A 101,623-nucleotide genomic window follows, 5' to 3' on the forward strand; every position below is an offset into this window, starting at 1 on the left:
GGCCTCGGCCTCGCGGGCCGCCGGGATGGCGGTGGGAGCCGCGCCGGCGGGCGCGCTCGCGGCGCCCTCGCTGCCCGCCTGGCGGGCGGAGATGGCGGCGACGAGGTCGCCCTTGCGCATCCGGCCGGTGCCGGAGATGCCGAGCTCGGCGGCCAGCCGCTGCAACTCGGGCAGCAGCATGCCGGAGAGCCCGCTGCCGCGGCGACGGGTGCGGCCCGTCGTCCCAGAAGCGGCAGGTGCCTCGTCGGTGCTCGCGCCCTGTGGCGCGGTGACGAGGTCGGTGGTCTCGCTCACGTACAGGTCCTTCCCTGCGGAGACCTGCGCCTACCAGCGCAGGGGGTGACCCGGCCCCTCCCCCGCCCTGTCCTTGAGCGGACACGAGAGAAGAACGGGATCCAGTGGGTGCGGAGCGGTTCCTGCGGCGACGGACATCAGATCGTCTGCAACGCCCCGCGCGAGGCTCGCCCGACTGGGCGGCTACGCCGTGAGCCTAGTGCCGGCTCACGGCCACGACAACACTGGTGAGTACCGGTGTGTTCCTCGTTATCGAGACGATACCTCAGGCGGTCCCACCTGCGCGTCTGCCCCGATGGAATCCACCCCGAGGGGCAGCACGGTCCACCCCGGAGGGGTGAGATCGGTCACCCTGCGCACCTGCGCGGCTGCCGCCGAGTCGTCAGGCGAGCGGCGGGCGAGCACCAGGAGGCTCGGCCCGGCGCCGGAGACCACGGCGGCGTGGCCCGCGGCGCGCAGCCGCACGAGCAGCTCCGCCGAGCCCGGCATCGCCGCCGCGCGCTGCCGCTGGTGCAGCCGGTCCTCGGTGGCCTCGAGCAGCAGGCCGGGCGCGGAGGTCAGCGCGTGGACCAGCAGGGCCGAGCGGCCGGCGTTGAAGGCGGCATCGGCGTGCGGCACGAGCTCGGGAAGCAACCCGCGGGCCACGTGCGTGGACAGCTCCGCGACCGGCACCAGCAGCACCGGCAGGACGTCGGGGTGCGCCTCGAGGCGGACCGCCCGAGCACCGCCGTCCTGCACCCACGACAGGGTCGCCCCGCCGAGCAGGCAGGCCGCGACGTTGTCGGGGTGGCCCTCCAGCTCGGTGACCAGCCGGAGCACCGCCTCGTCGTCGCGGGCTTCGACGTCGGGGCACAGCTCCCACGCCCCGATGACGCCGGCGACGACCGCGGCGGCCGACGAACCCATGCCCCTCCCCTGCGGGATGCCGTTCTCGGCGACCACCCGCAGCCCGGGCGGGTGCCAGCCGAGCTCGTCGCAGGCGGCGCGGAAGGCGCGGACGACGAGGTGCCGCTCGTCCGCGGGCAGGCTGCGCGCGCCTTCACCGGTCATCGCGACCTCCAGCCCGCTCGCGGCGGTGCTGAACTCGAGGACGTCGTAGCGCGCCAGCGCGAGGCCGGCGCCGTCGAACGCCGGACCGATGTTGGCGCTGGTCGCGGGGACGCGCACCCGCACCGGCCCGGCCGCGTCCGGGGTCCCCGGCCTCGTCCCGGGTCCCGCCCCGAGCGTGCGAGGGGTGGGGAGGACGGGGTCCTTCTCCGAGCGGTGGGGAGGACGGGGTCCTTCTGGTGGTCCTTTCACAGGCCCAGCTGCATGGCGGCGGCCGCCGCGTCGACCGGCACGGTCACCGGAGCCGGCGCGCCGGAGATGGCCCACTCCGGGTCCTTGAGGCCGTTGCCGGTCACCGTGCAGACGACCCGCTGCCCGCGCTCGAGCTGGCCGGCCTCGGCCATCTGCAGCAGTCCGGCGACCGACGCCGCCGACGCGGGTTCCACGAAGACCGCCTCGGTGCGGGCCAGCAGCCGGTAGGCGGCGAGGATGGCCCGGTCGGTGACGGCCTCGATCCGCCCGCCGGACTCGTCGCGGGCGGCCAGCGCCTTGGTCCAGGACGCCGGGTTGCCGATCCGGATGGCGGTGGCGATCGTCTGCGGCTGCTCCACGACCTGCCCGGTGACGATCGGGGCGGCGCCCGCGGCCTGGAACCCCCACATCCGCGGCGTCCGCGAGGCCGTGCCGTCGGCGGCGTACTCCCGGTAGCCCTGCCAGTAGGCGGTGATGTTGCCGGCGTTGCCGACCGGCAGGCAGTGGATGTCCGGCGCGTCACCGAGGACGTCGACGATCTCGAAGGATGCGGTCTTCTGCCCCTCGATCCGGTACTGGTTCACGCTGTTGACGAGGCTGACCGGGTAGTCGATCGCCAGTTTGCTGGCCAGCGCCAGGCAGTCGTCGAAGTTGCCGTCGACCTGCAGCAGCTTGGCGCCGTGCACCAGCGCCTGGGCGAGCTTGCCGAGCGCGATCTTGCCCTGCGGGACGAGGACGGCGCAGACCAGCCCGGCGCGCGCGGCGTACGCGGCGGCGCTGGCGCTGGTGTTGCCGGTGGAGGCGCAGATGACGGCCTGGGCGCCCTCCTCGCGGGCCTTGGTGATGGCCATCGTCATCCCGCGGTCCTTGAAGGAGCCGGTCGGGTTGGCGCCCTCGACCTTGAGGTACACCTCGCAGCCGGTGCGCCGGGAGAGCTCGGCCGCCGGCACCAGTGGGGTCGCGCCCTCCTGCAGGGTGACCACCGGGGTGCTGTCACTGACCGGGAGGCGCGAGCGGTAGGCCTCGATGAGGCCCGGCCACAGCGGGGAGACGGTCCCCCGGACGGGCAGCTGCGTCGTCATGACAGTCCCTCCACACGCAGGATGCTGGTGACGCCGCGGACGGCGGGCATCTCCCGGAGTGCGGCCACCGTCGCCGACAGTGCGGCGTCCGGGGCGCTGTGGGTCACGATGACCAGGGTCGCGGCGTCCCCGTGCCCGTCCTGGCGGACGGTCGCGATGCTGACCCCGTGCCGGGCGAACTCCTGCGCCACCGTCGCGAGCACGCCCGGCTTGTCGGCCACGTCGAGGCTGACGTGGTACCGGGTCGGGGTCTCGGCGATCGGCCGCGCGGGCAGGCCCGCGTAGGTGGTGACGCCGGGACCGGCGGTGCCGGCGACCCGGTTGCGTGCGACGGCGACCAGGTCGCCGAGAACGGCGCTGGCGGTCGGCTCGCCCCCGGCACCCTGGCCGTAGAACATCAGCTGGCCGGCGGCCTCGGCCTCGACGAAGACGGCGTTGAACGCCCCGCCGACGGCGGCCAGCGGGTGCGCCGTCGGGATCATCGCCGGGTGCACGCGGACGGCGACCGAGTCGCCGTCACCATCGCCGTCGCCGGCAGCGCCGTCTCCCACCCGCCCGACCCGCTCGCAGATCGCCAGCAGCTTGACCGTGCAGTCGATCTCCGCCGCGCGTGCGACGTCGGTCGAGGTGACCGCGGAGATGCCCTCGCGGTACACGTCCGACGCGGTCACCGACGTGTGGAAGGCCAGCGAGGCGAGGATCGCCGCCTTGGCCGCGGCGTCGAAGCCGTCGACGTCGGCGGTCGGGTCGGCCTCGGCGTAGCCGAGTTCGGTCGCCTCGGCCAGGGCCTCGGTGAAGCCGTGCCCGGTCTCGGCCATGCGGGAGAGGATGTAGTTCGTGGTCCCGTTGACGATGCCGACCACGCGGCGCAACTGGTCGCCGGCGAGCGACTCGCGCAGCGGGCGCAGCAGCGGGATGGCCCCGGCGACGGCGGCCTCGTAGTAGAGGTCCACGCCGGCCTTGGCCGCGGCCGCGTGCAGCTCGCCGCCGTCGTCGGCCAGCAGCGCCTTGTTCGCACTGACCACCGACTTGCCCGCCTCGAAGGCGGCCAGCATCAGCGAGCGCACCGGCTCGATGCCGCCGATGACCTCGACGACGAGGTCGACGTCGGGCCGGGTCACCAGCCCGTGCGCGTCGGTGGTCAGCAGGTGCGCCGGCACGTCGGGGTGCCGGTCGGGACGGCGGACCGCGACACCGGCCACCTCGACCGGCCGGCCGATGCGAGCGGTGAGGTCGGCGGCCTGCTCGTCGAGCAGCCGCAGCACCGCGGTCCCGACGGTGCCGCAGCCGAGCAGCGCGACCTTCAGCGGCCGGGTCACGACCGCACCTCCGCCCCGACCGGCACACCGGTCGACCGGGCACCCGCAGGGTGTTCCGGGGCGGGCTGATCGATCGCCGGCGAGGGCGCGGGCACGTCGCAGAGGACGGCGTCGAGAGCGAACACGTCGGACAGTGTCTGACGGCGGACGATCTCGGTGGCCACGCCGTCCCGCACGGCGACCACCGGCGGCTTGAGCAGGTAGTTGTAGTTGCTCGCCATCGACCAGCAGTAGGCGCCGGTCGCGGCGAGGGCGAGCAGGTCGCCGGGCTGCACGTCCGACGGCAGCCACAGGTCGCGGACCAGGACGTCGCCGCTCTCGCAGTGCTTGCCGACGACGCGGCACAGCGCCGGTGGTGCGTCGGAGACCCGGTCGGCCAGCACGCAGGTGTAGGAGGCGTCGTAGAGCGCGGTGCGGATGTTGTCGCTCATCCCGCCGTCGACCGAGACGTAGTTGCGCACCAGCGGCGTGCCGGGCGCGCCGCTGGCGCCCAGCTGCACCGGCTTGACGGTGCCGACCTCGTAGAGGGTGACCGTGCCGGGGCCGGCGATCGCCCGGCCGGGCTCGACGGCCAGCCGCGGCACCGGCAGCCCCAGCTCGGCGCACTCGCGGGCCACGACCGCGCGCAGCCTCACCGCCAGGTCGGCCGGGCTGACCGGGTCGTCGTCGGGCAGGTAGGCGATGCCAAAGCCGCCACCGAGGTTGAGCTCGGGCAGCACCTCTCCCGTCGCATCGCGCACCTCGCCGAGCAGGGCCACGACGCGGTGCGCGGCCGCCTCGAACCCGGCGGTGTCGAAGATCTGGGAGCCGATGTGGCTGTGCAGGCCGGTCAGCCGCAGCGCGGGCTCGGCGACGACCCGGCGGGCGGCGGCCAGCGCATCGCCGGTGGCCAGTGAGAACCCGAACTTCTGGTCCTCGTGGGCGGTGGCGATGAACTCGTGGGTGTGCGCCTCGATACCGACCGTCGTGCGGACGAGCACCGGCACCGGCGCGCCGCCGGCGGCGACGCGGGCGGCGGCCAGCGGGACCAGCCGGTCGATCTCGTCGAACGAGTCAAGGACGACGTGGCCGATGCCGGCCTCGACGGCCAGCCGCAGCTCCACGACCGACTTGTTGTTGCCGTGCAGCGCGATCCGCCCGGCCGGGAATCCGGCGGCCAGGGCCAGGGCCAGCTCGTTGCCCGAGCAGGCGTCCAGGTGCAGGCCGTCCTCGGCGATCCAGCGGGCCACCTGGCCGCAGAGGAACGCCTTGGAGGCGTAGTGGACGTCGGCACCCGCGAAGGCGACGGCGAAGTCGGCGGCCCGAGCGCGGAAGTCGGCCTCGTCCAGGACGAACAGCGGGGTCCCGTGCTCGCGGGCCAGCTCGGTGACCGGCCGGCCGGCCAGGTGCAGCTCGCCGTCCAGACGCGTCGCCGACCGCGGCCAGACGTGCGGGTCGAGGGCACCGAGGTCGGCCGGCGGCGCACCGGCCGCCGGCGGCGGCGTGATGCTCGAGTGCAGCGGCCCGGCCGGGTGCGCCCTCACATCCGCTCCGGAGCGCTCACGCCGAGCACGCCGAGGCCGTTGTGCAGCACCACGGCGGTCGCCGCGCACAGCCACAGCCGGGCGACGTTCAGGGCGGTCGCCTCCTCGTCGCCGCGCGGCAGCACCCGGCAGGTGTCGTAGAACCGGTGGTAGGTGCCGGCCAGCTCCTCGAGGTAGCGGGCCACCCGGTGCGGGGCGCGCAGCTCCGCGGCCGACGTCAGGACCCGCGGGAACTCGCCGATCGCGCGCAGCAGCACGTTCTCCCGCTCGTGGGTGAGCCGTGCTGGGTCGACGTCCCCCGGGGTGGGCGGGTCGAGGCTCGTGGCCACGCCCAGGTCGGCGGCGTTGCGCAGCACCGAGGAGATCCGGGCGTGCGCGTACTGGACGTAGAACACCGGGTTGTCGTTGGTCCGCCGGCTCCACAGGTCGAGGTCGAGGTCGATCTGCTGGTCGACCGAGGCCCGGGCGAGGGCGTACCGCGCCGCGTCGGCGCCGACGGCCTCCATGAGGTCCTCGAGCAGCACGACGGTGCCGGCCCGCTTGCTCATCCGCACCGGGCCTCCGTCGCGCACCAGGTTGACCAGCTGGCCGAGCAGGATCTCCAGGTTGGCCTCGGGGTCGTCGCCGACCGCCGCCACCAGCGCCCGGTACCGGCCGACGTAGCCGGCGTGGTCGGCGCCGAGCATGATCACGACCTTGTCGAAGCCGCGGTTGCGCTTGTCCAGGTAGTAGGCGCAGTCGGCGGCGAAGTAGGTCGGCTCGCCGTCGCTCTTGACCAGCGGCCGGTCCTTGTCGTCGCCGAAGTCCGTCGTCCGCAGCCAGACGGCGCCGTCGGCCTCGTACACGTGGCCGTTCTCGCGCAGCCGCGCAATCGCCTTCTCCAGCGCCCCGGTCTCGTGCAGCGTGCGCTCGCTGAAGTAGACGTCGAACTCGACGCCGAAGGCCGCGAGGGTCCGCTTGATCTCGGCGAACATCAGCTCGACGCCGCGCTCGCGGAACCGCTCCTGCTGTTGCTCCTCGGGCAGGTCCAGGACGCCGGGCTCGGCGGCCACGACCTGACCGGCGATCTCCCCGATGTAGGCGCCGGCGTAGCCGTCGTCGGGGACCGGACGGCCGCCGGCCGCGGCCATCAGGCTGCGGGCGAACCGGTCGATCTGCGCGCCGGCGTCGTTGAAGTAGTACTCCCGGGTGACGGAAGCGCCGCTGGCCTCGAGGAGACGGCCGAGGGCGTCGCCGACGGCGGCCCACCGGGTCCCGCCGATGTGCACCGGGCCGGTCGGGTTGGCGGAGACGAACTCGAGGTTGAGCCGCTGCCCGGCGAGGGTGTCGGTGCGCCCGTAGGCCGGGCCGGCGGTGACCGTGTCGACCGCGATCCGGCCGAGTGCGCCCTGGGCGAGGGTGATGTTGAGGAAGCCGGGCCCGGCGACGTCGACCGACGCGATGCCGGGGTGCGCGCGCAGTTCGTCGGCGAGCACCTCCGCGACCGCGCGCGGCGGCTGCCCGGCGGGCTTGGCCAGGCGCAGCGCGACGTTCGTGGCGTAGTCCCCGTGCTCAAGGTTCTTCGGGCGCTCGACGACGACGTCGTCGGGGACCGGCACGGCCAGCACGCCGCGCTCGACGGCGGCGGCCACGGCGGTCCGGACGACGTCGCGCAGCTGCTCGGGTGTCACCGCACGAGCGTACTGACGCCGACTCCTCCTCCGGTGCGGGCTTCCCCACTTCCAGCGGCGCCCCGGCTCGCGCTCCCAGAGTCCGTCCAGCTTGCGGACCTAGACTCGGAGACCGGACGGCCGCGCGGGAATCGCCGCGCGCCCCGGCCGGTCCCGCACGCACGCGGCCGGCCAGGACGAGCACGGACACCGAGCACCCAGGAACGAGCACCGAGGAGAGGCCGTGGCCAAGGACCGCAAGCCCGAGGACGGCCGCGCACGTGGCGGGGCCAGCCGGCCGGGTGCGTCCGGCGGCAGGGGCGGCCGCACCCGCCCGCCGGTGGCGAACGTGGTCGCCCAGCAGCGGCCGTGGGGTCTGATCGCCGCCGCGGTCGTCGTGGTGCTGTTCGCCGCCGCAGTCATCACCTACGCGGTGGTCCAGGTCAACGAGGCCGAGGCCGGTCGGGTCGACTCGGTGGAGGAGATCGGCGGCGTCCAGGTCTTCGAGTACGCCGCCGGGCAGGACCACGTCACCACGCCGGTGGAGTACGAGCAGTCCCCACCGGTGGGCGGGCCGCACGACGGCGAGTGGGCCGACTGCACCGGCACCGTCTACGAGGTCCCGATCCGGCAGGAGAACGCCGTCCACAGCCTCGAGCACGGCGCGGTCTGGATCACCTACGACCCCGAGGCGGTCTCCGAGGACGGCGTGGCCACGCTGGCCGACGTCGCGAACGAGTCCGGCCGGATGCTCTCCCCGAACCCCGGGCAGGACTCTCCCATCAGCCTGCAGTCGTGGAACCACCAGTTGAAGGTGGACTCCGCCGACGACCCGCGGATCGTGCAGTTCGCCGACTTCCTGACCTACAACCAGGAGTTCTTCCCGGAGCCCGGCGCCAGTTGCGAGAACCCGCAGTTCATCAGCGACCCGCTCACCGTGGACGACGGCAGCCGCGCCGCCACGGCCGACGTCCCGACCATGCCGGACGCCGACGCCGGGACCGGGGCGCCGTGACGCCCGCCGGCCCTCCCTCCTCCGCCCGCAGCCCCCTGCGGGTGGTCCTGCTGGCGGTCATCGCCGTCGGGCTGGTCCTGCTCGGCGGCGGCGCCGCGGTGGCCCTCGGCATCGGGCGCGGAGAACCGGCGCCGACCGCGGAGTCGGTGGCCGCCGGGTTCGCCCGCGACATGTCCCAGCATCACCTGCAGGGCGTGGAGATGGCCAACCTCGTGCCCGAGCGCAGCACCGACCCGGAGGTGCGCCAGCTGGCGTTCGACATCGCCGAGACCCAGAACAACCAGGTCGGCCGCCTGCAGGGCTGGCTGGCACTGTGGGGCCTCCCCCCGACCGGCGGGCAGACCATGGCCTGGATGGGCGCCGATGCCGGGCACGGGGGGCACGACATGGCCGCGACGGCGGACGGGCTGATGCCGGGGATGGCCACCGAGGAGGAGCTGGCCGAGCTGCGCGGCCTCTCGGGCACCGAGTTCGACGTCCAGTTCCTGCGGCTGATGATCCGCCACCACCAGGGCGGCCGGGAGATGGCCGAGTACACCGCCGAGCACGCGGCCGTGCCGGCCGTCGCGAACCTGGCCGGGACGATCGCCGAGACCCAGACCGCCGAGACCACGACGATGACGCGGATGCTGGCCGCCCGCGGCGGCACGCCCCTGCCGGCCCCCTGAGAGCCGTCGTCCGGGCCGCGCGGCGGGGCTGGTAGGTTCGTCCACGCCCCATCGCAGAGCCCCCGTAGCTCAGGGGATAGAGCACCGCCCTCCGGAGGCGGGTGCGCAGGTTCGAATCCTGCCGGGGGCACCACAAGAAGCCGCTGGTCAGTCGGCCGTTGGGGTGATCAGTTCGACGCTGGATCAAGCGTGAACAGGTCCGGAGTCCGCAAATAGTCCGCAGAACGTTCGCGGACCGTCCGCGCAGCGAGGTCCAAGCGCTCCGCTACTGCGTCGAGGTCCTCGTCGAAAAGGTCGGCGTAGGTGTCCAACGTCATGGCGGCCGAGGCGTGCCCCAGCATCCGTTGCACCGCCTTCACGTTGGCACCGGATGACACGGCCAGGCTGGCGGCCGTGTGCCGGAGCTCGTGCGGCACGAGTCCCTCCAGTCCCAGCGCCTGGGCGGCCCGGTCGAAGCCCGCTCTGCGGAACACACGGTTGCGCAGCACTCCCCCGGCCCGCAGGCCAGTGAAGACGAGATCCTCAGGTTCCCGGCCTGCCAGCTGTTCGCGCAGGTCCTCGGCGATGAAGGCCGGGATCGGAACCGATCGGCGCTCGTACCCCTTGGGCGCGCCCCAGGTCAGCAGTCCGTCGACCTCGACGACCGATTCGGCGATCTCGATCCGGCGTCGGCGAAGGTCGACCCGCTTCACCTTGAGGGCTGCCAACTCGCCCCAGCGCAGCCCGCAGTACGCGAGGACGAGCACGACGACGCGGTAGGAGGCCATGATCTCTCGCTCGCGGTGCGGGAGGCGGGTGCCAGCCCGGAGAGAACATGTCGCGTCCGCGAGGCGGTGGACCTGTGCGTGTGTGAGGTACCGCCGCCGAGCCTGTTGGACTCGGGGCAGGTTGACCTTCTGGCACGGGTTCCGGGAAAGCCGTCCGTCACGCACGGCGAGATCGAGGATGAGGCTGAGGACTCGGAAGTGCTTGCGGACGGTCGCGGGGGCAACACCCTCCGCGTGCTGCTGCGCCACCCAGGCCTGGACGTCGGCGTGCGACACAGCCACCAACTGGTAGGCGGACCAATGGGGCAGGACGTGCCTGTCGAGGATGCTTCGGTACCGCGACCGCGTCGTGGGCTTGAGCTGGGCCTGACCCTCGAACCACTTCTCCGCCCACGCGCCCACCTTGATCTTGCCCGCGCGAGGGTCGACGTAGTTCCCGGTCTCCATGGCGGCCGTGACGGAGTTCAGCCACCGCTGGGCGTCGACCTTGCGCTTGAAGTGGCGGGCGTGCTCCTTGCCGTTCTCGTCCCGGTACCGCGGCCGGTATGTGCCATCGGGCCGCCTGGCGATCGACGCCACCGCTCATCGCCTCCCTGATCGTGAAGTTGGCCCGTGACCAGCGCCGTCTCGGGCTCGTCTGTTGACCCGAACGCTGACACCGCGCATGGGCCTTGTCTCCCGGCTGCCGTCTTCCTGGGGATTCACCGGGAAATCCCCAGGCCCGGGTCGGGATGTCGAGCGAGCAGTCGGATGTCCTCGGGGCGCGGCGGCCGGACGCCCGGCTGAGATGGCGCCGACCGGTGGGCGGGTGTCCGGGTGGCGGCGGGCGCGGGGTCGTGGCGGGCACGCCAGCGGTCACGTTCTCTGGCGAGCTGGTCGGCCGGTTGGGCGAGGAGAGCCGGCTCGGCCGTCAGGCAGGTGATGCGGGCGCGGACGGCGGCCAGTTCTGTCTCGGTGGCGGCGATGTCCCGGTCGGTGTCGGCCAGTCGCTCCGCCGGGTCGGGGGTCCAGGCGAGGCGCCCGAAGCGGGCGAGCCGGTCCTCGTGCTGTCGGCGGGCGTGGGCCACCGCGGCTCCGGCGTGCCGGTGGGTCTCCTGGGCGGCGGCTGCGACCGCGCGCAGCTGGGCGTGTTCGGGGTGGGCGCGTTCGGCGTGGTGGCGGGCGTAGGAGTCGAAGGCCGTCAAGAGCCGCGGTCGGTCGTCGGACCGGTCGGCCAGGCGCGCGATCTGCTGCGGGTCGGTGGGCATCGCGGGCAGGTAGGGCCGCCAGGCGTCCGCCCAGTCGACCAGCTGCTCGCCGGCCCGGTGCACCGTCGCCCGCCGAAGCCGGAGCCGGCCGGGACCGTCGAGCACGACCTGCGCGACGTCACGGACGGCGTTCCGCCCGGTGTCCCAGCTGCCGAGCAGCGTGTCGCGGATACGGTCGGTCTCGGCGGTGACGTCCGCGCCGCTGGCGTCGGCGCGCGCCGTGGCGCGGCGGGCCGCAATCCCGGTCTGCTCGTACCGGGCTTCCAGCGCGTCGGCCCGGTCGGCGTGGGCGGACTCGAGCGCGACGATCTCGCGCAGCGCGTCCCGGCGAGGCACGTCGTGGGCGAGCCGATCCAGGCAGCGCTGCTCGGCCATCCACGCCGCGTGTAGGTCGGCGAGCACCTGCTCCAGCGGCTGCGGTGTGGCGTAACGGGCGGCCTCGGCGGCTGCCAATTGTGCGGCGTGCGCCGGGCCGAGGTCGGCGCGGTCGCGGGCGAAGACGGCGAGCCACTGCTCCCGCGCCTCGGCGGGATCGGTCGCCACGAGGTGGGCGGTGTTGGCCTCCCTGCCGCGGGTCATCCCGACGTAGGCCGCGGCCGCGCCGGTGTCCTCGCCGACCACCAGGTGCGCGGCGGTCACCGTGTCGCCTTGCACGCCGTGCGCGGTGGTGGCGTAGGCCAGTTCGACGTGCGCGGTGACGTAGTCGGCGGGCAGCACCCGCTCCCCTCCCCGGGCCGGGGTGACGGCGAGGGTGACATGCGGCGCGCCGTTGGGGATGACGACCAGCCCGCCGTTCCGGTCGACAGCGGTGACCGTCCACACGTCGCGGTTGGCCACCTCGAGGTGGCGGTCGTTGCGGCGGGTGGCGATCCGATCGCCGACGCCGATCCGCTCCCCGGCCCCGGCGATGGCGACGCGCTGGTCGTCGACCCGGCCTTCGGTGACCAGGCGGTCGCGGATGGCGGCGTTGAGGGCGGCGGCCTGCTCGCGTGTGGCGACCACCACGGCCACGCGCTCGCCCGCGGTGTAGCCGTCGGCCGCGGCGGCGAGCGTCTCCCGCAGCGCCTCGGGGTCGGTGTGCAGCCGGATCTGCCCGCGGGCCAGCAGCGCGTCGAACACCGCCCCGGGGTTCTCGCCGGCGCGCATCGTCAGGGTCAGCTCGGCGTAGTCGGTGTCCGGTGTCGTGTGGCCGGTGGCGTCGGTGCGGGTGAAGCGGTGCACCCCGACCAGGGTCAGGTGCTCGGCCGGGTCGACCTGGGCCGCGGCGAGGTCGAGGACGCCGCCGCGGCCGACCGCCGCGAGCTGATGCCGGTCCCCGAGCAGGGCGAGGTGCACCTGGCACTCGTCGGCGACCGTCAGCAGGGCCCGGGCGGTGTCCTGGTCCAGCATGCCCGCCTCGTCCACGACGAGGAGATCGCGGGCCCGCAGCCGCGCCCCCTCAGCGGGTCCGGCATACGCCCGCCCGGTGACCGGGTCGGCGTGGCCGACGGCGAGGCGGGTCCACCCGCCGTCATCATTCCAGCGCCAGCCGTATTCGAAGGCCAGCCGGGCCGCCGAACCGGCGACCGCGCCGACCTCCGCGGCGGCGACCTGGGCCGCCTTCAGGGTCGGGGTCACCACCACCAGCCGGCGGCCCTGCTCGGCGAGCGCTTGCCTGGTGGCGGCCAGGGTGGTGGTCTTGCCGGCGCCGGCCGCACCCACGACCACGACCAGGGCCCGCTGGCCGGCGAGCGCGGCGACCGCCGCCGCCTGCCCCGGGTCCAACCGGCTGTCACCCACCGCCACGGGCGGCGTCGGGTTGTTGTCAGGGAAACCGGCCGGGCGTTCGGTGGCGCGGGAGGCGAGGCGGGCGGTGAGGTCGGCCTCGACGGCGAGCACCGGGCTCGATGTCCAGGCCCGGATGTGCTCTGGCACCCCGCCGGCAGGACTGTGGCGCTCCAGCAGCGGCTGGCAGCGGGACAGGGTTCGGGCGGTGAGGTCTTCGGCGAGCTCGTTGCGCACCGCCGGGTCGGTGACGATGCCGGCGGCGGCGATCAGCTGTTCGACCTCGCCCCGGACGTCGGCGGCGTTCCACGCCGAGCGGGCGGCGCCCAGCCGGGCCAGCACCCGGCCCACCAGCTGCTCCCGGTTCAGGCTGCCGACCGGGGTGGGGGTCAGGCCGATCGGGACGTCGCGGTCGCGGTAGCCCAGGGCGGCCAGCTCGGCCCGCCACCGGGCCGTGAGGTCCTCCCCCGGCTGTGGCAGCACCTTGTCCGGGCGGCCCGCGGCCCACGCCCGCGCGTCCCAGGAGCGGCGCAACGACGGGCCGGGGGATTCGCCGGGATGCGCCGCAGTCCATTCCCGTTCGTAGGTGTCGATGTTACGGGCGATCTGCGTGGTCCGGGCGCTGAAGGCACCCACGAAATCCGCCAGCTGCCGGATCTCCCCGCCGTCATTCAACGCATACCCGTGGGCGGCGAGGACGGCCCGGGATTGCGGGTCGCAGGCGACCGCGGCGTGCCCGATACCGTTGATTGCGTCCAGCGAGTCGCGGACACCGACGGTGTGCAGCCCGCGCCATTTCCCGGCCGCGAACACCCGGGCGTTGATCTGCAGGTGCAGATGGCGATGCGGATCCCCGGCCCGCGACGTGTAGTGCGCCACCGTCACCGCCTCGGCCACCTGCACCGGCACCTGCACCTGCCCGCCCCGCGGACCGACCCGGGTGGTGGCGTGCTGCCCCAGCCAGCCGATGATCTGCTCGGCCGCCCGAGCCTGAGCCGCGTCGTACGCCGTCGCGACGTCTGGATGCAGCGCGACCGCCAGCGACCACGTCTTCGGCCCGTTCACCACCACCTCGACAAACCGCACCGCATGCCCGTCACCGCGCAGCTGCCCCCGCGGCTCGCCGGTCCCCGGATCGCAGCCGGCCACCCACGTCTCATAGGCGTCACCGGTCAGCGGCGCCAGCTCACTCACCCGCCCCTCGGTGACGCTGAACCGGCGCGCGACGCCGGCGCCCTCGGCGAGGTAGTAGTCATCCGCCCGGCCCCGGTCAGCCTCCACGTAGTGGCGGGCAGCCGCCGGCGCGCCGGCGTAGATCTTCATCCCGCCATGCATTTTCAACGCCACCCGACAATGACCAACAAGTCACCCCCAGAAGCGGCGATGGGCCCCGCAAAGCAGGACCCGACCTACCTCCGAAGGTAGCATGCGTGCCGTCTCTTGGAGACCTTCTGCCGTCTTTTTGGAGACCTTCTGCTTGACGTCTTTCGGAGACCTTCTGCTTAACCTTGGCCATGCGGACGTCACGTTCGGCGGCGTTGTTGTCAAACGGCACCCGCGGGTCGATCGCAAAGCGCAGGTAGTCCTCGATGCACCGGTGGATGCGGCGGGCCAGCGCACGGTGCCGGCGGCCGACCGCGCCGGGCGGCAGGTCGCGGCGGAGGCGCCGATGAGCGCTGCGGACACGATCATCTGTCGCCGAGTGGCCAGCAGGCCGGGGTCGGACCGTACGCCGGTGTCGGTGAGCTGCTTGAGCGCGAGCAGCGCGTCGATTCACCTGGAAGGTGCTCCTCGATCAGCGCGGAACAGACCCTGAAAAAGCCCCATCCTCGCAGGTCAGAAGTACCTTCGTTTGATCGACTTCCGGCTACGCGGCCCCGGCGTGAAGGCGCCGGGCTACCTGACGGCCGTAGGGGGGCGGGAGACGGCTTGGACGACGTCGTAGGACACGCCCACGCGGTTGGTCAGCGGGCGAACAATGGTGCATGACGACGACGACGGCCTGCGCCTGACGCCGGTGCTAGCGCCCGTGCAGGTCATGGTGATGGTGCAGTGAGGGTGGACGTGGCCGAGGCCGCGCGCGCTCGGCGCCGACCTAATCGACGCGGCCTGCGGGTCGTGGTCGACGACCGGACGGACGTTCCCCTCAGGTCGCCGCGCGGTGGACTAGAAGCTTTGTAAGGGCGTGCCGCTTGCGCCTTGCGCGGCTCAGGCGACCTCGCCGCCGGGCAAGTAGCGGCCGCCCATCGGCTCTCCCGCGGGAAGAAGGCGGTCGAAGCCTGTGAGGAACGCTGGCCCCGGGCACCCCCCTGGTCGGCCGTGGTGGAGGCGGGCGGCGACGACCTGGCCCCGTCGGCGCTCACCGTTCCCTCGCCTCGTACGCGCGGCTGACTTGGTTCCCGAAAGCGACACCGAACCCAACTCAGTCAAGTCGCTCGCTCATACTGGTTGACTCGCCTCGTCTGGGACATGCCCTCCGCGTCCCGGAGGAAATCTGCAGCGCTGAGGGAGTCCTTGACGAGCCCGGGTCTCACTCTTAGTGTACAGACGTGCGCGAAGAGTGAGCGCCAAACCCGGAGAGGACATGCCGTGGTCCGTCGTATCGGCCAGACGCCGTTCGTGCGTCCCTTCATCACCCTTGTGCTATCGCTGGGGCTCCTGTTCACCATGACCCCCAGTGCCCAAGCGGCTTACGGGGTCTTGCAATGCCTGAACAACTCGGCATTGACCTACAACCTCGGATCGGGGCAGCGACTGACCGAAGGTTCAGACGCCCGCCTGTACCGCGTCAAGCGAACAGACACGGGTCAGCAGTTGACCACCATCGTTGGATGGTGGCAGACCAGTGGGGGCACGAGCGTCTATTACGACAACCACACCTACTACATCGAGTACACTGGTCGGTGGTCCAACCCCACGCCATAGGGTGTGCACTCCGTCTGGTTCACGAACAAGGGCGACCTTCGCGGTACCTTCCTCTACGAGCGCTCCTGCTGATGATAAGTGAGCCAATGAATCACGCAACTCCTCGCGGTTTTGCCGTGACTGCGCTGCTGTTTGTCGCACTCACGGGATGTAGCGGCGAATCGCAGCAACCGGCGCAATCGTCGACCGAACCCACAGACGTCTACGTCTCCCCGGTGGTCGACTGCTTAGACCAACTCGGTATCCCATACCGCACTACCGACCTGCCCGATGGAGGGCAGGAGATCGTCCCAGTCGGTGACGCAGTCGACGACCCCCAGATTCAGGCATGTCTCACCGGTGCCAATGGTCAGGGTGTGGGCCCCGAGGCGTCCGGACAGAACAGCGCGGCGGAATCGAACTCCGGCATCCGCGCTATCGCGGAATGCCTGAGGGAGGCCGGCTGGCATGCCACCGTCGTCGAAGATCCGGCAATCACCTACGGCGATGGTTCTCGTGCGCTTGCCTACAGCGTCCCCGACGCGGAGCGCGCCGATCCGTCCTTCGCCGCCGACGAGTCCTCGTGCACGGAGGAGGTGCTCGACCAGTGATCTGGTGGCTAGCGGGGCGTTCCTCATCGCAGTCCATTGCTTCCCGTAGTTCGGCACGGGCACCGGCGTAAGACGCAGGCGTTTGCTGAGGCTGTAGCGGCCTCAGCAAACGCCCACACCCCTTCGCGTTACGGTCTCCTATCGGTCAGGACGCATGGCGGGCGCGCAGCGGACGCAGCAGTCATGCGCCTACACGCCGCAGTCGTGCGTCATACCGAGAAAGCCGCCACCTCGTCCTGGTGGCGACCACCGTGAAGGCCGCGCACTCTCGGGACGCAGGAAGTAGACCTCAGGCCCGCGTCAGTCAGAGAGATGTTGCGGCCGAGTCGCCCCGTCTAGAAATGACCTGGACCATGTCACACATCAACGACCGCTTCCAGGAAGAGTCGCCCTCGCCGGCAGTTGTTCGTCGCTCGCGCGCGCTCACCGTCCTCGTCATCACGTTCGTGTTGCTCGCTGTCGCGTCATGCGCGACCAGCCCCTCAGCCGATCGCACGAGCCACGAGGCGCAAGTCGCGGAGGCGGACTGGATGCCCGTCACATCAGGGGACATCGTCACGAGTAGGCCGTTCGATGGAACTGTCACTCGGCCACCAGGGGCGCCGGTCTACTTTCATGGCACCGGTACTGTGACCGCCGCTCCTGCACTGGAGTCACTCCTGGAACCTGGGGACGTCGCAATTCGTGTCGACGACCACCCCGTCGTCGTCCTGCCGGGCGACGTGCCAGTTTTCCGTGACATCACGCGGGTCGTCACGACGCCCGAAGCCGACCCGACGCCGAAGCCTGGGAACGTGCCGACCGAGGGCGCTCCTGAGCCAGATAGCGCGCAACTCGCCCCAGGCAACGACATTCGACAATTGCAGAGCTTCTTGGCCTCAGCCGGGTACTTCTCCGGTGCAATCAATGGCCGCTTTTCCGACCTTCTGGGCAGGGCTTGCAATGCCTGGCGATTGGACAACGGCCTCTCCAGTTACGCTGGCTTTCGCGCCGATGAGATTGTCTTTCTGCCCGGGCCAGGTCCATGGGCGGTGGCGTCAACAGATGTCTCACCTGGCCAGAGCATCGCTGACTCGCAATTCATGAGTGTGACTCAAGGTGCGGCTGTGGTGACCGTTGATTTGGATCGGCAGCCGGAGCCAGACGTCACCTACGCCGCACTGCCGGTAGCTGGCGATGCGTCCAGCGAGGTGCCCCTGACCATCTTGGGACCTGCGACGCAGGGAGACAACGGCCCGGTCCAGCTGCTGGGTCTACCGGACGGTGTACTGCTGCAGCCTGGTGCATCGCTCGTGGTAGAGCAGCGGCGCCGGCTAGCCGTCGGCGTTACCCTCGTGCCAATTGGCGCTATCCGGGTTGATGGGCGTGGCGACACCTTCGTCAGATGCAGGAACAGCGGACAAACCGAGCACGATTGTCCGGTGTCCTTAGGCGCCCACGACAGTGCCAATGCGGCCGTGCTTGATGGACTGCGGCCGGGTCAGGAAGTGGCGGTGCCCGCATGACGTCGAGGACCGGAGAGCGCCCGTTGCGATCGGCATCGCTTGTAATCAACGATGTGAGCCTCTCTTTGGCGGGGAACCAGATACTCTCCGACGCAACCGCGGCTGTCTCTCGCGGCGACTACGTCACCGTTACTGGGCGGTCTGGTTCGGGGAAGAGCACTCTGTTGAATCTCATCGCCGGAAATCTCCGCCCCGACCGTGGCGTAGTCGAGATCAACGGCCGTGACCTCGCGCGACGGCGGGACCGTTTGCTGGCGCAACGAGGGGACATCGGATACGTCTATCAGACATCGCAGCTTGTAGCCTGGATGTCAGCGCTCGACAATGTGCTTCTCGGAATGCGTTATCAGGACGTCAGTTCATCATCGAGGCTCAAGCGGGCCGAGCAGGCGTTGACACACGTGGGTTTGGCGCGGCGCGCCCATCATCGTCCGCATGAACTCTCGGGCGGCGAGCGGCAGCGGGTCTCTTTGGCTCGTGCTGTCGCACGTCGCCCCAGTCTCTTACTGGCAGATGAACCGACGGGCAACCTCGATGGAGCGACCGGAGCCGAGATTATCTCCGTGATCGAGTTGATGCGGCTGGACGCTGCCATCATCTTGGTTACACACGATTCTGCCTTGGCTGCCCGCGGAAGCCGTCGCTGGATTGTCGACTCCAGTCGACTTCACGAAGTGTCAGATGTTCAGTAACTGGCCCCTCATCGAGGCTTTACGAATCTGCAGGGCACGGCCGAGAAGTAGCTCGACGAGTATAGCCATGCTGCTGATTGCTGTGTGCACCATCATGCTCGTACCCTCACTGACGTCGGGCGCCGCTACCAAATTGCTCAGCGAGCTTGACGCTCTAGGATCAGACGCTTGGTCCGTGACCCCGCAGCTCTTGCCCGGACAAGCGCCGCAACGGCTGGCTGATGGAACTCTGGAACGGGTTGCTGCCCTGCCGGGTGTCACGTCGGTGACCTATGTCGTCGAGACGAACGCAACGGTGACGACATCCTTAGTCGATACGCGAGTCCAGCGCGTGCTCGTGGCCGGCGTTTCTTTCATGGGCAACCCCCGAATCAGCGAGGTGGTGACGGGGGAGCGCCGTGCAGTGCAGGGTTTGCCGTTTGCCGTCGTCGGCAGGGTGGCTGCCCAAGTGCTTGGTGTAGATAGCCTGCCCGCCGTCATCTATGTCTCGGGGCAAGCGGTCAGGGTGACGGGCATCGCCGGTGACGATCCGCTCTTCCCACACTTGACCGACGCCGTTATGGTCGATCCGACCTTCGCCCTCAGGCTTGACTCGGCTGGTGCGGCTGAAACGCTGGGGATTAGAGCGGAGGGCGTTCTCACGAACGACCTCATCCGTCGCGTTGTCGATCCGTTCGATGCGACCACGCTCGTCGTCGAGCGCCCGCCCGGCCTAGTTGAGGCCCGAGAGAAGTCAGGCGGGGTCTTGAGTGGGTTGGCGTTAGTTGGAAGCGTCACGGCGTTCGGTGCGGCTCTGATCGGAGTCGGTGTAACCATGACCGCGGCCGTCCGGCAGCGCAGTAGCGAGCTCGCCCTGCGGCGGGTGCACGGGGCCTCGCAATTCGCGATCATAAAGCTGATCGTCGCCGAGGCCGTCCTCTTGGGGCTGGTCGGCGGAGGTCTAGGAGTCGGCCTCGGGACCGGAACGTTTCGTATCGTCTGTCTCGTCAATGACTGGCCCTTCTTGTTCAACGGTGGGCTGGCCCTGGCAGGGATCGGCCTGTCATTGACTACCTGCCTTTTCGCATCACTAGTTCCTGCTGTCGTGGCGGTGAGGATGGAGCCGACGCGGGCGCTTGCAGTCGAGTAGCGCGGACGGCGCGCGCCTGTCCCGACGGGAGATGGGCTCACGCGGGTGGTGGCCTCCCAGGAGCTACCCCACAACGCTTCGATGACGGGCAGCGCGCGGAAGTCACGTCCGGATAGCGGCCACGGGCGGTCACCGCGGGCACCGCCTGAGGCATGACTGCGGCGCTGGGCCTGTCCGGCGACGCGTGCTCACTCCTGTGCATCAGCAGGGTCAGTGTCGGCTCTGCTCGCCGTCACAGACCTGTGACCGCGGTCAGCGGAAGGGGCCGGCAACCGCTCGCGGTCAGAGGGCGGCGGCGCCATGCGCACGAGTGAGTCTCACGGAACGACTCCCTTCGTTCGAGTGGGCGCAACGGTTATGGAGGATGGGACGGCCGATCAGCGGCTATGCGGTGATCGGCCAACGACCTCCGCCGCAGCACCTCGGTCGCACAGAGGGGTGCGGACGCAGCCGGTCATCGGCATCTGACCGCGGCGCTCGCGGGCGCTGCAAGGCTGCGGCCCGGCTTATGTCGACGCGGGCTGCGACTGCCCCGGCAATCGGAAGGAGCCCGTTGACAGCCGGCGCCCGGGGTGAGGTGCCCGCGTGGCGATCAGCTCCCGTCCGTTGTGTCCGTCACCATGATGTTTCGTCGTGAACCGGAGGAGGTCGACGGTGGTCCGAGGTCGGGCGCTTGTGTGCGGATGGTCGGCCGCGGCCGTGCTGGGTCTCGTGGCCTGCACCGAGAACAGTCAGCCCCAGGCCGGCCCGCAGGCGTCGGTGTCGTCCGCGCGGTCGACGGCGTCGTCATTGTCGCCGGCGGCGCCCACGACGAGCGGCCCATCGCCGATGCCGTCCGCGGCCTCTTCGCCGGAGAAGTCGCTGCCAGTCACCGTGGACGCCGGGTACGCGGATGCGGTGGCGACCTTCGGCGCCGACGCGGTACAGGCAGCGTTGGCCGCCGATGCCCGCATCGCCCGCATCGCGCTGGCCGACTGCCATCTGTGGCAGACCGGAGAGGTCGATCCGGCGCTTCGCGGTCTGCTCGAGCCGGAGCTCCTTACCGAGATCGAAGCCGAGCTGGCGCGCCCTGACGGGTATCCGCGGACGCTACTGGCGCCGCTGCCCGATGACGACGGCAACGGCCACCGCCTTTCCGCCGCCGTCCGCGGCGGCTGCGACGCGAGCGCACCGCTGCAGCTGAACGTCGGCACCTTCACCATGAATGGTCCGCGGCTGGTCCTGCACGTCGACCGCACCGGCGCCCAGCCTGCGCTTGTGGTCGGTGGTCACTTTGTCATGGACGTGACCCTCGGTGACGTGGGCGTCGCCGCAGGCCAGGACTGGCGGTTCACCTCCGTTCCCGGTCCTGCCGGATGGCGGCTGGTGGGCGTGCAGACCGGTGGATCGCCTGTGAATTGGACGCTGCCGCTGCCCTCGTGACTCTCGACCGCCCAGAGCGCGGCAACCTCCGTGCGGCGATCGACGCCCGTGCAGGAAGCGACGGGCATACCTGGAGCGGCAGCGCCACCCGCACAGCGTCGGCCGGCTACCAGCGCGGTCCTGGGTCCCTGTGGCGTGGATTCCTCAGCAACGAGCGACGCAGAAGGCTCGGCCGGTCAGCGGGCGCTCGGTGTGTGAAGGACCCGACCGGACTCGGTGAAGGCGTCCAGCAACGACCGCTACGCGCGGACATACCTGCCCAGCTTGGGCCCTATCCCCGGATCTCCTCGGAGTAGCTCTTCCTGGCCATGGTTCCTGGATCATCTCGCTTCCCCAGCAGATGCTGGATTCAGCGTGTCCAAGATCCGGGGTCAGGACCCCTTGACGTATTCGATCCGGCGCCCCCCTGTGCGTGCATCGGGCTCACCCTGCTCGACAGTGGTCGATGATGCACGGTAGGCAGCTCGCGACTTACGTCAACCCCCGTGACGCCGTCAGGTCGCAGAGTTCTAACATCCGCGTGTCGACCAACTGGTGGGACGCGACCGCCGCTCCAGCGGTGGCGGTGATGTATGGCTCCGGCGCACAGTGCGACACAGCTACGCAGAAACCTGCACATCGCTGAAGGTCAAGTCGCGAGCAATGCTTGAAACCTGTGGATGAGCAAGAGCGTGGAGGGGGTCGTCGCCTCCCGACCATCCTCAAATAGGTCCCTCAAGCAAGGCCGGCGCGGCAACGCCGGTCGGAAAGGTACGACCCGGGCTCACCGTAGTTCCTGGAGCTGGTGACGGCGGCGAGCGCGCCGCGACCGACGCTACCAATGGTGGCTCGCTGATCGATCAGATCGTGCAGGAGGGCGCCCGGCGGATGCTGATCGAGGCGTTGCAGGCCGGAGTAGAGGATTACATCGCCCGGTTCGCTGCCGACCGCGACGAGGCCGGGCGGCGGCTGGTGGTGCGCAACGGCTCGGCTCAGCCGCGCCAGGTGCTCACCCGCGCAGCCCTGATCGCGTCATAGTCACCCACCGCCGACCAACACGGTGAGGACTACATTCCCCACCCAGCGGGACGTCACCGCCTGGAGATGGGCATGAAGCAGACCGCTCGCCCCGCAAGCCCGGACACTGGCAGGACCCGACGCGCGCCACCACGAGCCGTCGGTGTCGCGAGGTCGCGGCCACCCGGCCGAGCATGGCGGTCAGTTGTTCGTCAGCGGGAGGCGGGCACTCGACTTCCAGTCGCGCCCCCCTACAGAACCCGCACGCGGCGCGCCCGCAGCACCGGGGGGTCGATTCCGTCAGCGGTGGAGCCCCTCGAAGGACCAGCGGATAGATCTTGCTGGAGGCACGTTGCGGGGAAGCGGGCAGCCCTGACCTCGCATACAACGGCCGGGTGTGACGCCTGAGGCTCATGGTGCGCCTGCGACATCGCGCCGCGAATCAAATCCCTAACCTTCTGCTTCCAGGGTGTCACGTAGCGCTATCTTCAACGCGCTCGCGGCTCCTGCTGCCACATCGCCGGTTGAGCACCCCGCGTCCTGAGAAAAGACCAGAAGGAGACTGCGCGTTGGATCAGATGGTCTTGGCCGCCCAACAATGGGTGAACCGCACCTACAGCGGTCGTGTGGGATACGTTGCCTGCCCGGAGAATGGGAAGACGGGCTGGTCGACCATGTATTCGCTTACGCGGGCGCTCCAGCTGGAGCTCGGCATCACCGCAACGTCCGACTCCTTTGGCCCCACGACGCTCAGCAAGCTGCAAGCGAGAGGCAACGTTGGTCCCGGCGACCCAAAGCCCAACATCGTGAGCATCGCACAGTCGGCCTTTTACTGCAAGGGATACGCGCCTGGTGGCATCACCGGACAGTTCGGCCCAGGGACCAGCTTCGCTGTTCATTCGATGATGCGCGACATGGGCCTGCAGGACTACGATAACGGCACCCTCCAGCCAAAAGTATATAAGGCTCTGCTCACCATGGATGCCTACGTCGTGGTCTCTGGGGGAACGGCAGACATCCGCGCCATCCAGCAGTGGCTGAACGGCCGCTACTGGCTCAAGTCGACCTTCTTCGTCAGCCCCTGCGACGGTCTGTACACCCGCGACGTCCAAAAGGCGCTCATGAGGGCCATACAGTACGAGCTCGGCATTCCCGAGGCCTCGGTTAATGGCAACTTCGGGCCGAGCACGCAAGAAGGGCTAAAACAAAAGTCTGTTTACCCTGGCCACTCTGGCATTTTCGTCCAGCTCTTTTCAGCCGCCTGCGTTTTTAACAGCCCCGTCACGATGGGGTATAACAACACCTACACGACGACCTGGCGATCGACCTTCGATCCGACCCTGCAGGCCTTCGTGCGTGCCTTCCAGGAGTTTTCGGCGCTGCCGCGCGCTGGCCGCATGATGCGGGACCCTGACACCGGACAGGCGGTGTACAACGGATACGGCGATTACGACACCTGGGCACAGCTCCTTGTGTCGATGGGTAATGCTGACCGGACGGAGGTCTATGCCTGCGATACTCGCTTCCACATCTCGGTGTCGCGAGCCGTCGCGTTGAAGGAAGCCGGGTATGAAGTAGTCGGCCGCTACCTGGACGAGCCGCCGGATAGCTCCTTGAACAAGGAAATCCAGGATGGCGAGCTCGAGGCCATCTTCGCCGGCGGGCTGCGAGTCTTCCCGATTTGGCAGATGCACGGACGAAACCTGACGGACTTTCTTTATGGCAAGGGGCAAGAGCACGGAGCCAGGGCTCACGAGCGGGCCTTGCAGTACGGCTTCAACCGCGGGACAGTCATCTACTTCGCCGTTGACTACGACGCCACAGACGAACAAATCTCCAGCCACATTGTCCCCTACTTCCGGGGGGTTCAGTCAGGCCTTGCAGAGAAGGGACGACGTTACGTGGCCGGAGTTTACGGCTCGCGCAACGTGTGCACCCGCGTAAGCAACGAAGCCGCCGCCCGCTACTCGTTCGTCTCCGGCATGTCCTACGCCTTCTCCGGTAACCTAGGCTTTTCGCTGCCGAGCAACTGGAGCTTCAATCAGATCAAAGAGTTCAAGTTCACGAACGGATCTGACGCATTCGACCTCGACCGCACTGTTCGGCGGCCGAACAGCGACATGGGCGCGGGACGGGAAGACATTAACGGACAAGCGTCCGAGCTGGACGAGTTTCTGCAATACATCGATGACCTCTACGCCGCCGCCGTGCGGTATCAGGCGGCGTACCCCAATGCTTCATCCGACACCAACCTTCTCGTGTTGGACTGGCTGCGGTCTCCAAACTACACAGGAATTCAGAAGGGTTGGGATATCCTCATCCAACCCGCTTCAGACCACTGGCGGGGCTGGGCCACGGACAATGCGCCGCAAAAGCGGCACAGCTTCACCGATCCAGCATACGGTTTCTCCGTAAACATCGATCACCTCGCCGCCACGGCACGAGTCATCCTCACGCAAGGCACGGGGGCGGGCACCGCGGCCGACCGCGGCGACTTCGGCGGGTGGGGTGGCGACCTCACCACTCTGTACGCGCAGTGGCAGAACGCTGAGGCGTCCTACGCCTCAGGCTATGCCTTCTGCATGGAACGCCTCGCCCGCCCAACCGTGGACTCGTCGTTCAGCTTTCCGGACATGATCGAAGACGTCGACGGCCACCTTCTTGGTTCACAGATAAGGACCGGCGGCAAGTTCAACGAAGAGCTCCGCCGCCACCTCAAAGGTGATGGCGCCAGGACGCGCTTCCGCCAGTTCTGGAACGATCGCTTCGGTGGCAGTCGCGCGACATGCGTCGGCGCGGCGAGGAGCATGCTCACCGACGGCGGCATAGACGTTGTTCTGGACGGCATCAGGGACGGGGCCGTGTTGTACACCGCCGGCCCGAACACGCTCGTGCCTCAAATGTTACCCGCCTACAAGCTTGATCCCTACCTGGAGGGCTTTGCCGACACGCTTATTCGCTTGGTCGACGTAGAGTCTGCCTAACGAGTCGGCACGACTGAAGATCCGCAGGACGGCGCTCAGCCCGGCTTGTGCGCGAGAGACAACGAAGGGTTCGCATTCGCGATGTCTACACGCGCGTGGCGCACGACCACCGGATGGCTAGTTGCCATCTGGGGACTGTGGATCATTATGGGGTTTGTTCACGTCCTTCAATGGAACAAGGAAGAAGTGTGCGAGTTCATACACGAGCAGCAGTATGACCCAGAGGTGGGCCAGGCGGTGCAGCTATTCCCACTGTCGAACAAATGCAACGCCGAGTATGACCTGATGCCTCCGTACGTTAATCCCGGCATCGTGGCGTTGACCGTCTTGGTCGTTCTATCTCTGTACTTCTACCGTCGAGCAGTGGCAAGGGAGCGAGCCGACAGTGCTGAGTGAGAGCTTTACCGAAGGCCGCAGGTCGAGCGCGTCGCGGCGCCAGTTTCTTCTGGGAGGCCTAGGCGTCGTCGGCACGGCGACCCTGCTGATGGCTCGCGCTGAGCCAGCGGCCGCCGCACCGCCCGTAGCTGACAAGGGGCCGAGCCCCTGGCGCAAACAGACTTCGGCGAACGGGTGGCCAATCCTCAACGCGGCATCGCAACAGACCATTGAGGGCGCCAATGCCGTCTCAGTCGCGATTGCTGAGGGAGATGCGGCCATCATACTATGCCACGTCGTCAGACGCTTCCACTATGACATTGACGCCCTTCGCCAGGGTGACGTCTTAGGTCACAGCACCGAGCGTCTCGTAGCTCAGGAGTACGAGTCGAACTACTTATCGGGCACCGCCATAGCCATCCGCCCAGGGTCGTATCCGGCCGGCGTCGCTGGGGGACTCTTCGCCAACGAGTTGGTTGTCGTCCGTGACATATTGGCCGAGTGCGGAGGCGTTGTGCGCTGGGGAGGCGATGAAGCCGTGCCCAAGGAGAGTCACTTCCAGATCGACTATGGTCCCGGGGCCCGGGAGGTCAAGGACCTGGCAGCTACGATTAGGGGCTGGAATGAGACGCCCGGCGCTGGCGCGGGAGCGGTCAACGCTTTTGAAGCTGGTCGGCGTCGGGCCGCAGAGGCCATGGAGAAGCGCCAGAAGCAGGACTAGCACGACGGCTTAGAGACTGTCTTGTAATTGATCGCTCACGCCGCCAGTCGGCCTTCGATGGTCAGGCGGCGGTGGGCTTGGCGTTCGGTGGCGTTGCTCCAGGCGACGTTCTGGCCGGCCAGCCGGGTGGCCATGAGTCGGATCATGGCGGTCTTGACCATCGTCTCCGAGGTGGTGGTCAGCCGCTCGTAGTCGCGGGCCAGCCGCCGATTGCGGACCAGCCAGCCGAAGGTGCGCTCGACCACCCAGCGGCGGGCCAGCACCTGGAAGCCCTTGACCGCGTCGTTGCGCTTCACGATCGCGACCAGCAGGCGCAACTTGTCCCTGGCCCAGTCCAGCAGGCCCGCGTCGACGCGGTTGGCGTAGCCGCCGTCGGCCCAAACCAGCGCGATCGTGGGAAAGCGGTCGGCCAGCCGTTGCAGGATCGCCTTGCCGCCGGCGCGGTCTTGCACGCTGGCCGCGGTGACCATCACCACCAGCAGTAGACCGAGGGTGTCGACCACGATGTGCCGCTTGCGGCCGGTGGTCTTCTTGCCCGCGTCGAATCCGCGGGCCTCGCCGCCCTCGCTGCTCTTGACCGACTGGGCGTCGAGCACTCCGGCCGTGGGGTTCGGATCTCGTCCGGCGGCCATCCTGACCTGCGCGCGCGGCTGGTCGTGCACCGCGTCCCAGGTGCCGTCGGCTTCCCAGGTGCGGTACCAGCGGTAGGCCGTCGACCACGGCGCCAGGTCGTGCGGCACCATCCGCCACTGGCAGCCGGTGCGCAGCACGTAGAAGATCGCGTTCAGGACCAGCCGGTTGTCATACACCCGGGGCCGGCCGGCCCGGTGCGGATCATGGGTCGGGAACAGCGGCTCGAGCACCGACCACAGCTCGTCGGTGATGCTGGAGGGATAGTCTCGTGCGGCGTCGTCCCCGCCGCTGGCGCGCTTGGTCACACAACGCACCGTGGCGGGGACGACCTCCGCTTCCAGGTGCCACGCCGACCGCGCACGAGACCGCCCTCACCCGCGCTGGGTCATCACTCATCGCAGCGGATCGATTACAGGACAGTCTCTTAGGGTCGGTGGGCCCGTCGCCATGCGTATCACATCGGCACGCGTGGCGACGGCCATGGGCAGGCGCACACGTCGCCGCGCGTCCTGTTTCGTGCGCCGCTAAGGTCGCTCGGCGAGCGCTGCGTCGCACGCGGCGCCGTACCGCGCTGACTCCGTGCAGTGCACCGTTGGGCGGTGCGCGAACTGCGACGCGTTCTTGGATCTCGCATCCGGGCACGCCCGGCTGTTCTGCGGGAGCTACTGCCGGTCTTTCGCCAAGGACGTCCGCTACTTCCGCGCCTGCCGGCGCGATAGGCGCCACACCGACCCGCTGGTGGCCCACGCGCTCAGAGTCCGCCTCGCCCACCTGGTTGCTGGCGGCTATGACGAGACAGCGAGGCGAATCAGCCCGGTCCTGCGGGCACGAGTACTCACCGCTGCAGGCGGGATGTGCGCGGCCTGCGGCCGGCGCCCAGCCACCGAGATCGATCACGTGGATGGGCCCAGCGGCGCCCGCGAGAACTTGCAGGGCCTGTGCGGGCCCTGCAACCGGGCCAAGACAGCCGTGCGCCTGGGCCCGATGTCGCCGGACCAGCTGGCCGTCCGGTCAGCGTTCGTCGTCCGCGTCGAGGCCCGGTCACCGGCACGTGCCTGCGACGACGACGTAGGCTGGAACGACCTGCAGCCACAACTGCTGGAGCGCATCCGCGCGTGGTGGTCGTCCGCCCTACCGACCGAGTACCTCGGCCGCGTGGAATTCGCGCCCGACGGCCGTCCGGTGATCATCGAGCCCGCGAGCAGCGACGACCGGGGCCGGTAAGGCCGGTGGGCGTCACGACCTGCGACCGGCTCGGGATTCACGCACCGAGGCGTCGTGGTTGTCGTGATCCGAGGGCGATTGCCTCCCAGGGCGCTACTTGGACCGGCGTCTGTCCTGGTACTTCCGGGCCTCGCCGGCGCGACACGACCGAGACGACTATTCACTTGGTGTGTACTCATGGTGTAGACAGCGGGCATGTCGTTGACGGAACTGCACCTGGCGCTCCTCGTGGGTGCTCCCCGGCACGGGTACGACATCAAGCAGGCGCACGACGCATGGTTTCCGGACAGCCGCCCGCTGCCGTTCGGGCAGGTCTACGCCACCCTGGGCCGCCTGCAGCGGGACGGCTTGGCCGAGGTGGTGGAGACGCGGGTCGACGGCGGCCCGGAGCGGACTGTCTACGCGCTCACCGCCGAGGGGGCCCAGCGGCTGCACGCGTGGCTAGCCGAGCCGGCAGCACCGACCGGAGCCGGTGCTGAGGAGATCGTCCGCAAGGCGATCGCCGCATTGCACACCGGCATCGACGTCCAGGGCTTCGTCGGTCGGCAGCGCGCGGCGCACCTGCGCCGGATGCGTGAGCTGCAGCAGACGCCGCCGGGGGCTGGACCGGCGGAGCGGCTGGTCCGTGAGCACCTGATCGCACACCTGGACGCCGACCTCCGCTGGCTCGACCTCGCCACCGACCTACTGCCGGTCACCGCCGGCGGCCAGCCCGCCCGTACCGACTCTCAGGAGAACGACACATGAACCAGGCCACGCTCGCACTGTCTGGCGTCAGCCACTCCTACGGCCGCACCCAGGCGCTGCGGGACGTGACACTGTCGGTCGCTCCCGGTGAGGTCGTCGCCGTCACCGGCCCGAGCGGCTGCGGCAAGTCCACGCTGGTGATGCTCGCCGCCGGAGTGATGCGAACGCAGACCGGACGGGTGGTCGTGGCGGGCACCGACCTGGGCGGTGTCGACGATGCCGAACGAGCGCGGATCCGCAGACGGTCGGTGGGTCTGCTACTCCAATTCGGTCAGCTCGTTCCCGACCTGCCGGTGCTGGACAACGTCGCCCTGCCGCTGCTGCTGGACGGTCACGCCCCGGCCGAGGCGCGGGCGGCCGCCGCCGGATGGCTAGGACGGGTCGGGCTCGACGTCGACCACACCGCGTTGCCCTCGCAGCTGTCCGGCGGGCAGGCGCAGCTGGCGGCCGCCGCCCGGGCGCTGATCGCCGGACCGCCGCTGCTGCTCGCCGACGAGCCGACGGCCAGCCTGGACCAGACGTCGGGCCGGGCACTGCTCGACCTGCTCATCGGTACCACCATCCAGGCCGGTGGGTCGGTCCTGCTGGTCAGTCACGACAACGCCGTCGCCGCGCGGGCCGACCGGGAAGTCCGGCTGCGCGGCGGGGCCATCGCGCATGAGGTGGCGCTGTCGTGAAGATCTCGACCGCCTGGCTGCTCGCCCGGCCGAAGACCGCGACCGGCCGCACCCGCACCCGGCTGATTGCCGCCGGCTCTGCCACGGCGGGGGGACTGCTGCTCGCCGCCCTCGCGGTCCTGCGAGTGCCCTCCGCTGAGCCGACACCGACCACCGGCGCCTCCTACGATCCGCGGTTCTCCGAGCTGGTCATCCACGGCGGACTCAAGCCCGGCGTGATCACCGGCATCCTGCTGCTGGTGGTCCCGGCGCTGGCCCTGACCTGGCAGGCCGTCACCACCGGCAGCGCGCGCCGGGCAGCGATTCAGCGCGGACTGCAGCTGGCCGGCGCGACACCGGCCGACCTGCGCCGGGTGGCTGCGCTGGAGCCGGCGGTGGCCGGTCTGCTCGGTGGGCTGCTGGCCGGGCCGGTCTACCTGCTCCTCTGGCTGGTGCTGGGACCCGCCGCCCCAACGCGCGTCCGTCTGCTCCCGGACCTGTCCCCGGTCGACGCCCTGACCTGGTCCGCCATCGCCCTGTTCACCGCACTCCTCGCAGCCGCCGCCGGCGCCCGCTCGGCAACGCCCCGAACCCGCCGCCCGGTCCTCCCCTGGACCCGCCTGACCGGGGTCGCGGTCGGCGCCGCCGCGGTCTGGCTGGCGCTCCGGGAACCACTAGACACCCCCGTCCTCCGGACCGTCTCGATGTGCGTCGCCGTCACGGTGCTGCTGCTGGCCCTGCTGTCCACCGGGTCGATCTGGGCCACGTCGAGAGCAAAGCGGCTCAGCCGGACCGGCCGGCCGGTCGATCTGCTCGCTGCCGGGGGCCTCCGCGCGCTCGCCGGCACCGCCGGACGCACGGCCGGGACCGTCTTGATCGCCGGGCTGACGCTGGGCATCGCCGCGGCGCTGCTCGGCATCACCCTGGCACCGCAACACTCCTTCTCCGACGCACTGCCCGGCGTGCTGCTGACCATCCTGGCCGGCACGCTCGCCGTCCTGGTCGCCGTGACCGCCATGACACTCGCCGCCACCGACGACCTGGTGACAACCAGTCGGGCACTGGCGTCCACCGCCGCACTCGGAGCCGAACCGGCCGCGCTCGAACGGGTGCAGCGCCGCCGCCTCGAGGTGGTGACCGTGGGTCCCATGGCCGCCGGCCTGCTGCTGGGCGGAGTCGGCTACCCGGCATTGGGCGGCTCCCCCCTCGGAATCGGCACCGCGCTGATCGCTACGACGGTCGCGCTTCTCCTGATCCGGGGCCTGACCAGCCTGGTGACCCGGATACTCCGCCCACGGATCATGCGCGCGGCCGACCCGGCCGCACTGCGGGTCGCATGATGCGCGCAGACCCCGGCGATCCCACCGAACCGGCCACCGTCACCGCCGCACGACAACTCGCCGAGGAGGCCGCACAGTCCTGGCGAACCCTCCGGCGCCCGCGTCCACGACGCAACCATCGGGGCACGGTGGCACGAACGTCGGCGCCGCTTGCCAATCCTCGGCCGCCAGACGGCGCCGGTGAGGGCGCGGCGTGGATGAGCTGACTATCTGGGCCCGACCTGGCCCCTGCGGGACGCCCGGCGACGCCTGAGACCTGACTTCTATCAAGAAGCGCGATCTTGATGGGGTGCGGGCCTGAGACCTGCGGTTTTGTCGTCCGAGGTGCGTGGATCTGCGCACTAATCGGTGACCGTAGGGTCGGCCGGTGGCCTACGTGCGCACCGTGAGGACGGCGTCCGGCGCCACCGCGGTGCAGATCGTGTGGTCCTCCCGGCGGGGGGCGCGGCGAATCGAGCACATCGGCTCCGGGCACGACGAGGCCGAAGTGGAGGCGCTGCGCGCCCGCGGCTCGGCAGCGGTTGGCCGGCGGGCAGACCGAGCTCGACCTCGGGCTCGAGGAGGACGTTTCCTCGAGCGGGCCGTTGCCCATCGTCGGGTCCCAGGCCGCGCACCTGTGGGATGCGCTGTCGCGGGCCTACGACGCGGTCGGGTTCGACCAGGTGGCCGGCGCCGACGAGGTGTTCCGGGCGCTGGTGTGCGCCCGGATCATCGAGCCCACGTCCAAGGCCGACAGCCTGCGGGTGCTGGCCGAGGTCGGCGTGCCGGGCCCGTCGTACCCGACGCTGGGCCGCCGCCTGCCCGGCTACGCCACCGCCGAGTTCGCCGCCGCCCTGGCCAAGGCCTGCGCGGCGCACGCGGCGCTGGGGCCGGCGTCGCTGGTGCTCTACGACGTGTCCACGCTGTACTTCGAGACCGACACCGCCGATGAGTTCCGCAAGCCCGGGTTCTCCAAGGAACGGCGGCTGGAGCCGCAGATCACCATCGGGCTGCTCACCGACGCCACCGGCTTCCCGCTGATGGTGACCGCGTTCGAGGGCAACAAGGCCGAGACCAGCACTGCTGCCACCGGCCTGTCGCCGGGGCGGGCGCTGGCGCGATCACCGGCAGGTGATCAACGCGATCCTGTGGCAGGCCAAGACCGGCGTGCCGTGGCGTGACCTGCCCGAACGCCATGGGCCGTGGAAAACCGCGCACGAGCGGCTGCGCAAGATCACCTGATCGCTGACAAGGCCTACTGCCACCCCTCCACCCGCCGGGCGCTGCGCCGTCGCGGTATCGCCCACTCGATCCCGGAGAAGCGCCACCAGCGGGCGCACCGGCGTACGCGGGGGTCGGCCGGTGGGCGACCGCCGAAGTTCGACCGCGACCGGTATAAGCAGCGCAACGTCGTCGAGCGCTGCTTCAACCGGCTCAAGAAGTTCCGCGCCCTGGCCACCCGCTACGCCAAGCGCGCTACCGTCCCCGATCCACCGCGCAGCGGACATAACCGCCACCACGGCCGCACTGCTGGCGCCGACCGGTGAGTCGCCATGCACCATCCCTGCGGGAACACGCGCAACAGACGCTTGGGTCGAACGCGATAAGGCGGGGTCCTCGTCGCCCGACGGCGATCGACGAACCGACGTCGCACGATCTTGGTCCGCGCGGAGTCCGCAAGAAGTCCGCAAAGCGTCCGAAGATGGCCGCTCTCACCCGTCAGTGGCCAACGACATAACTGCAGGTCAACTGCGGAGTTGGACACTTGACCGCAGGTCAGCGAACCAGCCGAATCGCCCTCCGGAGGCGGGTGCGCAGGTTCGAATCCTGCCGGGGGCACCAGAGCTGCCTGTTTCCCGACCCGCACTGCCCGACCCGGGCGGTGCGGGTCGTCTCGTTCCGGCCCGAGGCCCGGTCCCGCGGACGGGACGACGCGGCGGCCACCGGGTGGCCGCGGTGCGAGCCGGGACGTGCGGAGCGACGGGTCGGGGAAGGCCCGGCGGTCCGCACCGGTGACCGGCGTCACGCATGCGTCGGTTAGCGTCCGAACTCATGACGGACACGGGCATCGAGAAGGCACGGGTCGGCGACATCGAGCTCGCCTACGAGACGTTCGGCGACGCCGGGAACCCACCGCTGCTGCTGGTGATGGGCCTGGCCACCCAGATGGTCGGCTGGCCCGACGACTTCTGCGCCGGCCTGGCCGCCCGCGGCCTGTACGTGGTCCGGTTCGACAACCGCGACATCGGCCTCTCGACGCACCTGGACGAGGCCGGAGCACCCGACGTCATGGCCGTCCTCGCCGGGAACCGGTCCGGGGTGCCCTACGCGCTGGCCGACCTCGCCGAGGACACCGCCGGCCTGCTCGACGCCCTCGGCATCGGCAGCGCGCACGTCGTCGGCGCCTCGATGGGCGGGATGGTCGCCCAGCTGCTCGCCATCCGGCACCCGGAGAGGGTCCGCAGCCTCACCTCGATCATGTCGACCACCGGCGACCCCGCCGTCGGAGCGCCGGCGGAGGCCGCGATGGGCGTGCTGCTCGCTCCGCCGGCCACCGACCGGGAGAGCGCGATCCAGCGGACCGTGGACACCTACCGGGTCATCGGCTCGCCGGGGTTCGAGTTCGACGAGGAGTCGGTCCGGCAACGCGCGGGCCTGTCCTTCGACCGGCGATACAACCCGGCAGGGGTTGCCCGACAGCTTGCCGCGATCCTCACCACCCACGACCGCACCCAGCACCTGGGCGAGATCACGGCACCGACCCTCGTGATCCACGGCGCACAGGACCCCTTGGTCGACGTGAGCGGCGGGCGGGCGACCGCAGCCGCCATCCCCGACGCCGAGCTGATGGTGGTCGAGGGCATGGGCCACGACCTGCCGCGGGGTGTGTGGCCGGAGCTGACGGACCGCATCGCCGCGCTCGTCGAGCGGGTGGAGCGGGCCGGCTGACCGCCGACGGCCGGGGCATCGCCGGCCCATCCCGCGCGCTGCGGGCGGGGCCGGACCGACAGAGCGCGAGAACGGCCGGCGATGCCACTGACGGGCGCCCGTCGGTGACCGCTCAGCTGGTCAGCATCCCGCCCTCGACCGGGATCGTCGTCCCGGTGACGTAGCCGCCGGCGTCGCCGACCAGGAAGACGAGCGCCGCGGCCAGCTCCATGGGGTCCCCGGCCCGGCCCACGAGCACCCGCTCCATCTGCTGGTCCAGGTAGCCCTCGGGGTACTGGTCGGTCATCTCCGAGGCGAAGAAACCGGGAGCCAGCGCGTTGACCCGGATCCCCTTGCGCCCGGTCCACTGCTGGGCCAGGTCGCGGGTGAGCCCGATCAGCCCGGCCTTGCTCGCCGCGTAGGCCGCCTGGGGCAGCCCGGCGGTGGTCAGCCCCAGGATGCTGGAGATGTTGACGATCGAGCTGCCCGGCTTCATCACCCGGCCGCAGGCCTGCGCCATCCAGTAGCAACCGTTGAGGTTGACGTCGATGACCTGGCGGAACTGCTCCGGGGTCTCCCGGGTGGCCGGCACGGCGGTGCCGACCCCGGCGTTGTTCACCAGGACGTCGACCTTCCCGAACTCGGCCACCGTGGCGTCCACGAGCGCCTGGCAGTCCTCGGGCCGCGAGACGTCGGTGCGCACGGTGATGGCCCGCCGTCCGGCGGCCTCGACCGCGGCGCGGGTGCCGGCCAGGCGGTCCTCCCGGCGGGCGCCGAGCGCGACGTCGGCCCCGGCCTCGGCGAGGGCACGGGCGAACACGGCACCCAGCCCCGAGGAGGCTCCTGTCACGATCGCCACCCGGCCGTCGAGCCGGAACATGTCGAGGACCGTCCTGTCTGCCACGTGTACTCCCGCCGTCGTCGTCCTTGGGGCCCCGAGCCTGTCCCCCGCGCCGCGCGCGCGCCACTCCGCGACCCGCCGGGACGTGGGGTTGGCCACACGACGGACGGGTACGTGCCGGTTTCCGTCCCGAGCCCGTGGGAGGACCCGTGGCCAACCTCGCACAGCACCTGCTCGACACTGCGGCGCAGCACGGCGACCGGCCGGCGCTGCGCATGGACGAGGCCGTCCTCGACTACGACCGGTTCCACGAGGCCGCCGCCGGGGTGGCGGCCGGCCTCCGCGACCGGGGCGTGCAGCCCGGTGACCGGGTGGGGATGGTCCTGCCGAACGTCGTCAGCTTCCCGGTCGTCTTCTACGGCACGCTGATGGCCGGCGCCGCCGTCGTCCCGATGAACCCGCTGCTCAAGGCACGTGAGGTCGAGTACTACCTGCGCGACTCCGGCGCCCGGCTGGTGGTGGCGCTCGACTCGATCGCCGACGCGGCCACCGAGGCGGCGGCCGCCGTGGGCGTCGACGCGGTCGCCGTCGGACCGGTGGACCCCGGGGAGGCCCTCGGCGGGTCCGGCAGCCGGGACGCCGAACCGCGGGACGACCGGGACGCGGCGGTCATCCTCTACACCTCGGGGACCACCGGCCCACCGAAGGGCGCCGAGCTGACCCACGCCAACCTGCGCAGCAACGCCCGCGACGGCGGGAGCGAGCTGGTCGAGGCCACCCCGGACGACGTGATCATGGGTTGCCTGCCGCTGTTCCACGTCTTCGGGCTGACCTGCGGGCTCAACGCCAGCGTGCTCGCCGGCTCCTGCCTCACCCTGCTGCCCCGCTTCGACGGGGCCAAGGCGCTGGAGATCGTCCAGCGCGACCGGGTCACGATCTTCGAGGGCGTGCCCACGATGTTCGCCGGGATGCTGCACACCCCCGACCGGGACCGCTACGACGTATCCAGCCTGCGGCTGTGCGTCTCGGGCGGGTCGGCGATGCCGGTCGAGGTGATGCGGGCGTTCGAGGAGGCCTTCGGCTGCATCATCCTCGAGGGGTACGGGCTCTCCGAGACCTCTCCCGTGGCCTCCTTCAACCAGCTGCACGCCGAACGCAAGCCCGGCACGATCGGCACCCCGATCCCGGGCGTGGAGATGCGGCTGGTGGACGACGAGGGCCGCGACGTGCCCGAGGGCGAGGTCGGCGAGATCGCCATCCGGGGCCAGAACGTCATGAAGGGCTACTGGGGCAAACCGGAGGAGACGGCGAAGGCCATCCCCGACGGCTGGTTCCGCACCGGGGACCTCGCCCGCCGGGACGCCGACGGCTACTACGCGATCGTCGACCGCAAGAAGGAGATGATCATCCGCGGCGGCTACAACGTGTACCCGCGGGAGATCGAGGAGGCGCTCTACGAGCACCCCGCGGTCGCCGAGGCCGCCTGCGTCGGCGTCCCCCACCCCGATCTCGGCGAGGAGGTCGCCGCGGCCGTCGCGCTCAAGCCGGGCACCCAGGCCGACCCCGGCGAGCTGCAGGCCTGGGTCAAGGAGCGGGTGGCCGCCTACAAGTACCCGCGGCACGTCTGGCTGGTCGACTCCCTGCCCAAGGGGCCGACCGGCAAGATCCTGCGCCGCGCCGTCGAGGTCCCCGCGGAGGTCGCACGATGACATCCCAGAATGCGACGCAGCAACTGGACACGTCCCATCTGGGCGAGGCGCTGGGCACCGACTTCTTCTCGGTCAGGGAGCAGTTCACCGAGGAGCAGTGGGAGAAGTTCATCGCCGTGCGCCGCTTCGTCGACCGGGAGGTGCTGCCGGTCGCCGGGGACTACTGGGAGCGGGCCGAGGTCCCGTGGCCGCTGATCCGCCGGCTGCCCGAGCTCGGCATCGTCGGTGAGAGCATCAAGGGCTACGGGTCGGCGGAGATGAGCCCGATGGCCGCCGGGCTGGTGCACATGGAGCTGCACCGCGGCGACGGCAGCCTCGGCACCTTCCTCGGCGTGCACGCCGGCCTGGCGATGCAGTCGATCGACATGTGCGGCTCGGAGGAGCAGAAGGCCCGCTGGCTGCCGCCCATGTCGACCCTCGACAAGATCGGCGCCTTCGCGCTCACCGAACCGCAGCACGGCTCGGACTCCGTCGCGCTGGAGACGACGGCCCGCCGGGAGGGCGACACCTGGGTGCTGGACGGCGCCAAGCGCTGGATCGGCAACGGCACCCTGGCCGACCTCGTGGTCGTCTGGGCGCGGGACGTCGCCGACGGCCAGGTCAAGGGCTTCGTCGTCGAGACGCCGGCCGACGGCTACGAGGCGTCGGTGATCACCGGGAAGGTGTCGCTGCGCGCGGTCTGGCAGGCCGACATCGAGCTGCACGGCGTCCGGGTGCCCGAGGAGAACCGGCTGCAGGAGGCGCACGGGTTCGCCGACACCGGCCGGGTGCTGGCCACCACCCGCAGCGCCTGCGCGTGGATGGCGCTAGGGCACGCCACGGCCGGGTACGAGACCGCCCTGGCCTACGCCCGCGAGCGCCGGCAGTTCGGCAAACCGCTGGTGAGCTTCCAGATCGTGCAGGAACGGCTGGTGCGGATGCTGGCCGCACTGACCGGGATGCAGCTGTACTGCATGCAGATCGGGCGCCTGGCCGAGGCCGGGCGGCTGTCCCCCACGGTCGCCGGGCTGGCCAAGATGCACAACACCCGGACCGCTCGCGAAATCCTCGCCGAGGCCCGCGACCTGCTGGGCGGCAACGGGATCCTGCTGCAGAACCACGTCATCCGGCACATGGCCGACATCGAGGCCATCCACACCTTCGAGGGGACGGAGACGGTGCAGACCCTGATCGTCGGCCGAGACATCACCGGGGTCAGCGCCTTCACCTGAGAAAGGACCCCGTCCTCCCCAGCCCTCGCACGCTCGGGCCGGGATCCGGGACGGGGCCGCCCCCACCCGAGCCGAGGGAGACCCATGGCCGACCCGAGCCCGCCGCTGTGGCGGCAGGCCTTCGACGCCGTCGAGCGGCGCGTGACCCCGCACGCCGAGGAGTTCGTCCGCACCGAGACCTTCGCCGTCGGTGCCGCCCTGACCAGCCGGGTGGTCACGCTGGCCCGCCACTCCGCCCGCGGCCTGACCACCCGGGCCTGGCACCTGCTCAACCTGCCGGCCGGGACCGACGTCAGCCGGTTGCGGGCGCAGGTCGGCGCGCTGGACCGCGAGGTCCGCCGGCTGACCCTTCAGCTGGAGACCGAGAGACGACGTAGCACCGAGGAGAACGATGCCGCCCATCCCGAGCCCGCAGACGGTCCTCGACCGCGTCCGGCGCGACGTCGAACGCAACGCCCTGCGCGCCCGTAACGGCCTGAAGCTGGTCAGCGGCGTCGACCGGCCGAACGTCGGCCAGACGCCCAAGGACGTCGTCTGGCGACGGGGGCGTACCCAGCTATGGCACTACCGCAACGACCCCGACACCTACGGCGGGGTGCGGTACTCACCGCCGTTGCTCATCGTGTTCAGCCTGGTCAGCCGCAGCTACATCCTCGACCTGACGCCGGGCAACAGCTTCGTGGAGCAGCTGCTCGAAGCCGGGTTCGACGTGTACATGCTGGACTGGGGCGAGCCCGACGAGCGGGACGCGGCCAACACGCTCGAGGACTACGTCGACGACTACATCCCCGCCGGCGTGCAGCGGGTGCTGGAGATCTCCGGCGCCGACGAGGTCAACCTGTTCGGCTACTGCTTCGGCGGTGACCTCTCCCTGCTCTACGCCTCGCACCACCCCGACGCGCCGATGCGCAGCCTCACCGTGCTGGCCACCCCGGTGGACTTCCGGCACATGGGTCCACTGGCCGACCTGTTCCGGGTCGGCGGGCTGGACGTCGCCTCGGTGCTCGACGCCGACGGCAACGTGCCGCCGCGGGTCGTCGTCCAGGGGTTCCGCGCGCTGACCCCCACCGCGGAGGTGACCCGCTACGTGACGCTGTGGGAACGCCTCTGGAACGACGAGTACGTCGCCGGCTACCAGGCGATGACCGGCTGGGCGGACGACCACGTGCCCTTCCCCGGGGCCGCTGCGGAGGAGACGGTGCGGATGCTGGTGCGCGACAACGGGATGGTCACCGACCGGCTGACGGTGGGCGGCGACCGCGTGCACCTGTCCGACATCCGGGTGCCGTTCCTCACCGTGCGGGCCGACCGCGACCACATCGTCCCGCCCGACGCGACCGCGCCGCTGATCGACCTGGTCGGCTCGCCGGACAAGCACGAGCTGCGGCTGCCGGCCGGGCACATGGGCCTGGTGGTCGGCCGGACGGCGGCCCGCACGACGGTGCCGACGATCATCGACTTCATCCGCCGCCGCAGCGATCCGCTGGGCGCCGACGCCGCCGAGGAGGCCTGAGATGGCCGATGTCGTCGAACTGACCGACGCCCACTGCGACGCACTGCTGCGCTTCTTCGGCGACCTCCCCGAGGGCGACCGCACCTTCATCCGGGAGGACGTCACCGACCCCGACGTGGTGCGTGGCTGGGCCGCCGATGGCACGTCCGGCACCCGCCGCTGGGTGGCGCTCGACGGGGACGGCGCGGTCACCGGGTACGTCGCCGTCCTCCGGCTGCCCGGCTGGTCGGACCACGTGGGCGAGGTGCGGCTGGTCGTGTCCCCCGCCGGCCGCGGCTCCGGGCTGGGCGGGGAGCTGGCGCGGCACGCGATGGTGCAGGCACTGGAGGGGGGCCTGACCAAGCTGGTCGTCGAGGTCGTCGCCGAGCAGGGCGCTGCGCTGGCACTGTTCACCGGCCTCGGCTTCACCGGCGAGGCACTGCTGGTGGACCACATCCGTGATCGGGACGGCGAGCTGCGCGACCTCATGGTGCTGGCCCACCGCGTCGGCGAGACCTGGGCCGGCATGAGCGCGGTCGGGCTCGACGAGGCGCTCGGGGACTCCTCCTGACCGCGCCGCCACCGCGGCGGCCGGAGCCGATGAGTTCGGCTCGCTCATCCAGTCCCCACGGCATGAGTGAGTCCGAACGAACGCCCACGACCATCTCGAACATCGGCGTGGCCATGTTCACGGTTGCCGACCAGGACGCGGCGCTCGCCTTCTACACCGGGAAGCTCGGCTTCGAGGTGCGTGGCGACACCCGCTTCGGCGAGCACGACGAGATGCGCTGGCTGGAAGTGGCCCCGCCCGGTTCGCGGGCGCGGCTGGCGCTCAACCCCCCGATGGGCGGCCGGCCCGGTGGCGGCTCGATCGGTGTCGAGACGCCGGACGTCCTGGGCGAGCACGCGCGCCTCCGTGCCATCGGCGGCATCGACCTCGACCCCGAACCGATGCGGACCCCGGGCGCCCCGCTGATGTTCATGCTGCGCGACCCGGACGGCAACCACGTCGTCGTTGTCGAGGAGCCACCCGCCTCGTAGTCGCGCCACCGCGGTCGGCCGTCGCCACCGATCAGGCCTCGGTGACCCGGCCGTCCGCGACGGCGAGCCGGCGGGTGGTGTCGACCGCGGCCAGCATCCGCCGGTCGTGGGTGACCAGCAGCAGCGTGCCGCGGTAGCCGGCCAGCGCCTGCTCGAGCTGCTCGATGGCGGGCAGGTCGAGGTGGTTGGTCGGCTCGTCGAGCACGAGCACGTTGACCCCGCGGGCCTGCAGCAGCGCCAGCCCGGCCCGGGTCCGCTCGCCCGGCGAGAGCGTGTCGGCCGGGCGCAGCACGTGCTCGGCGGTCAGCCCGAACTTGGCCAGCAGGGTGCGCACGTCGGCCGTGGCCCGGTCGGGCACCTCCGCGGAGAAGGCGTCCAGCAGCGGTTCCGAGCCCAGGAACGCCCTGCGGGCCTGGTCGATCTCGCCGACCCGCACCGACGGGCCCAGGCCGCCGCGGCCCTCGTCCAGGGGCACCCGGCCGAGCAGGGCCGCCAGCAACGTGGACTTCCCGCTGCCGTTGGGGCCGGTGATCGCCACCCGGTCCCCCCAGTCCACCTGCAGGTCGACCGGGCCCAGGGTGAAGCCGCCGCGGCGCACGACCGCACCGGCGAGGGTGGCGACGACCGCGCCCGCCCGCGGCGCGGCGGCGATCTCCATCCGCAGCTCCCACTCCTTGCGCGGCTCCTCGACCACCTCCAGCCGCTCGATCCGGCGCTCGGTCTGCCGCGCTTTGGCCGCCTGCTTCTCGGAGCTCTGCCGCCGGAAGCTCTTGATGTGCTTGTCCGGGTCGGTCTGCTTGCGGACGGCGTTGCGCAGCCCCTTGTCCATCCAGTTGCGCTGCGTGCGCGCCCGCGCCTCCAGGTCGGCCTTCGTCCCGGCGTACTCCTCGTACTCCTCGCGGGCGTGCCGGCGGGCGACCTCGCGCTCGACCAGGTAGGCCTCGTAGCCGCCGTCGTGCACCCGCACCAGCTGCTGGGCCAGGTCGAGCTCCACCACGCGGGTGACCGTGCGGGCGAGGAACTCCCGGTCGTGGCTGACGACGACGATGCCGCCACGGGCGCCGGCGACGAAGCGCTCCAGCTGCTCGAGCCCGGCCAGGTCCAGGTCGTTGGTGGGCTCGTCGAGCAGCAGGACGTCGTAGCGCGACAGCAGCAGCCCGGCCAGCCCCACCCGGGCGGCCTGGCCGCCGGAGAGCCCGATCACGGCGGCGTCGAGCGGCACGCCGGTGGCCACCTCGGCGACGACCTGCTCGGCACGCTCGTCGAGGTCGGCCCCGCCGAGGGACAGCCAGCGCTCCAGCGCCGCGGCGTAGGCGTCGTCGGCGCCGTCCACGCCCGCGGTCAGCGCCTCGGTGGCGGCGTCGAGCGCGGCCTGGGCCGCGGCCACGCCGGTCCGGCGGGCCAAGGCCTGGCGCACCGTCTCCCCCGTCCGGCGCTCGTGCTCCTGCGGCAGGTACCCGAGGGTCGCCGTCGGCGGGCTGACGGCCACGCTCCCCGACTCGGCCGACAGCTCCCCGGCCAGCGTGCGCAGCAGGGTGGACTTGCCCGCGCCGTTGACCCCGACCAGCCCGACGACGTCGCCGGGGGCGACGACGAGGTCGAGGTCGGAGAAGAGGACGCGGGCACCGTGACCGGCGGCCAGGCCGCGGGCGACGAGCGTGGCACTCACGGCCCCATCCTCCCCATAACGGAGTTGATCATCGTCTGGCTGCACGACACCACGGGCGACACGCCGGGAGGACGTGCACACGGACGATGGTCAACGGGCATCCGGCGGGGCCGGCCGTCTCATCATCAGCCCGCCGCGTCCTCCCCGTCGTCCTCCTCGAGGACGTCGTCGGCCATCTCGTCGAGCATGGTCTCCAGCGCGAGGTCGGCCTCGCCCGCCGGCCGGCGCCGCACCAGCCAGGGCTGCAGGTCGTCGTAGCCGCGCACCGAGACCCGGCGCAGCGGCCGCACCCGGTAGCGCGGCAGCCCGCGCAGCCGGCGGACCAGGTCGCGGTCGACCAGCAGGGTCCCCGGGCGGGCGATCGAGGTGAGCCGGCTGGCCAGGTTCACCACCGGTGAGTACACGTCGCCGAGGTGGGTGAGCACCGTGCCGTAGGCGGCGCCGACCCGGAGCGGCGGGCGGTCCTCGGCCTGCCAGGCCTCGGGCAGCTCCAGCCCGATCTCGACGGCGTCGATCGCGGAGGCGGCGGTGTAGAGGATGCCGTCCCCGACCGTCTTGACCACCCGGCCGTGGTGGCGGGCGATGACTCCGCTGGCGATGCTCTCGAAGTCCTCGACCATCGCGCCGAGCTCCCGCCCGCCCATGCCGCGGCTGCGGGTGGTGTAGCCGACCAGGTCGGCGAAGCCGACGGCGAGTTCGCGCCGGTCGGCGCTGCCCGCGGGGGTGAGCAGCCGGTCGGCGTTGGCGGCCAGGTGCCGACGCCACACGTAGTCCTGCACCTGCCGCAGCAGGGGGAACAACCTGCGGGCGGCGGCCACCGCCTCCTCGGGCCGGACCCCCCGCGGGCCGGCGTCCTCTCCCGCCCGGGCGAGCGCGTCGGCGAGCAGGTCGGTCTGCCAGTCGGCCAGCCGGGACAGCGACTGGCCCATGGCGCGGGCGATGGAGGCCTCGGTGCCCGGATCGACGAAGCCGGAGTCGATCAGCGCCGAGAGCAGCAGCAACGCGCGGACGTCGGCGTCGGTGAAGACGCGGTCGTCGTCGGCGGCGTCGGGGAAGCCGAGTGCTCGCCAGAGCCGCTTGGTGCGCTCCGGCGGCATGCCGGCCATCGCGGCGACCTGCAGGCGGGTGAACTTCCGCGGGCCGTCCAGGAGCAGGCGCAACAGCGCCTCGCGGGCGGCGTCGGCGCCCGCGACGGCGGCTGGGTCCCCGGTGTCGTCGGGCAGCGGTGTCAACCCGTGGTGTGGACGACCAGCACGTCGACCGACGAGCGGCGGGTCACGTCGGCGGGGACCGAGCCGAGCAGCCGCCCCTTGAGGCTGCTGAGCCCGCGGTTGCCGACCACGAGCAGGTCGGCCTGCTCGCGGGCGACGACGTCGAGCAGCGTCTCGACCGGCGAGCCGACGACGGCGACCTGCGCGACGTCGACGGCGCCGGCGGCGGTCGCCTCCCCGGCCGCGGTGCGCACGGCGTCCTCTGCCGGCGCGGACCCGACGACCTGGTGCGCGTCCTCACCGAGGACGTCTCGCGCCCGGCGCACCTCCCGGTCGTCGGCGCGGGACGGCAGGTAGGCGCAGACGATGACCAACTGGGCGCCGCAGGCCCCCGCGAGAGCCCCGGCACGGCGGACCGCCCGGAGGGAGGACTCCGACCCGTCGGCCCCCACGACCACCCTGCGGTAGGCGCTCACGGACACCTCCTCGCTCGCGCTCCGGGCCGCCTCGGACGGTTGCCGCGGCTTCCCCGAGGGCCGGCTCCCCGCCCGACCGGGCAACCTACCGAACACGGTGGTCACCGGTGTGCCCGGGGTCACGCTCCGGCAGTCCCGACACGCGGGTGGGGATGCCGGCGGCGCCGGGCCGTGCGCTTGGATGGACGCGTCGCCCGGCCGACGACGAGGAGAGCGCCATCCAGCCCGGCAGCAGCCCCCACCGCGGCCCCGTACGGGTCGAGGTCCGCGGCCTCACCAAGAGCTTCGGCGCCGTCCGCGCCGTCGACGACCTGAGCTTCACCGTCGAGCCCGGCTCCATCACCGGCTTCCTCGGCCCCAACGGGGCCGGCAAGACCACCACGCTGCGCATGGCGCTGGGCCTGGAGCGGCCCGACGCGGGCACCGCCACCTTCGACGGCGTCCCCTATCCCGCCCTCCCGGCGCCGGTCCGCACCGTCGGCGCGGTGCTCGAGACGGCGTTCCACCCGGCGCGGTCGGGGCGCAACCACCTCCGGGTGTACTGCCGGGCCGCCGGCCTGCCGCCCTCCCGCGCCGACGAGGTGCTCGCCCAGGTCGGCCTGGCCGAGGCCGGCCGGCGCCGCGCCGGCGGCTATTCACTGGGCATGCGGCAGCGGCTGGCCCTGGCCACCGCGCTGCTCGGCGACCCGGCGGTGCTCGTCCTCGACGAGCCGGCCAACGGGCTGGACCCCGAGGGCATCCACTGGCTGCGCGGATTCCTCCGTCACCTCGCGCACGACCAGGGCCGCACCGTGCTGGTCTCCAGCCACCTGCTCGCCGAGATGGAGCAGACCGCCGACCGCGTGGTGATCGTCGGGGCCGGGCAGCTGGTCCGCGAGGGATCGCTGGCCGAGCTGCGCTCCGGCGCGCAGGGCAGCGGGGCGGTCCTCGCCCGCAGCCCGGAGGCCGGCCGGCTGGCCGAGGTCCTCGGTGCGGCCGGGTTCACGCTCGTGCCGCCGGACGACGACCTGGTCACCGTGACCGGGACGACGCCGGCCGCGGTGGGTGCGCAGGCCTTCCGGGCCGGGGTGGAGCTCCACGAGCTGCGCGCGGAGACCAGCGGCCTCGAGGAGCTGTACTTCCGGCTCACCGCCGGCCAGGAGCAGTACGCCGCGCCTCAGGGAGGCGCCCGGTGACCGCGCTCGTCCGCGCCGAGTGGACCAAGCTGTTCACGACCCGGGTGTGGATCGGGCTGCTGGCCGGCGCCTGCCTCCTGGCCGGTGGCTCCGCCGCCCTGGTCACCGGGCTGGCGGGCCAGCCCGGCGGCCCGCCTCCGGTGGGGACGGCGCAGTTCGAGCAGCTGGCCCTGGCGGTCGCGTCGAACGCCGCCGTCCTCTCGCTGATCCTCGGGATCATCGGGATGACCCAGGAGTACCGGCACCGCACCGCGACGCCGACCTTCCTCACCACACCCCGCCGCGGCCGCGTCGTGGTGGCGAAGCTGCTGGCGTACGGGCTCGCCGGGGTTCCGTTCGCCCTGCTGGTGACGGCGGTGACCGCGACCGTGGTCACCGTCTACGCGGGCGCGCGCGGCGCGGCGCCGTCCCTGACCGGCGACAACCTGCAGGTTCTCGTCTTCGCCGGGCTGGCGATCGTCGTCTACACGGTCATCGGCGTGGGCCTGGGTGCGCTGATGCGCAACCAGGTCGGGGCCATCGTCGGCGCGCTGGTCTACCTGTACGTCGTCGAGCCGTTGCTGAGTTCCTTCCAGGCCACCGTCGACGTCTTCAGGTGGTTGCCCGGTGGTGCACTGCGCGCGTTGACCACCACAGCCGGGGGGCCGCCGGGGGTCACGCTGGACCTGCTGGAACGCTGGCAGGGCGGCCTGCTGCTGCTCGGCTACGGTCTGGTGGCGGCCGTGCTCGGCACCCTGCTCGCCGTCCGCCGCGACGTCGTCTGAACGAGGACCCCCTGCCCCCCACTCATCGGCCCCCTCCCGGGCACCGCCGACGGCCCCGTCCAGAGGCTCATCCCGAGCTTGCGAGGGATTCATCCCGAGCTTGCGAGGGATGAGGAGGACGGGGTCCTTCGACGGTGGGGAGGAGGGGGTCCTGCCACCTGCAGGGGGCCGAGCAGAACCTGACCGCACGGAGCACTGTCTTCCCGACCGGAACGGGGATTCCCCATGACCACGCGCATGACCGCACAGCGGCTGGGCCACCTGATCGCCGACGGCGACACCGAAGCCGTCCGCACTGCCGTCCAGGACTCGCCGCGGCTGCTCTCCACCACGGTGGAGCGCGACGGCCAGGGCGGCTGGACGCCGCTGCACCTGGCGGTGGCCGAGCGGCGCGCCGAGATCGTGCGGCTGCTCGTCGCGGCCGGCGCCGACCTCTCCGTCCCGACCGAGCACCGGCGGACGCCGCTGCACACCGCTCTGGTCTCCGCGCCCGAGCTGGTCCCGCTGCTGCGGGAGCTGGGTGCGCCGGTGGACGCCGCGAGCGCGGCCTACCTCGACGACGTCGACCGGCTCGGCGCCGAGCTGGACGGCGGCGCGCCCCTGACCGACCCGGTGACCGGGGTGCACCTGCTGACCCTGGCCGCGGCCGGTGGCGCAGCCGGCAGCGCCCGGGCGCTGCTGGACCGGGGCGCCGACGCCGACGGCGGGGCACTGCACGCCGCCGCGGCCGGCGGCCGGCTGGAGCTGGTCCGCCTGCTCCTGGCCGCGGGCGCCGACGTCAACCGCCGGGAGCCGGACACCGGCCGCTCTCCCCTGCACGCCGCCGTGTCCGCCGACGGTGGGCCCGACGCGCCCGAGGTGGTACGCGAGCTGCTCGACGCGGGAGCCGACGTCAACGCCACCACGGCCGACGGCGCCAGCGCCCTCGACATCAGCCGGGTCGCCGCGGCCCGCAGCCGCCGGGACGACACAGGTCGGGCGACCACGCACGACGCCCTTGCCGACCTGCTCGTGGCCCGCGGCGCCACGGATTGAGCGAGGACCCCGTCCTCCCCGCCCCCTGGGTCCCGCAGACTCCGGGTGCGAATCGGCCCCGTCCAGGGGCCCTCCTGCAGGGTTCCGCCGCGAGCTCGCGAGTGGCGGGGGGCAGGTGGGTCCTTCAGCCGGTCCGCCTGCAGGTGCGGGCGTAGACTCCATCCCCGGTCCAGAGACGTGCACCGACGACGAAGAAGGCACTCGACCCCGTGTCAAGCGTGAGCTCATCCCGGCCGTCCTCCACCCCCAACTCCTCAGCGGTGGCGGGATTCGGCACCAACGAGTGGTTGGTCGAGGAGATGTACCAGCAGTACCTCGCCGATCCGTCCAGCGTGGACCAGGCGTGGCACGAGTTCTTCGCCGACTACCGGCCGGGCAGCCCGATGTCCGCCAGCGACGACCGGGACGCGCCGTCCGGGGTCGCCCCGGCCCCGGCGCCCACCCCGGAGGCGGCACCGGCCCCGACCGCCGCCCCCGCCCCGGAGCGGGCGCCCGACCCGCAGCAGGCACCGGCCCGACAGCAGGCACCCGACCAGCAGCCGGCCACCGGCGTCGGCGCCCCCTCCCGGGCCGGCCGCGTCCAGGAGCGCACCGAGGACACCGTCGTGGACCGAGCCGCCGACCGCACCGCCCAGCAGCAGCCGGCGAGCAGGGCGACGGGCAAGGCGGCGGGCGAGGCGACGGGCAAGGCGACGGCGAGCGCGCCGGCCGCCAAGGCCGCCCCGAAGCCCGCCGCCAAGGCCGAGGAGCAGGGTGAGGGCCCCGAGAGGGTCCCGCTGCGCGGGGCGGCGGCCAGCGTCGTCAAGAACATGAACGCCTCGCTGACCGTGCCGACGGCGACCAGCGTCCGCGCGGTGCCGGCCAAGCTGCTGGCCGACAACCGCATCGTCGTCAACAACCACCTGGCCCGCTCCCGCGGCGGGAAGGTGTCGTTCACCCACCTGATCGGCTACGCACTGGTCCGGGCGCTCGACGACTTCCCGAACATGAACGCCGCCTACGCCGAGGTCGACGGCAAGCCGACCCTCGTGCGGCCCGAGCACGTCAACTTCGGGCTGGCCATCGACCTGCCCAAGGCCGACGGCTCCCGCTCCCTCGTCGTCGCCTCCATCAAGGCCGCCGAGGAGATGGACTTTGCCCAGTTCTGGGGCGCCTACGAGGACGTCATCCGGCGCGCCCGCGCGGGCAAGCTGACCCTCGAGGACTTCTCCGGCACCACGATCAGCCTGACCAACCCGGGCACGATCGGCACCGTCCACTCGGTGCCCCGGCTGACCGCCGGCCAGGGCGCGATCATCGGCGTCGGCGCCATGGAGTACCCGGCCGAGTTCCAGGGGATGAGCACCGAGGCGCTCACCGACATGGCGGTCAGCAAGATCATCACGCTGACCTCGACCTACGACCACCGGATCATCCAGGGCGCCGAGTCCGGCGACTTCCTGCGCCGCCTGCACCAGCTGCTGCTGGGCGAGGACGGCTTCTACGACGACGTCTTCCGGTCGCTGCGGATCCCCTACGAGCCGGTGCGCTGGATGCCCGACGTGCGGGTCAGCCGCGAGGGGCAGATCGACAAGGAAGCCCGGGTCATCGAGGTCATCGAGTCCTACCGGCGCAACGGCCACCTCATGGCCGACACCGACCCGCTCGAGTTCAAGGTCCGCAGCCACCCGGACCTGGACATCCTCCAGCACGGGCTGACGCTCTGGGACCTCGACCGGAGGTTCCCGGTGGGCGGGTTCGCCGGGGAGAAGCTGATGGCGCTGCGCGACGTCCTCGGCGTGCTGCGCAACTCCTACTGCCGGACCGTCGGCGTGGAGTACATGCACATCACCGACCCCGAAGAGCGGGAGTGGATCCAGCAGCGGGTCGAGCTCAAGGCCGAGCAGCCCGACCGGGAGAAGCAGAAGCACGTGCTGGGCCGGCTCAACGCCGCCGAGGCGTTCGAGACCTTCCTGCAGACCAAGTACGTCGGCCAGAAGCGCTTCAGCCTCGAGGGCGGGGAGTCGGTCATCCCGCTGCTGGACGAGGTGCTCATCGCCGGCACCGACCACGGCCTCGACGAGGTCGCGATCGGCATGGCGCACCGCGGCCGGCTCAACGTGCTGGCCAACGTCCTCGGCAAGAGCTACGCCAAGATCTTCGGCGAGTTCGAAGGCAACATCGACCCCGGCACGGTCCAGGGCTCCGGCGACGTGAAGTACCACCTCGGCGCCGAGGGCACGTTCGAGAACCCGCTCCGCCCGGGCGCCGAGATCGCCGTCTCGCTGGCCAGCAACCCCTCCCACCTGGAGACGGTCAACCCCGTCCTGGAGGGCATCGCGCGGGCCAAGCAGGACATGATCGACAAGGGCGAGCAGGGCTTCACCGTCCTGCCGGTCCTGCTGCACGGCGACTCCGCCTTCGCCGGCCAGGGCGTGGTCCAGGAGACCCTGAACCTGTCCCAGCTGCGCGGTTACCGCACCGGCGGCACCGTGCACGTCGTCATCAACAACCAGGTCGGCTTCACCACCAGCCCGGCGGCGGCCCGCTCGAGCCTCTACTCGACCGACGTCGCCCGGATGATCGGCGCGCCGGTCTTCCACGTGAACGGCGACGACCCCGAGGCCTGCGTGCGGATGGCGCGGCTGGCGGTCGACTACCGGCAGGCGTTCAAGAAGGACGTCGTCATCGACCTGGTCTGCTACCGCCGGCGCGGGCACAACGAGGGTGACGACCCCTCGATGACCCAGCCGCTGATGTACGACATCATCGACCGCAAGCGCTCGGTCCGGAAGCTCTACACCGAGGCGCTCATCGGCCGCGGCGACATCACGCTGCAGGAGGCCGAGGAGGCGCTCAGGGACTACCGCGACCAGCTGGAGCGGGCCTTCGCCGAGACCCACGACGCGACCGAGACGCCGAAGCCGCAGCCGGTCATGGACCAGCCGGCGCAGCAGTCGACGGCGGTCGCCACCGCGATCACGCCCGAGGTCATGAAGGCGATCGGGGACGCGCACGTCTCCCTGCCGCCGGACTTCACCGTCCACCCGAAGCTCCAGCGGATGCTCGAGCGGCGCGCGGCGATGGTGAGCGAGGGCGGCATCGACTGGGCGATGGGCGAGCTGCTCGCCTTCGGGTCGCTGCTCATGCAGGGGGTCTGTGTCCGGCTGGCCGGCCAGGACTCGCGCCGTGGCACCTTCGTGCAGCGCCACTCAGTGCTCATCGACCGGGAGACCGCCGCGGAGTACACGCCGCTGGCGCACCTGTCCGAGGACCAGGCGAAGTTCTTCGTCTACGACTCGCTGCTCAGCGAGTACGCGGCGCTGGGCTTCGAGTACGGCTACTCCGTGGCCAACCCGGGGGCCCTGGTGCTGTGGGAGGCACAGTTCGGCGACTTCGTCGACGGCGCGCAGATGGTCATCGACGAGTTCATCAGCTCGGGCGAGGCCAAGTGGGGGCAGCGTTCCGGCGTCGTCCTGCTGCTGCCGCACGGCCTCGAGGGGCAGGGCCCGGACCACTCCAGCGGGCGGATCGAGCGGTTCCTGCAGCTGTCGGCGGAGAACAACATGACCGTCGCCAACTGCACGACGCCGGGCAACTACTTCCACCTGCTCCGCCGGCAGGCGCTGTCGGACGTGCACCGGCCGCTGGTCGTCTTCACGCCCAAGTCGCTGCTCCGAGCCAAGGCCGCCGTCAGCCCGGTCGCGGACTTCACCGACGAGGCCTTCCGGCCGGTGCTGCCCGACCCGGGCGTGGGCGGCGAACCGCTGGACGAGGGTGCGGTGCGCCGGGTCCTGTTGTGCAGCGGCAAGGTCGCCTACGACCTGTTCGCCGCACGGGAGGCCGAGGGCCGCGCCGACACCGCCGTCGTGCGCGTCGAGCAGCTCTACCCGCTGCCCGCCGAGGAGATCGTGCAGCAGCTGGAGCGATACCCGGACGCAACCGACGTCGTCTGGGTGCAGGAGGAGCCGGCCAACATGGGCGCCTGGCAGTTCATGGCCGTCAACCTGCCCGAGCAGCTGCCGACCGGGCGCAGCCTGCGCCGGGTCAGCCGCCGCGCCTCGGCCAGTCCGGCCGTCGGCTCGGCGAAGGTCCACGAGGTGGAGCAGAAGCAGCTCGTCGCGCAGGCCTTCGCCGACTGACGTGTACTTCACCGACCATGTACTTCACGGATAGGGGCCTGGAGGAGCTGGCCGGCCGGCGGGGCGAGGAGCACGTGACCCTCGCCTGGCTGGCCGACCAGATGCAGGTCTTCGTCGACCAGCACCCCGACTTCGAGGTGCCGGTCGAGCGGCTGGCCACCTGGCTGGCCCGCGGCGGCACGGACGACGACGAGGAGTGACCAGGCCCCGGTGATCCCGGCGCGGGGGCCGGGTCCCTCCGGGGGCGCCGTCGGCATCGTGCTGGCCCGGCGGGCCACCGTTTTCGGTCAGGTCCGGCGCGACAGCGGCGGAACGATCCGCTCCCGTGTCGCCGCCGTCACCGCAGCGAATCCCGCCAGGTAAGGAACCAGCCCGGTGACCGGGATTCCGGCCGGGCCGTCGGTGCTCAGGCCACCGCGGGTCAGGACGACGAGCCCGGCGCAGCAGCCGATCAGGCCGACGACGGTCAGCGAGACCCGGACCGGGGTGTCACCGACGCCCGGACCGGCCACCGACGACACCCGCTCGAAGCGCGCAACCAGCAGCACGAGCACCGCCAGCAGCAGGGTGCAGACGGCGATCCAGACCGGGCGCAGCGCGAACCAGGCGCCGGACACCGGCGGTGGCTGCGGATAGATCCCCGTTCCGTGCAGCAGCAGGCCGGCGAGGACGGCCGCGACCAGGTGCCAGAGGAAGATCGACATGATGGTGCCGTTCACGGCAACCGTGGCCACCCACACGGCTGACCTGTGGGCGAGCCGATTCAAGGTTCGCCGGGCGACCAGGACCAGACCGATCTGGGCGAGCCCGAGAGCGAGCAGCGCCAGCGACGGGGGCGCGGTGTTCTGCAGCTCGGCGCCGGGGACGTTCACCATGCTCAGCGGGTAGGGGCCCAGCGCGACCAGTGTGACCACGGCGACGATTCCGCCCGTGGCCAGTCCTGGCGCCAGCCAACGCGGCCCGGGCAGACTGCCGCCTCTCCAGGCCACACCGAGGGCGAAGACGCACAACCAGACCAGCCCGAAGTTCAGCACGCCGAGTGCCGTCAGTTCTCCGCCCAGACGGAGCAGGTCGACCAGCGCGGCCAGGACGGCCAGTCCCAGTGGCAGCCATAGTCCGGAGCGCTCGTGGGCGCGCACGACGAGCGGGGTCAGGGCCACCAACGCGACGTACACGGCCAGGAACCACAAGTGGATCCCCATCAGCCACCCCGCGAGGCGGACCAGCTCCGGATCGACGCCCGCGAGCCGGGCCGTCGCCGCTGCTGCGACGACGATGACCAGGAACGCCGTTGTCGGGTCCAGAAGCCGACGGACCCGGCCGCCCAACCAGGCAAGTCCGTCGGTACCGGCCCGGCGGGCGCTGGTCCACGACGCCGTGCTGGCGTAGCCCCCCACGAAGAAGAAGACCGGCATGACCTGGAAGACCCAGTTGATCAAGTGCGCTGGGCGCCACAACGCCAGAACGCTCGTCCCCGTCAGCTCTCCGTCTCGGGACACGATGACGACGAGCAGCCAGTGCCCGACGACGACGGCAAGAATCGCCACCGCACGCAGCAGGTCGACACAGCGTTCCCGGCCCTCGGGTGTGGCGGCCACCAGCTCCCGCACCCCAGGTCCTCGAGTCCTGGCAGACATGCGCCGACCTCCCTGCCCTGGAACGCCGCACGTCGAGGACGATGCGACGGGATTCCACGATATGTGCGGCCCAGCCGACCGACGTGTGCCCTCCAGCCGACCGACTCGCCGACGTAGCCCAGCGGTCCGTGCCGTGGTCCGGGCTCCTGGCCTCGGGCCATGGGCACGGTCCTGCTCGTCCGCCACGTCGTCGCCGCCGTCTTCCTCATCGGCCCGATGGCGCTGGTGCCGCGGATCGCGTTGCGCGCCGTCCGCGCCGGGAACGGCCCGGCGGTGAATCTGCTGGCCCGTTGGGCGGCGGTGTTCTCGTGGGCCTCGCTGGTGGTCGCGGTGTTCGGGTTCGGCGTCTTCGGGATATGGGAGATCCCGCCCGACGACGCCCTGGCTGCTCGTGCCGATGGCGCTCCACGTCATGGCCCTGGCCGTCAGCGTCGGGCTGGTCGTCCCGGCCCTGCGGCGAGCGGGCAGCGCGCTGCCGGGTCCGGGATCGTCTCGCTGCTGCTACTAGCCGTTGCCGTCCTCGTGGTCTGGCAGCCCTGACCCTCCGGCCGAAGTGGCCACGTCGGCCGCTCCCGGCGTGGCCGACACGCCGGGCTCGTTGCGGTTGCGTGGCGGCCCCTGACTCCGGCGGCACGCTTCGTGCGTGCTCGGTCACTCACATGCTCTCTCCGGGCTCGCCGTGGGCGCCGCGACGCTGCCGTGGGCGCCGGTCGAAGGCCCCGTCGCCCAGGTGGCCTGGATCGCCGCCGTCGGCGGGATGGCCATGCTGCCCGACCTGGACCACAACGGCTCGACGGTCTCGGACATGTGGGGCCCGGTCACCGACGTCCCCTCCGGCGCCATCGGCCGGCTGGCGCAGGGGCACCGCTGGGGGACCCACGACGCCGTCCTCGCCCCGGTGACCTTCGGCGCCCTGGCGGTGGCCGCGGCGAACGCCTTCTGGTCCAGCCTGCTGCTCCTGGCGCTGGCGATCGGCCTGGCGCTGCGGGCCCTGCACTTCGTCATCCCGGGACGGGCCGAGAACACCGTCATCGGCAACCTGGTGCTCTCCTGGGCCGGCGCCTGGCTGCTGCTGGAGCACAGTCCGGGCCCGGCCTGGCTGCCCTGGGCGGTCGCGCTCGGGGTGCTGACGCACATCGCCGGTGACGCCCTCACCACACAGGGCGTTCCGGTGCCGGTGCTCTGGCTGCTGCGCCGCTCCCGGCTGGCGCTCACGCCGCTGCGGACCGGGACGGCGCTGGAGAAGGTGGTGCTCGCTCCCGCGTTCGTCCTGGTGACGCTCTGGTGCGTCTACCTCAACACCGACGTCCGCGCGGCCGTGGACCCGGTGCTGCAGGACCTGCGCAGTCTCAGCGGGTGACGCCCTGCTCCCGGGCGCGGGTCGACACCGCCGCCGCCACGGCCTCGGCCACCCGCCGGTCCAGCGGGCTGGGCACCACGTAGTCGGCCCGGACGTCGTCGCCGACGACGTCGGCGATCGCCGTGGCCGCGGCCAACTTCATCTCCTCGGTGATGCTGGTGGCGCCGGCGTCCATCGCGCCGCGGAAGACGCCGGGGAAGGCGAGCACGTTGTTGATCTGGTTGGGCTCCCCGCTGCGGCCCGTGGCGACCACCGCGGCGTAGCGGGCCGCCATCTCCGGGTCCACCTCGGGGATCGGGTTGGCCAGCGAGAACACGATGCCGTCCGGCGCCATCGCAGCGATCGCCGACTCGGGCACCGAGCCCCCGGACAGGCCGAGGTACACGTCGGCGCCCTCCAGCGCGCCGGCCATCGTGCCCGCACAGCCGGCCCGGTTGGTGTTCTCGGCGGCCCAGCGCTTGATCGGCGTCAGGTCGTCCCGTCCGGCGTGGAGGACCCCCCGGGAGTCGGCCACGGCGATGTCGCCGACGCCCGCCTCGAGCAGGATCTTGGTGCAGGCGATCCCGGCCGCTCCCGCCCCCGAGACGACGACCCGCAGGCCGCCGAGTTCCCGGCCCACCACCCGCGCCGCGTTGCGCAGCGCCGCGAGGACGACGATCGCCGTCCCGTGCTGGTCGTCGTGCATGACCGGGATGTCGAGCCGGTCGCGCAGCCGCTCCTCGATCTCGAAGCAGCGCGGGGCGCTGATGTCCTCGAGGTTGATGCCGCCGAAGGACGGCGCGATCGCCGCCACCGTCTCCACGATCGCGTCGACGTCGGTCGTCGAGAGCACGACCGGCACCGAGGACAGCCCGGCGAACTCGCTGAACAGGCAGGCCTTGCCCTCCATGACCGGCAGCGCCGCTCTGGGTCCGATGTTCCCGAGGCCCAGGACGGCGGTGCCGTCGGAGACCACGGCGACGACGCGGGAGGCCCAGGTGAACCGGTCGGCCAGCGCCGGCTCGGCCGCGATCGCACTGGAGACCCGGGCGACACCCGGCGTGTAGGTCAGCGCCAGGTCGGCGGTCGACTCGATCGGACGGGTCGGGCGTACGACGAGCTTGCCACCCTCGTGCACCGCGAACGCCGGGTCGTCGGCGAAGCGGTCGGCAGTCCCGTCGTGCAGCTGCTGCGCGCCCATGGACCGTGGAGCGTAATCCAGCCGCACCGGGTCGCCGTCCGCCTCGTCCCCCCATGCGGGAGACACGGCTCGGCACGTGGACGCACTGCCGGACGTCCCGGGTCGGGCTGGCTACCGTCCTCGCGTGCAGATCCGTCAGCTCGCCGTCGGCGACGCGTACGTCCTGGACCTGGTGCCGCACGGCGACGCCCGCGGCCGCTTCACCGAGTGGTACCGCGCCGACGTGCTGGCCGACGTGGTCGGCCACGGCCTGCCGCTGGCCCAGGCCAACCACAGCGTGTCCGCGCACGGCGTGCTGCGCGGCGTCCACTTCGCGCTGGTGCCGCCCGGCCAGGCCAAGTACGTGTACTGCCCGGCCGGGCGGGTGCTCGACGTCGTCGTCGACGTCCGGGTCGGCTCGCCCACCTTCGGCCGGCACGACAGCGTCCTTCTCGACAGCGAGGAGCCCCGCGCGGTCTACCTCTCGGAGGGGCTCGGTCACGCCTTCCTGTCGCTGGCGGACGGGAGCTCGGTGACCTACCTCGTGTCCAGCGGCTACGACCCGGCCCGCGAGGTCGGCGTCTCCCCGCTGGACCCGGCGCTGGACCTGCCGTGGCCGGACGACGTGGAGTTCGAGCTGTCGGTCAAGGACCGGCACGCGCCCACGCTGGCCGGGGCCCGGGAGCAGGGACTGCTGCCGACGATCGAGGAGTGCCGGGCGCGCTACGGACAGCTGCGGTACGGCAGCTGACCGGGACGCCCGCCCAACCGGCCCGGTCGCGGCCACAGCCGGCCCAGCACCCGCCCGACGACGACGGCGGGGCCGAAGGCGCGGCTGTCGTCGGTGACGAACGGGTTGTCGCCCTCGACCCAGTGCCCGCCCGGAACCGTGCGGCGCACCCGCTTGACCACCAGCAGCTCCGGCCGCGCGGGGAACCGGGCCAGGACGACGTCCCCGGGGGCGACCGCTCCTCCCGGGCCGACCCGGCGCACGAACAGCCGGTCGCCGGAGCGGACCGTCGGCGTCATCGACGGGCCGGCCACCCGGGCCACGACCCAGGGCGTGACCAGCGGCGGGACTCGCGCCGGCCCTCCGTCGTCGGACATGTCCCTGCTGCTCACCGGGAGTAGGGTCGCAGACGAACCGACCACCACAGAACCGGAGGCACGTCCATGCGTTTCCGCATGTTCTCCGCCGTGGAGGCCACCGCGCACTGCGACCTCCCCTGCGGCGTGTACGACCCGGCCCAGGCCCGCATCGAGGCGGAGTCCGTCAAGGCCATCCAGGAGAAGTACCAGGCCAACGAGGACCCGGTCTTCCGGCAGCGCGCCGTGCTGATCAAGGAGCAGCGCGCCGACCTGGTCAAGCACCACCTGTGGGTGCTGTGGACCGACTACTTCAAGCCGCCGCACTTCGAGAAGTACCCGCAGCTGCACGAGCTGTTCAACAAGGCCACCAAGCAGGCCGGTGGCACCGCGGCGAAGCAGAGCATGGACCCCGCCGAGGGCCAGAAGCTGCTCGACTACATCGCCGAGATCGACAAGATCTTCTGGGAGACCAAGGCTGCCGCCTGAACGAGGACCCCTCTCCTCCCACCCCTCGTAGAAGGACCCCGTCCTCCTCACCGCTCGCAGGCTCGCGGCGAGCCTCCGGACGGGGCCGGCGGAACCCGGGAGGGGCCGCGCAGCACGACGACGGCCGGTGAGCGCCCGCTCGCCGGCCGTCGTCGTCGGGGGCGACGAGTTCCTCGGCCCGGGCCGGTCTGCCTCCCGACACCCGCTCCAGGACGGAGGAGATTCCATGGCTGCCCGGCTCAACCCCTACTTGCACTTCTCCGGCGACGCCCGCGAGGCGATGGAGTTCTACCGCTCCGTCCTCGGCGGTCAGCTGGAGGTGATGACCTTCGGTGACGTCGGCGGAGGCGGCGGGGAGTACCCCGACGACGGCGTCATGCACGCCTTCCTGCGCACCCCGGACGGCTTCGAGCTGATGGCCTCCGACGGCCACGACCCGCAGGCCGTTGGCCCCGACCGCCTGTCGCTGTCCCTGTCCGGGGACGACGCCGAGACCCTGACCCGCTGGTTCGAGGCGCTGGCCGAGGAAGGGAAGGTCGACGTCCCGCTGGACGAGCAGGTCTGGGGGGACACGTTCGGCCAGGTGACCGACCGCTTCGGCATGCGCTGGCTGGTCAACATCGGCACGCCCGCCGCCTGAGGAAGGACCCCGCTGCGCCTTCCCGTGGAAGCACCCGGTCCTCCCCACGTCATAGAAGCGTCCCCGTCCTCACCGTGGAAGGACCCCGTCCTCCCCACCCCTCGCCGGCTCGGTACGGGGCCCGGGACGGGGCCTCGGCGAGCCTCTGGACGGGGCCGGCCCGGGACGGGGCCGCGGCGGGCCCCAGCAGCGGGGCCGGACCACCGTCGCCGCCCGGTACCGTCTGACCTCGATGCGTATCGACCCGGCCGGGTGGCCCTTCATCACCGGCCCCCTGGCACCTGCCGCCGTGCTCGCCGCTGCCGGGCGGGCCGGCGGCCGGCGCGGCCTCCGGATGGCCGCCTGGCCCTTCGCCTTCCTGTCCGCCTACATGGCGCTGTTCTTCCGCGACCCCGACCGGCGCTGCGACGTCCAGCCACCGGCTCCCGGCGACGTCCTCTCCCCCGCCGACGGCATGGTCATGGTCGCCGGCGAGCCGCAGGAGGGTGTCGCCCCGGAACCTGCGCCCGAGGGCGGCTGGCAGCAGGTCAGCGTCTTCCTCTCCGTGGTCGACGTGCACGTGAACCGCTCGCCGTACCACGGGGAGGTCGTCGAGAGCACCTATCGCCGGGGCAGCTTCCTGGCCGCCTACCGCAAGGAGTCGGCGCACCGGAACGAGCGCAGCGAGCTGTGGCTGCGCGACGGTGAGCGCACCGTGGTCTTCCGGCAGATCGTCGGCGTGCTCGCCCGCCGCATCGTGACCCGCACCGGCGTGGGCCGGCAGCTGGCCACCGGCGAGCGGATGGGCCTGATGAAGTTCGGCTCCCGGATGGACGTCTTCGTCCCCCGGGACTGCGCGGTGCTCGTCCGGGTGGGCCAGCGGGTGCGCGGCGGCGAGACCGTCATCGCCCGCTGGTCCGACGCCGGCTGAGGAGGCCGACGGTGCCCACCTCCCCGTCCGGTGCCCGCTTCCTGCAGACCCGGCGGACGGCGACCGTCGAGTTCGTCCGCGGCTCGGTGCGTGGCACCCGGCGACGGGCGCTGGCGACGCTGCCCAGCCTGTTCACGCTGGCCAACATGATGTGCGGTTTCGCCGCGATCCTGGTCTCCATCCGGGGCCAGTACACGCTGGCCGCCGTCCTGGTCGGGCTCTCGGTCGTCTTCGACATCACCGACGGCGCCGTCGCCCGGCTGGTCGGCGCGGTCACCCCGTTCGGCCTGCAGTTCGACTCGTTGGCCGACCTGGTGTCCTTCGGGCTGGCCCCGGCGCTGCTGGCCTTCACGCTGTTCTCCGAGGGCCGCGACGCCTGGGACCCGTCGGGGTGGGTCGTCTGCTTCCTCTGGGTGGCCTGCGCGGCCATCCGGCTCGCCCGGTTCAACACCACCATCGACCCGACGGCGGACAAGCGGTACTTCACCGGCATGCCCAGCCCGGGCGCGGCCGGGGTCGTGCTCGCCTCGGTGTTCGCGTTCGGCGACCAGATGCAGGGCCGGGAGCGGCTGTGGGTGCTGCTCATCGTGGCCGTCCCGGCGCTGCTGATGGTGAGCACGATCCGGTTCCGCTCGTTCCGCTCGCTGGTCAGCCCGAAGAGCGGGCGCCCCTACGGGCTGATCGCCGCGGCGCTGGCCGTCGTCGTCGGCTTCGCGCTCGTGCCGGTGGTGACCGGCTGCGTGCTGGCCTACGGCTACCTGCTGGCACCGGTCCTCGTGCCGGTCTTCTCCCCGCTGAACCGGCTCGTGCCCGCGCGCCTCAAGGAGCTGCTGACATGACGGTGCGGCCGATCCGCCCGGACGACGTCCCGGCCGTGGTCGGCCTGGTCCGCGAGCTCGCCGAGTACGAGAAGGCCCCGCAGGAGGCCCGGATGACCGAGGAGCAGCTGTCCGCGGCGCTCTTCGGCGAGGCTCCGGCGCTGTTCGGCCACGTCGCGGAGGTCCGGGGCGACGTGGTGGGCATGGCGCTGTGGTTCCTCAACTTCTCCACCTGGCGCGGCACCCACGGCATCTACCTCGAGGACCTCTACGTGCAGCCGCAGCACCGCGGCAGCGGCCTGGGCCGCGAGCTGCTGCGCACGCTGGCCGATCTGTGCGTGCACCGTGGTTACCGCCGGCTGGAGTGGTGGGTGCTGGACTGGAACACCCCGTCGATCGAGTTCTACCGGGCCGTCGGCGCGGTGCCGATGGACGAGTGGACGGTCTTCCGGCTCACCGACGAGGCGCTGTCGACCTTCGCCGCCGACCGTCGGTAGGCCTCTCGACGGCGGGCGGGCGGGCGCGACGCGGACCTCGGCCGGACGATCCCGGTCGGCGAGCCCGCCCCCGGGTCGCCACGCCGGCCGGACACTACGGTGCGGAGGTGCTGCCCACCTGGCCCTGAGCGCCCCCGAGCCCGAGGACGTGCGTGTGACGATCGAGCGCAAGCGACCAGAGTGCTGGCTGACCGACATGGACGGCGTCCTGGTGCACGAGGGCCTGGCGCTGCCTGGCGCCGCGGAGTTCCTGCAGCGCCTGACCGAGGCCGGACGACGCTTCCTCGTCCTCACGAACAACTCGATCTTCACGCCGAGGGACCTCGCCGCGCGGCTGGCCCGCTCGGGCCTGCAGGTGCCCGAGGAGTCGATCTGGACCTCGGCGCTGGCCACCGCCGACTTCCTGTCCACCCAGCTGCCCGGCGGCTCGGCCTACGTCATCGGCGAGGCCGGCCTGACCACCGCGCTCTACGAGGCCGGCTACACGCTCACCGACACCGACCCGGACTACGTCGTCCTCGGGGAGACCCGCACCTATTCCTTCGAGGCGATCACCCGGGCGATCCGGCTGGTCGGCGCCGGAGCACGGTTCATCGCGACCAACCCCGACGTCACCGGCCCCTCCCCCGAGGGCCCGCTCCCGGCCACCGGCTCGGTGGCGGCGATGATCACCCGCGCCACCGACGCCGAGCCCTACTTCGTCGGCAAGCCCAACCCGATGATGTTCCGCAGCGCCATGAACCGGATCGAGGCGCACTCGGAGTCCACCGTCATGGTCGGCGATCGCATGGACACCGACGTCGTCGCGGGAATCGAGGCCGGCCTGGACACCATCCTCGTCCTCACCGGCTCCACCCGGGCCGCCGACGTGGCCCGCTTCCCGTTCCGGCCGGGCCGCGTGCTGGACTCGATCGCCGACGTCGTCGAGCTGGTCTGAGGCCCCGCGTCAGGGCCCCGCCCGAGCTCGCGAGGGATGGGGGGACGCGGGGTCCTTTCCCAGCTCAGCGCTCCAGGAAGGCCAGCCGGGCCTCGGGGGTCGCCAGCAGGTACAGCTCGGTCGCGACCAGCACCAGGACCGGGACGCCGACCCACGCGCCACCCCATTCGAACGCCGAGTAGTAGCCGAAGAGCCCCAGCAGCAGCTGCAGGCAGACGACCGGTGCGCGGGCCCAGGGCGAGACCCGCCACAGCCCCACCGCGGCGGCGCCCAGCAGGACGGCGAAGAAGCCCACGTAGACGACCTCCGCCAGCGCGCGGCTGACGCTGTCAGGGGTCGAGGTGAACGTGAGGTAGAGCAGCCAGAGCGCGACCAGGGCCAGCGCCGTCGCCTCGACGGCCGCGACCAGCGCGGCCCGGCGCACCACGGGTGGCGCCGCCGCACGCCCGCGGGCGTGCCGCGGGGTCGCCGGCTCGGCGGCGCCACCGAGCAGCCGCTCGGCCCGTCGGCGGTGCCGCGAGGGCGGGGCTCCGGGGTCCTCCGTCACGGCCGGAAGGGTACGCGCCGGCCGTTCCGCCGGCCGGTGTCCCGCCGGACGCTCCGGTCCTCCTCCGCGCGCCCGCCGCACGCCAGCACCGGGACGGGCCGCCGCGCTGGCTAGCCTGGCTGCATGCGTGCGCTCGTGGTGGCCAACCCCGCGGCGACGACGACCAACCGCGGCGTGCGCGATCGGGTGCTCGCCACCCTCGCCGGTGAGCTCGAGGTGGATCTCGCCGAGACGACCCACCGCGGCCACGGCTGCGAACTGGCCCGCAAGGCCTGCGCCGAGGGCGTCGACGTCGTCGTCACCCTCGGCGGCGACGGCACGGTCAACGAGGTGGTCAACGGGCTGCTGCACGACGGCCCGGGCGAGCACGTCCCGCCCCTCGCCGTGGTGCCCGGCGGGTCGACGAACGTCTTCTCCCGCGCCCTCGGCCGCTCCCGGGATCCGCTCGCCGCGGCCGCGGAGATCCTGGACTCGCTGCGCGCCGGCCGCATCCGGCGGATCTCGCTCGGGACGGCGAGCGCACGGGGCGCCAGCCGCACGCCCGCGCGCCTCCCCGACCCCGCCCTGGCACAGGCGGCGGCCGACGCGGCGGCCGACGCCCACCCCGAGTGGACCGAACCGCGCTGGTTCGTCTTCTCCGCCGGCCTCGGCTTCGACGCCGACGTCATCGGCCGGGTCGAGACCCGCCGCGCCCGCGGGCGCCGCTCGACCGGACTGCTCTACGTCCTGGAGGCGACCGGCGCCTTCGTGCTCGGCCGCGAGCGCCGGGACCCGGCGATGACGGTGCAGCTGCCCGAGGAGCCGGCCCTCGACGGGGTGTTCCTGTGCCTGGTCTCGAACGTCTCGCCGTGGACGTACCTGGGTGCCCGGGCGGTCAACCCCACCCCGGACGCCTCGTTCGACAGCGGGCTGGACGTCTTCGCGCTGGGCCGCACGGGGGTGTTCCGGATGCTGCACCACGTGCGGGAGGTGTTCGCCGCCCGGCCCGACGTCCGCGGCCGCGGGGTGCACCGGTGGCACGACCTGGGCGAGCTCACGCTGACCGCGGGCCGCCCGCAGGGCTGGCAGCTCGACGGCGACCACCTGGGGACGGCGACCGGGCTGCGGGTGCGCAGCGTCCCCTCCGCGCTCGCGGTCGTCGCCTGACGCCCGCGGGAGCATCGGCGAGCGCCGGCCGGCGAGGAGCGGACCGAGGCGGGCGATCCGGGGGCACCGTCGCCCGAGGTCGGAGGACCGCCCGGTCTCGTAAGCGGGGTGTGACCTGCGGTTTCAGGCACGCGGCGAGGTGATTGTCAACGCAGCGCGCGGGGCAGGCCGTCTGGTCGAGTGGCGGCCCTAGCATGCCCGTGGTGAGCTTGCTCACGAGGGGTCGACCGATGCCCTCGTTCTGCTTGACAGACGACCTCGCCGTGAAAACATCGCGGGAGAAAGCAACCTGTCGGTAATACATGCATGAAGTCGCTGTGCCATGGCGCTGGTCACCCCGGTGCCGGCCTGCGGATCGGTCCGAGGCCGGCGACGACTGCACCACACCGTAGACGACATCGAGGAGAACACGGCCATGGACTGGCGCCACCGCGCGCTCTGCCGCGACGAGGATCCGGAACTGTTCTTCCCCATCGGGACGAGCGGTCCGGCCCTCGTGCAGATCGAGCAGGCCAAGGGTGTGTGCCGGCGCTGCCCCGTGGTGGAGTCGTGCCTGGACTGGGCACTGCGCTCGGGGCAGGACTCCGGTGTCTGGGGCGGGTTGTCCGAGGACGAGCGGCGCGCCCTCAAGCGGCGTCAGGCCCGCACCCGCGTCCGCACCGCCTGAGCACACCGCACCACGACGCAGCGGGGTCGGTCCAGCGAGGTCTGGACCGACCCCGCTGCGTTGCGATGGCACTGTCGGCCTACCGGCCGAGTGCCGTCCCCGGCCGTCGCTGGGCCCGACCGTCTCGCTGCTCTACCTCCGGAGTCTTCCTGCGCCGGGGAGGGTGATGACCACCTCGGTGCCGGTGCGGCCGTCCGTGGGCGGGGAGGGCGGGCTGGTCATGGTGAGGCTGCCGCCGAGCTCGCTGGCGACCAGCGTGCGCACGATCTGCAGCCCCAGGCCGTCGCCCGCGGACGGCCCGAAGTCCTGCGGGAGGCCCCGGCCGTCGTCGCGCACCCGGACGACGAGGTCGTCGCCGTCCCGCTCGGCCACCAGCTCGATGCTGCCCGGGCTGCCGTCGGGGAAGGCGTGCTCGGCGGCGTTGTGCAGCAGCTCGGTGACCACCAGCACCAGCGGGGTCGCGGCCACCGCCGGCAGCTCGCCGAACTGGCCGACCCGCCGGGTCCGCGCCGCCGGGCCGACCGAGGTCAGGTCCCCCAACATCGGCAACACCCGGTCGAGGACGTCGTCGACGTCCACCACGTCCTCCCGGCTGCCCGCCAGGGTCTCGTGCACCACCGCGATCGACGACACCCGGCGGACCGACTCCTCCAGCGCCTCACGGGCGGCGGGCTCGGTCAGCCGGCGCGCCTGGAGCCGCAGCAGCGCAGCCACCGTCTGCAGGTTGTTCTTCACCCGGTGGTGGATCTCCCGGATGGTGGCGTCCTTGGTCAGCAGCGCGCGGTCCCGCCGGCGGACGTCGGTGACGTCACGTACCAGCACCAGCGCCCCCTGCTCGGCACCCGGCGCCTGCAGCGGCAGCGCCCGCACCAGCAGCGTGGCCGCGACGCTCTCGACGTCCGTCGGGTCGGGGAAGCGGCCGGCCACCGCCGCCCGGATGCCGGACCCGACCGCCTCGCCCGCGACCCGGTCGGCGGCGGCGTCGCGCGTGAGCCGCGCCAGGTCGGCGCCGACGACGTCCCCGGTGACCCCCAGCCGGCGGTACGCCGACAGCGCGTTGGGGCTGGCGTAGACGGCCCGGCCGTCGGCGTCCAGCCGCACCAGCCCGTCGCCCACGCGGGGGCTCAGCTCGGCGTCCAGCGGCTTCTGGGGTGGGAAGGTGCCGGCCGAGACCATGAGGCACAGGTCGGCGGCGATGTCGAGGTAGGTGAGCTCCAGGGTGGACGGCGACCGGGTCACCGCCAGGTTGGTGTCCCGCGCCAGGACGGCGACGACGACGCCGTCGTGCCGCACCGGCACCACCTCCCGCCGCCGCGGGGTGCTCCCCGACCAGTCCGGCTCTCCCTCGGTCACCGGGCGGCCCTCGCGGTGCGCGACCACGAACGGCTCCGCGGCCGGCCCCTCCACCTCCGAGCCCACCAGGTCCTCGGGCTGGCTCGTGGGCGCGGTCAGCGGGCGCACCTGCGCCACGCACCACCACGCTCCCGTGCGCAGCGGCACCCACAGGGTCAGGTCGGCGAACGAGAGATCGGCCAGCAGCTGCCAGTCGGCCACCAGCCGGCGGGCGTGGTCGACCTGCGCGGGCGCCGAGGCCGAGCCTCGGGTGAGGCGTTCGGAGAGGCTTCTCATGGTGGCTCCGAGCCTATGAGAAAGGGCCCTCCTGCTCCCCACCGTGGAACGACCCTGTCCTCCCCACCCTCGCGAGCTCGGGGCGGTGCCCGGGACAGGGCCTGGGCGGGCCCCTGCAGGAGGGCCGGCTGGGCGAGAGGTGGGGAGGAGGGGTCCTCTTAGGCTCGTCGCCGTGTCCTCGTCCCCCGGTACCTCCCCCCGGACCGTCGACCCGGCCCGGCCGGACGACTTCCCGCGCATCGCCCAGCTCACCTTCGACGTCTACGTCGGCGGCGGGTTGGCCTCGCCCGGGTACGGCGAACAGCTGCGCGACGTCGCCGGCCGCGCCGAGCGGGCGGAGCTGCTCGTCGCCCGGGACCACGAGGGCCGGGTGGTCGGCAGCGTGGCGCTGGTGCTGGAGGGCGACTTCGGCGAGGTCACCGAGTCCGAGGACGAGGCGGCGTTCCGGATGCTCGTCGTCGATCCGGCGGTGCACGGCCGCGGGGTCGGCGCGCTGCTGGTGACGGCCTGCCTGGAGCGGGCGCGGGCGGCCGGGAAGCGGCGGATGGTGCTCTCCACCGACCGGCGCATGACCGCGGCGCGGCGTCTCTACGAGCGGCTGGGCTTCACCCGGCTACCGGAGCGCGACTGGCGCCCGACGCCGTGCGTCGACCTGATGGTGTACGCCATCGACCTCTGAGAGGGGACCCCTCCCGGGTTTCCTCGCGAGCTCGGGGACGCCCTCGAGTGGCCGGCGCGGACCCGGTCAGTGGGCGACGAACGAACGTCAGCCGTCGACGGTCGCGATGAGGTCGCCCTCCTGGAGGACCTCTCCCTCGACCACGTGCAACTCCCGCACCGTGCCGGCCCGCTCGGTGAGGACGGGGATCTCCATCTTCATCGACTCGAGGATCACCAGGGTGTCACCGGCGGCCACCTCGCTACCGGGTTGCACGAGCACCTTCCAGACGCTCGAGACCATCTCGGCGTGGATCTCCTCGACCGCCACCGGCACCTCCCTGGCTGACCTGCGCTCCATCCTGGCATGCACCGCGCTCCGCCCGGGTCCCCTCCTCGGCGTCCCCGAGCGGGCGAGGGGACCAGTCTCACGCCCCCGGGGCCGGGTTGCCGGCCGCCAGCCGGTCGAGGACGGCGCAGACCTCACGGCCGTCGTGCGGAACCCCGGTCTCGCCCAGCCCGCTCAGCACGTCGCTCGCGGCGCGGGCCGCCGTCGCGGTGTCGGGAGCCCCGGCGCTCACGGTGGCCAGCAGCGCGTCGTACCAGCCGTCCAGGCGATCGCCGCGGTCGTAACCGCTCACCGACACGACCTCGATGCCCGGCGCGTCGCCGGTGCGCCGTCCCGACTGCGGCAGCCGGCCGGTGACCCGGCCGTCCTGCCCGGGCGGCAGCGTCGACCGCAACTGGACGGTGACCGCCGGCCGCGGGGCCGGGCCCGACCCGGCGTCGTCGCCCCAGCTGCCCGCGGCGCTGCGCAGCGCGAGCTCGACGGCGTCCACGCCGTGCGCCCGCTCGAGCACGGCCATGTCGAGGGAGAACCCGGCCGCCACCTCGGCGAGCTCGCCGTCGGGGTCGATGCCGACGGTGACCAGCCCGCGCCAGCCCACCTCGGGCAGCCGTTTGGCCGCCGACGGCAGCTCGACCGGCTCGTCGGGGGTCCACGACACGCGGGCGATGCCGGCAGCGCGGTCGCGGGAGACCGGCGTCGTGCAGCGCAGCCCCCCGTCGGTGACCAGCGCGAGGAAGCCACGCTCGCTGGCCGGCTCGACGCCGTCTCCGCCGAGCCGCTCGAGCACCGCCGCGGACGGTCCGACCCAGGTGAGCCCGGCGGCCACCACCGCACCGGCGAGCCGGGCGTTGCCGGCCAGCGCCGGGGGCACCGGGAGGACGGCCTCCACGCCGCTGCGCTTGGCGGCCTCGACGATGCGGTCGACGGCGAGGTAGGACTCCGCGGCCGGCGCGGGCCCGAGCAGGATCGCGTCGTCGGCCAGCCGGACGTGGCGGGCGGAGCGGTCGGCCTCCGAATGGACGGCGACCGTCTTCACGTCCAGGCGCGAGCACGCCGCCACCACCGCGCACGCGGCCGGGCCGCGACCCGCTACCAGCACGCTCTCGATCCCGACGTCCGCCACGTCCCGACCGCCTTCCCCCAGCGTCAGTGCTCCGGCTCCCAGCCTGACCGCTCGCCCCGCCGGACCGCCACAGGGAGGCGGCGGCGCGCCGGGCCGTGAGAGGCTGGGAGCCTCAGCCCGACGGGTCCCCCGGCGTCGCACCGCTACACGCGTTCCGGGTCACCTGCGCGGGTGTCCAGGGGCCCGGCAGCGGGCCTGCAACAGCGACGAGGAGAGGAGGGCAGCGATGTCCAAGCGTGGACGCAAGCGGCGCTCTCGCAAGGGGAACAAGGCCAACCACGGCAAGCGGCCCAACGCCTGAGGGAGCCCCCCTGCCCCCGCCACTCGTAAGAGAACCCCGCCCTCCCCACCCCTGTGCAAGCTCGGGGCGGTGCCCTGGACGGGGCCGGGCGGGATCCTGCAGGAGGCCGCCCGTCCTCCCCACCCCTCGCAGGCCGGGTCCGGGACGGGCGTACACGCGAGAGGCCCAGAACCCGACGGGTTCTGGGCCTCTCGCGCGCGACGGTCCTTCAGGCGGTGGGGCGCTCCTGCGTCCGCTCGATCGTGACCCGTTCGACGCTGACCTGGGTGCCGTCCTCCTCGAAGGAGACGCTGGTCAGCTGCAGCTTGATCCGGTCGCGCAGACCAGGCGGCGGCGCGTCGCCCCCGCAGCGGCGGCGGACCAGGGCCTTGAACTCCTGCTCGATGCCGAACTGGCGCAGGCACCCCGAGCAGTCCTCGAGGTGCTCGGCGATGACGTCGCGCCGGGCCTGGTCGGTCTCGTGGTCGAGGAACTCGAACACGTGGGACAGCACGTCGTCGCAGGAGTCGATCGAGATCGGCTCGCCGCCGCCGGGACGCTGGTCGCTGGTCACGAGCGGCTCGCCTCCTCCCCGGCGCCGGCACGGACGAAGCCACGCTCGCGGGCGTAGTCGGCGAGCAGCTTCTGCAGGCCGCGACGACCGCGGTGCAGCCGGGACATCACCGTGCCGATGGGCGTACCCATGATCTCGGCGATCTCCTTGTAGGCGAAGCCCTCGACGTCGGCGAGATAGACCGCCAGACGGAAGTCCTCCGGCAGCTGCTGGAGGGCCTCCTTGATGTCGGAGTCCGGAAGGTGGTCCAGCGCCTCGATCTCGGCCGACCGCAGGCCGCTGGAGGTGTGCTCCTCGGCGGCGTAGAGCTGCCAGTCCTGCACCTGGTCGGTCGGGTACTGCTGCGGCTGGCGCTGCCTCTTGCGGTAGCTGTTGATGTAGGTGTTGGTCAGGATCCGGTACAGCCAGGCCTTGAGGTTGGTGCCCTCGGCGAACTGGTGGAACGCCGAGTAGGCCTTGACGAACGTCTCCTGCACGAGGTCCTCGGCGTCGGCCGGGTTGCGGGTCATCCGCAGGGCGGCCGGGTACAGCTGGTCGAGGAAGGGCAGGGCGTCGCGCTCGAACCGCGCGTCGCGCTCGGCCCGCGTCTCGTCGACCTCCGCCCGGCTGCCGTCCGACCGCGCCGCGGGGGTCTCGACCGGGGTCGCGGCGGCGGACTCCACCGGCTCGACGCCGGGCGTCTGGTCCGCGGACTCCTCAGGCACCGACCGTCCTCTCTGCGGCACCCGGGGGCGGGCCACCGCTTCCGACGATCCTAGCCGCGCGGCATCGGGCCGGCCCGGGGGCCGCCGGAGCGCGGAGCGCTGGCGGGCGCTGGTGGAGAGGGTGTTGCTCACGTGCGGTGCAACCGTCCCGGCGGCGCTCCCCATTCCCCACCGGCCCTCTCCAGGGCACCTCGTCCGTCCCGGGCTCCGTCCCTCTGCAGGGTCCCGTCGGCCCCGTCCCGGGTCCCTGCCCCGAGCCCGCGAGGGGTGGGGAGGACGGGGTCCTTGCACGAGCCGTGGGGGCAGGGGGTCCGCGACGAGGGGTGGGGGATGGGGTCCTCTGGCGAGCGGTGGGCAGGAGGGGGTCCTCATAGGCTCCGGTGCCGTGGCGGCGACCCCCGCGGTGCGGGCTCTCGAGCGGGCCCGGGTGGCCCACACTCTGCACCCGTACGACCCCGGGCACCCTGCCGGCCAGGGGCACGGCGAGGCCGCGGTGGCCGCGCTCGGCGCCGATCCCCGACAGGTGCTCAAGACCCTGGTGGCCCGGGTGGACGGCGTGCTCACCGTCGCCGTCGTCCCGGTCAGCGGCACCCTCGACCTCAAGGCGCTCGCCACGGCCACGGGCTGCCGCAAGGCGGCGATGGCCGACCCGGCCGACGCCGAGCGGGCGACCGGTTACGTGCTCGGCGGGATCAGCCCGCTGGGACAGCGCAGGGCGCTGCCGACCGTCGTCGACGAGTCGGCGCTGGGCTTCGCCACGGTCCTGGTCAGCGCCGGGCGGCGGGGCCTGCAGGTGGAGCTGGCCCCGGCCGACCTCGTGCGGCTCACCCGCGCCCGCACGGCCCCGATCGGCCGCTAGCGGAAGGACCTCTCGGCGGCCCCTCTGCAGCAGAAGGACCCCGTCCTCCCCACCCTTCGCAGGCTCAGGGCGGGACCCGGGACGGGGCCAGCGAGCGGAGGGCGGGGGGCAGAGGGGCCTTGTTCAGGAGCCGGGGGCCGCGTACGGGGTCAGCAGCTGGTCGACGGGCGCGTGGTCGTCGGTGAGCACCTCGGCGTCCCCGATGAACTCGGTCAGCTCCTCGCCCGCGGCCACCTGCCAGGTCAGGTCGTGGTCGCGCAGCGCCGCGCCGATCGCGTCGAGCGGGAGGGGCTGCTGCGAGGCGACGGCGACGACGTTGCCGCCGTCCTCCCCCGCGAGGACGGCGTCCGTGGCGAGCAGCGCCACGTGCGGGAAGACGGCGCGCAGCGTGGCCAGCTCGGCCCGGACGAAGGCCATCGGCGGGTGGTCGATGAGGTTGGCGACGTAGACTCCGTCGTCGGTGAGGGCCCGGTCGACCAGCTCCAGCGCCTCGACGGTGGTCAGCTGCCAGGGCACCGAAAGCCCGCCGAAGGCGTCGCCCACGACGAGGTCGCGTTGCCCGGGCGGCTCCTGCGCCAGCCCCACCCGCGCATCGGTCACCTCGACCTGCAGCAGCTCCGACTCGACGAGCCCCAGCTGCTCGCGGTCCATCTCGACGACCCCGGGGTCGACCTCGAGCACCAGGCTGGACGTGCCCGGCCGGACCGCGGCGAGGTAGCGCGGCACGGTCGCCCCGCCGCCGCCGAGGTGCAGGGCGGACAGGGGCTCGCCCTCAGGGGCCATCGCGTCGGTCACCGCGGCGATCGCCCGGACGTACTCGAACTCCAGGTACGTGGGGTCGGCCAGGTCGACGTAGGAGTGCCGCAGCGTGTCGAGCATCAGCACCCGGCCGGTCTCCCGCTCGGGGTCGGCCACCACCCGCGCGCAGTGGTAGGCGGTCTCGGCCTCGCAGCGACTCGGGGCGACCGCCGCCAGCAGCGTGCCGGCCACGGCCAGCAGGAGCAGCGCCGGAGGGACCCGCCCGACCCCGCCACCCGCCCGGCGGCGCAGCAGGACCCCGACCGCGACGCCGACGAGCACGGTGACCACCCCGGTGCCGACCAGGATGCCGCTGGTCGGGAACACCGCGACGAGCAGGAAGCCGGTGAGGAAGGTGGCCGCGATCCCGCCGAGGGTCCCGATGCCGGACAGCCGGCCGACCACCGAGCCGGTCTCGGCGAGGCTGGCCAGCTGCAGCTTGACCACCATCGGCGGCACGGCGGAGAGCAGCGCCGCGGGGACGACGACGGCGACCGCGGCGAGCAGCAGCACACTGCCGGCGTCGGCGCCGGTCAGCAGCGCCCCGGCGAAGCGCACCAACGGCAGGACGGCGACGACGAGCGCGCCGCCGGCGACCATCAGCGGCGCGATCAGCCGGCGGGGGTCGGTGCGGTCGGCCAGCGCGCCGCCCATCCACGCCCCCACCGCGATCGCGGCCAGCGCGAAGCCGATCACGGCGGTGTTGGTCTGCAGGGTGACGCCGACGTAGGGAGCGATCAACCGTAGCCCGGCGATCTCCATCACCAGCACGGCGCCGGAGGTCAGGAAGGTGACGACGACGGCCACCCAGTCGGGCAGCGCGGTGGAGCGGACCCGGTCCTCGGCGGCGGAGAGGGCCTCCTCGGTGCCGGCCACCTCAGAAGAGCGCGGGCTGGTCGGCCGGCGGGCTGACCGACTCCGCGCGGGCCACCAGCTCCGGACCGTTGTTGGCCACGTTGTTCACCGCGGCGCCCACCGGTCGCAGCTCCAGCCCCTCCACCAGTTCCGGCGGGGTGGGTGCGGCCAGCGCCTCGACGTCCTCCCGGGCCGGGTCGAGCCACTCCCCCCAGCGTTCCGGCGGCAGCACCAACGGCATCCGCTCGTGGATCTCGGTGAGCGCGCCGACGGCGGGGGCGGTCACCACGGTGCAGGTGTAGAAACGGTCCTCCCCGCTCCCCCACACCTCCCACAGGCCGGCGAAGGCGAGCACCGAGCCGTCCTCGGGGGTGATGAAGTACGGCTGCTTGCCCGGCCCGTCGAGCCGCTTGGCCCACTCGTACCAGCCGTCGGCGGGGACCAGGCAGCGCCGCGACCGCGCCGCGGAGCGGAACGCCGGCTTGTCTGCCAGCGACTCGACGCGCGCGTTGAGCATCCGGTTGCCCACCGAGACGTCCTTGGCCCAGGAGGGCACCAGGCCCCAACGGACGACGCGCAGCTCCCGGTGCCCCTCACCGGTGGGGCGCCCCTCGGGGTCGCGCTCCTTCTTCCAGCGCACGACGTGCACGTCCTTGGTCGGCGCGACGTTGTGGTCGGCCGGCAGTGCCGGTTGCCCCTCGGCCCGGACGGCCTCGAACTCCAGGACGAGGTCCTCCGGACGGCGGCTGGCGGCGTAGCGGCCACACACGGTGGTACCTCCAGGTCGGGCCGACGGATGCGGTCACCCGCGACTGTAGGCCGGGACGGCGACGGTTCCCGGCGGATAGGAGCGGGCAGGCAGGGGGTTCGACGTCCCGCCGCCGAGAGACGAGGATCACCCCGTGACCGCGACCCAGCACCCACCGACCGAGCACCCGAAGACCGCCAGCGACGCCGCGGAGCGCCGCTACGCCACGGTCAACCCGTACACCGGGGAGACCGAGAAGGAGTTCCCCTTCACCCCCACCGAGGAGATCGACGGGATCATCGGGCGGGCCCACTCCGCCTACCAGGAGTGGCGCGCCCGCCCGGTCGAGGAGCGTGCCGCCGTCGTGCGGTGCGCCGCCGAGCTCATGGACGAACGCCGCGACGACCTCGCCGCCCTCATCACCACCGAGATGGGCAAGCGCCGCGAGGAGGCCACCGGCGAGCTGTACCTCTGCTCGATGATCCTCAAGTACTACGCCGACAACGGCCCCGACTTCCTCGAACCGACGTCCATCCAGCCGCTGATGGGCAAGGGCGAGGCGGTCGTCGAGACCCGGCCGATCGGCGTGCTGCTGGCGATCGAGCCGTGGAACTACCCCTTCTACCAGGTGGTCCGCGTGGCTGGCCCGAACCTGGTGCTGGGCAACACCGTCATCCTGAAGCACGCGGAGATCACCCCGCAGTGCGCCGTGGCCATCGAGCAGCTGTTCACCGACGCCGGTGCGCCCGAGGGCGTCTTCACCAACACGTTCCTGCGCATCGCCGACGTCGAGCAGGTCATCGCCGACCCGCGCATCCAGGGCGTGACCCTGACCGGCAGCGAGCGCGCCGGCAGCGCGGTCGGCGCCCTGGCCGGCAAGCACCTCAAGAAGTCGGTGCTGGAGCTGGGCGGCAGCGACCCGTTCATCGTCCTCGACGCCGAGGACATGCCCGCCACGATCAAGGCCGCGACGATGGGCCGGATGCAGAACACCGGCCAGGCCTGCACCGCGTCGAAGCGGCTGATCGTCACCGAGGAGCTCTACGAGCCCTTCGTCGCCGGCCTCAAGCAGGCGTTCTCCACCTTCTCCCCCGGCGATCCGGCCGATCCGTCGACGTCGCTGGCCCCGCTGTCGAGCGAGCGGGCCGCGCAGGACCTGCACGCGCAGATCCAGGACGCCGTCGACAAGGGCGCCACGGTGGTCACCGGCGGGAGGCGCCCCGACCAGCCGGGCGCGTTCGTCGAGGCGACGATCCTCACCGACGTCACCCCGGAGATGCGGGCGTTCCGCGAGGAGCTGTTCGGCCCCGCGGCCGTCGTCTACAAGGTGAAGGACGCCGAGGAGGCCGTCGCGCTGGCCAACGACAGCGACTTCGGCCTCGGCGCCACGGTCATGAGCAGCGACGTGGACCGCGCGCGCTCGGTGGCCGAGCGGCTCGAGGCCGGGATGGTCTGGATCAACCAGCCCACCGGCTCCTCGCCCGAGCTGCCCTTCGGCGGCGTGAAGCGATCCGGTTACGGCCGCGAGCTCTCCGAGCTGGCCATGTTCGAGTTCGCCAACCGGCGGCTGGTCCGCACCGTTCCGGTGAAGAAGGCGGACAAGCCGGCCGGCGGCTGAGCGTGCGCGCGGTGCGGCGTCCCGGACCCGGCAGGATGGTGCTGTGACAGAGGTCTGGGTGACGCCGCACCGCGCCGCGCCGGTGGACGCCGTCGTGGCCCTGCCCGGGTCGAAGTCGCTGACCGCCCGGGCGCTGGTCCTGGCCGCGCTCGCCGACGGCCCGAGCCGGCTGGTCCGGCCGCTGCGCGCGCGGGACACCGAGCTGATGGCCGCCGCGCTGCGGGCCCTGGGGGTGCCGGTCGAGGACGACGGCACCGACTGGCTGGTCACCCCGGGTCCGCTGGGCGGCCCCGCCGAGGTCGACGCCGGCCTGGCCGGCACCGTGCTGCGCTTCCTCCCGCCGGTCGCCGCGCTGGCCACCGGCCCGGTGCGGGTGGACGGCGACCCGCGGCTGCACGAGCGCCCGAACGCCGGGCTGATCGCGGCGCTGCGCGACCTCGGCGTGCGGGTGGACGACGACGGCCGCGGCCGGGCGCCGTTCACCGTGCACGGCGCCGGCCGGGTGCCCGGCGGTGCGGTGACCGTGGACGCGAGCGAGTCCTCGCAGATCGTCTCCGGGCTGCTGCTGGCGGCGACCCGCTTCGACGAGGGGGTCGACCTCTCCCTCGCCGGCGGCCTCCCGTCGATGCCGCACGTGGAGATGACCGTCGAGTCGCTGCGCGAGCGGGGCGTCGACGTCGTCCCCACCGAACGGGGCTGGCGGGTCGCCCCCGGCTCCGTCGCGGCGCGCGACGAGGTGCTCGAGCCGGACCTGTCCAACGCGGCGCCCTTCCTCGCGGCGGCGCTGTTGACCGGCGGGCGGGTGACGGTCCGGGACTGGCCCGCGGAGACGACGCAGCCCGGCGGCCGGCTGGACGCGCTGCTGGGGGCGATGGGTGCGTCGGTGCAGCGGGTGGACGGCGGGCTGCAGGTGACCGGGTCCGGGACGGTCCGGCCGCTGATCGCCGACCTCGGCGAGGTGGGGGAGCTGACGCCGGTGCTGGCCGCGCTGTGCGCGCTGGCCGACGGGACCTCCCGGCTGACCGGCGTCGGCCACCTGCGCGGCCACGAGACCGACCGGCTGCAGGCCCTCGACGAGGTGCTCACCGCGGTCGGCGCGACGGTCGAGCAGCTGCCGGACGGCCTGGTGATCACGCCGGGAGCGCTCCACCCGGCTCGGCTGGACTCCTACGCCGACCACCGCATGGTGCACGCCGCCGCCGTCCTCGGCCTGGCCGTCGAGGGCGTCGCGGTGACCGACCCGGGCGCGGTGAGCAAGACGCTGCCGGACTTCGTCGAGCGGTGGAACGCGATGCTGGGGGTCGAGCGCTGAGCCCCCGCCGGCACGACGAGCGGTCGGACGAGGACGACGTCCGGGTCCGGCCCAGCCGGCGCGGATCCCGGCCGCGCACCCGCACCCGCCCCAGCCACTCCGACGCCGTCCCCGGGTTGGTCGTCGCCGTCGACCGCGGCCGGATGACGGTCCGCGTCGAGGGCCCCGACGGGACGCCGGTCGAGGTGACCGCCATGCGCGCCCGGGAACTCGGCCGGCACGGGGTGGTCGTCGGCGACCGGGTGCGCCTGGTCGGCGACACCAGCGGCCGGCCGGACACCCTCGCCCGCATCGTGGTCATCGAGGAGCGGGCGACGTCGCTGCGCCGCACCGCCGACGACACCGACCCGACCGAGCGGGTCGTGGTGGCCAACGCCGACCAGCTGGTGATCGTCACCGCGGTCGCCGACCCCGAGCCGGCGCTGGGCTTCCTCGACCGCTGCGTGGTCGCCGCCTACGCCGGGGGGCTGGAGCCGCTGCTCTGCCTCACCAAGACCGACCTGGCCAGCCCGCAGCCACTGCTCGACCGCTACGCGGGCCTGGACGTCGACGCCGTCCCCATGTCGCGCGAGACCCCGCTCGACGACCTGCTGGCCCGGCTGGACGGGCGGATGAGCGTGCTGGTCGGACAGTCCGGGGTCGGCAAGTCGACCCTGGTCAACCGGCTGGTGCCCGAGGCCGACCGGGCCACCGGCGAGGTGACGAAGGTCGGCAAGGGCCGGCACACGTCGTCCTCGGCGGTGCTCCTGGAGCTGCCCGGCGGTGGCACCGTCGTCGACACGCCGGGCATCCGCTCGTTCGGCCTGGCGCACGTCACCGCCGAGGACGTCGTCGCCGCCTTCGACGACGTCGCGGAGGCCGCCGTCGACTGCCCGCCCGGCTGCGGTCACACGGCCGAGGATCCGGACTGCGCGCTGGACGCCTGGGCCGACGCCGGCCCTCCGGCCCGCCGGGAGCGGCTGGCGAGCCTGCGCCGGCTGTTGGTCGCCGTCGGCCAGTAGAAGGACCCTCCTGCCCCCCACCGCTCGCACGCTCGCGGCGGGACCCTGCAGGAGGGCCACTCACGGAGGTCACCATGGACCAGCAAGTGCATTTCACCACCCTCGCCACCGCCGACCTCGACGCCGCCCGCCGGTTCTACGTCGAGGGCCTGGGCTGGCGGCCGCTGCTCGACGTCCCCGGCGAGATCATCTTCTTCCAGGTCGCGCCGGGCACGGTGCTGGCCTTCTTCGAGACGGCGAGGTTCGCCCAGGACCTCGGCACCGGCGTGGAGCGGCCAGCCGTCTCCGGCGTGACGCTGGCGCACAACGTGGCCGACCGGGACGCCGTCCGCGCGGTCGCCGAGGCCATGACCGCGGCCGGGGGCACGGTGCTCACCGCGCCGGAGGAGGGCGCCTTCGGCGGGGTGTTCCACGCGCTGGTGGCCGACCCGAACGGCGTGGTCTGGGAGGTCGCGCACAACCCCGGCTGGTCGGTCGACGCCGACGGCACCGTCCGGCTCGGCTAGGAGCCGAACAGCGCGCCGGCCATCGGCTCGTCCACCGCCTCGATCCGCAGGTCGTGGCCGGTCCCCAGCGTCTCCGGGGCGTCGGCGAGCACGCAGACGCCGGTCTGCACGTCCAGCCGGATCCGCTGCACCCGGGGGTACGGCCCGCGGGCCTGCCCGTACTCGCGCGCGTCGACCTCCGGGGAGCGCAGCAGCGGACAGCACCCGCAGCGGGGCTCGTAGCGCGGCGTCGTCCGGACGTGCGCCTCCCAGGCCGGCCGTCCGCCGTGCTCGACCTCGGTGACGGCGTCGACCTCCAGGCCCGGCGAGCCGGCGTCCTCGCCGGTGTCGGGGTCACGACCGTCGGCCAGCTCCACCGGGTCGAGCATCGCGACCCAGTCGTAGCTCTGGTACATCGGTGCGTCATAGGAGAGCCGCTCAGGGCGGACCGCCGCCAGGCCGTCGGGACGCCACACGGGTGCCGGGCCGTCGGCCGGCCACGGGTACGTGACCGTGCGGCTGCCGTCGGGGCCGAACAGGGCGACCTGCGTGCGGGGCTCGTCGACGAGCTGGAGCAGCCGGCCGTCGAGGGTCTCGACCCGGAGCCGGTCCGGGCGGCGCAGCCAGGCCCGGACCGGCTCGGTGCCCCGGTCAGCGAGATGCGGCCCGTGGCGGTCGCCGGCCGTGTCGAGACGACCGTCGTCCGCATCTCGGTGGCAGACCACTGCGTCCTACACGTCGACCCAGCCGCCGCTGCGCCAGTAGAGCCCGGCCTCGCGGCTGAGCAGACCCTCGTCGACCAGGTACCGGCGCAGCGCGGCGGTGTCGGGATGCCAGACCGCCAGCAGCGCGTTGACCTCCCGCTCCGGATAGCGGACGCCGGCGTCGAAGACGCGCACCAGGTGCTCGAGGACGACCCGCCGTTTGCTGTGCTGGGCCGGGATGGAGACCAGCCGGCCGTCGCGGACGAACGCCGACAGGACGGCGTCCTCGGCCGGGTCGGCGGACAGCGGCTCCGGCGGCGGGGCGGCCTCGGCGGCGGCGCGGGCCGCGGCGCCGAAGCGGTCGGTCAGCAGCTCGAGCTCGTGCCGGTCGCGGCGCACCAGCCCGGCGCGGGCCAGTCGCCGCGCGGCCAGGACGACGTCCTTGACCGGCAGGCCGGTGGCCTCGGCCACCTCCTCGAGCGTGCCGGCGCCCAGGGCGAGGGCGGCGACGACCCTGAGGCGGACCGGGTCGGCCAGCAGCCCGGCGATCGTCGCGGCGTGCACTCCCCGACCGTATCCGCGCATCCCCGGCGCCGGTCGCGGGTAGCCCGGGGTCATGGTGAGCCCCATCGACATCCAGAAGGCCCTCTCCGGCATGGACTACCCGGCGAGCAAGGCGGACATCGTCAAGCACGCCGAGGACAACGGCGGCGACAAGGAGGTGCTCGACGCGTTGAAGAAGATCGACGACCGGGAGTACGAGGGCCCCAGCGGGGTCAGTGCCGCGGTCTTCGACTGATCGCCAGTAGGTTCGGTGCCCATGACACCGGGCCGGGACTACACGGGGGACATGCACCTGGCGCACGTGCTGGCCGACCAGGCGGACTCGATCAGCCTCGACCGGTTCCGTGCGCTGGACCTCCAGGTCGACACGAAGCCGGACCTCACGCCGGTCACCGACGCCGACCGCGCCGTGGAGGAGCAGCTGCGGATCACGCTGGCCCGCGCGCGGACCCGCGACGCGGTGCTCGGCGAGGAGCTGGGCATGACCGGCCACGGTCCGCGGCGCTGGGTGCTCGACCCGATCGACGGGACGAAGAACTTCGTGCGGGGCGTGCCCGTCTGGGCCACCCTCATCGCGCTGTTCGACGGGGACGAGCCGGTCGTCGGGCTGGTCTCGGCCCCGGCGCTCAACCGCCGCTGGTGGGCGGCCAAGGGCGTCGGCGCCTGGACCGGCCGGCGGCTGGAGTCGGCCACCCGGTGCACGGTGTCGAAGGTCGGTGAGCTGGCCGACGCGAGCCTGTCCTACTCCAGCCTGTCCGGGTGGGAGGAGCGCGGGCTGCTCGACGGCTTCCTCGACCTCACCCGGGCGGCGTGGCGCACCCGCGCCTACGGCGACTTCTGGAGCTACGTGCTGCTGGCCGAGGGGGCGGTGGACGTCGCCTGCGAGCCCGAGGTCTCGGTGTGGGACCTCGCCGCCCTCGACGTCATCGTTCGCGAGGCCGGCGGCGCGTTCACCGACCTCACCGGCGCCCCGGGCCCGGCCGGTGGCAGCGCGCTGGCCAGCAACGGCCTGCTGCACGACGCCGCCCTCGGCCGGCTGCGTCCACCCGCTCCGGCCTGACGAGGGCCTCCTCCTGCACTGTGCTCCTCCGGGCGGCCGTTCTCCCCTCTCGTGCTGGTCACCGCGGCGGTCGCGGAGCTCGTTCCGCGTCCCAGCGATCCCGCGCGGCTCTCAGCTCCGACGCCGACCGGGGCTCGACCAGCCGGGCGGGCTCCTGCCACGCCGGGACCTCGGCGCCGGTCCCGCGGGCGGCCAGCAGCGCGGCGCCGACCGCCGAGGCGCTGCGGATCGGCAGGAACCGCACCGGGGTGGCCAGCACGTCGGCGAGCAGTTGCTGGACGACGACCGGGCGACCGCCGCCCCCGGTGAGCACGACCGGCCCCGACCCCTCGAGCAGCTCAGCCGCGGCCCCGACCGCGAAGACGACGCCCTCCACCGCGGCACGGGCCAGCTCGGCGCGGGTCGTGCCCGCGGACAGGCCGGTCCAGCCGCCGCGGTCGTCGGGGCCCGCGACGCCTCCGCGCTCGCCGGTGAGGAAGGGCCGGAAGACCACTCCCCCGGCGCCGGGCGGGGTGCCCGCCGCGGCGTCGAAGAGCTCCGCGGGCGTCATCCCCAGCACGCCGCACACCCACGACCACGCCAGGCCGCCGTTCTGCAGCGCGGCCATCGCGTACCAGCCGCCCGCGACGTCGGCGTAGCCGTGCACGGGCGGGTCGTCGGCCGGCGCCGGCGTCCACCCGGGCCGCAGCACCTGCGCGCCGGTGCCGAGGTTGACCTGCCGACCGGTCGTCGTCCCGGCCGCGAGCAGGGCCAGCGGGGTGTCCGCGCCGCCCACCACCACCGGCACGTCGCCGAGCGGCAGCGCCGCGGTGCCCACGACCTCGGCCGAGGGTCGCACGGTGGGCAGCTGGGCCGGGTCGACGCCGGCCGCGGCGGTCGCGGCCGGGGACCAGGTGTCGGCGACGACGTCCCACAGCAGCGTGGCCGAGGCGTCGCTGCGGTCGGTGACCCGCGGGTCGGCGTCCGGAACCAGCCGGGCGCGCAACGCGTCCTTGGGCAGCAGCACCGCCGCCGCCCGCCGGACCGGGTCGGGGTCGTGCGCGGCCAGCCAGGCCAGCACCGGCCCGGTCATGCCGGGCACCAGCGGGTTCGCCAGCGCCGCGCGGTCGCCGTCCGGCAGTGCCCGCCACCGCTCGACCTCGGTGGCGGCACGGGAGTCCGGCCAGAGCACCGCGGGCGCCAGTGGGCTGCCCGCGGCGTCGACCAGCACGGTGCCGTGCATCTGCCCGGAGAGACCGAGCCCGGCGACCCGACGGCCGGCCAGCGCCGGAGTCACCTGGGCGACGGCGTCGTCGAACGCGGCCTGCCACACTTCCGGGTCGGTCTGGGCCCAGCCGGGCCGCGGGCGGTCGACGCCGTAGCCGGCCTCCCCCTCGGCCAGCACGGCGCCGGAGGCACCGAGCGCGACCAGCTTCAGCCCGCTCGTGCCGACGTCGGCACCGAGCAGGACGTCGGTCACCGCGGCCGATGCGGGCCGCCGCTGCGGCCGTTGCGGTCGGCCAGCAGGCCGCCGAGGGTGCTCAGCGCGATCTCGGCGGGCGTCCGCGAGCCGATGTCCAGCCCGACCGGCCGGTGCACGCGCGCCACCTCCTCCGGCGGCACGCCGAGCGCGGCGAGCGCCGCCACGTGCGGGCCCTCGTGCCGCGGGTTGCCCATCACACCGACCCAGCGCACCGGTCGGGCCAGCGCGTCGCGCAGCACCTCGCCCAGCTCCGATCGGTGGTGGTCGGTGACGACGACGTCGGCGTCGGCGAGGTCGTCCAGGTCGGCGAAGCCGGTCACATCGGCCCCGCGGGCGGCGTCGGGGTCCAGCAGCACCGCGCGGAAGCCCAGCTCGGGCGCCCAGCGCACCAGCACGTCGGCGACCGGTGACGTGAAGACGGCGACCAGCACCCGGTCGGCCGTCTCGGGTACGAGAGAACCGTGCGCCACTCCGCAGTTCGGGTCGGCGGCAGTGCCCCTCGGCTCGACTCCGCCCTCGTTCCGCTCCTCGGTCGCTGGCGCTCCCTGCGATGCTCGCTCGGTCGTCGTCATCGCGGCGCCGCCTTCTCCGGGCTGTCCCCGTACGCGTAGGAGCTGTCGACGTAGCGCCCGCCCACCGCAGCCCCCGGCGGAGCGATCCGCGAGAGGCGCGCGAGGTCGGCGTCCGACAACTGCACGGCGACGGCGCCGACGTTCTCCTCGAGGTGGCTGCGCCGCTTGGTGCCGGGGATGGGCACGACGTCGTCCCCCTGGGCGAGCACCCAGGCCAGCGCCAGCTGGCCCGGGGTGCAGCCCTTCTCCCCGGCCATCTCCCGGACGGCGTCGACCAGCCGCAGGTTGGCCGCGAACGCCTCCCCGGTGAAGCGCGGGTGGCCGCGACGCCAGTCGTCCTCGGCGAAGTCCTCCGGGCTCCGGATGGCGCCGGTGAGGAAGCCGCGGCCCAGGGGGCTGAACGGCACGATGCCGATGCCGTGCTCGCGGGCGACGCCCAGCACCTCGCTCTCGAGGTCACGCGTCCACAGCGACCACTCGCTCTGCAGCGCCGCGATCGGGTGGACGGCGACGGCGCGGCGGATCGATGCGGCGCTGGCCTCCGACAGCCCGAGGTGGCGGACCGTGCCCTCCTGCACCAGCCCGGCCATCGCGCCGACGGTGTCCTCGATCGGCACCCGCGGGTCGACCCGGTGCTGGTAGTACAGGTCGATCACCTCGACCCCGAGCCGGCGCAGGCTGGCCTCGGCGCAGGCGCGCACGTTCTCCGGGCGGCCGTCGATGACCACGCCGCCGTCCCGACGGGACAGCGAGAACTTGGTGGCCAGCACCACCTCGTCCCGCCGCCCGGCGATCGCCTGCCCCACCAGCTCCTCGTTGTGCCCGTCGCCGTAGACGTCGGAGGTGTCGAGGAAGGTGACGCCCGAGTCGAGCGCCCGGTGGATGGTCGCGAGGGACTCGTCGCGGTCGGCGGCGCCGTACATCTGGCTCATCCCCATGCAGCCGAGGCCGAGGGTGGAGACGACCAGGCCGTCGCGGCCGAGCGTGCGGATGCCGACAGGTGGGGTCGAGGTCACCGGGGCATCCTCGCCCCGGCGCTCAGCGGCGCGCCAGGCGGTCGATGCGCGCGACCTCGTCATCGCTGAGCGAGAAGCCGAAGACGGCCAGGTTGGCCCGGATCCGCTCCGGGGTGACCGACTTGGGGATGACGACGACGCCGTGCTCCACGTGCCAGCGCAGCACCACCTGCGCCGGGGGGACGCCGTGCGTGTCGGCGACCTCGCGGAGGACCGGGTCGGAGAGGTCGGTGTTCTTGAACGGGCTGTAGCCCTCGAGGACGACGTCGCGCTCCCGGTGCCCGGCCTCGACACCGGCGTCGTACCGCGACGGCGCCCAGCTGACCTGGTTGACCTGCGGCGTCACGCCGGTCGCCTGCGTCAGCCGGTCGACCTGCTCCAGCGAGTAGTTGCTGACCCCGATCGCCCGGGCCCGGCCGTCCTCCCGGGCGGCGACGAAGCGCTCCCACACGTCCTCACCGGCTCCTCCGGGCGGCCAGTGGACCAGCCACAGGTCGACGGCGTCGAGTCCCAGCGCGTCGAGCGACGCCGACAGCGTCGCGTCGGCGCGGCCGGCGTCCCGTGGGGGCAGCTTGGTGGTCACGAAGATCTCGTCCCGGTCGACGCCGGAGTCGCGCAGAGCCCGCCCGACCTCGGCCTCGTTGCCGTACATGGTGGCCGTGTCGACATGCCGGTAGCCCGCCTCGAGGGCGTACCGGACGGCGTCGTAGCACTGTCTGCCGGTGATCTGCCAGGTCCCGAAGCCGACCATCGGCATCTCGGTGCTCCCGGCGAGCCGCACGGTGGGCGCGAGGTTCTCGGTCATGGCGGTTGCCTGCCCGCGCCGGCTGCCCTGGACACCCCGATCGCCGGTCCGCGATTGCCGTCCGGCCTCGTCGGGTAGCCGAGCGCGGCCGGCAGTTTCCCCCTCCAGCCGAGCCCGTGCCGGCGGCATCCGACGACCACGTCGGCCGCGACCCGCAGCACGGCAGTCCGGCTCACGCCGTGTCGACCGACCCGGGAGGAACCCATGACCTCGACCGCCAGTCCCGGCCTCCGGCGGACCGCCCGTCTCCTCGGCCTGGCCAGCACGGGCCTCGGCGTGGCGATGCTGCGCGATCCGGAGGGCGTGGCGCGGGTCGCCGGGGTCGACGACTCCGACACCGCCGTCCCGGTGATCACCGTGGTCGGCGCCCGCGAGCTGGTGCACGCGGCCGGGCTGCTGGCCGGGCGCCCCGGCTGGGCGTGGACCCGCGTCGCCGGTGATGCCATGGACCTCATCGCGATGGGTCGCGCGCTGGCCGACCGTCGCGGTGACCGGTACCGCCGGCTGCGCACCGCCACGGTCGCGGTCGGCGTGCTCGCGCTGGTGGACCTGGGAACCGCGCTGCGCTCGTCGCGGTCCCGCGACGAGGGGCCGGCCACCGACCTTCCGCCGACCGCGCCGTGGAAGAGGGCGATCGCGGTGTCGGCCGCGACGACGGTCAACAAGCCGCCGGCGGAGGTCTACCGCTACTGGCGGAACCTGGAGAACCTGCCGACGTTCATGGCGCACGTCCGCGAGATCCGCACACCCGATGGCGGACGGCGGTCGCACTGGGTCGCCGAGGCACCCGGTCGGCGGACGGTCGAGTGGGACGCCGAGGTCGTCGAGGATCGTCCCGACCGGCTGATCCGCTGGCGTTCGACCGGGGACGCCGACATCGAGAACACGGGGTCGGTGGAGTTCGTCGCCGCCCCCGGCGGCCGGGGTACCGAGGTGCGGGTGCACCTGGCGTACGCCCAGCCGGCCGGCCGGCTGGGCAAGGTCGTCGCCACGCTGTTCGGCGAGGACCCCGGACAACAGGTCCGCGACGACCTCAGCCGGTTCAAGCAGGTGCTCGAGACCGGCCAGGTGGTCCGGTCCGAGGGCTCACCCGAGGGCCCGTTCGCCCGCCGGCTGCTCACCCAGCGACCGGCCCACCCGCGCCCCTGACCCGCTCCCACCCCTGCTCCCCGAGGAGGAACCGTGCTCGCCAACCAGTGGATGGGCAAGGAGGACCTCGAGGTCAACGAGGTCCCCGACCCGAGGATCCTCAACGACCGCGACGCCATCGTGAGGATCACGTCGACCGCGATCTGCGGCTCCGACCTGCACCTCTACGACGGCTACATCCCCACGATGAGGAAGGGCGACATCCTCGGCCACGAGTTCATGGGCGAGGTCGTCGAGGTCGGCAAGGGGGTCGGCAACCTCCGGGCCGGCGACCGGGTCGTCGTCCCCTTCACGATCTCCTGCGGCGCCTGCCTCAGCTGCTCCCGCGAGTTGTTCTCACTGTGCGAGAACTCCAACCCCAACCACCGGATCGCCGAGAAGGTCATGGGGCACTCCCCCGCGGGCCTGTTCGGCTACTCGCACATGATGGGCGGCTACCCCGGCGGGCAGGCGCAGTACGCCCGGGTCCCCTTCGCCGACGTCGGACCGATCAAGATCGAGGACGGCCTGCCCGACGAGCAGGTGCTCTTCCTCTCCGACATCTTCCCGACCGGCTACATGGGCGCGGAGATGTGCGACATCCAGCCCGGCGACGTCGTCGCGGTCTGGGGAGCCGGGCCGGTCGGCCAGTTCGCCATCGCCAGCGCGAAGATGCTCGGGGCCGAGCGGGTCATCGCCATCGACCGGTTCGGCTACCGCCTCGACAAGGCCCGCCAGGCCGGCGCGACCGACGTGCTGGACTACGAGGAGGTCACCGTCCTCGAGGCGCTCCAGGAGCTGACCGCCGGGCGCGGGCCGGACGCCTGCATCGACGCCGTCGGCATGGAGGCCCACTCCGCCATCGGACCGCTCCACGCCTACGACCGCGCCAAGCAGGCGACGCGCCTGGAGACCGAGCGCCCGCACGCCCTGCGGGAGGCGATCATGGCCTGCCGCAACGGCGGCACGGTGTCGATCATCGGGGTCTACGGCGGGCTGATGGACAAGTTCCCGATCGGCTCGTTGATGAACCGGTCACTGACCGTCCGCACCGGCCAGACCCACATGCAGCGCTACATGCGGCCGCTGCTGGACCGGATTCGCAACGGCGACATCGACCCGAGCTTCGTCGTCTCGCACACCATGCCGCTGACCGAGGCGCCGGAGGGGTTCCGGATGTTCCGGGACAAGCAGGACGAGTGCAACAAGATCGTCCTGAAGCCCTGAGACCCGACGTCTGGTGGGATGGAGCGCGACGGGCGCCGGTGGTCGGCGCCCGGCGAGGGAGGTCCCGTGCAGTACGCCAAGTCCGTCGTCGAGCTGGTCGGGAATACCCCACTGGTCCGGTTGACGTCCGTCACCCGCGACCTCGGGCCCGACGCCCCGCTGGTGCTGGCCAAGGTCGAGTACCTCAACCCGGGCGGTTCGGTGAAGGACCGCATCGCGGTGCGGATGGTCGACGCGGCCGAGGCCAGCGGCGCACTGCGACCCGGCGGGACGATCGTCGAGCCGACCAGCGGCAACACCGGCATCGGCCTGGCGCTGGTCGCCCAGCAGCGCGGCTACCGCTGCGTCTTTGTCTGCCCCGACAAGGTGGGCAAGGAGAAGATCGACGTGCTCAAGGCCTACGGCGCCGAGGTGCACGTCTGCCCGACCGCCGTCGACCCGGCCGACCCGCGCTCCTACTACTCCGTCTCCGACCGGCTGGCCCGCGAGCTGCCCGGCGGATGGAAGCCCGACCAGTACGCCAACCCGGCCAACCCTCAGTCGCACTACGAGACCACCGGGCCGGAGATCTGGGCGCAGACCGACGGGCGGGTGACCTGCTTCATCACCGGCGTCGGCACCGGCGGCACGATCAGCGGCACCGGCCGCTACCTCAAGGAGGTCTCCGGCGGGCGGGTGCGGGTGGTCGGCGCCGACCCCGAGGGCTCGGTCTACTCCGGCGGCACCGGGCGCCCCTACCTGGTCGAGGGCGTGGGCGAGGACTTCTGGCCCGATGCCTACGACCGCACGGTGGCCGACGAGATCATCGCCGTCAGCGACGGGGACTCCTTCGCGATGACCCGGCGGCTGGCCCGGGAGGAGGGGATGCTCGTCGGCGGCTCCTGCGGCATGGCGGTGGTCGCCGCGCTGCGCGCCGCCGAGCGGCTCACGAAGGACGACGTCCTGGTGGTGCTGCTGCCCGACGGCGGGCGCGGCTATCTCGGCAAGATCTTCGACGACGAGTGGATGGCCGACTACGGCTTCCTGGAGCAGGCCACGCAGGGCACGGTCGGTGAGCTGCTGGCGGAGAAGGGCGGGGCGACGCCCGAGCTGGTGCACACGCACCCGAACGAGACGGTGCGCGAGGCGATCGACATCCTCCGCGAGTACGGCGTCAGCCAGCTGCCGGTGGTGCGGGCCGAGCCCCCGGTGACCGCCGGTGAGGTCGTCGGGTCGGTCGAGGAGAAGGCGCTGCTCGACGCCCTGTTCGCCGGGCGGGCCAACCTCTCCGACCGGGTGGAGCGGCACATGTCCCCGCCGCTGCCGATCATCGGCTCCGGCGAGCCGGTCAGCGCCGCGGTGTCGGCCCTGGGGACGGCGGACGCGCTGCTCGTGCACGAGGAGGGCAAGCCGGCCGGCGTGGTCACCCGGCAGGACGTGCTCGGCCACCTCGCGGGCCTGACTCCTACGGTCGAGGCATGACCTCCATGCCCGGGTTCAACACCCGCGCCATCCACGCCGGGCAGGACGCGGACCCGGCCACCGGTGACGTCGTCGTCCCGCTGCACCTGGCGACCACCTTCAAGCAGGACGGCGTCGGCGGGCTGCGCGGCGGCTACGAGTACGCCCGCAGCGCCAACCCCACCCGGACGGCGCTGCAGGAGGCGCTGGCCGCACTCGAGCAGGGCCGCACCGGGCTGGCGTTCGCGTCCGGCCTGGCCGCCGAGGACACCCTGTTGCGTACCGTCTGCGAGCCGGGCAGCCACGTCGTCCTCGGTGGCGACGCCTACGGCGGCACGTTCCGGCTGATCTCGACGGTGGCCTCCCGCTGGGGCGTGGAGCACACCCCGGCCGACCTCAACGACCCCGACGCGCTGCGGGCGGCGATCCGGCCGACCACCCGGGTGGTCTGGTGCGAGACGCCGACCAACCCGCTGCTCAACGTCGCCGACATCGCGCTGACCGCCGAGGTCGCGCACGAGGCCGGGGCGCTGCTCGTCGTCGACAACACCTTCGCCTCGCCCTACCTGCAGCAGCCGCTGACCCTCGGCGCCGACGTGGTCGTGCACTCGACGACGAAGTACCTGGGCGGGCACTCGGACGTCGTCGGCGGCGCGCTGGTCGTGGGCGACGACGACCTCGCCGCGCGGCTGACCTTCTCCCAGAACGCGATGGGGGCGGTGTCCGGTCCGCTCGCCGACTGGCTGGTGCTGCGCGGCATCAAGACCCTCGGCGTCCGCATGGACCGGCACCAGGACAACGCCGCCCGGATCGCGGAGTTCCTGCTCGGCCACCCGGCAGTCGCGTCGGTGCGCTACCCGGGCCTGCCCGACCACCCGGGGCACGAGATCGCCGCGAAGCAGATGTCCGGGTTCGGCGGGATGCTCTCGTTCCGGCTCGCCGGCGGGGAGGACGCCGCGCTGCGCGTGTGCGAGCGGGCGCAGGTGTTCACCCTCGCCGAGTCGCTGGGCGGGGTGGAGTCGCTGATCGAGCACCCGGCGCGGATGACCCACGCCAGCGCGGCCGGCTCGCCGCTGGAGGTGCCCGGCGACCTGGTGCGGCTCTCGGTCGGCATCGAGGACGTCGAGGACCTGCTCGCCGACCTGGAGCAGGCACTCGCCTGAGCGTCGTGCCCGATGATCAGGTGACCTGATCGTTCCGGCTCCGGGCTCACCACTGGTCGTGAGCCCGGAGCCGGAACCGTGATCCCAGCTGATCATCGGGCGGCGGTGGGCGTCCGGTCAGCCGGCCAGCTGCTCCTCGAACCAGGCCCGTGCCCGGGCGTTGCCCGCCCAGCCCCGCTCCCCCGCCACGCGCACCCGCTCGGCCAGCGCGCCGGAGAGCGCCTGCTCGAGCGCGGCGTCCAGGGCCTCGGCGGTCAGCTCCTCGGCGGGGAGGACCAGCGGCCAGTCCAGCGCCGACGCCTGGCTGGTGACCTTGGCACCGCCGGCGATCGGGTCGCAGGCGATCACCGGCCGGCCGTGCTTGAGACCGAGGACGAGGGCGTGCAGCCGCATGCTCACCACGACGTCGGCCCGGCGGACGAGCGCCTCGACCTGGGCCGGACGGCGCGGGTGCGGCTTCTCGAACAGGTCCATGTCCAGCTCGAACCAGGGCAGCGCGCGGCCGGCCAGCCACTCCTCGATCGCCCCGCGCACGCGCTCGGCCTGGCTGCGCTCCCCGTACTCGCCCTGCGTCGGCGTGAACGCCACCGCGATCACCGGCGCCTCCGGGGTCGGGCCCTCGACGGCGAGGTCCGGGCGCGCCAGGCCCGCAGCGTCGCGCTCCCAGACCCGGTCGAACAGCTCCCGCGCGGACTCCTCCACCACCGAGACGTTGACCGCCCAACGCTGCGCGCCGGCGAAGGCCTCGGCGAGCTCGCGGAGCAACGGCCGGTCGGCCAGCGGGCCGCTGACGAACACCAGATGGGTGTAGTCGGCCGGGTCGACGTCCCGCCAGTCCACCCCGCGCGCCAGGTAGGGCGCCCAGGCGACGTCGTGGTCGATCCTCCGCTCGGTGAGCCAGCCGGCCACCACGTCCGCGCCGAGCTCGTCGCCGACGGTGGCGATGACCTCGTCGAAGCTGAACCACCCGGCGAGCAGCACACGCATGGCCGCCACCCTCGCACCCGCCGGTGACCGCGACGCGTCCGGGGAACGAGATCCTGGTCGCAGCGGTCGTCCCGGCCGCCGCCCGACCCCGAGGAGATGCCCCGTGAGCGACACCGCCAGCGACCTCCACCTGACCGCCATCGAGGCAGAGCGCACCCGCATCCGGGAGGCGCACCTGCGCCCGGCCGGCGAGCGACCCGCCTCCACGGCCCGCGGCCTGCACCACACGGCACTGATCAGCGGCGACGTCGAGCGGACCGTCCGCTTCTACCAGGACGTGCTCGGCTTCCCGTTGACCGAACTGATCGAGAACCGGGACTACCCGGGGTCCTCGCACTTCTTCTTCGACATCGGCCACGGCAACCTGCTGGCCTTCTTCGACTTTCCGGGCCTGGACGTCGGCCCGTACGTCGAGGTGCTCGGCGGGCTGCACCACATGGCCATCAGCGTCGACCCCGAGCGCTGGGAGGACCTGGTACGGCGGCTCGGCGAGGCCGGCGTCGCGCACGAGGTGCACAGCGACGTCTCGGTGTACTTCCGCGACCCCGACGGTGCCCGCATCGAGCTCATCGCCGACCCGCTCGGCGAGATGTACGGGTCCAAGGTCCTCTGACCCATCCGCCCCGACCGGCCCCGTCCCGGGGACCGCCCCGAGCCTGCGAGAGGTGGGGAGGGCGGGGTCCTTCTTCAGGCCGGGGAGTCGACCAGGTCGGCGTAGTCGGGGTGCCGCTCGATCCAGCCGCGGACGAACGAGCAGCGCGGCACCGCCCGCAGCCCGCGCGCCCGGACGTCGTCCAGCGCGCCGCGGACCAGGGTGCCGCCCACGCCGCTGCCCTCGGTGTCGGGGTGGACCTCGGTGTGGGTGAACACCACCCGGTCGCCCTGCCGCTGGTAGGCGGCCGAGCCCAGCACCCGGTCGCCGTCGCGGGCCTCGTAACGACCGGCCTCGGGGACGTCGGTGACGATGCGCTCCATGTCCGCGCCAACCCCGCGGGCGGCGAGCGTGTTCCGTCAACCGGGCAGCCCCAGCGCCCCGGTGGGGCACTGGGCGACCGCGTCCCGGACGGCGTCCTCGTCGGCGGGCCCGGGCTGCGTCCCCAGCACCCGGACGACGCCGTCGTCGCCGACCTCGAACACGTCGGGGGCCAGGAGCTCGCAGGTGCCCGACCCGACGCAGCGCTCGCGGTCGACCTCGACCCGCATCAGCGCACCCCGGTCAGCCGGGCCGGCAGCCGCTTGACGCCGTTGACGAACGACGAGCGCAGCCGGTCGGGCTCGCCGATGACCTCGAGATCGGGCAGCCGGTCGAACAGGGCGCGGAAGGTGACCGCCAGCTCGCGCCGGGCCAGGTGCGCGCCCAGGCAGAAGTGCGGCCCCTTCGACCCGAACCCGACGTGGGGATTGGGGTCGCGGGCGAGGTCGAGGACCTCCGGGTCGCGGAAGACCGCGGGGTCGCGGTTGGCCGCGGCGTAGAGGAGCAGGAACTTGTCGCCGGCGCGGAAGCGGTGGCCGTTGACCTCGCCGTCCTGCGTGGCGGTGCGCCGCATCCAGGTGACCGGGCTGCTCCAGCGGACGATCTCCTCGACGGCGGTGCGGTCCAGCCCCGGGTCGGCCGCCCACCGCGCCCGCTGTTCCGGGTGCTGGTGCAGGGCCAGCACGCCCTGGGAGATGGCGTTGCGGGTCGTCTCGTTGCCGGCGACCAGCAGCAGGATGAAGAACGAGGCGATCTCCTGGGAGGAGAGCCGCTCGCCGTCCACCTCGGTGGTCACCAGCGCGGTGGTGAGGTCCGGCTGCGGACGCTCCAGCCGCTCGGCGGCCAGCCGCTCCATGAGCGCGGCGAGCTCCATGCCGGCCATCAGGAAGGCGCTGACCGGGTCGTCCTGGTCCTCGATGAGCTCCGGGTCCCCGCCGGAGAGGATGACGTTCGACTGCGCGAGGACGTTCGCGCGGGCCTCCTCCGGGACGCCCATCATGTCGCAGATGACCCGCAGCGGAATCGGCGCGGCGATGTCGGCGACGACGTCGATCGCCCCGCCCTGCGCCGCCGCCGTCCGCCGGGCCCGGGTCAGGACGTCGGCGACCACGTCGCGGACCCAGTCCAGCAGCTGCTCGAGCATGCGCGGCGTGAACGCCTTGGACACGATGCGCCGGATCTTGGCGTGCCGGGGGTCGTCCATGCTGATCAGCGAGCCGTAGAACTCGTTGAGGTCGGCCGGGACGTCCGGGATGGAGACCGCGCCGCGGCCGGAGCAGAAGACCGCCGGCTGGGAGCTGATCGCCTCGAGGTCGGAGTAGCGGGTGACGGCCCGGTAACCGGGCCCGACCGGGATCCCGGGCAGCTCCGGCTCGGCGAAGAAGGCGAACGGTCGCTCCCTGCGCAGTGCCGCGAAGGTCGCGTACCGCACCGACGGCGGGCCGGCCCACCAGTCCCGGTCGGACAGGTCGACGGCGTCCAGGTCGACGGCACCGGACGGGCTGGTCTCGACGGTCACGGACGTCCTCCCCAGACGATCGGTCGTCGGTGACCGCGACGCTAGGGAGCCCGCCGGCGACGCACAACACCCCGAGCAGCAGCGACAGGACCCGGGAAGGACGAAGGGCCCGGTCACCGTGGTGACCGGGCCCTCGTGCCGTGGTAGCGGGGACAGGATTCGAACCTGTGACCTCTGGGTTATGAGCCCAGCGAGCTACCGAGCTGCTCCACCCCGCGTCGTGTGCCTCCACCATACACGCCGTCCTGCTGGGGGCCCCGCGCTCGAGGATGTCGCGATCGGCACCTCGGCCCGGCGGAGCCGTCGCCAGGCCCAGAGAGCGAACGGCGCGACGACCGTGGGCGCGGTCAGCACGCCCGGGGTGTAGCCACGGGTGACCACCGCCGAGGCCAGGTGCGGGACGGCGTGCAGCCCGAAGCCGGCGAGCGTGGCCTGGTACAGGGGGCTGCGACCGTTCGTGTGGGCTCCGCGGGCCGCCGCCGTCCCGATGACACAGGCCATCACCCCGATGGCGGCGGTGGCGTGTTCCTGCGAGACCGACATCCGGTCCCAGACCGCTGCCGGGACCCACGGCAGGTTCTGCTCCAGCCGCGGCCGGGCCCGGTCGGCCCAGCCGGCCATCGTGCACAGCTCCTCGGCATCGTGCAGGGCCCAGGCGGCGAACAACCCCCACGTCACGGTGCGTAGGAGGCGCCCGGCCCGGGAGTCGGCTCCGGTGGTGGTCTCGGCGGTCATGCGTTCGCCCCTGACCCGCCGCCATGCCGAGGAAGAGCAGGCTGCAGGCCACGGCCCAGCCCAGGAGCGCCCTCGTCCACAGCCGCCACTCGTAGCGGGCACGCTCCTCCTGGCTCGTCCTTCCCGTCCCGGCCTCGGTCGGCGCCCCACCGACGGAGGTCGCGGCGAGCTCGCGGCACATCAGCCGGGTACGGGGACCTCCACCCGGCAGGTCAGCGACGTCGGTCACCATGAAGCCGAGGCTCTCGTAGGACCGCACGTTCGGCTCGGCGCTGGCCTCCAGGTGCACCGGCAGCCCCTCCCGGTCAGCCCGGTCCAGCTCCGGGGCCCTGTGATGCACGCGCTCGAGGACTCCTGCGGGCACGCAGTCACTGTAGGAAACGCGCCCTGCGCTGGGCGTGCCCTGCCCAGGATGGAATCGGACCGCTCCAAGAGTCTGACCGCACGCCTGAACGAGCCGGCGTCGCTCCGAGAATCGGCGCCCCATCCGGCCGCCGGCTCCCTACGGATCGTCGTGCCCGACGTCGACCACCACGCTGCGCGGCCCAGCGGTCACGATGACCGGCTCCGGCGCATCTCCGGCGACTGCGATCAGCTGCCCTGCCGGCGGGACCCGGTGTTGAGGAGGTGGCGCCGGGTGGCGTGAAGGTGACCTCCACGGCAGGTCCCCCGGGCCGGCGGTCGGTTGCGGGTGGACGCGGGGCTGGGCTGCCTACGCAGGACCGGCCCAGCCGACCCGGAGAGCCCGGGAACCGGGCCCAGGAACGACGAGGGCCGACGCGCGTGCGTCGGCCCTCGTCGTTCGGAGTAGCGGGGGCAGGATTCGAACCTGCGACCTCTGGGTTATGAGCCCAGCGAGCTACCGAGCTGCTCCACCCCGCGTCGGTGACACCACCATACCCCGCCGGGGACGAGCGGTGCAGCGGCCGCCGGCGTGGGCCCCACCACAGAGGTGGGGCCCAGGCCGGCCGGGGACTCAGCCGCCCGGCGTCACCGCCGCCTGCGTGGCCTGGTCCTGCGCGGCCTGGTATGCGTCCACAGCCGTCTGCAGATCCGCGAGAGCCTGCCCCTGGCCGGCGAAGTCCCCGCTGCGCTGCGCGTCCTCCAGGGCCTGGAGCGCATCGTTGATCGCGACGACCGCCTGCTGCATCTCCGGCGTGGCCGGCGTCCCGTCGCCCGCCGGCGGCCCCGGCGGTACCGGGGCGGGCGCGTCCGGCGCCGGAATGGGCGCGGGCTCGGGCTCCAGCGGCCGGTCGTTGTCGATCGCCGCCTCCCCCGCTCCGGGACCGAAGACCTGGTCCAGCGCCTCCGCGAACGTGTCGGCGTAGCCGACCCGGTCGCCGAAGTTGACCAGCACCTTCTGCAGCAGCGGGAAGGAGTTCTCCCCGGTGCCGCGGACGTACAGCGGTTCCACGTACAGGAGCCCGTCCCCGCCGATCGGAAGGGTGAGCAGGTTGCCGAACACCGCCTCGGACTCCCGGCTGTTGAACAGCGTCAGGTCCGGTCGCACGAGGTCGTTGGTGATGAACGACTGCTGCACCTGCTGTGGACCGCGGTACGGCGTGTTGCCCGGCAGCACCAGCACCTGGATCTCGCCGTAGTTCTCCGGGGCGCTGGACGCGGAGATGAACGCCGACAGGTTCTCCCGGTTGAAGGCGTTCAGCGCGCTGGTCAGCTGGAAGGTCGCCTCGTCGTCACCGGGCCGCTGGGCCAGGATGTAGTACGGCGGCTGCGCCTCGTCGGTGTCCCGGGTCGGGTCGTCGGGGATCTCCCAACGGTCGTTCTGGGCGTAGAAGTTGGCCGGATCGGTCACGTGGTAGCGGGTGAGGATCTCCCGCTGCACCTTGAACAGGTCCTCCGGGTAGCGCACGTGGCTGATCAGCTCGTCGGACATCTCGCTGCGCGGCTGCACCACGCCCGGGAACGCCTTCATGAAGGTCTGCAGCACCGGGTCGCTGTCGTTCCACGCGTACAGGCGGACGGTGCCGTCGTAGGCGTCGACGGTGGCCTTCACCGAGTTGCGGATGTAGTTGAACGTCTCGTTCGGCAGCGCCGTGGTGCCGGCCCCCGTGAGCGAGTCCTGGGCCACCTCGCCCAGCTCCATCTGCTCGGCGTAGGGGTAGGAGTCCGACGTCGTGTAGCCGTCGAGGATCCAGGTGACCCGCCCGTCGATGACCGAGGGATACGGATCGCCGTCCACCTCCAGGAACGGCGCGGCCTTCTCCACCCGGTCCAGCGGGTCACGGACGTAGAGCACCTTGGAGGCGTCGTTGACCGCGCTGGAGAGCAGGAAGTTCCGCTCCCGGTAGTGGATCGCGAAGGTCAGCTGCCGGAAGAAGCTGCCGACCGAGACGCCGCCCTCGCCGTCGTAGGTGTTGTTGATCTGCCCCTCGTCCGAGCCGTCCTCCGGCTGGTCGAACTCCCGCGGCTCGGCCCCCTCCGGCGCACCGACGACGGAGTAGTTGTCGATCAGTTCGCCGTAGTAGATCCGGGCCTGGTCGACCGGGATGTTGCCGACCGTGGGCAGGTCGCCCGTGGTGAAGTTCGGCTCACCGCCCTCCTGGCCGGCGACCACCTCGTTGCCCGGGGCGGCGACGAACCCGTTGCCGTGGGTGTAGACGGTGTGCCGGTTGATCCAGGTGTCCTGGTTCTCCGACAGCGAGGAGCTGTCCAGCTCACGCACCGCGACGACGTAGTCGCGGGTCACCAACTCGCCGGTCTCGGGGTCGGGCAGCGTGTAGCGGTCGATGTCCAGCTTCTCGGGGAAGCCGTACACGTTGCGGATCTGCTGGCGCGCGGTGTACGTGTCCGAGAGCACGTTGGGGTCGAGCAGTCGCGCGTTCGGGATCGTCTCGGTGTCGGCACGCAGTGCCGTCAGCGCTGCCTGCGGGTCGACCTGCTCGCCGGTGGTGTCCTCGGCGTAGTCGACGTAGTTCACGTCGGAGAGGTTGTAGGCGGCCAGCGTCGAGGCGATGGCGCGTTCGATGTAGGCGGCCTCCCGCTGGTCGGCGCTGGGCCGGACGACGAACTGCTGCACGATCGCCGGGTAGGCGACCCCGATGACCAGGCTGGAGAGCAGCAGCAGCACCAGCGCCGCGGCCGGCAGCCGGAAGTTGCGGACGACGATGTTCGCGAAGAACGCGACCGCGCAGACGGCCGCGGCGAAGACGAGGATCGTCTTGGCCGGCAGCAGCGCGTTGACGTCGGTGTAGCTGGCACCGGTGAACAGGTCACCGCGGTCGGAGTAGACGAGCGCGTAGCGGTCCAGCCAGTAGGCCACCGCCTTGAGCGCGACGAAGATCCCCAGCAGCACCGAGAGCTGCACCATCGCTGCGCCGGTCAGCTTCTGCCCCGGGGTCTGCAGCCGCAGACCGCCGAACACGTAGTGGGTCAGCAGCGAGCCGATCAGCGCGAGCAGCACGATCGCGAAGCCGAAGCCCAGCAGCAGCCGGTAGAAGGGGTAGTCGAAGACGAAGAACGAGATGTCCAGGCCGAACTGGGGGTCGGTCCGGCCGAAGTCCGTGCTGTTGCGGAACTGCAGCCAGGTCTCCCAGTTGCCCTGCGCGGCGAATCCGGCGAACAGCCCGAGCACGACGGCGACCGAGGTGAGCACCAGGGTGCGACGCGGCTCGATCGACTGCCGGTAGCGCTCGAGGTTCTGCTGCTCGAGCGACATCGGCCGGAACGTGGGACGGAACCGGTAGGCGAGGTAGATGGCCAGCGCGGTGAGGCCGCCGGTGGCCACGCCGGCCACGGCGAACAGCAGCGCGCGGGTCTGGAGCTCGGTCCAGAAGACCTCGGTGTAACCGGTCTCGTCGAACCAGAGGTAGTCGACGTAGACGTTGGTCAGCGTGCCGATGGCCGTGAACAGCACCAGCAGGACGGCGATGGCCCCGATGACCACCTTCGCGCGCCGCGACAGGGTCGGCACGGACACGGGGGGCCGCATGGCCACGAGGGTCTCCTTCAGTCGCGGTCGTGGCGGAGCGCCACGGACGTTCCCGGCCACGGACGGTCGAGCCGGCGCCGGCTCGGGCCTCCGGGCGCCGATCCGGTCGCTCAGACCAACGTTCGGGGCCGCACGAGGTTCCCCGGCCCCCCGCTCCGGGTCGACCGCCTCCGCCGGGCGGACGCCCGTCGCGTCGGCCTCAGCAACCCTCGGGCGTCCGCCCGGCGCGGAAGTCCTCGAGCGCGGCCAGGGCGTCGTCCAGGTCGGACACCCGGGCCAGGGTGAGCCCCGGCTGCGGCGCTGCGAGGGCGTCGGCGCAGTTGTCGGCCGGGACGAGGAACAGTTCGGCGCCGATCTCGGCGGCGGCGATCATCTTCAGCTGGATGCCGCCGATCGGGCCGACCTCCCCGGTGGGGTCGATCGTCCCCGTGCCGGCCACCGTGGCCCCGCCGGTCAGGTCGGTGTCCCCGACGAGGTCGAGGATGCCCAGGGTGAGCAGGAGACCGGCCGACGGGCCGCCGACGTCCTCGACGCGGATGTCGACGTCGAAGGGAGCCGCAGGTTGCTCACGGACCAGCACGCCGAGCACCGAGCCCTCGCCGTCCTCGGCCGCACGGGTGGTGATCGTCGCCGTCCCGGGCTCGCCCAGCCGGGTGTAGCCGACGGTCACCGTCGTACCGCCGGGGATCGAGGTCAGGACGGCGTTGAGCGTCTCCAGGTCGGGCGTGGGCCGGCCGTCGACGCTCTCGATCGCGTCGCCCTCCTGCAGCTGCCCCTCGGCCGGCGAGTCCTCGGACAGTCCGCGCACGACCACCTTCACCGGGTAGCCCAGCTCGGCGAGCGCCGCGGCCTCGGCTGCCTCCTCGGAGGTGAGGAAGGCCTGCCGGTTGGCCTCGCGGGTCTCCTGCTCCGACCGCCCCGGCGGGTAGACCGTCTCCTCGGGGACGACGCTGACCTCGTCGTCGAACCAGCCCTGCACCGCCTCCACCAGGCTCAGTCCGGCCCGGCTCACGCCGACGGTGGTGAGCGTCAGCTCCCCCTCGGTCTCGTTGCGCTCGCGGCCCTCGATGCTGATGATCGGCTCGCCGTCGATCTCGCCGAGCGTGTTGAAGGTCGGTCCCGGCACCTGCGCGACGTAGGGCACCGGTACCGCGGCGCCGAGCACACCGAAGACCACCAGCAGCACGGCACCGACGCTGAGGACGGCCATCCGACGGGTCACGACCGGCGAGCTTAGAGAAAGGACCTCCCTGCCCCCCACGCCTCGCCAGCTCGGCGCAGGCCCCTGCAGGGAGGCCGCCCCTGCCCCCACGCCTCGCCAGCTCGGCGCAGGCCCCTGCAGGGAAGCCGCCCCTGTCCCCCGCCGCTCGCAGGCTCACGGCGGGACCCTGCAGTGCAGGGGGCCGCCTGTCCGCTCCGGGCGGACGAGACGTCCGCCCGGAGATCACGCGTCTACCGTGGGGGCATGAGCGATCTCCCGTTCGGTTTCGGCGTTCCCGACCGCGATCCCGAGCGTCGCGACCAGCCGGGGTCCGGCGCCGGCAACGATCCGTTCGGGCTGGGGGCACTCTTCGGCGGCGGCACCGCGGGAGGGGGGACGCCGGACGAGCTGCTGGCGAAGATGCCGCTGTTCGCCGAGCTGCAGAAGCTGATGAGCTGGTCCGGCGGACCGGTCAACTGGGACCTCGCCCGGCAGGGCGCGATCAGCTCGCTCGCCGCCGGGTCGCAGCCCACCTCCGACGCCGAGCGGGCCGCCGTCACCGACGCACTACGGCTGGCCGACCTGTGGCTGGACCAGGTGACCGAGCTGCCCTCCGGGGTGGATCGGCCGCTGGCCTGGTCGCGGGTGGAGTGGGTGGAGCAGACGCTGCCCGCCTGGAGCACCCTCATCGACCCTCTGGCCGAGCGCGTGGTCGCCGCCATGACCAGCGCGCTGCCTGCCGAGGCGGCCGCGATGGCCGGCCCGCTCGCCGGGATCATGGGCCGGATGGGCGGCCTGATGTTCGGCGCCCAGGTCGGCCAGGCCCTGGGGCGGCTGTCCGGCGAGGTGCTCAGCAGCAGCGAGATCGGCATTCCGCTGGCGCCGGCCGGTGCCGGCGTCCTGCTGCCGCAGAACGTGGCCGAGTTCGCCGCTGGCCTGGACCGCCCCGCCGACGAGGTGCGGTTGTTCCTCGCGCTGCGCGAGGCAGCCTCCCAGCGGCTGTTCGTCCACGTGCCGTGGCTGCGCCAGCAGCTGCACGACGCCGTCCACGCCTACGCCCGCGGCATCCACGTCGACCGGGAAGCGATCGAGCGCGGCATCAACGAGGCGATGGGTTCGATGGGCGGGATCGACCCCACCAACCCCGAGGGCATCCAGGCGCTGTTGGGCAGCGGGCTGCTCGAGCCCGAGGAGACGCCCGAGCAGCAGGCCGCGCTGCGCCGCCTGGAGACCCTGCTCGCCCTGATCGAGGGCTGGGTGGACAGCGTCGTCGCCGCGGCCGCCGGCGACCGACTGCCCGGGCACGGAGCCCTGGCCGAGACGATGCGCCGCCGCCGGGCCTCCGGCGGGCCGGCCGAGCAGACCTTCGCCACGCTGGTCGGCCTGGAGCTGCGGCCCCGACGGCTGCGCGACGCGGCCACCGTGTGGGGCGCGATGGCCCAGCAGCACGGCAACGCCGATCGGGACCGGCTGTGGTCGCACCCCGACCTGCTGCCGACGTCCGACGACCTCGACGAGCCGCTGGACTTCGTCGCCCGCCAGGGGGCGGACGACGAGCTGCGCGCCCTCACCGCCGAGGACGCCGACGACGAGCAGGGGCGAGGCGAAGGCGAGGCCGGGCCGCGGGACGACGACCGCGGCTGAGCGCGAAGTCCGACAGCGGGAACCGGTCTCGGCCGACGGTCGGGGGCCCCGACTTCCCCGCAGTCGGCTCCGACACGAGCAGTGGGGTGGGCGGCGTCCGGAGAACGCCGATGTCATCGCGCTAGTCGACCAGGTCGTCGTCCCCGCTGGGCGAGGCGCCGTGCGCCGAACCCAGCTCCACTCCCTCGAGGAAGCCGCGCGCCCGCTCGGCCCGCGGGTAGCGGGCCACCAGTGACCAGAAGCGCGCGTCGTGGCTGGGCTCGACCAGGTGCGCGAGCTCGTGCACCAGCACGTAGTCGACGACGTACTCGGGCATCGCGCGCAGCCGGCTGGAGAGCCGGATGGTGCGGTCGGCCGGCGTGCAGGACCCCCAGCGCCGGTTCTGGTTGTCCACCCACCGGACGCTGGCCGGCTGCGGCACCCCGTCGAGATGTGCCGCCGACAACGCCCGCGCGCGGACCATCAGCTCGTCGTCCCCACCGATGGACCGGCGACGCCGCTCCTCGCGGGTCTGCAGCTTGGCGACCATCTGTGCCACCCAGCGCTGCTCCTCGGCCGGGCTGAACGCCGCCGGGATCAGCACGACCGTGCGCCCGGACTCCCGGTAGGCGGTCACCGTCCGGCGGCGGCGGCTGCTGCGCCGGACCTCGACGGCGCCCTCGGGTAGCGCGGTGCCCGTGGTCGTCCGCCCCGCCCGGTCGGCGGGGACGGCCCGGGAGACCCGGAGGTTCTCTCGCGCGGAGAGGTCCGGGACGGCGCTGCGCGGGGTGTCGGGGGGCGTTCCGGGCACGGAGGCACCGTAGTCACCGGGGAGTTGCCGCGCTCCGGGAGCCGCACCCGCGCGGGGCGCATGTCGCACGGACGGTGGACACAGCCCGCCCGGTCCGGGGGACGCCTCCCCGAGAGCCGCCGTCCACACGCGGGCAACCGGTGTTCGTGCAGGTGGGAAGGCGCGTCGCGACCCACCCGGCAGGCGCCGCCCGGGCGGCTGTCCCCCGACCGCGCACAGCGACACGCCGCGCGGTCCCCACTCGCTCCACAGTGCTGTCCACAAGCTGTGGGAAGGAAGCCGGGGAGCGGCCCCGTCGACGACCGGCGGACGCGCGGCAGCCGGGTAGCGTTCGGAAGGACGGCGCCCCGCGCGGGACGCCGAGCGGATCCCGGACGAGGAGGCACCGTGGCGGAGAGCTACAACGGCTACTGCGTGAAGTGCAAGGAGAAGCGCGACTTCGACGGCGAGGTCAAGGTCAGCGAGTCCGGTCGCCGCATGGCGCAGGGCACCTGCCCGGTCTGCGGCACCAAGATGAACCGGATCCTCGGCAAGGCCTGAAAGAGGACCACTCTTCTCCCCGCGCCTCGTGGAAGAACCCCGTCCTGCCCACCCTCCGCAAGCTGTCAGGAGAATCCACCGGAATTCTCATCCGTCGAGGCGGCCTGGAACAGGCCATGGATTCTCAGGGCGGGGCTCGGGACGGGGCCGGCGGGCCGCTGAAGGGCGGCCGTTCCAGCACGTCACCACGACGGCGGCGCCTGCACCGCGGGCGCCGTCGTTCGCCGTCTCCGGGGCGTGTGGACCGGCCGGCCTGTGGACGGACGGAGCAGCCGGGACCGGCGCACTGGCACCCTGCGCGGGTGGCCGACACCGCGCACCCGCTGCTGCCCGTGACCGTTCCCGTGCTTCGCCTGGACGGGGCGGACGGCACCGAGGCGGTGCAGGTCGGTGGCGCCGACTCCTCCGACGGTCTGCTCATCTCCCCCGGCGCGGCCGACCTGCCCGGCCTCCTGCGCGGCCTGGACGGGCGGCGTGCGCAGCGCACGGTCCTCGCCGAGGCCGCCCGAGACGGCCACGACCCCGCGGCGGTGACCGCTCTGCTCGACGGCCTCCGGTCGATCGGCCTGCTCCTCGACCTGGACGCCGCCGACCTGCTCGCCTCGGACGCCGGTCCGGCCGCTGCCGTGCGCTCCCGGGCCGAACTGCCCACCGCCGCGGGGCGGACCGGCGGCGGCGCCGGCTGGCGGGCCCGCCGGGACGCGACGGTCGTCGTCGACGGGGCGACCCGGGTCGGCGTGCCGCTCGCCTCGGTCCTGGCCGCGAGCGGCGTCGGGCGGGTGAGCGTCCGGGACGACGGGCTCGCCGGAGCGGGCGACGCCGTCGTCGGCGGGCTGACCGCCGACGACGAGGGCCGCCCGCGCGCGCTGGCCGCGGCCGACGCCGTCCGGCGGGCCAGCCCGCTCACCGACCTGCGGCCTCTCGCCGACGGAAGCGCGGCCGACCTCGTCGTCCTCACCCGACCGTGGGCCGCCTCCGATCCGCTCGCCGCCGACCTGCAACGGCGGGGCGTGCCGCACCTGGTGGCGACCGTCCGCGGGGAGACCGGCGTGGTGGGGCCACTGGTGGTACCGGGCGCGACCGGCTGCCTGCGGTGTGCGGACCTGCACCGCCGGGACGCCGACCCGCGGTGGCCGGCGCTGGCCGCCCAGCTCACCGCGGGCGAGACGCCACCCGGTGGCGCCACGGTGACCTGCCTGTCGACCGCGGTGACGGCGGCCGTGCAGGTGCTCACCCTCCTCGACGGGGCCGGCGCCCCGGTCACCCTCGGCGCGACGGTGGAGCTGCGGCCGCCGAACCTGCTCCCCCGCATCCGCCGGTGGCCGGCGCACGCCGACTGCGGCTGCAGGTCCGACTCGGACGGGTGCACCTGACCCTCTGCCAGCGGTATCACCGCCGATCGGGGGACAATGGCGACGTAGTGCGCCTCCGGGCCCGTAGCGGGGCCGGTGCCGCCGCGACCGCGGCCGACGAGCGCCAGCGAGGAGGACACGTGAGCGAGCCTGACCGGGGGATCCCACGGGGCTCGGTGTCACGGACCGCGCGCCTGGCCTCACTGCCGCTGGGGGCAGCCGGCCGGGCCACCCTGGGCATCGGCAAGCGGCTGTCCGGCCGCCCCGCCGACGCAGTGACCGCGGAGCTGCAGCAGCGCACCGCCGAGCAGCTGTTCGCCGTCCTCGGCCAGCTCAAGGGCGGGGCGATGAAGCTCGGGCAGACCCTGTCGGTGTTCGAGGCCGCCGTCCCCGAGGAGGTCGCCGCCCCCTACCGCGAGGCGCTGGTCAAGCTGCAGGAGGAGGCGCCGCCCATGCCGGCGCGCACCGTCCACGCGGTGCTCGCCCAGCAGCTCGGCGGCCGGTGGCGGGAACGCTTCCGCCACTTCGACGAGGAGCCCGCGGCCGCGGCCAGCATCGGACAGGTCCACCGGGCCACCTGGCGGGACGGCCGGGACGTCGCCGTGAAGATCCAGTACCCGGGTGCGGCCACCGCGCTGATGGCCGACCTCAACCAGCTGGCCCGTTTCGCCCGGCTGTTCGCGGCGCTGTTCCCCGGGATGGACGTCAAACCGCTGATCATCGAGCTCAAGGCGCGCGTGGTCGAGGAGCTGGACTACGGGCTGGAGGCGGACGCGCAGCGGACCTTCGCCGCCGCGTACGCCGACGACCCGCAGATCGTCGTCCCCCGGGTGGTGGCCAGCGCACCGAAGGTGATCGTCTCGGAGTGGCTCGACGGGACGCCGCTGTCGAAGGTGATCGCCTCCGGCACCCGTGAGGAGCGCGACCGCGCCGGCCGCCTGCTCGCGGTGCTGCACTTCTCCGGCCCGCAGCGGGCCGGCCTGCTGCACGCCGACCCGCATCCGGGCAACTTCCGGTTGACCGCCGACGGACGTTTCGGGGTGATCGACTTCGGCGCGACCGCGCGACTGCCGGACGGGCACCCCGAGCCGATCGGCCGGCTGGTGCGCTGGGCTCTCGAGGGGCGTGCGGACGACGTCCTGGCCGACCTGCGCGCCGAGGGGTTCATCCTTCCCGGGGTCGAGGTCGACGCGCAGGGGGTTCTGGACTACCTGCGCCCGCTGCTCGCTCCCATCGAGGGCCACCATTTCCACTTCACCCGCGCGTGGATGCAGGAGCAGGCCAACCGCATCGCCGACCCCCGCACCGAGGCCAGCCGGCTGGGCCGGATGCTCAACCTGCCGCCGGCCTACCTGCTCATCCACCGGGTGACCATCGGGTCGATCGGGGTGCTCTGCCAGCTCGACGCGGCCGGCGACTACCGCAGCGTGCTCGAGGAGTGGCTGCCCGGCTTCACCGGCTGAGCAAGGACCCCCTGCCCCCCACCGTGGAAGGACCCCCTCCTCCCCACCCCTCGGAGAAGGACCCCGTCCCCCTCACCGTTGGCAAGCTCGCGGCGAGCCTCCGGACGGGGCCGCCCCGGGACGGGGTCAGCGGCGGGACCCTGCAGCGGGCCGGCCGGGGCGGGGGCGCGAACTCGCGCCCCCGCGGGGTGGGTGCCGTCAGCGGACGGCGGCGCTCGCCCGCGCG

Annotated in this window: 93 protein-coding genes, 3 tRNA genes and 4 pseudogenes; 58 read left to right on the top strand and 42 right to left on the bottom strand. The window is 72.8% G+C overall.

Annotated elements, in window-relative coordinates; translation table 11 throughout:
• The 6 genes from E4P41_RS03795 to argS form a co-directional block, all read right to left on the bottom strand.
• The coding region (locus E4P41_RS03795; protein WP_209307526.1) for a Rho termination factor N-terminal domain-containing protein at nucleotides 1-294 on the bottom strand (294 nt) is incomplete at its 3' end.
• Nucleotides 295-543: 249 nt separating this feature from the next.
• Nucleotides 544-1,461 (bottom strand): homoserine kinase, encoded by a 918-nt coding sequence (gene thrB, locus E4P41_RS03800; protein ID WP_245177087.1) that lies wholly within the window; start codon nucleotides 1,459-1,461, stop codon nucleotides 544-546.
• A gap of 128 nt (nucleotides 1,462-1,589) precedes the next feature.
• Nucleotides 1,590-2,675: a threonine synthase gene (gene thrC, locus E4P41_RS03805; protein ID WP_135139551.1), complete on the bottom strand. Its 1,086-nt coding sequence runs from the start codon at nucleotides 2,673-2,675 to the stop codon at nucleotides 1,590-1,592.
• Nucleotides 2,672-3,994 (bottom strand): homoserine dehydrogenase, encoded by a 1,323-nt coding sequence (locus tag E4P41_RS03810; RefSeq protein WP_135139552.1) that lies wholly within the window; start codon nucleotides 3,992-3,994, stop codon nucleotides 2,672-2,674. The genes thrC and E4P41_RS03810 overlap by 4 nt, the downstream gene beginning before the upstream one ends.
• Complete coding sequence (lysA, locus tag E4P41_RS03815; protein WP_135139553.1) at nucleotides 3,991-5,517, bottom strand: diaminopimelate decarboxylase; 1,527 nt, start codon at nucleotides 5,515-5,517, stop codon at nucleotides 3,991-3,993. Before lysA ends, E4P41_RS03810 begins: the two co-directional genes overlap by 4 nt.
• Nucleotides 5,514-7,187 (bottom strand): arginine--tRNA ligase, encoded by a 1,674-nt coding sequence (gene argS, locus E4P41_RS03820; RefSeq protein ID WP_135139554.1) that lies wholly within the window; start codon nucleotides 7,185-7,187, stop codon nucleotides 5,514-5,516. The genes lysA and argS overlap by 4 nt, the downstream gene beginning before the upstream one ends.
• A gap of 223 nt (nucleotides 7,188-7,410) precedes the next feature.
• Between argS and E4P41_RS03825 the strand changes: the two genes are divergently transcribed.
• From E4P41_RS03825 to E4P41_RS03835, 3 genes are all read left to right on the top strand, one after another.
• The gene (locus tag E4P41_RS03825) at nucleotides 7,411-8,181 is read left to right on the top strand and encodes a DUF3105 domain-containing protein (protein ID WP_135139555.1); all 771 of its coding nucleotides are present in this window, start codon (nucleotides 7,411-7,413) and stop codon (nucleotides 8,179-8,181) included.
• Nucleotides 8,178-8,849 carry a DUF305 domain-containing protein gene (locus tag E4P41_RS03830; RefSeq protein ID WP_135139556.1) on the top strand — a complete coding sequence of 224 codons (672 nt, stop codon included), beginning with the start codon at nucleotides 8,178-8,180 and terminating at the stop codon, nucleotides 8,847-8,849. Before E4P41_RS03825 ends, E4P41_RS03830 begins: the two co-directional genes overlap by 4 nt.
• Nucleotides 8,850-8,907: 58 nt before the next feature.
• Nucleotides 8,908-8,982, top strand: a tRNA-Arg gene (locus E4P41_RS03835).
• Between the two features lie 34 nt (nucleotides 8,983-9,016).
• On the opposite strand, the gene E4P41_RS03840 is transcribed toward E4P41_RS03835, so the two are convergent.
• From E4P41_RS03840 to E4P41_RS22995, 3 genes and pseudogenes are all read right to left on the bottom strand, one after another.
• Entirely contained in the window at nucleotides 9,017-10,195 is a 1,179-nt protein-coding gene (locus tag E4P41_RS03840) for a site-specific integrase (RefSeq protein WP_135139557.1), read from the bottom strand.
• Between the two features lie 122 nt (nucleotides 10,196-10,317).
• A complete protein-coding gene (gene mobF, locus E4P41_RS03845; RefSeq protein ID WP_135139558.1) occupies nucleotides 10,318-13,950 on the bottom strand; it encodes a MobF family relaxase in 3,633 nt (1,210 codons plus the stop codon).
• Between the two features lie 166 nt (nucleotides 13,951-14,116).
• Nucleotides 14,117-14,404 (bottom strand): annotated as a pseudogene (locus E4P41_RS22995) (transposase); the annotation flags it as partial.
• 812 nt (nucleotides 14,405-15,216) lie between these two features.
• Here E4P41_RS22995 and E4P41_RS03855 point away from each other — a divergent pair.
• The 5 genes from E4P41_RS03855 to E4P41_RS03875 all read left to right on the top strand — a co-directional run bounded on the left by E4P41_RS03855 (nucleotide 15,217) and on the right by E4P41_RS03875 (nucleotide 19,468).
• On the top strand, nucleotides 15,217-15,552 hold the full coding sequence (locus E4P41_RS03855; RefSeq protein WP_135139559.1) for a hypothetical protein: 336 nt from the start codon (nucleotides 15,217-15,219) through the stop codon (nucleotides 15,550-15,552).
• A 116-nt stretch (nucleotides 15,553-15,668) separates the two neighbouring features.
• A complete protein-coding gene (locus E4P41_RS03860; RefSeq protein WP_135139560.1) occupies nucleotides 15,669-16,142 on the top strand; it encodes a hypothetical protein in 474 nt (157 codons plus the stop codon).
• Between the two features lie 341 nt (nucleotides 16,143-16,483).
• Nucleotides 16,484-17,647, top strand: coding sequence for a peptidoglycan-binding domain-containing protein (locus tag E4P41_RS03865; RefSeq protein ID WP_135139561.1), 1,164 nt, complete (start codon nucleotides 16,484-16,486; stop codon nucleotides 17,645-17,647).
• 53 nt (nucleotides 17,648-17,700) lie between these two features.
• Nucleotides 17,701-18,339, top strand: coding sequence for an ATP-binding cassette domain-containing protein (locus tag E4P41_RS03870; RefSeq protein WP_167760911.1), 639 nt, complete (start codon nucleotides 17,701-17,703; stop codon nucleotides 18,337-18,339).
• 175 nt (nucleotides 18,340-18,514) lie between these two features.
• Complete coding sequence (locus E4P41_RS03875) at nucleotides 18,515-19,468, top strand: ABC transporter permease (RefSeq protein WP_167760912.1); 954 nt, start codon at nucleotides 18,515-18,517, stop codon at nucleotides 19,466-19,468.
• A gap of 731 nt (nucleotides 19,469-20,199) precedes the next feature.
• Here the strand turns inward: E4P41_RS03875 and E4P41_RS21905 are convergent.
• Nucleotides 20,200-20,340, bottom strand: coding sequence for a hypothetical protein (locus tag E4P41_RS21905; RefSeq protein WP_167760913.1), 141 nt, complete (start codon nucleotides 20,338-20,340; stop codon nucleotides 20,200-20,202).
• Nucleotides 20,341-20,365: 25 nt separating this feature from the next.
• On the opposite strand from E4P41_RS21905, the gene E4P41_RS03880 reads away from it, so the two are divergent.
• From E4P41_RS03880 to E4P41_RS03890, 3 genes and pseudogenes are all read left to right on the top strand, one after another.
• A complete protein-coding gene (locus tag E4P41_RS03880; RefSeq protein ID WP_135139564.1) occupies nucleotides 20,366-20,890 on the top strand; it encodes a hypothetical protein in 525 nt (174 codons plus the stop codon).
• A gap of 831 nt (nucleotides 20,891-21,721) precedes the next feature.
• Nucleotides 21,722-21,856, top strand: a pseudogene (locus tag E4P41_RS03885) (IS256 family transposase); the annotation flags it as partial.
• A 608-nt stretch (nucleotides 21,857-22,464) separates the two neighbouring features.
• Nucleotides 22,465-24,870 carry a glycoside hydrolase domain-containing protein gene (locus E4P41_RS03890; RefSeq protein WP_245177096.1) on the top strand — a complete coding sequence of 802 codons (2,406 nt, stop codon included), beginning with the start codon at nucleotides 22,465-22,467 and terminating at the stop codon, nucleotides 24,868-24,870.
• 1,131 nt (nucleotides 24,871-26,001) lie between these two features.
• Here the strand turns inward: E4P41_RS03890 and E4P41_RS03900 are convergent.
• A complete protein-coding gene (locus E4P41_RS03900; protein ID WP_135139566.1) occupies nucleotides 26,002-26,904 on the bottom strand; it encodes an IS5 family transposase in 903 nt (300 codons plus the stop codon).
• Between the two features lie 274 nt (nucleotides 26,905-27,178).
• On the opposite strand from E4P41_RS03900, the gene E4P41_RS03905 reads away from it, so the two are divergent.
• From E4P41_RS03905 to E4P41_RS03940, 8 genes and pseudogenes are all read left to right on the top strand, one after another.
• Nucleotides 27,179-27,823 (top strand): HNH endonuclease signature motif containing protein, encoded by a 645-nt coding sequence (locus tag E4P41_RS03905; protein WP_135139567.1) that lies wholly within the window; start codon nucleotides 27,179-27,181, stop codon nucleotides 27,821-27,823.
• 195 nt (nucleotides 27,824-28,018) lie between these two features.
• Nucleotides 28,019-28,570, top strand: coding sequence for a PadR family transcriptional regulator (locus E4P41_RS03910; protein ID WP_135139568.1), 552 nt, complete (start codon nucleotides 28,019-28,021; stop codon nucleotides 28,568-28,570).
• The gene (locus E4P41_RS03915) at nucleotides 28,567-29,247 is read left to right on the top strand and encodes an ATP-binding cassette domain-containing protein (protein ID WP_135139569.1); all 681 of its coding nucleotides are present in this window, start codon (nucleotides 28,567-28,569) and stop codon (nucleotides 29,245-29,247) included. Before E4P41_RS03910 ends, E4P41_RS03915 begins: the two co-directional genes overlap by 4 nt.
• Nucleotides 29,244-30,566: a hypothetical protein gene (locus tag E4P41_RS22575; RefSeq protein WP_209307529.1), complete on the top strand. Its 1,323-nt coding sequence runs from the start codon at nucleotides 29,244-29,246 to the stop codon at nucleotides 30,564-30,566. Before E4P41_RS03915 ends, E4P41_RS22575 begins: the two co-directional genes overlap by 4 nt.
• Nucleotides 30,567-30,978: 412 nt before the next feature.
• A pseudogene (locus E4P41_RS03930) lies at nucleotides 30,979-31,627 on the top strand (IS1634 family transposase); the annotation flags it as partial.
• 49 nt (nucleotides 31,628-31,676) lie between these two features.
• Nucleotides 31,677-31,787 carry a transposase gene (locus E4P41_RS23000; RefSeq protein ID WP_245177088.1) on the top strand — a complete coding sequence of 37 codons (111 nt, stop codon included), beginning with the start codon at nucleotides 31,677-31,679 and terminating at the stop codon, nucleotides 31,785-31,787.
• Nucleotides 31,784-32,023, top strand: a pseudogene (locus E4P41_RS23005) (transposase); the annotation flags it as partial. The gene E4P41_RS23000 and the pseudogene E4P41_RS23005, both read left to right, overlap by 4 nt.
• Nucleotides 32,024-32,597: 574 nt before the next feature.
• On the top strand, nucleotides 32,598-33,494 hold the full coding sequence (locus E4P41_RS03940; RefSeq protein ID WP_245177089.1) for an alpha/beta hydrolase: 897 nt from the start codon (nucleotides 32,598-32,600) through the stop codon (nucleotides 33,492-33,494).
• Nucleotides 33,495-33,606: 112 nt separating this feature from the next.
• Here the strand turns inward: E4P41_RS03940 and E4P41_RS03945 are convergent, their stop codons facing one another.
• On the bottom strand, nucleotides 33,607-34,377 hold the full coding sequence (locus E4P41_RS03945) for an SDR family oxidoreductase (protein WP_209307531.1): 771 nt from the start codon (nucleotides 34,375-34,377) through the stop codon (nucleotides 33,607-33,609).
• A gap of 146 nt (nucleotides 34,378-34,523) precedes the next feature.
• Here E4P41_RS03945 and E4P41_RS03950 point away from each other — a divergent pair, with 146 nt between their 5' ends.
• The 6 genes from E4P41_RS03950 (at nucleotide 34,524) to E4P41_RS03975 (ending at nucleotide 39,767) form a co-directional block, all read left to right on the top strand.
• Complete coding sequence (locus tag E4P41_RS03950) at nucleotides 34,524-36,023, top strand: long-chain fatty acid--CoA ligase (RefSeq protein ID WP_135139571.1); 1,500 nt, start codon at nucleotides 34,524-34,526, stop codon at nucleotides 36,021-36,023.
• Nucleotides 36,020-37,234, top strand: a complete 1,215-nt coding sequence (locus tag E4P41_RS03955) for an acyl-CoA dehydrogenase family protein (RefSeq protein WP_135139572.1) — start codon at nucleotides 36,020-36,022, stop codon at nucleotides 37,232-37,234. Before E4P41_RS03950 ends, E4P41_RS03955 begins: the two co-directional genes overlap by 4 nt.
• A gap of 84 nt (nucleotides 37,235-37,318) precedes the next feature.
• Nucleotides 37,319-37,705 carry a hypothetical protein gene (locus tag E4P41_RS03960; RefSeq protein WP_135139573.1) on the top strand — a complete coding sequence of 129 codons (387 nt, stop codon included), beginning with the start codon at nucleotides 37,319-37,321 and terminating at the stop codon, nucleotides 37,703-37,705.
• Nucleotides 37,626-38,747: an alpha/beta fold hydrolase gene (locus tag E4P41_RS03965; protein WP_135139574.1), complete on the top strand. Its 1,122-nt coding sequence runs from the start codon at nucleotides 37,626-37,628 to the stop codon at nucleotides 38,745-38,747. Before E4P41_RS03960 ends, E4P41_RS03965 begins: the two co-directional genes overlap by 80 nt.
• Before the next feature lies 1 nt (nucleotide 38,748).
• Complete coding sequence (locus E4P41_RS03970) at nucleotides 38,749-39,297, top strand: GNAT family N-acetyltransferase (protein WP_135139575.1); 549 nt, start codon at nucleotides 38,749-38,751, stop codon at nucleotides 39,295-39,297.
• Nucleotides 39,298-39,359: 62 nt separating this feature from the next.
• A complete protein-coding gene (locus E4P41_RS03975) occupies nucleotides 39,360-39,767 on the top strand; it encodes a VOC family protein (RefSeq protein WP_135139576.1) in 408 nt (135 codons plus the stop codon).
• Between the two features lie 31 nt (nucleotides 39,768-39,798).
• Here E4P41_RS03975 and E4P41_RS03980 read toward each other — a convergent pair whose 3' ends face one another.
• The 3 genes from E4P41_RS03980 to E4P41_RS03990 all read right to left on the bottom strand — a co-directional run bounded on the left by E4P41_RS03980 (nucleotide 39,799) and on the right by E4P41_RS03990 (nucleotide 43,123).
• On the bottom strand, nucleotides 39,799-41,436 hold the full coding sequence (locus E4P41_RS03980) for an ABC-F family ATP-binding cassette domain-containing protein (protein WP_135139577.1): 1,638 nt from the start codon (nucleotides 41,434-41,436) through the stop codon (nucleotides 39,799-39,801).
• Between the two features lie 125 nt (nucleotides 41,437-41,561).
• Nucleotides 41,562-42,668 (bottom strand): adenylate/guanylate cyclase domain-containing protein, encoded by a 1,107-nt coding sequence (locus E4P41_RS03985; RefSeq protein WP_245177090.1) that lies wholly within the window; start codon nucleotides 42,666-42,668, stop codon nucleotides 41,562-41,564.
• Complete coding sequence (locus E4P41_RS03990; protein ID WP_135139578.1) at nucleotides 42,665-43,123, bottom strand: universal stress protein; 459 nt, start codon at nucleotides 43,121-43,123, stop codon at nucleotides 42,665-42,667. The genes E4P41_RS03985 and E4P41_RS03990 overlap by 4 nt, the downstream gene beginning before the upstream one ends.
• A gap of 152 nt (nucleotides 43,124-43,275) precedes the next feature.
• On the opposite strand from E4P41_RS03990, the gene E4P41_RS03995 reads away from it, so the two are divergent.
• The 5 genes from E4P41_RS03995 to E4P41_RS04015 all read left to right on the top strand — a co-directional run bounded on the left by E4P41_RS03995 (nucleotide 43,276) and on the right by E4P41_RS04015 (nucleotide 50,418).
• A complete protein-coding gene (locus E4P41_RS03995) occupies nucleotides 43,276-44,298 on the top strand; it encodes an ABC transporter ATP-binding protein (RefSeq protein ID WP_135139632.1) in 1,023 nt (340 codons plus the stop codon).
• Nucleotides 44,295-45,062 carry an ABC transporter permease gene (locus E4P41_RS04000; protein WP_135139579.1) on the top strand — a complete coding sequence of 256 codons (768 nt, stop codon included), beginning with the start codon at nucleotides 44,295-44,297 and terminating at the stop codon, nucleotides 45,060-45,062. The genes E4P41_RS03995 and E4P41_RS04000 overlap by 4 nt, the downstream gene beginning before the upstream one ends.
• A gap of 225 nt (nucleotides 45,063-45,287) precedes the next feature.
• Entirely contained in the window at nucleotides 45,288-46,097 is an 810-nt protein-coding gene (locus tag E4P41_RS04005) for an ankyrin repeat domain-containing protein (RefSeq protein WP_135139580.1), read from the top strand.
• Between the two features lie 218 nt (nucleotides 46,098-46,315).
• The gene (locus E4P41_RS04010) at nucleotides 46,316-50,218 is read left to right on the top strand and encodes a multifunctional oxoglutarate decarboxylase/oxoglutarate dehydrogenase thiamine pyrophosphate-binding subunit/dihydrolipoyllysine-residue succinyltransferase subunit (protein ID WP_167760914.1); all 3,903 of its coding nucleotides are present in this window, start codon (nucleotides 46,316-46,318) and stop codon (nucleotides 50,216-50,218) included.
• Nucleotides 50,219-50,235: 17 nt separating this feature from the next.
• Nucleotides 50,236-50,418, top strand: coding sequence for a DUF6104 family protein (locus E4P41_RS04015; RefSeq protein ID WP_135139582.1), 183 nt, complete (start codon nucleotides 50,236-50,238; stop codon nucleotides 50,416-50,418).
• 87 nt (nucleotides 50,419-50,505) lie between these two features.
• Here E4P41_RS04015 and E4P41_RS04020 read toward each other — a convergent pair whose 3' ends face one another.
• Entirely contained in the window at nucleotides 50,506-51,828 is a 1,323-nt protein-coding gene (locus E4P41_RS04020) for an acyltransferase (RefSeq protein WP_167760915.1), read from the bottom strand.
• Between the two features lie 186 nt (nucleotides 51,829-52,014).
• Between E4P41_RS04020 and E4P41_RS04025 the strand changes: the two genes are divergently transcribed.
• Together E4P41_RS04025 and E4P41_RS04030 are read left to right on the top strand one after the other, a co-directional pair.
• On the top strand, nucleotides 52,015-52,395 hold the full coding sequence (locus E4P41_RS04025) for a hypothetical protein (protein WP_209307532.1): 381 nt from the start codon (nucleotides 52,015-52,017) through the stop codon (nucleotides 52,393-52,395).
• 103 nt (nucleotides 52,396-52,498) lie between these two features.
• Nucleotides 52,499-53,215, top strand: coding sequence for a metal-dependent hydrolase (locus E4P41_RS04030; RefSeq protein WP_135139584.1), 717 nt, complete (start codon nucleotides 52,499-52,501; stop codon nucleotides 53,213-53,215).
• On the opposite strand, the gene E4P41_RS04035 is transcribed toward E4P41_RS04030, so the two are convergent.
• On the bottom strand, nucleotides 53,205-54,395 hold the full coding sequence (locus E4P41_RS04035) for an NADP-dependent malic enzyme (RefSeq protein WP_209307533.1): 1,191 nt from the start codon (nucleotides 54,393-54,395) through the stop codon (nucleotides 53,205-53,207). The genes E4P41_RS04030 and E4P41_RS04035 overlap by 11 nt on opposite strands.
• Before the next feature lie 124 nt (nucleotides 54,396-54,519).
• Here E4P41_RS04035 and rfbC point away from each other — a divergent pair, with 124 nt between their 5' ends.
• Nucleotides 54,520-55,125 (top strand): dTDP-4-dehydrorhamnose 3,5-epimerase, encoded by a 606-nt coding sequence (gene rfbC / locus E4P41_RS04040; RefSeq protein ID WP_135139586.1) that lies wholly within the window; start codon nucleotides 54,520-54,522, stop codon nucleotides 55,123-55,125.
• On the opposite strand, the gene E4P41_RS04045 is transcribed toward rfbC, so the two are convergent.
• Nucleotides 55,098-55,496, bottom strand: a complete 399-nt coding sequence (locus E4P41_RS04045; RefSeq protein WP_245177091.1) for a S26 family signal peptidase — start codon at nucleotides 55,494-55,496, stop codon at nucleotides 55,098-55,100. The two genes, rfbC and E4P41_RS04045, sit on opposite strands and share 28 nt — an antisense overlap.
• Nucleotides 55,497-55,547: 51 nt before the next feature.
• Between E4P41_RS04045 and sodN the strand changes: the two genes are divergently transcribed.
• The 6 genes from sodN to E4P41_RS04075 all read left to right on the top strand — a co-directional run bounded on the left by sodN (nucleotide 55,548) and on the right by E4P41_RS04075 (nucleotide 59,751).
• A complete protein-coding gene (gene sodN / locus E4P41_RS04050; RefSeq protein WP_135139587.1) occupies nucleotides 55,548-55,949 on the top strand; it encodes a superoxide dismutase, Ni in 402 nt (133 codons plus the stop codon).
• A gap of 226 nt (nucleotides 55,950-56,175) precedes the next feature.
• Nucleotides 56,176-56,589 (top strand): VOC family protein, encoded by a 414-nt coding sequence (locus E4P41_RS04055; protein WP_135139588.1) that lies wholly within the window; start codon nucleotides 56,176-56,178, stop codon nucleotides 56,587-56,589.
• 232 nt (nucleotides 56,590-56,821) lie between these two features.
• A complete protein-coding gene (locus tag E4P41_RS04060; RefSeq protein WP_135139589.1) occupies nucleotides 56,822-57,499 on the top strand; it encodes a phosphatidylserine decarboxylase in 678 nt (225 codons plus the stop codon).
• 11 nt (nucleotides 57,500-57,510) lie between these two features.
• Nucleotides 57,511-58,338 (top strand): CDP-diacylglycerol--serine O-phosphatidyltransferase, encoded by an 828-nt coding sequence (pssA, locus tag E4P41_RS04065; protein ID WP_135139590.1) that lies wholly within the window; start codon nucleotides 57,511-57,513, stop codon nucleotides 58,336-58,338.
• Nucleotides 58,335-58,814 carry a GNAT family N-acetyltransferase gene (locus tag E4P41_RS04070; RefSeq protein ID WP_135139591.1) on the top strand — a complete coding sequence of 160 codons (480 nt, stop codon included), beginning with the start codon at nucleotides 58,335-58,337 and terminating at the stop codon, nucleotides 58,812-58,814. Before pssA ends, E4P41_RS04070 begins: the two co-directional genes overlap by 4 nt.
• A gap of 154 nt (nucleotides 58,815-58,968) precedes the next feature.
• Nucleotides 58,969-59,751, top strand: coding sequence for an HAD-IIA family hydrolase (locus E4P41_RS04075; protein WP_209307534.1), 783 nt, complete (start codon nucleotides 58,969-58,971; stop codon nucleotides 59,749-59,751).
• 64 nt (nucleotides 59,752-59,815) lie between these two features.
• On the opposite strand, the gene E4P41_RS04080 is transcribed toward E4P41_RS04075, so the two are convergent.
• A complete protein-coding gene (locus tag E4P41_RS04080) occupies nucleotides 59,816-60,298 on the bottom strand; it encodes a hypothetical protein (RefSeq protein ID WP_135139592.1) in 483 nt (160 codons plus the stop codon).
• Nucleotides 60,299-60,421: 123 nt separating this feature from the next.
• Between E4P41_RS04080 and E4P41_RS04085 the strand changes: the two genes are divergently transcribed.
• Both E4P41_RS04085 and E4P41_RS04090 read left to right on the top strand, forming a co-directional pair.
• Nucleotides 60,422-61,444, top strand: a complete 1,023-nt coding sequence (locus tag E4P41_RS04085) for a diacylglycerol kinase family protein (protein ID WP_135139593.1) — start codon at nucleotides 60,422-60,424, stop codon at nucleotides 61,442-61,444.
• A 415-nt stretch (nucleotides 61,445-61,859) separates the two neighbouring features.
• Nucleotides 61,860-62,111, top strand: coding sequence for a WhiB family transcriptional regulator (locus tag E4P41_RS04090; RefSeq protein WP_135139594.1), 252 nt, complete (start codon nucleotides 61,860-61,862; stop codon nucleotides 62,109-62,111).
• 132 nt (nucleotides 62,112-62,243) lie between these two features.
• Here the strand turns inward: E4P41_RS04090 and E4P41_RS04095 are convergent, their stop codons facing one another.
• Complete coding sequence (locus E4P41_RS04095; RefSeq protein WP_135139595.1) at nucleotides 62,244-63,740, bottom strand: PAS domain-containing sensor histidine kinase; 1,497 nt, start codon at nucleotides 63,738-63,740, stop codon at nucleotides 62,244-62,246.
• Between the two features lie 172 nt (nucleotides 63,741-63,912).
• Here E4P41_RS04095 and E4P41_RS04100 point away from each other — a divergent pair, with 172 nt between their 5' ends.
• Complete coding sequence (locus E4P41_RS04100) at nucleotides 63,913-64,419, top strand: GNAT family N-acetyltransferase (RefSeq protein ID WP_135139596.1); 507 nt, start codon at nucleotides 63,913-63,915, stop codon at nucleotides 64,417-64,419.
• 87 nt (nucleotides 64,420-64,506) lie between these two features.
• On the opposite strand, the gene E4P41_RS04105 is transcribed toward E4P41_RS04100, so the two are convergent.
• From E4P41_RS04105 to E4P41_RS04120, 4 genes are all read right to left on the bottom strand, one after another.
• On the bottom strand, nucleotides 64,507-64,728 hold the full coding sequence (locus E4P41_RS04105) for a biotin/lipoyl-binding carrier protein (RefSeq protein WP_135139597.1): 222 nt from the start codon (nucleotides 64,726-64,728) through the stop codon (nucleotides 64,507-64,509).
• 97 nt (nucleotides 64,729-64,825) lie between these two features.
• Nucleotides 64,826-65,869, bottom strand: coding sequence for a biotin carboxylase N-terminal domain-containing protein (locus E4P41_RS04110; protein ID WP_135139598.1), 1,044 nt, complete (start codon nucleotides 65,867-65,869; stop codon nucleotides 64,826-64,828).
• A 509-nt stretch (nucleotides 65,870-66,378) separates the two neighbouring features.
• Nucleotides 66,379-66,723, bottom strand: coding sequence for a mycothiol system anti-sigma-R factor (gene rsrA, locus E4P41_RS04115; RefSeq protein ID WP_135139599.1), 345 nt, complete (start codon nucleotides 66,721-66,723; stop codon nucleotides 66,379-66,381).
• Nucleotides 66,720-67,427, bottom strand: coding sequence for a sigma-70 family RNA polymerase sigma factor (locus E4P41_RS04120; RefSeq protein WP_135139600.1), 708 nt, complete (start codon nucleotides 67,425-67,427; stop codon nucleotides 66,720-66,722). Before E4P41_RS04120 ends, rsrA begins: the two co-directional genes overlap by 4 nt.
• Nucleotides 67,428-67,812: 385 nt before the next feature.
• On the opposite strand from E4P41_RS04120, the gene ybaK reads away from it, so the two are divergent.
• A complete protein-coding gene (gene ybaK, locus E4P41_RS04125) occupies nucleotides 67,813-68,286 on the top strand; it encodes a Cys-tRNA(Pro) deacylase (protein ID WP_135139601.1) in 474 nt (157 codons plus the stop codon).
• 123 nt (nucleotides 68,287-68,409) lie between these two features.
• Here the strand turns inward: ybaK and E4P41_RS04130 are convergent, their stop codons facing one another.
• Both E4P41_RS04130 and E4P41_RS04135 read right to left on the bottom strand, forming a co-directional pair.
• The gene (locus E4P41_RS04130; RefSeq protein ID WP_135139602.1) at nucleotides 68,410-69,960 is read right to left on the bottom strand and encodes a fused MFS/spermidine synthase; all 1,551 of its coding nucleotides are present in this window, start codon (nucleotides 69,958-69,960) and stop codon (nucleotides 68,410-68,412) included.
• A gap of 1 nt (nucleotide 69,961) precedes the next feature.
• A complete protein-coding gene (locus tag E4P41_RS04135) occupies nucleotides 69,962-70,708 on the bottom strand; it encodes an SOS response-associated peptidase (protein WP_135139603.1) in 747 nt (248 codons plus the stop codon).
• 133 nt (nucleotides 70,709-70,841) lie between these two features.
• Between E4P41_RS04135 and E4P41_RS04140 the strand changes: the two genes are divergently transcribed.
• The 4 genes from E4P41_RS04140 (at nucleotide 70,842) to E4P41_RS04155 (ending at nucleotide 75,124) form a co-directional block, all read left to right on the top strand.
• Complete coding sequence (locus E4P41_RS04140) at nucleotides 70,842-72,305, top strand: NAD-dependent succinate-semialdehyde dehydrogenase (protein WP_135139604.1); 1,464 nt, start codon at nucleotides 70,842-70,844, stop codon at nucleotides 72,303-72,305.
• 43 nt (nucleotides 72,306-72,348) lie between these two features.
• Nucleotides 72,349-73,617, top strand: coding sequence for a 3-phosphoshikimate 1-carboxyvinyltransferase (gene aroA, locus E4P41_RS04145; RefSeq protein WP_135139605.1), 1,269 nt, complete (start codon nucleotides 72,349-72,351; stop codon nucleotides 73,615-73,617).
• Nucleotides 73,587-74,618, top strand: a complete 1,032-nt coding sequence (gene rsgA / locus E4P41_RS04150; RefSeq protein ID WP_135139606.1) for a ribosome small subunit-dependent GTPase A — start codon at nucleotides 73,587-73,589, stop codon at nucleotides 74,616-74,618. Before aroA ends, rsgA begins: the two co-directional genes overlap by 31 nt.
• Nucleotides 74,619-74,692: 74 nt before the next feature.
• Nucleotides 74,693-75,124, top strand: a complete 432-nt coding sequence (locus tag E4P41_RS04155; protein WP_135139607.1) for a VOC family protein — start codon at nucleotides 74,693-74,695, stop codon at nucleotides 75,122-75,124.
• On the opposite strand, the gene E4P41_RS04160 is transcribed toward E4P41_RS04155, so the two are convergent.
• Nucleotides 75,121-75,828, bottom strand: coding sequence for a hypothetical protein (locus E4P41_RS04160; RefSeq protein ID WP_135139608.1), 708 nt, complete (start codon nucleotides 75,826-75,828; stop codon nucleotides 75,121-75,123). The genes E4P41_RS04155 and E4P41_RS04160 overlap by 4 nt on opposite strands.
• A gap of 6 nt (nucleotides 75,829-75,834) precedes the next feature.
• On the bottom strand, nucleotides 75,835-76,371 hold the full coding sequence (locus tag E4P41_RS04165; RefSeq protein ID WP_135139609.1) for a DUF2087 domain-containing protein: 537 nt from the start codon (nucleotides 76,369-76,371) through the stop codon (nucleotides 75,835-75,837).
• Between the two features lie 52 nt (nucleotides 76,372-76,423).
• Here E4P41_RS04165 and E4P41_RS04170 point away from each other — a divergent pair, with 52 nt between their 5' ends.
• Together E4P41_RS04170 and hisN are read left to right on the top strand one after the other, a co-directional pair.
• Nucleotides 76,424-76,606, top strand: a complete 183-nt coding sequence (locus tag E4P41_RS04170) for a DUF2795 domain-containing protein (RefSeq protein WP_135139610.1) — start codon at nucleotides 76,424-76,426, stop codon at nucleotides 76,604-76,606.
• Between the two features lie 21 nt (nucleotides 76,607-76,627).
• Nucleotides 76,628-77,431 (top strand): histidinol-phosphatase, encoded by an 804-nt coding sequence (gene hisN, locus E4P41_RS04175; RefSeq protein WP_135139611.1) that lies wholly within the window; start codon nucleotides 76,628-76,630, stop codon nucleotides 77,429-77,431.
• A gap of 58 nt (nucleotides 77,432-77,489) precedes the next feature.
• On the opposite strand, the gene E4P41_RS04180 is transcribed toward hisN, so the two are convergent.
• Genes E4P41_RS04180 through E4P41_RS04195 form a run of 4 tightly spaced genes read right to left on the bottom strand, consistent with a single transcriptional unit; the run spans nucleotide 77,490 to nucleotide 81,286 of the window.
• The gene (locus E4P41_RS04180) at nucleotides 77,490-78,890 is read right to left on the bottom strand and encodes an FGGY family carbohydrate kinase (RefSeq protein WP_135139612.1); all 1,401 of its coding nucleotides are present in this window, start codon (nucleotides 78,888-78,890) and stop codon (nucleotides 77,490-77,492) included.
• Nucleotides 78,887-79,465 (bottom strand): XdhC family protein, encoded by a 579-nt coding sequence (locus tag E4P41_RS04185; protein ID WP_135139613.1) that lies wholly within the window; start codon nucleotides 79,463-79,465, stop codon nucleotides 78,887-78,889. Before E4P41_RS04185 ends, E4P41_RS04180 begins: the two co-directional genes overlap by 4 nt.
• Nucleotides 79,462-80,481: an aldo/keto reductase gene (locus E4P41_RS04190; protein ID WP_245177092.1), complete on the bottom strand. Its 1,020-nt coding sequence runs from the start codon at nucleotides 80,479-80,481 to the stop codon at nucleotides 79,462-79,464. The genes E4P41_RS04185 and E4P41_RS04190 overlap by 4 nt, the downstream gene beginning before the upstream one ends.
• 22 nt (nucleotides 80,482-80,503) lie before the next feature.
• Entirely contained in the window at nucleotides 80,504-81,286 is a 783-nt protein-coding gene (locus E4P41_RS04195; protein WP_135139615.1) for an aldo/keto reductase, read from the bottom strand.
• Between the two features lie 204 nt (nucleotides 81,287-81,490).
• Here E4P41_RS04195 and E4P41_RS04200 point away from each other — a divergent pair, with 204 nt between their 5' ends.
• From E4P41_RS04200 to E4P41_RS04215, 4 genes are all read left to right on the top strand, one after another.
• A complete protein-coding gene (locus E4P41_RS04200; RefSeq protein WP_135139616.1) occupies nucleotides 81,491-82,435 on the top strand; it encodes an SRPBCC family protein in 945 nt (314 codons plus the stop codon).
• A gap of 33 nt (nucleotides 82,436-82,468) precedes the next feature.
• Complete coding sequence (locus E4P41_RS04205; protein ID WP_135139617.1) at nucleotides 82,469-83,641, top strand: zinc-dependent alcohol dehydrogenase; 1,173 nt, start codon at nucleotides 82,469-82,471, stop codon at nucleotides 83,639-83,641.
• A 66-nt stretch (nucleotides 83,642-83,707) separates the two neighbouring features.
• Nucleotides 83,708-85,102 carry a cystathionine beta-synthase gene (locus E4P41_RS04210; RefSeq protein WP_135139618.1) on the top strand — a complete coding sequence of 465 codons (1,395 nt, stop codon included), beginning with the start codon at nucleotides 83,708-83,710 and terminating at the stop codon, nucleotides 85,100-85,102.
• Entirely contained in the window at nucleotides 85,099-86,244 is a 1,146-nt protein-coding gene (locus tag E4P41_RS04215; RefSeq protein ID WP_135139619.1) for a cystathionine gamma-synthase, read from the top strand. The genes E4P41_RS04210 and E4P41_RS04215 overlap by 4 nt, the downstream gene beginning before the upstream one ends.
• A 117-nt stretch (nucleotides 86,245-86,361) precedes the next feature.
• Here E4P41_RS04215 and E4P41_RS04220 read toward each other — a convergent pair whose 3' ends face one another.
• Nucleotides 86,362-87,231, bottom strand: coding sequence for a polysaccharide pyruvyl transferase family protein (locus E4P41_RS04220; protein ID WP_135139620.1), 870 nt, complete (start codon nucleotides 87,229-87,231; stop codon nucleotides 86,362-86,364).
• 103 nt (nucleotides 87,232-87,334) lie between these two features.
• Between E4P41_RS04220 and E4P41_RS04225 the strand changes: the two genes are divergently transcribed.
• The gene (locus tag E4P41_RS04225; RefSeq protein WP_209307535.1) at nucleotides 87,335-87,844 is read left to right on the top strand and encodes a VOC family protein; all 510 of its coding nucleotides are present in this window, start codon (nucleotides 87,335-87,337) and stop codon (nucleotides 87,842-87,844) included.
• A gap of 74 nt (nucleotides 87,845-87,918) precedes the next feature.
• Here the strand turns inward: E4P41_RS04225 and E4P41_RS04230 are convergent, their stop codons facing one another.
• The 8 genes from E4P41_RS04230 to E4P41_RS04265 form a co-directional block, all read right to left on the bottom strand.
• Complete coding sequence (locus E4P41_RS04230; protein ID WP_135139621.1) at nucleotides 87,919-88,206, bottom strand: GNAT family N-acetyltransferase; 288 nt, start codon at nucleotides 88,204-88,206, stop codon at nucleotides 87,919-87,921.
• Nucleotides 88,207-88,242: 36 nt separating this feature from the next.
• Nucleotides 88,243-88,434, bottom strand: a complete 192-nt coding sequence (locus E4P41_RS04235) for a ferredoxin (protein ID WP_135139622.1) — start codon at nucleotides 88,432-88,434, stop codon at nucleotides 88,243-88,245.
• Nucleotides 88,434-89,723: a cytochrome P450 gene (locus tag E4P41_RS04240; protein ID WP_135139623.1), complete on the bottom strand. Its 1,290-nt coding sequence runs from the start codon at nucleotides 89,721-89,723 to the stop codon at nucleotides 88,434-88,436. Before E4P41_RS04240 ends, E4P41_RS04235 begins: the two co-directional genes overlap by 1 nt.
• Nucleotides 89,724-89,864: 141 nt before the next feature.
• A tRNA-Met gene (locus tag E4P41_RS04245) sits at nucleotides 89,865-89,941 on the bottom strand.
• A complete protein-coding gene (locus tag E4P41_RS04250; protein WP_135139624.1) occupies nucleotides 89,919-90,458 on the bottom strand; it encodes an HXXEE domain-containing protein in 540 nt (179 codons plus the stop codon). The genes E4P41_RS04245 and E4P41_RS04250 overlap by 23 nt, the downstream gene beginning before the upstream one ends.
• An 808-nt stretch (nucleotides 90,459-91,266) precedes the next feature.
• Nucleotides 91,267-91,340, bottom strand: a tRNA-Met gene (locus tag E4P41_RS04255).
• A 94-nt stretch (nucleotides 91,341-91,434) separates the two neighbouring features.
• Entirely contained in the window at nucleotides 91,435-94,407 is a 2,973-nt protein-coding gene (locus E4P41_RS04260; RefSeq protein WP_245177093.1) for a UPF0182 family protein, read from the bottom strand.
• Nucleotides 94,408-94,606: 199 nt separating this feature from the next.
• Complete coding sequence (locus E4P41_RS04265) at nucleotides 94,607-95,629, bottom strand: S16 family serine protease (RefSeq protein WP_245177094.1); 1,023 nt, start codon at nucleotides 95,627-95,629, stop codon at nucleotides 94,607-94,609.
• 243 nt (nucleotides 95,630-95,872) lie between these two features.
• On the opposite strand from E4P41_RS04265, the gene E4P41_RS04270 reads away from it, so the two are divergent.
• On the top strand, nucleotides 95,873-97,252 hold the full coding sequence (locus tag E4P41_RS04270) for a zinc-dependent metalloprotease (RefSeq protein ID WP_135139626.1): 1,380 nt from the start codon (nucleotides 95,873-95,875) through the stop codon (nucleotides 97,250-97,252).
• A 121-nt stretch (nucleotides 97,253-97,373) separates the two neighbouring features.
• On the opposite strand, the gene E4P41_RS04275 is transcribed toward E4P41_RS04270, so the two are convergent.
• The gene (locus tag E4P41_RS04275; protein ID WP_245177095.1) at nucleotides 97,374-98,042 is read right to left on the bottom strand and encodes a M48 family metallopeptidase; all 669 of its coding nucleotides are present in this window, start codon (nucleotides 98,040-98,042) and stop codon (nucleotides 97,374-97,376) included.
• A gap of 387 nt (nucleotides 98,043-98,429) precedes the next feature.
• On the opposite strand from E4P41_RS04275, the gene E4P41_RS21910 reads away from it, so the two are divergent.
• The 3 genes from E4P41_RS21910 (at nucleotide 98,430) to E4P41_RS04285 (ending at nucleotide 101,397) form a co-directional block, all read left to right on the top strand.
• Nucleotides 98,430-98,582, top strand: a complete 153-nt coding sequence (locus E4P41_RS21910) for a DUF5679 domain-containing protein (RefSeq protein ID WP_012950213.1) — start codon at nucleotides 98,430-98,432, stop codon at nucleotides 98,580-98,582.
• Nucleotides 98,583-98,884: 302 nt separating this feature from the next.
• Nucleotides 98,885-99,955: a ThiF family adenylyltransferase gene (locus tag E4P41_RS04280; RefSeq protein WP_209307536.1), complete on the top strand. Its 1,071-nt coding sequence runs from the start codon at nucleotides 98,885-98,887 to the stop codon at nucleotides 99,953-99,955.
• A 119-nt stretch (nucleotides 99,956-100,074) separates the two neighbouring features.
• Nucleotides 100,075-101,397, top strand: a complete 1,323-nt coding sequence (locus tag E4P41_RS04285) for an AarF/ABC1/UbiB kinase family protein (protein WP_135139627.1) — start codon at nucleotides 100,075-100,077, stop codon at nucleotides 101,395-101,397.
• Nucleotides 101,398-101,623 lie beyond the last annotated feature (226 nt).

Source organism: Geodermatophilus sp. DF01-2 (assembly GCF_004571065.1).
In the GTDB taxonomy this organism is placed as follows: Bacteria; Actinomycetota; Actinomycetes; order Mycobacteriales; family Geodermatophilaceae; genus Geodermatophilus.

What these genes read in the sequence shown, in the direction of transcription:
- E4P41_RS03915 (WP_135139569.1), top strand. Translation starts at nt 28,567, where the DNA reads ATGAACCAGGCCACGCTCGCACTGTCTGGCGTCAGCCACTCCTACGGC.
- E4P41_RS04220 (WP_135139620.1), bottom strand. Translation starts at nt 87,231, where the DNA reads ATGCGTGTGCTGCTCGCCGGGTGGTTCAGCTTCGACGAGGTCATCGCC.
- E4P41_RS03940 (WP_245177089.1), top strand. Translation starts at nt 32,598, where the DNA reads ATGACGGACACGGGCATCGAGAAGGCACGGGTCGGCGACATCGAGCTC.
- E4P41_RS03965 (WP_135139574.1), top strand. Translation starts at nt 37,626, where the DNA reads ATGCCGCCCATCCCGAGCCCGCAGACGGTCCTCGACCGCGTCCGGCGC.
- E4P41_RS04005 (WP_135139580.1), top strand. Translation starts at nt 45,288, where the DNA reads ATGACCACGCGCATGACCGCACAGCGGCTGGGCCACCTGATCGCCGAC.
- E4P41_RS03975 (WP_135139576.1), top strand. Translation starts at nt 39,360, where the DNA reads ATGAGTGAGTCCGAACGAACGCCCACGACCATCTCGAACATCGGCGTG.
- E4P41_RS04095 (WP_135139595.1), bottom strand. Translation starts at nt 63,740, where the DNA reads ATGAGAAGCCTCTCCGAACGCCTCACCCGAGGCTCGGCCTCGGCGCCC.
- E4P41_RS03955 (WP_135139572.1), top strand. Translation starts at nt 36,020, where the DNA reads ATGACATCCCAGAATGCGACGCAGCAACTGGACACGTCCCATCTGGGC.
- E4P41_RS04230 (WP_135139621.1), bottom strand. Translation starts at nt 88,206, where the DNA reads ATGGAGCGCATCGTCACCGACGTCCCCGAGGCCGGTCGTTACGAGGCC.
- E4P41_RS03995 (WP_135139632.1), top strand. Translation starts at nt 43,276, where the DNA reads ATGCCGGCGGCGCCGGGCCGTGCGCTTGGATGGACGCGTCGCCCGGCC.
- E4P41_RS04170 (WP_135139610.1), top strand. Translation starts at nt 76,424, where the DNA reads ATGGTGAGCCCCATCGACATCCAGAAGGCCCTCTCCGGCATGGACTAC.
- E4P41_RS03910 (WP_135139568.1), top strand. Translation starts at nt 28,019, where the DNA reads ATGTCGTTGACGGAACTGCACCTGGCGCTCCTCGTGGGTGCTCCCCGG.
- mobF (WP_135139558.1), bottom strand. Translation starts at nt 13,950, where the DNA reads ATGAAGATCTACGCCGGCGCGCCGGCGGCTGCCCGCCACTACGTGGAG.
- E4P41_RS03970 (WP_135139575.1), top strand. Translation starts at nt 38,749, where the DNA reads ATGGCCGATGTCGTCGAACTGACCGACGCCCACTGCGACGCACTGCTG.
- E4P41_RS04260 (WP_245177093.1), bottom strand. Translation starts at nt 94,407, where the DNA reads ATGCGGCCCCCCGTGTCCGTGCCGACCCTGTCGCGGCGCGCGAAGGTG.
- hisN (WP_135139611.1), top strand. Translation starts at nt 76,628, where the DNA reads ATGACACCGGGCCGGGACTACACGGGGGACATGCACCTGGCGCACGTG.
- E4P41_RS04200 (WP_135139616.1), top strand. Translation starts at nt 81,491, where the DNA reads ATGACCTCGACCGCCAGTCCCGGCCTCCGGCGGACCGCCCGTCTCCTC.
- E4P41_RS03960 (WP_135139573.1), top strand. Translation starts at nt 37,319, where the DNA reads ATGGCCGACCCGAGCCCGCCGCTGTGGCGGCAGGCCTTCGACGCCGTC.
- E4P41_RS04215 (WP_135139619.1), top strand. Translation starts at nt 85,099, where the DNA reads ATGACCTCCATGCCCGGGTTCAACACCCGCGCCATCCACGCCGGGCAG.
- E4P41_RS04025 (WP_209307532.1), top strand. Translation starts at nt 52,015, where the DNA reads ATGGGCACGGTCCTGCTCGTCCGCCACGTCGTCGCCGCCGTCTTCCTC.
- E4P41_RS03890 (WP_245177096.1), top strand. Translation starts at nt 22,465, where the DNA reads ATGGTCTTGGCCGCCCAACAATGGGTGAACCGCACCTACAGCGGTCGT.
- E4P41_RS04060 (WP_135139589.1), top strand. Translation starts at nt 56,822, where the DNA reads ATGCGTATCGACCCGGCCGGGTGGCCCTTCATCACCGGCCCCCTGGCA.
- E4P41_RS04235 (WP_135139622.1), bottom strand. Translation starts at nt 88,434, where the DNA reads ATGCGGGTCGAGGTCGACCGCGAGCGCTGCGTCGGGTCGGGCACCTGC.
- thrC (WP_135139551.1), bottom strand. Translation starts at nt 2,675, where the DNA reads ATGACGACGCAGCTGCCCGTCCGGGGGACCGTCTCCCCGCTGTGGCCG.
- E4P41_RS04085 (WP_135139593.1), top strand. Translation starts at nt 60,422, where the DNA reads ATGCGTGCGCTCGTGGTGGCCAACCCCGCGGCGACGACGACCAACCGC.
- E4P41_RS04155 (WP_135139607.1), top strand. Translation starts at nt 74,693, where the DNA reads ATGGACCAGCAAGTGCATTTCACCACCCTCGCCACCGCCGACCTCGAC.
- E4P41_RS04035 (WP_209307533.1), bottom strand. Translation starts at nt 54,395, where the DNA reads ATGGGCGCGCAGCAGCTGCACGACGGGACTGCCGACCGCTTCGCCGAC.
- E4P41_RS04090 (WP_135139594.1), top strand. Translation starts at nt 61,860, where the DNA reads ATGGACTGGCGCCACCGCGCGCTCTGCCGCGACGAGGATCCGGAACTG.
- E4P41_RS04015 (WP_135139582.1), top strand. Translation starts at nt 50,236, where the DNA reads ATGTACTTCACGGATAGGGGCCTGGAGGAGCTGGCCGGCCGGCGGGGC.
- E4P41_RS04055 (WP_135139588.1), top strand. Translation starts at nt 56,176, where the DNA reads ATGGCTGCCCGGCTCAACCCCTACTTGCACTTCTCCGGCGACGCCCGC.
- E4P41_RS03865 (WP_135139561.1), top strand. Translation starts at nt 16,484, where the DNA reads ATGACCTGGACCATGTCACACATCAACGACCGCTTCCAGGAAGAGTCG.
- E4P41_RS04250 (WP_135139624.1), bottom strand. Translation starts at nt 90,458, where the DNA reads ATGACCGCCGAGACCACCACCGGAGCCGACTCCCGGGCCGGGCGCCTC.
- sodN (WP_135139587.1), top strand. Translation starts at nt 55,548, where the DNA reads ATGCGTTTCCGCATGTTCTCCGCCGTGGAGGCCACCGCGCACTGCGAC.
- E4P41_RS04070 (WP_135139591.1), top strand. Translation starts at nt 58,335, where the DNA reads ATGACGGTGCGGCCGATCCGCCCGGACGACGTCCCGGCCGTGGTCGGC.
- E4P41_RS04185 (WP_135139613.1), bottom strand. Translation starts at nt 79,465, where the DNA reads ATGACGACGACCGAGCGAGCATCGCAGGGAGCGCCAGCGACCGAGGAG.
- E4P41_RS04270 (WP_135139626.1), top strand. Translation starts at nt 95,873, where the DNA reads ATGAGCGATCTCCCGTTCGGTTTCGGCGTTCCCGACCGCGATCCCGAG.
- E4P41_RS04195 (WP_135139615.1), bottom strand. Translation starts at nt 81,286, where the DNA reads ATGACCGAGAACCTCGCGCCCACCGTGCGGCTCGCCGGGAGCACCGAG.